Source organism: Arthrobacter sp. NicSoilB8, assembly GCF_019977355.1.
Taxonomy (GTDB): Bacteria; Actinomycetota; Actinomycetes; order Actinomycetales; family Micrococcaceae; genus Arthrobacter.
The window spans coordinates 4,812,141-4,926,918 of the sequence record NZ_AP024655.1 but is presented as its reverse complement, the minus strand read 5'-3'; the positions used below and the strand labels follow the sequence as shown (position 1 = coordinate 4,926,918).

The 114,778-nt window shown below is 66.6% G+C and carries 99 protein-coding genes and 2 pseudogenes (1 of these 101 running past the window's edge); 71 read left to right on the top strand and 30 right to left on the bottom strand.

The window, feature by feature from the left end; translation table 11 throughout:
• Positions 1–462 precede the first annotated feature (462 nt).
• The 9 genes from rpmH to LDO15_RS22190 all read left to right on the top strand — a co-directional run bounded on the left by rpmH (position 463) and on the right by LDO15_RS22190 (position 7,832).
• A complete protein-coding gene (gene rpmH, locus LDO15_RS22230; protein ID WP_003800212.1) occupies positions 463–600 on the top strand; it encodes a 50S ribosomal protein L34 in 138 nt (45 codons plus the stop codon).
• Positions 601–641: 41 nt separating this feature from the next.
• Positions 642–1,052 carry a ribonuclease P protein component gene (rnpA, locus tag LDO15_RS22225; protein ID WP_223982548.1) on the top strand — a complete coding sequence of 137 codons (411 nt, stop codon included), beginning with the start codon at positions 642–644 and terminating at the stop codon, positions 1,050–1,052.
• Between the two features lie 61 nt (positions 1,053–1,113).
• Positions 1,114–1,455 (top strand): membrane protein insertion efficiency factor YidD, encoded by a 342-nt coding sequence (yidD, locus tag LDO15_RS22220; RefSeq protein ID WP_223987641.1) that lies wholly within the window; start codon positions 1,114–1,116, stop codon positions 1,453–1,455.
• A gap of 16 nt (positions 1,456–1,471) precedes the next feature.
• Positions 1,472–2,446 (top strand): membrane protein insertase YidC, encoded by a 975-nt coding sequence (gene yidC / locus LDO15_RS22215; RefSeq protein ID WP_223982546.1) that lies wholly within the window; start codon positions 1,472–1,474, stop codon positions 2,444–2,446.
• Positions 2,446–3,030, top strand: coding sequence for a R3H domain-containing nucleic acid-binding protein (locus LDO15_RS22210; RefSeq protein ID WP_223982544.1), 585 nt, complete (start codon positions 2,446–2,448; stop codon positions 3,028–3,030). The genes yidC and LDO15_RS22210 overlap by 1 nt, the downstream gene beginning before the upstream one ends.
• Positions 3,031–3,046: 16 nt before the next feature.
• Positions 3,047–3,697, top strand: a complete 651-nt coding sequence (rsmG, locus tag LDO15_RS22205; RefSeq protein WP_223987639.1) for a 16S rRNA (guanine(527)-N(7))-methyltransferase RsmG — start codon at positions 3,047–3,049, stop codon at positions 3,695–3,697.
• Between the two features lie 87 nt (positions 3,698–3,784).
• On the top strand, positions 3,785–4,852 hold the full coding sequence (locus LDO15_RS22200) for a ParA family protein (RefSeq protein ID WP_223982542.1): 1,068 nt from the start codon (positions 3,785–3,787) through the stop codon (positions 4,850–4,852).
• 67 nt (positions 4,853–4,919) lie between these two features.
• Positions 4,920–6,212 carry a ParB/RepB/Spo0J family partition protein gene (locus LDO15_RS22195; RefSeq protein WP_223982541.1) on the top strand — a complete coding sequence of 431 codons (1,293 nt, stop codon included), beginning with the start codon at positions 4,920–4,922 and terminating at the stop codon, positions 6,210–6,212.
• 993 nt (positions 6,213–7,205) lie between these two features.
• Positions 7,206–7,832 (top strand): IS5 family transposase, encoded by a 627-nt coding sequence (locus LDO15_RS22190; protein ID WP_223982539.1) that lies wholly within the window; start codon positions 7,206–7,208, stop codon positions 7,830–7,832.
• 5,677 nt (positions 7,833–13,509) lie between these two features.
• Here LDO15_RS22190 and trxA read toward each other — a convergent pair.
• The 5 genes from trxA to LDO15_RS22165 form a co-directional block, all read right to left on the bottom strand.
• On the bottom strand, positions 13,510–13,836 hold the full coding sequence (trxA, locus tag LDO15_RS22185; protein WP_223982537.1) for a thioredoxin: 327 nt from the start codon (positions 13,834–13,836) through the stop codon (positions 13,510–13,512).
• Between the two features lie 39 nt (positions 13,837–13,875).
• Positions 13,876–14,832, bottom strand: a complete 957-nt coding sequence (gene trxB / locus LDO15_RS22180) for a thioredoxin-disulfide reductase (protein WP_223982534.1) — start codon at positions 14,830–14,832, stop codon at positions 13,876–13,878.
• A 251-nt stretch (positions 14,833–15,083) separates the two neighbouring features.
• Positions 15,084–16,658, bottom strand: a complete 1,575-nt coding sequence (locus tag LDO15_RS22175; protein ID WP_223982531.1) for an ABC transporter substrate-binding protein — start codon at positions 16,656–16,658, stop codon at positions 15,084–15,086.
• A gap of 171 nt (positions 16,659–16,829) precedes the next feature.
• Positions 16,830–18,905, bottom strand: coding sequence for a murein biosynthesis integral membrane protein MurJ (murJ, locus tag LDO15_RS22170; protein WP_223982529.1), 2,076 nt, complete (start codon positions 18,903–18,905; stop codon positions 16,830–16,832).
• A gap of 61 nt (positions 18,906–18,966) precedes the next feature.
• Positions 18,967–19,515, bottom strand: coding sequence for an NUDIX hydrolase (locus LDO15_RS22165; protein WP_223982527.1), 549 nt, complete (start codon positions 19,513–19,515; stop codon positions 18,967–18,969).
• A 171-nt stretch (positions 19,516–19,686) separates the two neighbouring features.
• Here LDO15_RS22165 and LDO15_RS22160 point away from each other — a divergent pair, with 171 nt between their 5' ends.
• From LDO15_RS22160 to LDO15_RS22140, 5 genes are all read left to right on the top strand, one after another.
• The gene (locus tag LDO15_RS22160) at positions 19,687–21,165 is read left to right on the top strand and encodes a CCA tRNA nucleotidyltransferase (protein ID WP_223982525.1); all 1,479 of its coding nucleotides are present in this window, start codon (positions 19,687–19,689) and stop codon (positions 21,163–21,165) included.
• A complete protein-coding gene (locus LDO15_RS22155; RefSeq protein WP_208641917.1) occupies positions 21,166–21,750 on the top strand; it encodes a histidine phosphatase family protein in 585 nt (194 codons plus the stop codon).
• A gap of 781 nt (positions 21,751–22,531) precedes the next feature.
• Positions 22,532–22,672 (top strand): hypothetical protein, encoded by a 141-nt coding sequence (locus LDO15_RS22150; RefSeq protein ID WP_223982523.1) that lies wholly within the window; start codon positions 22,532–22,534, stop codon positions 22,670–22,672.
• Between the two features lie 234 nt (positions 22,673–22,906).
• Positions 22,907–24,391: a glycosyltransferase 87 family protein gene (locus tag LDO15_RS22145; protein WP_223982522.1), complete on the top strand. Its 1,485-nt coding sequence runs from the start codon at positions 22,907–22,909 to the stop codon at positions 24,389–24,391.
• Positions 24,384–25,832 carry an NAD(P)/FAD-dependent oxidoreductase gene (locus LDO15_RS22140; protein ID WP_223982520.1) on the top strand — a complete coding sequence of 483 codons (1,449 nt, stop codon included), beginning with the start codon at positions 24,384–24,386 and terminating at the stop codon, positions 25,830–25,832. The genes LDO15_RS22145 and LDO15_RS22140 overlap by 8 nt, the downstream gene beginning before the upstream one ends.
• Before the next feature lie 54 nt (positions 25,833–25,886).
• Here LDO15_RS22140 and LDO15_RS22135 read toward each other — a convergent pair whose 3' ends face one another.
• Positions 25,887–26,654, bottom strand: coding sequence for an ABC transporter ATP-binding protein (locus LDO15_RS22135; protein ID WP_223982517.1), 768 nt, complete (start codon positions 26,652–26,654; stop codon positions 25,887–25,889).
• Positions 26,655–26,698: 44 nt separating this feature from the next.
• Positions 26,699–27,853 (bottom strand): ABC transporter permease, encoded by a 1,155-nt coding sequence (locus tag LDO15_RS22130; RefSeq protein WP_223982515.1) that lies wholly within the window; start codon positions 27,851–27,853, stop codon positions 26,699–26,701.
• 188 nt (positions 27,854–28,041) lie between these two features.
• Here LDO15_RS22130 and LDO15_RS22125 point away from each other — a divergent pair, with 188 nt between their 5' ends.
• From LDO15_RS22125 to LDO15_RS22030, 20 genes and pseudogenes are all read left to right on the top strand, one after another.
• Positions 28,042–29,409: a sensor histidine kinase gene (locus tag LDO15_RS22125; RefSeq protein ID WP_223982512.1), complete on the top strand. Its 1,368-nt coding sequence runs from the start codon at positions 28,042–28,044 to the stop codon at positions 29,407–29,409.
• Positions 29,406–30,062 (top strand): response regulator transcription factor, encoded by a 657-nt coding sequence (locus LDO15_RS22120; RefSeq protein WP_223982509.1) that lies wholly within the window; start codon positions 29,406–29,408, stop codon positions 30,060–30,062. The genes LDO15_RS22125 and LDO15_RS22120 overlap by 4 nt, the downstream gene beginning before the upstream one ends.
• 112 nt (positions 30,063–30,174) lie before the next feature.
• Complete coding sequence (locus LDO15_RS22115) at positions 30,175–32,208, top strand: penicillin-binding transpeptidase domain-containing protein (RefSeq protein WP_223982507.1); 2,034 nt, start codon at positions 30,175–30,177, stop codon at positions 32,206–32,208.
• A 69-nt stretch (positions 32,209–32,277) separates the two neighbouring features.
• Positions 32,278–33,960, top strand: a complete 1,683-nt coding sequence (locus LDO15_RS22110) for an ATP-binding cassette domain-containing protein (RefSeq protein ID WP_223982505.1) — start codon at positions 32,278–32,280, stop codon at positions 33,958–33,960.
• A gap of 152 nt (positions 33,961–34,112) precedes the next feature.
• Positions 34,113–34,886 (top strand): DeoR/GlpR family DNA-binding transcription regulator, encoded by a 774-nt coding sequence (locus tag LDO15_RS22105; protein WP_223982503.1) that lies wholly within the window; start codon positions 34,113–34,115, stop codon positions 34,884–34,886.
• Positions 34,883–36,070, top strand: coding sequence for an MFS transporter (locus tag LDO15_RS22100; RefSeq protein ID WP_223982501.1), 1,188 nt, complete (start codon positions 34,883–34,885; stop codon positions 36,068–36,070). Before LDO15_RS22105 ends, LDO15_RS22100 begins: the two co-directional genes overlap by 4 nt.
• 98 nt (positions 36,071–36,168) lie before the next feature.
• Entirely contained in the window at positions 36,169–37,665 is a 1,497-nt protein-coding gene (locus LDO15_RS22095) for a bifunctional phosphatase PAP2/diacylglycerol kinase family protein (RefSeq protein ID WP_223982499.1), read from the top strand.
• Positions 37,666–37,828: 163 nt separating this feature from the next.
• Entirely contained in the window at positions 37,829–38,770 is a 942-nt protein-coding gene (locus LDO15_RS22090) for an ATP-binding cassette domain-containing protein (protein WP_223982497.1), read from the top strand.
• A gap of 57 nt (positions 38,771–38,827) precedes the next feature.
• Positions 38,828–39,664, top strand: coding sequence for an ABC transporter permease (locus tag LDO15_RS22085; protein ID WP_223987636.1), 837 nt, complete (start codon positions 38,828–38,830; stop codon positions 39,662–39,664).
• 30 nt (positions 39,665–39,694) lie between these two features.
• Positions 39,695–41,056 carry a sensor histidine kinase gene (locus tag LDO15_RS22080; protein ID WP_223982495.1) on the top strand — a complete coding sequence of 454 codons (1,362 nt, stop codon included), beginning with the start codon at positions 39,695–39,697 and terminating at the stop codon, positions 41,054–41,056.
• On the top strand, positions 41,046–41,753 hold the full coding sequence (locus tag LDO15_RS22075) for a response regulator transcription factor (RefSeq protein WP_223982494.1): 708 nt from the start codon (positions 41,046–41,048) through the stop codon (positions 41,751–41,753). Before LDO15_RS22080 ends, LDO15_RS22075 begins: the two co-directional genes overlap by 11 nt.
• 297 nt (positions 41,754–42,050) lie before the next feature.
• The gene (locus LDO15_RS22070) at positions 42,051–43,478 is read left to right on the top strand and encodes an amino acid permease (RefSeq protein WP_223982492.1); all 1,428 of its coding nucleotides are present in this window, start codon (positions 42,051–42,053) and stop codon (positions 43,476–43,478) included.
• Between the two features lie 271 nt (positions 43,479–43,749).
• A pseudogene (locus tag LDO15_RS22065) lies at positions 43,750–44,660 on the top strand (intradiol ring-cleavage dioxygenase).
• A gap of 82 nt (positions 44,661–44,742) precedes the next feature.
• Positions 44,743–46,059, top strand: a complete 1,317-nt coding sequence (locus tag LDO15_RS22060; RefSeq protein WP_223982489.1) for a M18 family aminopeptidase — start codon at positions 44,743–44,745, stop codon at positions 46,057–46,059.
• Positions 46,060–46,452: 393 nt separating this feature from the next.
• Entirely contained in the window at positions 46,453–51,585 is a 5,133-nt protein-coding gene (locus tag LDO15_RS22055) for a DUF4082 domain-containing protein (RefSeq protein WP_223982486.1), read from the top strand.
• A 26-nt stretch (positions 51,586–51,611) separates the two neighbouring features.
• Positions 51,612–53,054, top strand: coding sequence for a glycoside hydrolase family 30 beta sandwich domain-containing protein (locus tag LDO15_RS22050; RefSeq protein WP_223982484.1), 1,443 nt, complete (start codon positions 51,612–51,614; stop codon positions 53,052–53,054).
• 5 nt (positions 53,055–53,059) lie between these two features.
• Positions 53,060–53,986: a glycosyltransferase gene (locus LDO15_RS22045; protein ID WP_223982482.1), complete on the top strand. Its 927-nt coding sequence runs from the start codon at positions 53,060–53,062 to the stop codon at positions 53,984–53,986.
• The gene (locus LDO15_RS22040) at positions 53,964–54,752 is read left to right on the top strand and encodes a hypothetical protein (RefSeq protein ID WP_223982480.1); all 789 of its coding nucleotides are present in this window, start codon (positions 53,964–53,966) and stop codon (positions 54,750–54,752) included. Before LDO15_RS22045 ends, LDO15_RS22040 begins: the two co-directional genes overlap by 23 nt.
• A gap of 2 nt (positions 54,753–54,754) precedes the next feature.
• Complete coding sequence (locus LDO15_RS22035; RefSeq protein WP_223982479.1) at positions 54,755–55,453, top strand: hypothetical protein; 699 nt, start codon at positions 54,755–54,757, stop codon at positions 55,451–55,453.
• Complete coding sequence (locus LDO15_RS22030) at positions 55,413–56,717, top strand: O-antigen ligase family protein (RefSeq protein ID WP_223982477.1); 1,305 nt, start codon at positions 55,413–55,415, stop codon at positions 56,715–56,717. The genes LDO15_RS22035 and LDO15_RS22030 overlap by 41 nt, the downstream gene beginning before the upstream one ends.
• A 91-nt stretch (positions 56,718–56,808) precedes the next feature.
• Here the strand turns inward: LDO15_RS22030 and LDO15_RS22025 are convergent, their stop codons facing one another.
• From LDO15_RS22025 to LDO15_RS21980, 10 genes are all read right to left on the bottom strand, one after another.
• Complete coding sequence (locus LDO15_RS22025; RefSeq protein ID WP_223982475.1) at positions 56,809–57,942, bottom strand: glycosyltransferase; 1,134 nt, start codon at positions 57,940–57,942, stop codon at positions 56,809–56,811.
• A gap of 81 nt (positions 57,943–58,023) precedes the next feature.
• Positions 58,024–58,893 (bottom strand): glycosyltransferase, encoded by an 870-nt coding sequence (locus LDO15_RS22020; protein WP_223982472.1) that lies wholly within the window; start codon positions 58,891–58,893, stop codon positions 58,024–58,026.
• Positions 58,874–59,857 carry a glycosyltransferase family 1 protein gene (locus LDO15_RS22015; RefSeq protein WP_223982469.1) on the bottom strand — a complete coding sequence of 328 codons (984 nt, stop codon included), beginning with the start codon at positions 59,855–59,857 and terminating at the stop codon, positions 58,874–58,876. Before LDO15_RS22015 ends, LDO15_RS22020 begins: the two co-directional genes overlap by 20 nt.
• 283 nt (positions 59,858–60,140) lie before the next feature.
• Positions 60,141–61,241 carry a glycosyltransferase family 2 protein gene (locus LDO15_RS22010; RefSeq protein WP_223982466.1) on the bottom strand — a complete coding sequence of 367 codons (1,101 nt, stop codon included), beginning with the start codon at positions 61,239–61,241 and terminating at the stop codon, positions 60,141–60,143.
• A 5-nt stretch (positions 61,242–61,246) separates the two neighbouring features.
• Complete coding sequence (locus LDO15_RS22005; RefSeq protein WP_223982463.1) at positions 61,247–62,362, bottom strand: DegT/DnrJ/EryC1/StrS family aminotransferase; 1,116 nt, start codon at positions 62,360–62,362, stop codon at positions 61,247–61,249.
• An 11-nt stretch (positions 62,363–62,373) separates the two neighbouring features.
• On the bottom strand, positions 62,374–63,864 hold the full coding sequence (locus LDO15_RS22000; protein ID WP_223982460.1) for a lipopolysaccharide biosynthesis protein: 1,491 nt from the start codon (positions 63,862–63,864) through the stop codon (positions 62,374–62,376).
• On the bottom strand, positions 63,861–64,946 hold the full coding sequence (locus tag LDO15_RS21995) for a glycosyltransferase (protein WP_223982457.1): 1,086 nt from the start codon (positions 64,944–64,946) through the stop codon (positions 63,861–63,863). The genes LDO15_RS22000 and LDO15_RS21995 overlap by 4 nt, the downstream gene beginning before the upstream one ends.
• Positions 64,943–65,605: a NeuD/PglB/VioB family sugar acetyltransferase gene (locus tag LDO15_RS21990; RefSeq protein WP_223982453.1), complete on the bottom strand. Its 663-nt coding sequence runs from the start codon at positions 65,603–65,605 to the stop codon at positions 64,943–64,945. Before LDO15_RS21990 ends, LDO15_RS21995 begins: the two co-directional genes overlap by 4 nt.
• Positions 65,606–66,226: 621 nt before the next feature.
• Positions 66,227–68,932 carry a LuxR family transcriptional regulator gene (locus LDO15_RS21985; RefSeq protein WP_223982450.1) on the bottom strand — a complete coding sequence of 902 codons (2,706 nt, stop codon included), beginning with the start codon at positions 68,930–68,932 and terminating at the stop codon, positions 66,227–66,229.
• Positions 68,933–69,275: 343 nt separating this feature from the next.
• Positions 69,276–69,959: a DUF1345 domain-containing protein gene (locus LDO15_RS21980; RefSeq protein ID WP_223982448.1), complete on the bottom strand. Its 684-nt coding sequence runs from the start codon at positions 69,957–69,959 to the stop codon at positions 69,276–69,278.
• A 258-nt stretch (positions 69,960–70,217) separates the two neighbouring features.
• Here LDO15_RS21980 and rpsF point away from each other — a divergent pair, with 258 nt between their 5' ends.
• The 4 genes from rpsF (at position 70,218) to rplI (ending at position 71,989) form a co-directional block, all read left to right on the top strand.
• On the top strand, positions 70,218–70,523 hold the full coding sequence (gene rpsF, locus LDO15_RS21975; protein WP_026266755.1) for a 30S ribosomal protein S6: 306 nt from the start codon (positions 70,218–70,220) through the stop codon (positions 70,521–70,523).
• Positions 70,524–70,578: 55 nt separating this feature from the next.
• Positions 70,579–71,154 (top strand): single-stranded DNA-binding protein, encoded by a 576-nt coding sequence (locus LDO15_RS21970; RefSeq protein ID WP_018775330.1) that lies wholly within the window; start codon positions 70,579–70,581, stop codon positions 71,152–71,154.
• A 125-nt stretch (positions 71,155–71,279) separates the two neighbouring features.
• A complete protein-coding gene (gene rpsR, locus LDO15_RS21965; RefSeq protein WP_003800144.1) occupies positions 71,280–71,519 on the top strand; it encodes a 30S ribosomal protein S18 in 240 nt (79 codons plus the stop codon).
• Between the two features lie 17 nt (positions 71,520–71,536).
• Positions 71,537–71,989, top strand: coding sequence for a 50S ribosomal protein L9 (gene rplI / locus LDO15_RS21960; RefSeq protein ID WP_223982445.1), 453 nt, complete (start codon positions 71,537–71,539; stop codon positions 71,987–71,989).
• Between the two features lie 186 nt (positions 71,990–72,175).
• Here rplI and LDO15_RS21955 read toward each other — a convergent pair whose 3' ends face one another.
• Positions 72,176–72,598, bottom strand: coding sequence for a DUF1801 domain-containing protein (locus LDO15_RS21955; RefSeq protein ID WP_223982442.1), 423 nt, complete (start codon positions 72,596–72,598; stop codon positions 72,176–72,178).
• A 102-nt stretch (positions 72,599–72,700) separates the two neighbouring features.
• Between LDO15_RS21955 and LDO15_RS21950 the strand changes: the two genes are divergently transcribed.
• The 3 genes from LDO15_RS21950 (at position 72,701) to LDO15_RS21940 (ending at position 74,801) form a co-directional block, all read left to right on the top strand.
• Complete coding sequence (locus LDO15_RS21950; RefSeq protein WP_223982440.1) at positions 72,701–73,561, top strand: PhzF family phenazine biosynthesis protein; 861 nt, start codon at positions 72,701–72,703, stop codon at positions 73,559–73,561.
• Between the two features lie 126 nt (positions 73,562–73,687).
• On the top strand, positions 73,688–74,314 hold the full coding sequence (locus LDO15_RS21945) for an FMN reductase (protein WP_223982437.1): 627 nt from the start codon (positions 73,688–73,690) through the stop codon (positions 74,312–74,314).
• 49 nt (positions 74,315–74,363) lie between these two features.
• Entirely contained in the window at positions 74,364–74,801 is a 438-nt protein-coding gene (locus LDO15_RS21940; protein ID WP_223987634.1) for a zf-TFIIB domain-containing protein, read from the top strand.
• A 119-nt stretch (positions 74,802–74,920) separates the two neighbouring features.
• Here the strand turns inward: LDO15_RS21940 and LDO15_RS21935 are convergent, their stop codons facing one another.
• Positions 74,921–75,493 (bottom strand): hypothetical protein, encoded by a 573-nt coding sequence (locus tag LDO15_RS21935; protein WP_223982435.1) that lies wholly within the window; start codon positions 75,491–75,493, stop codon positions 74,921–74,923.
• 3 nt (positions 75,494–75,496) lie between these two features.
• Positions 75,497–75,964 carry a hypothetical protein gene (locus LDO15_RS21930; RefSeq protein WP_223982432.1) on the bottom strand — a complete coding sequence of 156 codons (468 nt, stop codon included), beginning with the start codon at positions 75,962–75,964 and terminating at the stop codon, positions 75,497–75,499.
• Between the two features lie 837 nt (positions 75,965–76,801).
• On the opposite strand from LDO15_RS21930, the gene dnaB reads away from it, so the two are divergent.
• A complete protein-coding gene (gene dnaB / locus LDO15_RS21925) occupies positions 76,802–78,187 on the top strand; it encodes a replicative DNA helicase (RefSeq protein WP_018775337.1) in 1,386 nt (461 codons plus the stop codon).
• 27 nt (positions 78,188–78,214) lie between these two features.
• Here the strand turns inward: dnaB and LDO15_RS21920 are convergent, their stop codons facing one another.
• Positions 78,215–79,189: an acyl-CoA thioesterase gene (locus LDO15_RS21920; RefSeq protein ID WP_223982429.1), complete on the bottom strand. Its 975-nt coding sequence runs from the start codon at positions 79,187–79,189 to the stop codon at positions 78,215–78,217.
• 151 nt (positions 79,190–79,340) lie between these two features.
• On the bottom strand, positions 79,341–79,775 hold the full coding sequence (locus LDO15_RS21915) for a DoxX family protein (RefSeq protein WP_223982426.1): 435 nt from the start codon (positions 79,773–79,775) through the stop codon (positions 79,341–79,343).
• A 168-nt stretch (positions 79,776–79,943) separates the two neighbouring features.
• On the opposite strand from LDO15_RS21915, the gene LDO15_RS21910 reads away from it, so the two are divergent.
• The 3 genes from LDO15_RS21910 (at position 79,944) to LDO15_RS21900 (ending at position 82,480) form a co-directional block, all read left to right on the top strand.
• Positions 79,944–81,299, top strand: coding sequence for an MATE family efflux transporter (locus LDO15_RS21910; RefSeq protein ID WP_223982424.1), 1,356 nt, complete (start codon positions 79,944–79,946; stop codon positions 81,297–81,299).
• A 140-nt stretch (positions 81,300–81,439) separates the two neighbouring features.
• Positions 81,440–82,033, top strand: a complete 594-nt coding sequence (locus tag LDO15_RS21905) for a hypothetical protein (protein ID WP_223982422.1) — start codon at positions 81,440–81,442, stop codon at positions 82,031–82,033.
• Positions 82,034–82,117: 84 nt separating this feature from the next.
• Positions 82,118–82,480: a hypothetical protein gene (locus LDO15_RS21900; RefSeq protein ID WP_223982421.1), complete on the top strand. Its 363-nt coding sequence runs from the start codon at positions 82,118–82,120 to the stop codon at positions 82,478–82,480.
• Positions 82,481–82,572: 92 nt separating this feature from the next.
• Here the strand turns inward: LDO15_RS21900 and LDO15_RS21895 are convergent, their stop codons facing one another.
• The gene (locus tag LDO15_RS21895; protein ID WP_223982419.1) at positions 82,573–83,115 is read right to left on the bottom strand and encodes a CGNR zinc finger domain-containing protein; all 543 of its coding nucleotides are present in this window, start codon (positions 83,113–83,115) and stop codon (positions 82,573–82,575) included.
• Positions 83,116–83,337: 222 nt separating this feature from the next.
• On the opposite strand from LDO15_RS21895, the gene LDO15_RS21890 reads away from it, so the two are divergent.
• Positions 83,338–84,300, top strand: a complete 963-nt coding sequence (locus tag LDO15_RS21890) for an EamA family transporter (RefSeq protein WP_223987631.1) — start codon at positions 83,338–83,340, stop codon at positions 84,298–84,300.
• Between the two features lie 53 nt (positions 84,301–84,353).
• A complete protein-coding gene (locus LDO15_RS21885; protein WP_223982417.1) occupies positions 84,354–84,626 on the top strand; it encodes a DUF2277 domain-containing protein in 273 nt (90 codons plus the stop codon).
• A gap of 39 nt (positions 84,627–84,665) precedes the next feature.
• Here LDO15_RS21885 and LDO15_RS21880 read toward each other — a convergent pair whose 3' ends face one another.
• From LDO15_RS21880 to LDO15_RS21865, 4 genes are all read right to left on the bottom strand, one after another.
• A complete protein-coding gene (locus LDO15_RS21880) occupies positions 84,666–87,020 on the bottom strand; it encodes a heavy metal translocating P-type ATPase (protein ID WP_223982416.1) in 2,355 nt (784 codons plus the stop codon).
• 70 nt (positions 87,021–87,090) lie between these two features.
• Entirely contained in the window at positions 87,091–87,321 is a 231-nt protein-coding gene (locus LDO15_RS21875) for a cation transporter (RefSeq protein ID WP_223982415.1), read from the bottom strand.
• Between the two features lie 66 nt (positions 87,322–87,387).
• Positions 87,388–87,750 carry a metal-sensitive transcriptional regulator gene (locus LDO15_RS21870; RefSeq protein WP_223982413.1) on the bottom strand — a complete coding sequence of 121 codons (363 nt, stop codon included), beginning with the start codon at positions 87,748–87,750 and terminating at the stop codon, positions 87,388–87,390.
• A gap of 210 nt (positions 87,751–87,960) precedes the next feature.
• A complete protein-coding gene (locus LDO15_RS21865; protein ID WP_223982411.1) occupies positions 87,961–88,446 on the bottom strand; it encodes a universal stress protein in 486 nt (161 codons plus the stop codon).
• A gap of 151 nt (positions 88,447–88,597) precedes the next feature.
• On the opposite strand from LDO15_RS21865, the gene LDO15_RS21860 reads away from it, so the two are divergent.
• The 3 genes from LDO15_RS21860 (at position 88,598) to LDO15_RS21850 (ending at position 90,356) form a co-directional block, all read left to right on the top strand.
• Positions 88,598–88,807 (top strand): hypothetical protein, encoded by a 210-nt coding sequence (locus LDO15_RS21860; RefSeq protein WP_223982409.1) that lies wholly within the window; start codon positions 88,598–88,600, stop codon positions 88,805–88,807.
• Positions 88,808–88,888: 81 nt separating this feature from the next.
• Positions 88,889–90,013: a glycoside hydrolase gene (locus LDO15_RS21855; RefSeq protein WP_223982407.1), complete on the top strand. Its 1,125-nt coding sequence runs from the start codon at positions 88,889–88,891 to the stop codon at positions 90,011–90,013.
• 40 nt (positions 90,014–90,053) lie between these two features.
• Positions 90,054–90,356 carry a MoaD/ThiS family protein gene (locus tag LDO15_RS21850; RefSeq protein ID WP_223987629.1) on the top strand — a complete coding sequence of 101 codons (303 nt, stop codon included), beginning with the start codon at positions 90,054–90,056 and terminating at the stop codon, positions 90,354–90,356.
• A gap of 4 nt (positions 90,357–90,360) precedes the next feature.
• Here LDO15_RS21850 and LDO15_RS21845 read toward each other — a convergent pair whose 3' ends face one another.
• A complete protein-coding gene (locus LDO15_RS21845; RefSeq protein WP_223982405.1) occupies positions 90,361–90,597 on the bottom strand; it encodes a hypothetical protein in 237 nt (78 codons plus the stop codon).
• Between the two features lie 418 nt (positions 90,598–91,015).
• Between LDO15_RS21845 and LDO15_RS21840 the strand changes: the two genes are divergently transcribed.
• Complete coding sequence (locus tag LDO15_RS21840) at positions 91,016–92,101, top strand: ATP-dependent DNA ligase (protein WP_223982403.1); 1,086 nt, start codon at positions 91,016–91,018, stop codon at positions 92,099–92,101.
• A gap of 123 nt (positions 92,102–92,224) precedes the next feature.
• Here the strand turns inward: LDO15_RS21840 and LDO15_RS21835 are convergent, their stop codons facing one another.
• A complete protein-coding gene (locus LDO15_RS21835; protein ID WP_223982401.1) occupies positions 92,225–93,541 on the bottom strand; it encodes an MFS transporter in 1,317 nt (438 codons plus the stop codon).
• 225 nt (positions 93,542–93,766) lie between these two features.
• Between LDO15_RS21835 and LDO15_RS21830 the strand changes: the two genes are divergently transcribed.
• The 12 genes from LDO15_RS21830 (at position 93,767) to LDO15_RS21775 (ending at position 105,688) form a co-directional block, all read left to right on the top strand.
• Positions 93,767–94,618, top strand: coding sequence for an IclR family transcriptional regulator (locus LDO15_RS21830; RefSeq protein ID WP_223982399.1), 852 nt, complete (start codon positions 93,767–93,769; stop codon positions 94,616–94,618).
• A 162-nt stretch (positions 94,619–94,780) separates the two neighbouring features.
• The gene (locus LDO15_RS21825) at positions 94,781–95,662 is read left to right on the top strand and encodes a shikimate dehydrogenase (protein ID WP_223982397.1); all 882 of its coding nucleotides are present in this window, start codon (positions 94,781–94,783) and stop codon (positions 95,660–95,662) included.
• The gene (locus tag LDO15_RS21820) at positions 95,662–97,680 is read left to right on the top strand and encodes a sugar phosphate isomerase/epimerase and 4-hydroxyphenylpyruvate domain-containing protein (RefSeq protein ID WP_223982395.1); all 2,019 of its coding nucleotides are present in this window, start codon (positions 95,662–95,664) and stop codon (positions 97,678–97,680) included. Before LDO15_RS21825 ends, LDO15_RS21820 begins: the two co-directional genes overlap by 1 nt.
• A 37-nt stretch (positions 97,681–97,717) precedes the next feature.
• Positions 97,718–98,614 carry a protocatechuate 3,4-dioxygenase subunit beta gene (gene pcaH, locus LDO15_RS21815; protein WP_223982394.1) on the top strand — a complete coding sequence of 299 codons (897 nt, stop codon included), beginning with the start codon at positions 97,718–97,720 and terminating at the stop codon, positions 98,612–98,614.
• Positions 98,615–98,621: 7 nt separating this feature from the next.
• Entirely contained in the window at positions 98,622–99,197 is a 576-nt protein-coding gene (gene pcaG, locus LDO15_RS21810; protein ID WP_223982391.1) for a protocatechuate 3,4-dioxygenase subunit alpha, read from the top strand.
• Positions 99,194–100,759 carry a lyase family protein gene (locus tag LDO15_RS21805; RefSeq protein ID WP_223982388.1) on the top strand — a complete coding sequence of 522 codons (1,566 nt, stop codon included), beginning with the start codon at positions 99,194–99,196 and terminating at the stop codon, positions 100,757–100,759. Before pcaG ends, LDO15_RS21805 begins: the two co-directional genes overlap by 4 nt.
• Positions 100,752–101,570, top strand: coding sequence for an alpha/beta fold hydrolase (locus tag LDO15_RS21800; RefSeq protein WP_223982385.1), 819 nt, complete (start codon positions 100,752–100,754; stop codon positions 101,568–101,570). Before LDO15_RS21805 ends, LDO15_RS21800 begins: the two co-directional genes overlap by 8 nt.
• The gene (gene pcaC / locus LDO15_RS21795; protein WP_223982382.1) at positions 101,567–102,076 is read left to right on the top strand and encodes a 4-carboxymuconolactone decarboxylase; all 510 of its coding nucleotides are present in this window, start codon (positions 101,567–101,569) and stop codon (positions 102,074–102,076) included. The genes LDO15_RS21800 and pcaC overlap by 4 nt, the downstream gene beginning before the upstream one ends.
• Positions 102,077–102,163: 87 nt before the next feature.
• Positions 102,164–103,363, top strand: coding sequence for a thiolase family protein (locus LDO15_RS21790; protein ID WP_223982379.1), 1,200 nt, complete (start codon positions 102,164–102,166; stop codon positions 103,361–103,363).
• Positions 103,364–103,389: 26 nt separating this feature from the next.
• Positions 103,390–104,118 carry a 3-oxoacid CoA-transferase subunit A gene (locus LDO15_RS21785; RefSeq protein ID WP_223982376.1) on the top strand — a complete coding sequence of 243 codons (729 nt, stop codon included), beginning with the start codon at positions 103,390–103,392 and terminating at the stop codon, positions 104,116–104,118.
• A gap of 1 nt (position 104,119) precedes the next feature.
• Complete coding sequence (locus LDO15_RS21780; protein ID WP_223982374.1) at positions 104,120–104,812, top strand: 3-oxoacid CoA-transferase subunit B; 693 nt, start codon at positions 104,120–104,122, stop codon at positions 104,810–104,812.
• Between the two features lie 72 nt (positions 104,813–104,884).
• On the top strand, positions 104,885–105,688 hold the full coding sequence (locus tag LDO15_RS21775; protein ID WP_223982372.1) for an IclR family transcriptional regulator C-terminal domain-containing protein: 804 nt from the start codon (positions 104,885–104,887) through the stop codon (positions 105,686–105,688).
• A 118-nt stretch (positions 105,689–105,806) separates the two neighbouring features.
• On the opposite strand, the gene LDO15_RS21770 is transcribed toward LDO15_RS21775, so the two are convergent.
• Positions 105,807–105,995 carry a hypothetical protein gene (locus tag LDO15_RS21770; protein ID WP_223982370.1) on the bottom strand — a complete coding sequence of 63 codons (189 nt, stop codon included), beginning with the start codon at positions 105,993–105,995 and terminating at the stop codon, positions 105,807–105,809.
• A gap of 218 nt (positions 105,996–106,213) precedes the next feature.
• Here LDO15_RS21770 and LDO15_RS21765 point away from each other — a divergent pair, with 218 nt between their 5' ends.
• The 8 genes and pseudogenes from LDO15_RS21765 to LDO15_RS21730 all read left to right on the top strand — a co-directional run.
• Complete coding sequence (locus tag LDO15_RS21765; protein WP_223982368.1) at positions 106,214–107,218, top strand: diacylglycerol kinase family protein; 1,005 nt, start codon at positions 106,214–106,216, stop codon at positions 107,216–107,218.
• A gap of 238 nt (positions 107,219–107,456) precedes the next feature.
• Positions 107,457–108,527, top strand: a complete 1,071-nt coding sequence (locus LDO15_RS21760) for a Gfo/Idh/MocA family oxidoreductase (protein WP_223982366.1) — start codon at positions 107,457–107,459, stop codon at positions 108,525–108,527.
• On the top strand, positions 108,524–109,519 hold the full coding sequence (locus LDO15_RS21755) for an NAD-dependent epimerase/dehydratase family protein (RefSeq protein ID WP_223982364.1): 996 nt from the start codon (positions 108,524–108,526) through the stop codon (positions 109,517–109,519). The genes LDO15_RS21760 and LDO15_RS21755 overlap by 4 nt, the downstream gene beginning before the upstream one ends.
• Positions 109,516–110,700 (top strand): DegT/DnrJ/EryC1/StrS family aminotransferase, encoded by a 1,185-nt coding sequence (locus tag LDO15_RS21750; RefSeq protein ID WP_223982362.1) that lies wholly within the window; start codon positions 109,516–109,518, stop codon positions 110,698–110,700. The genes LDO15_RS21755 and LDO15_RS21750 overlap by 4 nt, the downstream gene beginning before the upstream one ends.
• Positions 110,693–111,349 (top strand): NeuD/PglB/VioB family sugar acetyltransferase, encoded by a 657-nt coding sequence (locus LDO15_RS21745; RefSeq protein ID WP_223982359.1) that lies wholly within the window; start codon positions 110,693–110,695, stop codon positions 111,347–111,349. Before LDO15_RS21750 ends, LDO15_RS21745 begins: the two co-directional genes overlap by 8 nt.
• Positions 111,350–111,353: 4 nt before the next feature.
• A pseudogene (locus LDO15_RS21740) lies at positions 111,354–111,740 on the top strand (VanZ family protein); the annotation flags it as partial.
• A gap of 129 nt (positions 111,741–111,869) precedes the next feature.
• Positions 111,870–112,466 (top strand): acyltransferase, encoded by a 597-nt coding sequence (locus tag LDO15_RS21735; RefSeq protein ID WP_223987627.1) that lies wholly within the window; start codon positions 111,870–111,872, stop codon positions 112,464–112,466.
• Between the two features lie 14 nt (positions 112,467–112,480).
• Positions 112,481–114,778: the 5' portion of a WecB/TagA/CpsF family glycosyltransferase gene (locus LDO15_RS21730; protein WP_223982356.1), read on the top strand. The gene runs 432 nt beyond the window's last position; the window shows 2,298 of its 2,730 coding nt (coding positions 1–2,298); the start codon lies at positions 112,481–112,483; its stop codon lies beyond the right edge, outside the window.

Below are 114,778 nucleotides of genomic sequence, written 5' to 3'. Positions count from 1 at the left end.
CAATCAGTTCCTCAAACTTGCTGGCCTGCATTACGTGCATCCACACGGTCCGGAGCAGTGCACCGGCCCGGCTTAATCCACAGGGTTATGCACAGTCCGTGGATAAGGGGTTACTGAGACACTGTAGGGGATGAAAACGCTAGAAGATAGCTGGGTTGTGTCCTGTGGATAATTACACCGTTGTGGTTCTCAAACGGGGCCTGTGACCGGGCTCATCCACAGGCTGTGGAGGCAGTTAGCCACAGCTGGGGAAAGAGGGCGGAGGGACCCCCGGTTTGACTCGGGAGGTCGGCAAGCCCTAACGTTGTGAAGTCCCATGTGTACGCTTTTCGCCTCATTTGAATCTCTCCCGACGCCCCGCGCCGTGCGAGTCGAGGGAAGCGGAACATACAAAACTTAGCGTCGGCCAGTTCTTCCCCCTTGATCGGGTGGGCGCACCTTTGATCCACTGGAGTAACTAACGTGAGCAAGCGGACTTTTCAGCCGAATAACCGCCGTCGAGCCAAGAAGCACGGCTTCCGCCTTCGTATGCGTACCCGTGCCGGCCGTGCCATCCTGGCAGCCCGTCGTGGCAAGGGCCGCACCGAACTGTCGGCCTAAATAACTGACTCGTCGGTCCACATCCCTGTGCGAGTTTAACGGTGCTGGCCACCAGGAACCGTCTGCGGACATCAACCGATTTTTCAACAACTGTACGTTCCGGTGTCCGCAATGGACGCCGGAACGTAGTGTTATATGCGGCAGCTATCGCTGCCGATGAACCAAGCCGGATCGGATTCATCGTTTCCAAGAGTGTTGGGAACGCTGTCGTCAGGAACCTCGTTAAGAGGAGACTGAGAGAAGCCGGTGCATTGTCGTTGCAGAAATACGGCAGCGGGTTCGCCATCGTGGTCCGGGCACTGCCCGCCGCGGCTGGGGCCAGCTGGGACCAACTGCTCGCCGACTATGACGCCGCCTTGGAGACAACCATGAAACGGCTGGGCACCCGCCTTCCGAAGGCTGCTTCATCAGGTTCTTACGAGACAACACAGGAAGGGACCCCGCGTGCGTAACTCAACTGCCGCCGTCGTCCCCCACCTAAGCGTTGCGAGTCTCGGATCGGCGCCGCGCCGGTTGGGTAAGGTGGTCTGGAACCTGCCCCGCAACATCCTCATCCTGCTGCTGATGGCCTACCGCAAGGTGGTCTCGCCGCTGTACGGCCAGGTATGCCGTTTTTTCCCCAGCTGTTCGGCCTATGCCCTTGAGGCGATCACGGTGCACGGTGCCGTGAAAGGCAGCTGGCTGGCAGCAAGGCGCCTGTTGCGCTGCCATCCCTGGAATGCCGGCGGTGTGGACCATGTCCCCGCCGGGCACCGGGAGTGGCCCGCCGACCGCACCCCCACAATTGTTGTGCTGAACAATCCGGACAAGTACTTGGCTGCTCAGACTGATGGAGAAGGCCGCTCTGCGGCCTGACGAATAGGGATATCGTATGGACATCTTTGGAACAATCCTGGCCCCCTTCAAATGGCTCGTCTCAGCCATCATGGTGGGATTCCACGATGGCCTGAGCGCCATCGGCATGCCGGCGGCCAGTGGCTGGACGTGGACCTTTGCCATCATCGGGCTGGTGCTGGTGATCCGCGCCGCCCTGATTCCCGTCTTCGTCAAGCAGATCAAGGCCCAGCGCGGGATGCAGTTGCTGCAGCCGGACCTGAAGAAGCTCCAGGACAAATACAAAGGCAAGACCGACCAGCTGTCCCGCCAGGCTATGGCGCAGGAGCAGATGGCGCTGTACAAGAAGCACGGCACCAACCCGTTCTCGGCCTGCCTGCCCATGCTGATCCAGATGCCGTTCTTCTTCGCGCTCTTCCAGGTCCTCTCCGGCATTACCGCGGCGGCCACCAGCGGCCAGGGCATCGGCGCCATGAGCCACGAACAGGTCGTGCAGTTCGACCAGTCCACGATTTTCGGTGCCCCGCTGTCCGCGTCGCTGCTCCACGGCGGCGGCGGCAATCAAACGGCGGTCTGGATTCTCTCCATCGTGATGATTCTGGCCATGACGGCCTCGCAGTTCATCACGCAGAAGCAGATCATGGCCAAGAATATGTCCGAAGAGGCCCTGGCCAGCCCGTTCATGCGCCAGCAGAAAATGATGCTGTACATCCTGCCGGTCGTCTTCGGCGTCGGCGGCATCAACTTCCCCATCGGCGTCCTGATCTACTGGACAACCACCAACCTCTGGACGATGGGCCAGCAGTTCTTCGTCATCCGCCGGATGCCTACGCCCGGATCGCCGGCCGCCAAGGCCCTCGCCGAGCGCCGCGCCGCCAAGGGCCTGCCCGCACTTCCCCTTCTGGGCGGCAAGAAGGTCGACGCCGAGGCGGCTGAAGCCGCCGCTGCTGCCGCCGTCGAAGCGAAGACCCAGCGCGTCCAGCCGCAACGCAAAAACAGGAAGAGGAAGTAATGTCCGCCGAGAGCACCGAACACGCTATTTCTGCCGAGTTTGACGAGGACCGGGACGACGCCCAGGAGGCGTCCCACGACGCGTCCGAGGAGAACAGCCCTGTCAAGAGTGTTTCCGCAAGCCGCCTCGAAGAAGAAGGCGACGTTGCTGCGGACTACCTCGAAGAACTGCTCGATATTGCGGACATCGACGGAGACATCGACATCGAGGTCCGCAATGGGCGTACCTACATCTCGATCGTGGCTGAAGAGGAATCGGCCGGTCTGGAAAGCCTGGTCGGCCGTGACGGTGAAGTGTTGGAAGCCCTCCAGGAGCTGACCCGGCTCGCCGTCCTGTCCGCGACGGAGAACCGGTCCCGCCTGGTGCTGGACATTAACGGCTACCGTGCCGAGCGTGCCGGCGACCTGCAGAAGATCGCAGAGGACGCCGCCGCCGCAGTCAAGAAGTCCGGCGAGGCTGTCGCCCTTGCTCCGATGAGCGCCTACGAGCGCAAGATCGTGCACGACGCCGTCGCCGATTTGGGGCTCGTAAGCGAGTCCGAAGGCGAAGGCGCTGACCGGCACATCGTAGTCTCCGCAGACTGAACCGTTGACTAGCTTGATGGTTGAAATTACCGCGCCCGAACTCAAAGCAGCAGAGTCAATCTTCGGTGACCGCCTGGACCTGGCGAAGCGCTACGTCGAGCACCTGGCGACGTCCGGGACGGAACGGGGCCTGATCGGGCCCCGCGAAGTGCCCCGGCTGTGGAGCCGGCATGTGCTCAACTGTGCCGTGATCGAGAGCCAGATTGCCCACGGAAGCCACGTGGCCGACGTCGGCAGCGGAGCGGGCCTGCCCGGCCTCTGCCTGGCCATCGCCCGGCCGGACCTGGAACTGACCCTGATCGAACCGCTGGAACGCCGCGTCATCTGGCTTCAGGAGGTGGTGGATGATCTTGGGCTGGACAACGTCACGATCATGCGCACCCGTGCTGAACTTGCGGTGGGACTGGTGAACGCCGACGTCGTCACGGCCCGCGCGGTGTCCGCCCTGTCCAACCTCGCCGGACTGACCATTCCGCTCCTGGCGGGCAAGGGCGAAGTTGTCGCCATCAAGGGACGCAGCGCCGGCGAGGAAATCGAAAAGGCCGCCAAGGTTATCCGCAAGCTGGGCGGTATTGAGACGTCCGTGGTGTTGGTGGGCGAGGACCTTCTCGAAGAACCCACCACCGTGGTCCGAATCGTAGTGAACAAGCCTCAAAAGATTGCCTAGTACCGGCCCCGGTGCCCGGGGAGTCTGAGGGGAAGAGGTTAGGCTAGTAACCGGCAGCAAAAGCCGAATGAGAGTGAGCGTGTCATAGTGAGCAGTAGCGAAGCCTCCACACAACGGATCCCGCCGTTTGTGTCCCTGGGGTCCGCACGGGCGTTTACGGCTCCTGCAGTCGCTCATGACTACTCCGGAAATCACACGGTTTCGGTTGCAAGGGCCACCGGTATGGCCGGTGTTTCACGTGAAACGTCGCTTTCGCACACCGGGAACGTGCTGGATTCCATCGATGATTCCAGCCCCATCGCCCGGGAGCTCGCACACGAGAATAGGCGCCGCGAGCGGCTGCTCGGCCGAAAGCTGCCGAAGCCGGAAAAGACCCGGATTTTCACGGTTTCCAACCAGAAGGGCGGGGTCGGCAAGACGACGACCACCGTCAACATCGCCGCTGCCCTCGCGGCCGCAGGTCTGAACGTGCTCGTGATCGATATCGATCCCCAGGGGAACGCCTCGACAGCCCTGGGTATTGAGCACCACGCCGACGTCGACAGCATCTACGATGTCCTGATCAACGACGTCCCGTTGAAGGACGTCGTGGCGCCGTGCCCCGACATTGACAACCTGATCTGTGCGCCCGCCACCATCCACCTTGCCGGCGCCGAAATCGAGCTCGTCAGCCTGGTGGCCCGCGAACAGCGGCTGCGACGCGCGATCGATGTGTATTCCAAGGAGCGCGCCAAGAATGGCGAAGAGCGGCTGGACTACATCTTCATTGACTGCCCGCCGAGCCTCGGGCTCCTGACTGTGAACGCCTTCTGTGCTGCCGGCGAGGTCCTCATCCCCATCCAGTGCGAGTACTACGCCCTCGAAGGCCTGAGCCAGCTCCTGAAGAACATCGAGATGATCCAGAAGCATCTGAACGCTGATCTGGTTGTCTCCACGATTCTCCTGACCATGTACGACGGGCGCACCAACCTGGCCGCCCAGGTGGCAGCCGAAGTCCGCGAGCACTTCCCGCAGCAGGTGCTGGGGGCCGTGGTGCCGAGGTCGGTACGTATCTCCGAAGCGCCGAGTTACCAGCAGACGGTCATGACGTACGATCCTTCTTCCAGCGGTGCCCTGTCCTATCTGGAAGCCGCTGCGGAAATCGCTGAACGTTAGAATCTTTCGAAAATTGCACTAGCCAGAGCCAGGTGAATCCCGGCTCTTCCACTGGAGGGATTTATCCATGAGCGATAAGCGACGCGGCCTCGGCCGTGGACTTGGCGCACTCATTCCAAGTTCCGCCTCGGCTAACGCCTCCGGAAATGGTGCTGCCCCGTCACGGCCCGTGGACCTCTTCTTTCCCGAAGCGCGGAAGAAAACTCCCGACGCCGAGACTCTCCTGGACATACCCGCCGCGCAGTCGAAGGCGCTGCAGACAGAGGACACCAACACCGCTGACAGCAACTCCGCTGACAGCAAGCCGACGCGGCCTGCCGCTGGGAAGGCCGGCGGCTCATCAGTTGCCTCTGCCTCCGATGCTGCTGCCAGCCCCGAGGAGGACGGCGCTGCCGCTGTGACCAAGAAGGCGCCCGCCCGGAAGACAGCCGCCCCGAAGACCCCGCCGGTTGCCAAGCCGGCCGTGTCCGACGCCGGCGAGCAGCTTGCGTTCGATTCTGCCCCTGAGCCCGCCGAAGACAACGGTGTTGAACTTGTGGACGTTCCCGGTGTCAGGTTTGCCGAAATCCCGGTTACCGACATCCATCCCAACCGCAAACAGCCCCGTTCCGTCTTCGATGAGGACGACATGGCGGAGCTGGTGCACTCCGTGCGAGAAATCGGCGTTCTCCAGCCAATTGTGGTCCGTACCTCAACCGAAGAAGGTGGCGAGCCCTATGAGCTCGTCATGGGCGAACGGCGCTGGCGGGCAGTACAGGCCGCTGGCCTGGAAACTATCCCCGCGATCGTCCGCGACACCACCGACGATGACCTCCTCCGCGATGCCCTGCTAGAGAACCTGCACCGCAGCCAGCTCAACCCACTTGAAGAGGCTGCGGCCTACCAGCAGCTTCTTGAAGACTTCGGAACGACGCATGAGCAGCTGGCAGACAGAATCGGACGTTCGCGTCCGCAGGTGTCCAACACCCTGCGGCTGCTGAAGCTTCCCCCGCTGGTTCAGCGGCGGGTTGCCGCCAACGTCATCTCGGCCGGCCACGCCCGCGCGTTGCTGGCCCTCCCGGATGCTGCGGCGATGGAGCGCCTCGCGCAGAAGATTGTGTCAGAAGGCATGTCGGTCCGGGCGACCGAAGAGGCAGTGACGCTCTACCAGAGCCCCGCCTCCCCGACCAAGAACAACATCCCGCGGCCGGGGGCGCGCCACGAACGGCTGGACTACCTGGCTTCGTCGCTGTCTGACCGTCTTGACACCAACGTCAAGATCTCGCTCGGTGCCCGCAAGGGACGTGTCAGCATCGAGTTCGCCAGCGTCGAGGACCTTAACCGCATCATGGACGTCCTGTCGCCGGGCGCATCCAGTTAGAGCGTGTGTCGCCAAGCATCTCCGGGAGGGCCTGTTTCACGTGAAACAGGCCCTCCTGGTTTTAAGGGCCCATCGGCCCTTGGATATCTGCCTCGGGGATGTCACCTCCTGCGTCGGATTGCACGTCTCTCTCCGGAGCAGCGGATTCGTCCCGCGTCACTAATAGTGGGCTGATGCGCAGCAACAGCCGGTGCCGTGCGTTTCGGGGGCTATGGCTACGGCTGGGTACGGCGGCAGGAATAGGCCTGCAGTTCGGGGCCGGCATGCTCGGCCCCACCACGTGAACAGGGCTCGTGCCTGACTGCTACCGCAGCGGAGAGACACGCCCAGGGAGTCCGGCGTGGGCAGCCACAGGGCATGGTTCTCCGCAGCTGATCCGGCGCCGGGACCGGGCGCCGTGATCGCTACAGTCAATGTTCAGACACCCATGGGCCCGTCTGCGAGGCGCTTCGACCGCCTCACCAGGGTGCTTCTCTCGTGGCACACACCACGTGCGGGCCACTCTCGCCGGACCCTCAGGAACTGCCCGACAACGCAGGGCCCGGCAGCAGGTGCTCCTCATGTCTTGTTCACGAGAACTCCTGGCGACTCGGGCCGACGGTTTCCAGTTGAGATGCTGTCCTGAACCCGTGGCTACTGGCGAACGAAGATGCACCGAGCCTACATCGTGGATGATGCTCTGGGCTTGTTGCCGGGGCCGCCGAGCGCGCGAGGGTCCAGGATCTTGCCACTCTCCCTCGAGCTGACACGAGCTGTGCTCCGGATGGAGCCTGCGACCGACAGACGCTTGCGGTAGTGGGGCAGGGCGGGAATTGCCCCGGGAGGCTCAGACCACAATCAACCTGCAGCGTCGGGACCGCAACTGTCCTCCTGGTCTCCGGGCCGGCGGGGCCTTTGGCTCCCGGGTCTGCGTCCCTTGTTTGACGTGAAACATCGTCAGCGTTCCGGGCGTGTTGCCTAAATGACGGCGCGATGGTAGAGAATGTTTGAGGGGTGTCGCGTACTTCTGTTCTGGCTGACGGGCAATGGGCCCACATTCAACCGTTGCTACCGTCGTCTGCCGGCCGCAGGGGGCATCCGTTCAGGGCTAACCGCCGGGTGGTTGAGGGCATCATTTACGGGTACCGGTGTGGGATCGCCTGGCGTGACCTGCCAACCGGGTACGGTCCACGGCAGACGATATGCAAGCGGCACCGCCGCTACAGCGGGGACGTAACCTGGGACCGAATCGAGGCCGAACTGCTGACGGTGGCTGAGGCCCGCGGTGAAGTGGATTGGTCTGTCTCTGTCGATTCGACGGTGGACCGTGTGCACCAGCACGGGAGCAATCTTCCCCGCATCACAGGAGGCCCGTCGAATTACATGACCCTGTTTGCTGAACCCGATGATCATGCGATCGGCCGGGCCCGCGGCGGACTAAGCACCAAAATCCACGCCCTGGTCGAAGACAATGGCAGACCGGTGGTGCTGTTGGGTGCCCCCGGACAGGGCCGGGACGCCCCGACGTTCACCCCTCTGATGGACCAGTTGAAGTTCACCGCGCCAGCCCAGGCAGGCCACTCACCCGCCCAGACCGTGTCCGCGGCGGAGCCGTTCTCCGAGCCATCAGCATCTGGCTGACAGTCTTACGACACACGCCCTAGCCGAATCGAACGATCGCCGAGGTGTTGACCTTTCGATGAAGCGCGGTCTGCATTGCGGAGGGCTGTCCCCATCGTTAGCCACCCGCACCAGCCGAGATACGTGATTGAGGCCCAGCCGGGCGGCTTGGAGCGAGCAGGACGACTGCCTCTCCGATCTCTGTTTCACGTGAAACGCTGCCACCAAACCTCACCCCGCGTTGACCCCAACTCAGTGAGGCAGGTGCGCGACCGGCCAAAGTCGACGTTCGGAGCGGAGCCGCGGGTTCGACGACACAAGGTCTACCGGCTGGAGAACGCCCATCCATGGACACCCATCCAAGCGGACATCCCGAGCCGCCGGGCTTCATCACAAAGCCCCTGGGCCGGCTGACCAACTGGGAACCGGCTAGTGAACGAGCTTCCGCTCCGGCGGCAGAGGCACCCGGTCACCAAGGATTGAGGGACCATCAAAGGGATTTGCCACTTAGGGCTCCTCGTCCGAGATCTCAAAGAGCGCAACAAAGGACCGAATTCCTTCTCTCCTGTTGTTCGATTCGGGCAGGACAACCCGTACGGTGGGCGGTCGTCTGCTCAAAGAATTGCCAGTGCGTCCTCGGTCGCTGCGGCCGCATACGATGGCTGCAATGCACCTTCGACTGACGGGTCCAGCGTGCGTCTGCGACCCACTCAATACACCCACGCTGCACCGCCTGGATCCATTGCCCGGTTATTTGGAGACGGATGGGGCAGCATGAACGGACAATGCAGTAGGTCGTCTAGTGGCAGGAAATTCCCCGTGTGCCGTAGTAGCGGGAAGGATTCTCCCCTGCCGTGCCGGGTGTATCGTCCCCCTCTACCTCCGACCAGCCGTTGTCGAGGCGTCCTCCGCGAGTACTGCGGCGAACCAGGCGTCGGTACGGTCCAGCACAGTCCGCGATCCAGTTGTCCACGCAGCGAGCCCTTGCGGCAAGACACCTGACCGTTCATAGACCCCGGTTCGGTCTCCTCTCGACCTTTGGGTAGCCGTCTGGGTCCAAGTCCGCCCACAGACTCACACCATGTGGCGTCCTCCAGTCTCGGTGGCCGGAACAGCACGCAACCTCCGTTTGCGTGTGAGACCCAGGCCTGGCCTAGGTTCGTAGTTCAGAATCCGGTCCGTAGACCGCGGCTCGACCCCGACGGCGATCGGGACCGCGGCCCGAGCCGGAACCACCACCTCCCCGCTGCGGATGCGAAGGCCTCGCCCGGATGGATGACGGGACTTCCGGGAGGGCTGTGGTCCGTATTGTCCGGGTCTCGGTGACTGCCCGGATCTTCTGGCCAGCTCCCATTTGTTCCGCGGTTTTCATCTTGAATGTGTCCGGCTAGAAAGCAGCAACGATCCTCCTTCACATCGACGCATCAGAAGATCCCGACACGGCAGAGTTTCCGGCAGACGAACTTCTTGATCCATGGCATCGATGCCGTCTCCTTGGTCCGGACATTGGAGATGCTGAGGAGCGCTGAGCGCTGCCCCGACAGGTCGCAGGTTCAACCGGGCAGGTGGATGGTGTCCGGAGTAGACAGTGATCCGGTGCTCGTCAGTTGGACCGGGGTGGCACCTGCGGCCAGGAGGCAGTCGTCGGACGGGAACACGGTCGCTGGGCCTGAACGAGGTTACCGCGCGGCACCCGGACGGCCAGGCACCGAGGCGGCACGTGATTCGGCGGCGGGTGAACTTCGCTTGCTCGACAGTGGCATATCGTTCGGGTGTCTCCATCCCCGGCTATATCGAGCCGGCGCGACTGCCGGAGGTCTGTGTCCCTCCGCGCTTACGCCATGTGATGCAATGCGGAGACCATGCCGGCGATTCCGTCTCTGCGGCGGGTGACTTGGTCTCCGGGCCGCGGATGGCCTGCTATGACTCGTCTGTAGCCCGGTGAGCGCTCTGCAGGCTGGGGGCGCCAACGAGACCCGGGACTTGCGGCGGCGGTTGCCAGAATCCGAGGACGCCACGGATACCGGATGACCGATTGCGGGTGTTGGAAATTGGATGGTGAGCTGCTGCGCTCCCCCGGTGCCCTCTCCGTGTTCTTCAAGTTTGTTGCCACGCTACGCGCTCCCTAGGTGTGGCGGACCGTCCAGCCGGCTCACGCTGTTTCAATATTCGGAGTCCGTGATGCGGTGTGGGCCGCGCGGATCGGGCTAGCATGTGGGCCGCAGTGGTTCGTGATGGATACGGGGTCAGCATGATGGCATGCAGAAGTGGGCCGCCGAGGGTAATCCACAGGCTCATCAGCGGCAGCAAATTCGCTGCTTGCTCAGTGGATAGTGCAGTGGATAGGGCGGTGGATGTTACTGTGGATAACTTTGTGGATTGGACGACGATTCTCCCTGAGCCAACACCGGAGAACGAAGCCGTTCATGTGGTTCTGTATGATCCGATGCTTACTGCGAATCTCTCATTCGGTTTCACGTGAAACATGATTTGTCGTCGGGAACAACGCTCCGGCGGCCTTGGAGCACTACGTATAAAATCGCCGCCCAATGGTTAATTTCTCGTTGATCTGGGCGAACTTTCGCGGCCGTTGCCTGGGATGGTCGAATGCCTTCTGCCAGCCAGCCATGGGCATCGTGGGGCCGGATCATCTGACTACATCTCACCTCTAGATGCCAGGCTTGTGGCCTGCAGCATGTGGGTGTGAATAATCTCTCAGGGCCTGTGGATAACCGTGTGAATAACTTCTGTGGAGAACTCGCGATAAATCGACGGGACAGTCAAAGTCCTCGTCGTCCGGACGTGACTGATCGCCCCGAATATTGGCTGCCTCCAATGCCCGACTCCACTCACTGGTTGACAGGGCTGCTGGCGCAGAAGCTGATGGTGAGGGCTCGTCGGTGCGGCCCCTCGCCAACTGAAGGGACGTCCACTGATGGACTTCGGCCGCATCCGGCTATCCCTCGAGGGCCCTGCGGATGCCCTTAGTTGGTCACTTCGCACAAGAAGCTGAGGTCTGTGGGAGTCTGCAACAGAGGCGGGCGTTGGAGTCTACGATTGGCGACGCCACGTCACGCACATGGGACTAGGAGGGAAATGCACTCTCTCTTGCGGAAGCGGGGAACTGCTGCTGTGCGGCACCCGCGAATGGGGATCACTGGACAACTGATCCCCCGCCGGACAGATCAGGAGGAATTAGCTGCATTGGATAGACCGTTCCTGTGGAGCTTCAAAGTACTTGAGCTGGACATGTCACTGGACCTGGGCCGGTGGTGAACGAGCCGGATGCCCGTTCGAGACGTCGACGGGAGCGAGCCAACATGGCCGAGATGGGGATGGACAAGCTGTATACAGGCCCGCTTTGATGACGTTACAGGCCGCATTTCTGACTATGTTGGGCGGGATTGGTCCGCTGATATACCGACCACAGATCCAATCCGGCCTGTGAATCTGAATCCAGACCGGGGCGGTGCCACAGTCAGGAAGTATCCGCTCGGTGATTGCGTGCAGTTGCCAGATACAAATCTCTCCGCTAACGTGCGGCGAGATCCAGGCTTCCCGTCGACGCTTCCTGCTAACCACCGGCGCCGGCAGAAAGCCCTGCGCTGTCCTCATCGGGATGACAGGTTAAGGACCGGGCATGGCCGCTTGGGGCTTGCACACGGCGGGCGTGGCCCGGGGTGGACGCCCGTGTTCCCCTTCCCTTTCATCGCGAAGGTCCATGCTGCCGAGGCATTGCGGGCCGATTTGCTGAGCACGGTGGACCTAGAGGACTGAAGGCTGCCCGCCGACTCCATCCATGGGGCTAGGCTAGCGATCCACCGCCATGATGTCCGTCAGAGATCGAGCAGTCATCGGGGTGGATGGTGGGACACCACTCGGCCGGGAAATCAGTCCCCCACCATTAGGAGGCTCCCCGGGGCGTTCTCCCAGACGTATAAATCCCGGCGCCGTCAGCTGCCGGCGGGCTCACTTTGGGCCGGCCTGGCCTGGTCTGGCACTTGCACGCGCCCTGGCGCGAGGGCGAGCCCCGCCGGTTTCGTATCGGAGGTTGGGACCGCGGGCCGGCGGGCATGATGTTTCACGTGAAACGGCGCGGCACTGTCGATCTGGACCTATTGAAGTCGCGAAGGGAGCTTGGCCACGTGGTCGGGTTTTGACCGGGGTGGGATTGCTATCGAGGATATCCGCACGGCACCCCAGCTCGGGATTCGTAGGGCATATTCGTCACCCCAGTACTAACGTGCTCTCTGCTCCGGGCCCGGAAGAACCGCTGATCCACGCCGAAGAGAAGCGTCAATGAGGAGAAAAGATCTCCCATAGGATCGTGATTGGACAGTCCTGAAGCGGCAGGCGAGGGGTGAGGCTCGGCTTCATTGATGAGTATCTAATAGTTCAGTCTCGTTTAGGAACTGTCCGCAGGTTCGGCGGTGTTTCACGTGAAACATCGACTGAGCCCCAGGCTCGCCTGGATGAGTCCGCGAGGGCCGGCGACGCTCGCCAGCGGATCAACTTTCTGGCCGTCTGGAGCGTCCGGACGGCGGCCGGAATGTTTCACGTGAAACACCGGCAGTCTTGGGTGAGGCAGCTACCAGAAGTTGGTACCGCCGGGATTGGCTCCCGGGTGGTGCTGCCGGGGATGGTGGTGCTGGATTAGGGCGAATGGATGGTCCGCCACTGCCGTTCAGGACACTGGCAGGGCGGGGATGGCCATTCGGCGATTGGGTCGCAATGTCGCAGTTCGGCCGTCTTCCAGGCCCGGAATTTGTCCCTTTCGATGCAACCGAAGGAAATGGGAGAAAGATGCCCGCAGCTCCGATGGGGCTGTCATTCTGCATTCCGCCGGGTTCCACCTTCGACCGCATACGGAGCGCACCGCATTGCATTTGGAGGTCGACATTGGAACCCACTATTGGGAGCTTGGCTGCATGTGAGTCCTGCCGTGACCGCGCCTACTCCCCGGCATTCATCCCTGCGGCGTCGTATCTGTTGCCAGCTCAAAGTTCGCACAACTGGCTTCTCCCCGGTGTCTGTTTCACGTGAAACACCAGCCGGGCGGATGTGGCGTCACAACCACACGCGTTAGTGGATTTCCCTTCCTTCTGCGTCGGCCATTGAACATCGTGTTTCGGCCACGCGATCGTCCCGCGACCCCTACCGCGACCGCTACCGTGAGCGTCACCGTGGTGCAGACTCCACGATGGCTGCACCACGATGTTTCGCCGAGCCGCCGAGTGAGGTGAACACAGAGACGCATGGACGCAGATGTTTCACGTGAAACAAAGGCAGCGCTTAACCAGTCTCGGCAGCCCTCAGGGTGCGTTGACGCCTTCGCCGTGCCGACTCGGCAGCCGCAGCCCGCTCTTCACCCCCCGTTAGCATCCAGGGACAATCATCAACTCGAAGATCGGTTGCCTCAAAAAAAGACATCCCTAGAAAACCGATAAAGATTGTCCCCGCGAATTCAATACATGCCGATAAGTCCCACGTAGGCGCCCGCTCTCCTGCAGAGCCGCAATTGGGACAAAAAAGTGGCCCCCGCGTGAAGCGGGGGCCACCATCGGTCGGTCTCGAACTACCCGCCGGGCTGTTCCGGGCCCTGGAAGGGGTGCTGTGGAACTTACTGGGCAGTATCAGGGAAACTAACCGCGAAGCCATGCCAGAAACTAGGTCTGCCAGAAACCCGGCATGCCGGGAACTAGGACAGGACGTCCGCGAATTCCTTCTCGAAGAACTGCTTGGGCCGTGCGCCGATGACGGTGCTCTTGACCTCGCCGCCCTGGAAAAGGTAGACGGCCGGGATGGAGGTGATGCCGTACTCGGCCGCGATGGCCGGGTTGTCGTCAACGTTTACCTTGACCACATCCACCTTCTCGCCGTACTCCACGGAGATCTCATCCAAAATCGGGCCGAGCTTGCGGCAGGGGCCGCACCATTCAGCCCAGAAGTCCACAATGACCGGCTTGTCGGAAGCCAGTACATCGGTGCTGAAGCTGGCGTCTGTTACGTCTTTTGCGTTGCTCATAACCTGTGTCTCTCTCTTCGGTGGGTTGCAGCGCGCCGTTTAGGCGTGGAAATCTGCGAGGTAGTGTTCGACGTCGAGGGCTGCCACACAGCCGGAACCCGATGCGGTGATCGCCTGGCGGTAGGTGGGATCAATGACGTCGCCGGCGGCGAAGACGCCTTGGATGCTGGTCTTAGACGTGCGACCGTCCACGGCGATGGTTCCCTCGGCGGTGAGATCGAGCTTGCCCTTGACCAGGTCGGTGCGGGGATCGTTGCCGATCGCCACGAAGACGCCGGTCACGGCGAGTTCGGATTCCGTGCCGTCCACAAGGTTCTTCAACCGCAAACCGGTGACCTTGTCCTGACCCAAGACGTCCTCCACGCCGGTGTTCCACACGAAGTTGATCTTCTCGTGGGCCAGGGCGCGGTCAGCCATGATCTTCGAAGCCCGGAGGGCATCGCGTCGGTGAACCACGGTGACGGTCCTGGCGAACTTGGTGAGGAACAGTGCCTCTTCCATGGCGGAGTCGCCGCCGCCGATCACGGCGATGTCCTGATCCTTGAAGAAGAAACCGTCGCAGGTTGCACACCAGCTGACACCGTGGCCGGACAGCCGCTTCTCGTTCGGCAACCCAAGCTCGCGGTAGGCCGAGCCGGTGGACAGGATGATGGAACGGGCCTTGAAGGTCTCCCCCGTGCCGATCGTGACGGTCTTGATGTCGCCGTCGAGGTCCAGCTCGGTGACGTCCTCAAACTGGATCTCGGTGCCAAAGCGGGCAGCCTGCTTCTCGAAGTTCTCCATGAGGTCAGGACCCATGATGCCGTCGGGGAACCCGGGGTAGTTCTCCACGTCCGTGGTGTTCATCAGTTCGCCGCCGGCGGTTACCGAGCCTGCCAGGAGCAGCGGCTTCAGGTTCGCGCGCGCCGTGTACACCGCCGCGGTGTAGCCCGCCGGGCCGGAGCCGACGATGATGACATCACGTACTTCGGAGGCAGTGTTTTCTGCGTTGCTCACTGAACGGTGAACCTCTTCCTTTGTCGATGCGCCCGCCTCGATGGCCGGCCACATGGCACAACTATTGCCGGGTGCTGAATATTCCGGCCGAAATGGGCGTCACGGAGCGACACCACTACTCAGGGTACCGGGTTGCCGGGACCAAGGCCGGAGACAGCCCGGCATTACAGGCTCGATTACAGGCCCGCTGCTGCCCGGGACAGCCAGGACTCAGCCCGCTCCGGCGCAGCCCGATTACCGCACCGGGTCCGCTACTGCACCTTGATCTCGGCCAGGCGCAGGCCGTAGCCATAGCGGGTCTTGGGGGCCGCCAGCTTCGGAAGCGTCTTGATGGACACGATCACGTACTGCGCCGTGACCGGTTCAGACAGCGGCATGGTCAGGTCCGGAGAGGTGAAGCTGTTGCTGCCAATCTGCTTTGCGCCGTCCAGGGAAGGCTTGTCGTTGGTGAAGACGCTGATGCTGCCACCGGAGGCGCCGAGCTGGCTCAGGGTGACGGAGGAGACCTTGGAGGGGCCCTTCAGCTTGACGACCAGGGGAACCTCGGACGCAAGGCCGCCCCAGTCGTCGGTGGCGAATTCCATGTCGGACCAGAAGCTCGCGCCGTTTCCGTCAAAGGTCTTGACGAGGTCGGCATCGTAGGTCCCGGCGAAATCGAAGTTGCCCAGTCGCGTCACGTCCTCGATGACGGGCGGCCCTGCTGCCGGTGCCTCACTGGCGGTGGACGACGGTTGCCCCGTTGACTGTTCCGGCGTGCCGGACTGCGCGGAGGATGCGGCGGTCGTCGGGGGGCTGCTCTTGAAAAGGCTGCCGAGGTTGGTGACCGCGAAGACGAGGCCCACCACCAGGACAGCGGCCAGCAGGCCGCCGACCAGCCAGCGCATGGAGCGGGGCTCCCGGCGCGGCTCGTCTTCGTACTCGTACTCGTCCTCTTCCTCGACGGCGGCACGGGCGGAGGCAGGGAAGTTGCCCGGCGCGCGGTCCGCGGTGTCGAAACCTGCCCCGGCGAGCCCGGCGCCGGCGGCGCTTCCCTCGTGGTCTCGGCTGCCCCCTTGATCGCCGCCGGTGTAGTCGTCGTCGGACCACCGGGAGACTTTAGGTGCCGCGGCGGTGGCGGGCTGCTGCGCTGCCGGCTCGGCCGGGCGGGGCGCTGCGCCCTCCTGGATGGGCTGCGGTGCCGTGGTCTCCTGCCGTGCGGACGATTGTGGAGCAGTTCGCGGGGTTTGGGGAGCTTTCGCGGACCCTGCGGCCGCCGCCCCTGCAGCGGCCCCTGCGGCCGCCGCGCCGGCCGCGGCCGAGGGTGCGGACGAAGGCCGTGAGGGAACTCCGGCGGGCGGTGCCACCGGGGAAGCCTGCGGCTCGCCGGCTACCGGCTGGGCGTGCCCGTAGTTGATGTACCCGGCGTCGACTTCCTCGTCGTCGTAGAGTCCGTCGTAAGTTTCGGGTTCGTGGGAACGCGCCTGCCCGAAGATCTCGCTGCCCAGCGTGTCCGTGAAGAAAGGTTCGATATACGGCGGGTTGGACGACACCACGAGATCCAGCAGATCCGCCGCCGACGTGTGGTTGGTGATCAGATACGTGGTGGAATCGCTGACGCCAAGGTCAAGGATCTGCACGCTGCCCGGCCGTTCGCCGGTGGCCACTTCCCGCGCGCTCCGGGCCACCTGATCGGCGTTGCCCGGTCCGGCGACGAGAATGCTCACGGGCCTGTTGAGCACCTGGTCGACACCGTCCAGCACCAGATCCTGGTCATGTGAGGTCAGTACGGTGGCAGTGACCTTGTAGCGGCCACCGAGTACTGATCCGACATCGATCGGGTGGGACACGGGCTCCTCCTAGACTGTCCGGGATCTGCCGACGTGGTCACTCCGCGAGCAACCGTGTGTCCTCCGGCAAGCCGGTTGACCGCTGGTCTGCAACTCCCCTTGTTAGTCTTCGATCCTAGCCGATGCTCTGTCCGGGCCGCGTGAGCATGGCTGTTTGAAACGGGGCCGAACTCATTTTTTCTTTTTCCGGTTGAACGGGAAATAGGGGTTGTGCCCGGCCGGCCCCTGATAGGTCCGGCGGCCCGGCAACGGAACATCGCCCCGGCCCAAGCCGCCCTGCGCGGTGCTCGGGAGATCTTCTGCCGGCAGGTAGCCGCCCTCCGGACCGGCCGGCCGGCCGTTGGCGAAGGCGTCTTCTTCCCGGATGTCGGGACCCGCCCGGAAGGACGCGGCGTCGAACTCGCCGGAAATACGCGGGATCAGGCCCGTGTCCACGGAGATTGTGGCCCGCTCCGGCACCCTCCGCATCTCCGCTGCGCCTTCGGTCAGGGTCTCGGCGCCGGGCTCGGTGCCCGGCGCTGCGGCGGCGCGCCGCCGCAGCCGCCCCAGAAGGGGCTGCAGGAGGTCCTGGAGTTCGGTGACCCGGAACATCTTCAGCAGCAGGAAGTAGGCGGCCAGCATGACGGGACCGACGACGGCGATCGTCACCAGGGCGGCGATCCGGTCGCTCCAGGCGAAGCCGTCGGGGTTATAGCTGCCCAGCAGCCACAAGGCCACGGCCCCGGCCAGGGCGGAACCCAGGGCCGCGTATCCCATGCGGATGTAGGAGCTGGCGATGCGCGGGCCGTCCAAATGGCCCAGGAGCCGGCGCAGGAAGACCGCGCTGACAATCACGGAGAGAATGTTGCCGCCGGTATAGAGGATGGCGATGGCGAAGATGATCTGATCGAACGGCAGGAACTGGATCACGAACGCGGACGCCAGGTTGACCAGCGCCAGTACCAGTTGGATGAAGAACGGCGTCCGGGCGTCCTCATTGGCGTAAAACACCCGCGACATCATGAAGTTGGCGCTCATGAAAGGGGTGCTGAGGGCCAGGATCGTGAGGGTTTGGGCCAGCATGACGCCGTCCTGGCGGACCCCGCCGGAGAAGAACATGCCCAGTGGTCCGGCCAGCGCGAAGAGCGCCAGCGCGCCGAAGACGGTTGCCACGGCCATGGTCCGCAGCCCGTGGGAGAGCGCGTTGCGCAGCGCGGCCCGGTCGCCGTCCTGCGAGGCCCGGGTCATCCGGTTGAACAGCACCGTGGCCAGGGACAGGGCAATAATGGAGTGCGGCAGCAGGTACAGCTGGCTGGCCACCTCCAGCACGGCATTGCCAGGAATGCTGTCCGCCGCGGGGTCCCCCGCCTGCTGAAGGCGGAGCCGTTCCGCGCCCGGAATCGTGGCGATGCGCATGACGTAAAGGAAGGCCAGCTGTCCGACGGCGGCCGTCGCCAGGGTCCAGATGCTCAGCTTCGCGGCATGGCCCAGCCCGACCCCGCGCCAGCCGAAGCGCGGCCGCAGCCCCAGCCGGAGCCTGAACACGGGAATGAGCAGGACGGCGGTCTGGGCGACCACGCCGATCGTGGAGAACCCGGCCACAAGGAAGGTCTGGAACGACCCCCAGTTGTCGATGGTGTGCGGGTTGACGGCGTTGGCGCCCATGATGGCGATGAACATGCCCAGCCCGGCGATCGCCACGATGTTGTTGACGATCGGCGCCCACATCGCGGGCCCGAACGCGCCGTGGGCGTTGAGGACCTGCGTCAGCAGGGCGTACAGGCCGTAGAAGAAAATCTGCGGAAGGCACCAGAACGCGAACGATACCGCCAGGGCCTTCTGCTGCGGCGAGTACCCCTGCGTGGTCAGTTGAATGACCGAAGGCGCCAGCAGCGTGACCAGCAGCGTGAGCACCAGCAGCACCAGCACCGCCAACGTCAGCAGCCGGCTGATGTAGTCCGCACCCTTGTCCGGCGCCTTGCTGGCCTTGATGATCTGCGGCACCAGAACAGCATTGAACACCCCGCCCGCCACCAGCAGGAAGATCAGGTTAGGGAGGTTGTTCGCATTGATGAAGGTGTCATTGACGGTGGAGCCCAGGCCCAGGGCGGCCGCCAGCATCCAGGTCTTGGCGAAGCCAAGGAAACGCGACACGAGGGTTCCGGCGGCCATGATGGCGCTGGAACGGGCTTCTCCGGACTGGACAGCTTTGGAATCGGCGGGGCCGGAGGGGACGGGGGCGGGTTTGGCTGATGACATCGTCTTCATCGTCTCACCCGGGCGGGGCATTAGTCGCTATCCGCGGCCGTCACCGGCCGCCCCGGAAGCCTTAGCGCTCTTCCGGGAGGACTTCCCTGGCCAGATCCGCGATGCGGCGTTCATTGGGAAAGGATAGCTTGCGCGCCAGTTCCTGGATGGGAACCCACGCGACGTCCACGGCTTCCTTGTCCGGATCGTTCTCGATGGTCAGTTCGCCGCCGGTGGCACGCAGGAGGAAATGGTGCACGGTCTTATGGACCCGGTGCCCGCTCACGGTAAACCAGTAGTCGATGCTTCCCAGCGGTGCCAGGATCTTGCCCTCGATCCCGGTTTCCTCGGCGATCTCGCGGACGGCGGCTTCCTCGTTGCTTTCCTTGCCCTCCGGATGTCCCTTCGGCAGGCACCATTCGAGCCGGCCGCCGCGGTTGAGGCGGGCGATAATCGCAACCCGCAGTTCGGCGTCGGACATATCCACCACGACGCCGCCGGCGGAGATTTCCTCCACGGTGGGCAGCGAGGCATGGCCCGTGTGCTGGACAGGCGCGACATTGGCACCTATTGCCGACGGCAACGGTGCGTTTGTCCTCCTGCCGGGAGCGCTCGGTACGGGATGGGCCATGATGTCCACTCTAACGACTCTTGCCCGCTGTTGATGACCTAAACATGGCTGGAAAGTGGACGGCCGGGAAACTGGGCCCGCTGCAGTTTGTCCGCAATCGTTACGAACCCGCCGGATCCCAATAGGTTGCGGTGTGGTGCTGGCGCGGTTTTCTGACAAGCTTAAGTAACTATGGCGCACGCACATCACAAGACTGACTCCCACACCGTTTCCTTCCAAGTGGATCCGGTGGTTCTGGAGCTTGGGCAGCGCTTCGTCGACGCCGGCCATGAGCTGTCCCTCGTGGGCGGGCCCGTCCGCGACCTGTTTCTCGGCCGGGTCTCCCCCGACCTGGACTTCAGCACTGACGCCACCCCGGACCAGACCGTCGCCCTGATCAAGAAATGGGCGGACAACTACTGGGAGATCGGGCGCGCCTTCGGCACCATCGGCATGCGCAAGGCCGGCTTCCAGATCGAAATCACCACCTACCGGGCCGACGCCTACGATCCCGAATCCCGCAAACCGGTAGTGGCCTTCGGAACATCGCTCACGGATGACCTGCTGCGGCGGGACTTCACGATCAACGCCATGGCCCTGCGGCTGCCCATGCTGGAACTCGTCGATCCCTTCGGCGGCGTCCGAGACCTGCACGCCTCCATCCTCAACACGCCGGGACCGCCGGAAACGTCCTTCTCCGATGACCCACTGCGCATGATGCGCGCCGCGAGGTTCGCGGCCCAGCTCGGCGTGTCGCTGCACGCCGAAGTCCGCGAGGCCATGGTCCGGATGGCCGAACGGATCAGCATCATCTCGGCCGAACGTGTGCGCGACGAACTGGTCAAGCTCATTTGCGCCGCGCAGCCGCGGGCCGGCGTGGACCTGCTGGTGGACACGGGACTCGCGGACCTTGTGCTGCCCGAAGTCTCGGCCCTGCGCCTCGAATCCGACGAGCACCACCGCCACAAGGACGTCTACCAGCACTCGCTGCAGGTCCTGGAACAGGCCGCCGCGCTGGAAACCGCGCCGGACGGCCCGGTACCAGGCCCGGACTTCGTGCTGCGGTTCGCGGCCTTGATGCACGACGTCGGCAAGCCGGCCACGCGCCGTTTTGAACCGGGCGGTGCGGTCAGCTTCCGGCACCACGACATGGTGGGCGCCAAGCTGACCGCCAAGCGCATGAAGGCGCTCCGGTTCGACAACGACACCATCAAAGCCGTGGCCAGGCTTGTGGAGCTGCACATGCGCTTCTACGGCTACGGCGAAGCCGGATGGAGCGATTCCGCGGTCCGCCGCTATGTCACCGACGCGGGCCCCCTCCTGGAGCGCCTTCACCGGCTCACCCGCTCGGACGTCACCACCCGGAACCAGCGCAAGGCGGACCGGCTGTCCTTCGCCTACGATGACCTCGAGGACCGGATTGCGGCCCTGCGGGAACAGGAATCCCTCGAGGCCGTCCGTCCGGACCTGGACGGTGGCCAGATCATGGCCCTGCTGGGACTCAAACCCGGCCCCGTAGTGGGCCGCGCCTACAGATTCCTGCTGGAAGAACGCATGGAACACGGTCCGCTCGATCCCGCCGTCGCCGAAGCCCGCTTGCGGGAATGGTGGGCGGCCCAGCCCGAGGCGGCGCCCGCCGGCGTCGATCCTTCCACCACTGAGGAGTCCTAAGTGATTGCACCTTCCAACGGCCCCCGCCCCCAACTGTGGATCCTCCGGCACGGTGAAACAGAGTGGTCCAAGAGCGGCCAGTACACGGGTCTGACCGACATGCCCCTCACGGTGGAAGGCGAGCAGCAGGCCGTGGAGGCGCGCAAGGTGCTCGAGACTGTCGACTTTGACCTCGTCCTGACCTCGCCCCTGCGCCGCGCCCGCCGGACCGCGGAACTCGCCGGCTACCCCGATGCCCAGCTGGAGCCGCTGGCGGTGGAATGGGACTACGGCGACTACGAAGGCATCAGCTCAGACCTCATCCGCAAGGACAACCCTGAATATCTGATCTGGACGCACGGAGTCCCCAACGGGGAAGCGCTCGACGACGTCGCCGCCCGGGCGGACAAGATCGTGGCCCGGGTGCTCGAATCGGGCCTGGACAACGTGCTGATCGTCGCGCACGGACACTTCTCCCGCATCCTGACCGCCCGGTGGCTCGGACTCGACCCCCACGAGGGCCGCCATTTTGTGCTGGGAACCGCCAAAGTCTGCACGTTGGGATGGGACAAGAAGACGCCCGCCGTCGTGCGCTGGGGACTGTAAATCCGGCTCATGAAATAAAATTCAGAAAAGTTTATGAATTCGGTAGGCAACCGCCGTATTTGTAGTGTATTTTTATTCCTGACCCCAGAGCGACTTGCCGGGGTCACGGCGCCCGTCGCCCGGCCAGTCAGCCGGAGCCACGGCAGGACAGAAAAGGAGGTTGGGAAAATGAAGATTACTTTGACTAGCGGATGGATGTACTCCACCACCGCCACCCCGGCCTCGTTCGCTGAGCCGCGCCCAAATGTCGGACTGACTGTTTCCTAACCGCCCCTCCCGTCCCAGGTGATTCAGCCTGGACGCATGGCGGAGGGCTTCCCTGAAGGGAAGCCCTGTGACAGCAGCCTGGACAGCGGAACCACGCGGTTGCGCAGCCTCCCCATAGTTCGGAACCCAGCTTCTTGTTGGGGTTTGCGGCGCCACTGCGTCCGGGGCCACTCTCCATCGAATATCACTCCGTATCCGGAATTCCGGCTTAGTTAAAGCCGCGGAATTTCGCGCTTAATTGTCGTGCCCGGATTGTGCTATTCAATTTCTTTGTTTCCACGGCTTTATTTGTCGTGCCCTAAAGGCGACCGTCCGTTCACCCGGCATTCCTGCTTTGTCCCCGTGCCCGTCTGCAATCCCCTACCCACGAAAGGTCCCCGTGACCCCCTCAACCACCGCCCCGACCCGCCGCGCCGCCGCCCCCGCAACGGGTCCGCGCCGGTCAAGTTCCCCGGGTTCCCCATCAAGCCGCCGATCAAGCCGCCCATCAAGCCGCCGGGAGGAGGTGAGAACCATGATGAACAAGCTCTACACGGTCCTGTTCCGGAGCAGGAATCAGGAACGCGAAGAGTCGACGCGTTTCAACGGCCAGCTCCTGGACCAGAAGCGTGACGAAGTCTTCCTCGCCCTGTACCAGGCGGGCCTTTTTCGCTGAACCCCCGACACTTCCGCCGCCGTCCCGCAAGGGGATGGAACCAGATACCGGCAGGACTGTCCGCAGCGAAGGAGAACCTCATGACTGACAGTGGCACCGATCCCCGGGGAGCCCGTGCGGCGACGCACGGGCTCCGCCCTTTAAGCCCCGCCCGCGTTGCCCCCGGCGGCCAACGGACGTGCCCGGCACGCCGGAGCGCGGCGAGCGGCAACAGCCCCCGGTAAGCTCGAGGTCATGCAGGAGACAAAGCCGCCCGAGCACCGCAAACGGGTCCGATTGGTCATCCCGAGCCGCAGCGACCCTTTTCTCCGAAACTTCACGGAACTGGTGGGCGGTCCCCTGGGCCACCGGACGGCCCCCGGGATCGTTTCGCCGGGATTCTTCACGGTGGAGCGTGTTCTGGTGATCCTCACTGTCATCGCCGCCCTGACCGGCATTCTCCTCAAGAACTTCTGCCGCACCCACGGCTGGGAAACACCCGGACAGTTCTACGCCACGTGCTACTCGGACTTTCCGGAGCTGTTCCGCAACCGCGGCCTCGGCGACGGCGCCTTCCCCTTCATCACCCAGGGAAGCTTCTTTGAGTACCCCGTGCTGATGGGGTTCATCGCGGGCGCCACGGCACTTCTGGTCCCGGGCGCCGGCACCGGGGACCCCCGAGTCCTGGGCTACTTCGACGTCAACGCCACCCTGATCGCCGTGGTCTGGATTATCGCGGTGCTGGCCACTGCACGGACCAACCGGCGGCGCTCCTGGGACGCGGCGATGGTTGCCCTCGCCCCCGGCATCGTCCTGGCGGGCGTCATTAACTGGGACATGTGGGCCGTGTGCCTGCTCGCTCTTGGCATGTACTTTTTCTCGCGCAACCAGCTCGTCCTCGCCGGAATCTTCATCGGACTGGGCACGGCCACCAAGCTGTACCCCCTGCTGATCCTTGGCGCCGTCCTGCTGCTGGCGCTCCGGAGCGGGCGCATCCGGGCGATCCTGGTCACTGCCGGTGCCGCGACAGCGGCCTGGCTGGCGGTCAACGTCCCGGTGGCCGCCACTAATCCGGAGGGCTGGAAGTACTTCTACCAGTTCACCCAGGAGCGGCCGGCGGGCTACAGCTCCCCCTGGTTCGCCTACAACCTGGTGGCGGGCCGCCTGGGCTGGAACCCGCTCGAGGCCGCGGCCATCAACTCCCTGGCCATGGACCTGTTCCTCCTGGCCTGCATCCTGATTGGCGTCCTCGCCCTGACAGCACCCCGGCGGCCAAGGATCGCACAGCTGGCCTTCCTGATCGTGGCAGCCTTCATCCTCACCAACAAGGTGTACTCGCCCCAGTTCGTACTGTGGCTGATCCCGCTGATCGCCCTTGCCCGGCCCCGCTGGCGGGACTTCCTGATCTGGCAGGCCATCGAGGCCCTGCACTGGGGCGCAATCTGGATGTACCTCGGGCAGGCGACCAGCGGCGGCTCGACCCAGCACAACATCGACATGCCCTATTACGTCCTGGCCGTGGTTGCCCACATGCTCGCGACCGCCTACCTGATGGCGCGGGTCGCCTGGGACATCTGGGATCCGTCCTACGACGTGATCCGCGGACGCAGTGTGGATGATCCGCACGGCGGCCCCTTCGACGGCGCCCCGGACTGGCTGCGGATTGATCTCCGCCGGCCGGCGGCGTCCGTCTTGCCGTGGCGGACGGGTGCCCCGGCGGAAGGCTCGGCACGTGACTGACGTCGTCGTCGTCGGTTCCGGCCCCAACGGGCTGGCAGCGGCGGTGACCATGGCGCGGGCCGGACTCAAAGTCCACGTGTTCGAGGCGGCTGCCACCCCCGGCGGCGGACTGCGCACCGTCGAACTGATGGAACCGGGGCACTTCCACGACGTCTGCTCGGCCGTGCATCCCATGGCCCTGGCCTCGCCCTTCTTCCGCCGGTTTGAGCTGTCCCGGCGCGTGCCGCTGGCGGTGCCGGATGTCTCGTACGGATCCCCGCTCGACGGCGGCCGCGCGGCCCTGGCGTACCGTTCGCTGGACCGCACGGCCGCGGAGCTCGGGCGGGACGGCGCCGCCTACCGCCGGCTCATGGCGCCCCTCGTGCGGCGGATCGACGGCGTCGCCGACCTGACCCTGAACCAGCTGTTGAGGATACCGGGGGATCCCGCGGCGGCTGCCGCGTTCGGCGTCCGGACGCTCGAACAAGGCTCGCGGCTGTGGAACGCCAGATTCAGGGAGGACCTGGCCCCCGCACTGCTGAGCGGCGTCGCAGCGCACGCCGTGGCCGTGCTGCCCTCGATCGCCGCCGCCGGTGCCGGCCTGATGCTCGGCGCGCTGGGGCATGCCGGCGGCTGGCCGGTTCCGCACGGCGGATCCGCCGCGATTGCCCGGGCGCTGACCGCCGACGTCGAAGCCCACGGCGGCGTGGTTGAGACCGGGACCCGGATCGGCTCGCTCGGGGAACTGCCGCCGGCCCGCGCCACCTTGCTGGATGTGGCGCCGCCCGCGTTGCTGCACCTGGCCGGCGGCCGCTTCCCGGCCGGTTACCGGCGTGCACTGGAGTCCTTCCGCTTCGGAAACGCGGCCTGCAAGGTCGACTTCATTCTCTCCGGACCCGTGCCGTGGGCGAACCGCGGCCTCGCCGATGCCGGGACGGTCCATGTGGGCGGCACCCGGGCCGAGACCGCCGAGGCGGAGCACCAGGTCGCGGCGGGCCGGCATCCGGAACGGCCGTATGTGCTGGTCTCCCAACCCTCACGTTTCGACCCCGGCCGTGCCCCGGCAGGCCGGCACATCCTCTGGACCTATTGCCATGTTCCGGCAGGCTCCACGATGGACATGAGTGACGCCGTCATGGCGCAACTGGAGCGTTTCGCCCCCGGGTTCCGGGACCTTGTGGTGCAGTTCAGGGTCACGACGGCGGCGGGCCTGGCGGCCTACGACGAGAACTACGTCGGCGGGGACTTCAGCGCCGGCCGGATGGACCTTTGGGGCATGCTCCGCAGGCCGGTGCTCAGCCGCGTTCCGTGGCGGACTCCGTTGCCCGGCGTGTACTTGTGCTCGTCATCCACCCCGCCGGGCCCCGGCGTCACCGGGATGCCCGGCTTCCATGCCGCCCGATATGCGCTGAGGGACATGTTCGGGCGCGGTGTGCCCGACCTCGGCTACCGGGGACCCTAGCCCAGCGGCCAGGTCCGACGGCGGGGGGTGACATCGGGCCCCGGCGGCGCGGCCTTACCCCAGGCGCGGGGCCGCCGCTGCAGTCGGCGCTGCCGTGGACTCCGTGGCGGCCAGCCGCCCGTCGCGCATGCTCGCCACGGCGTCCGTGAGCGGGACGAAATCGGTGTCGTGCGTGACCATGACCGTTGCCACGCCGAACTCGTCCGTGACCTGCCGCAGCAATCGGACGATCGCCTCGGAACGGTGGTGGTCAAGGGCCGCCGTCGGCTCGTCCACGAGCAGCACGGCAGGGTTGCCCATGAGGGCCCGGGCAATGTTGACGCGCTGGCGCTGCCCGCCGGAGAGCTGGTGGGGCCGCTTCGCGAGGGCGTGCCCGAGGCCCACGAGGTCCAGCAGTCCCGCGGCGCGCTCGGCTGCCTCCCGGGCTGCCCCGCCGCGCAGGCGCTGCGTGATCACCAACTGCTCCACGGCGGTGAGGGACGGGAGGAGATTGGGCTGCTGGAAGATGATGCCGATCTTGTCCCGGCGCAGTGCGGTGCGGCCGGCATCGGGCAGCGCACCCGCGTCCAGTCCGTCGATCACCACCAGTCCGGCGGAGGGCCGGACGAGAGTGGCGGCGACGGCCAGCAGCGAAGACTTTCCGGACCCGGAGGGTCCGATCAGGGAGACGAACTCCCCCGGCGCAACCTTGAGGCTTACGTCGTCCAGGGCCTTGAGGGTGCCGTCTCCATCCGGGTACTCCAGGGTGACGTTGACGAGGTTCAAGGAAGGATTTCTTGGGGCGGAATTTTTTGGGGCTGCATTGTTCAGTGCGGACTTCATGAAGTATGCCTTTCTGGGAATATATACTGCCGGGCGCAGTGCGGTCAGTTGCCGCCGAGGGCGATGAGCGGGTCGACGCGCGCGACGCTGCGGACCGCCAGCGCCGCGCCGGCCAGACCCAGGATGACGATCCCGGCGATGGGCAGCAGCGTTGTCGCGGGGGTCAGGAGGAACGGGGCGGCCCGGGACGCGAGGACCCCGCCGGCCAGCCCGGCCAGGCCGCCGGCCGCGGCGCCGGCCAGCAGGACCAAAGCCGCCTGGGCCATGGCGTCCCGGAGGATGTAACGGGCGGACCCGCCCAGGGCCTTCAGGACGGCTATGTCGCGGGTGCGCTGGACCGTCCACACCGTCAGGAAGGCGACAATCACGAGGGCGGAGATGCCGTACAGGAACGCCTGCATGAGCAGCAGTGAGCCGTTCTCGCTCTTGTAGGAGCCGAGGGCCTGGAAAGATCCCTCAACGGTGGTGCTGACGGTTGCCGCGGCAGCATTGGCGGCAACGGTGTCGGCCCCGGGTGCGGCGCTGATCTTTTCAGAGTCGGAGCCGCCTGCGTCGGCTGTTCCGCCGTCGAATTTCCCGCCGTCGAACTTCACGGCGAGTACCGTTGCGGCGCCGCCGTCGGGGATGTGCGCCAGCTTCTGCCAGTCGTTCAGCGTGGTCCACACGACGCCGGTGTGCGAATACCACTGCTCCGGCACGATCGCCGTCACGATCAGGTCCGTTCCGCCGACCGAGGCGCGGCTGCCAATGCTGAGGTCCAGTTCCGCCGCGAGGCCTGCCCCGACGGCGACGGTTCCCTCGGCCAGCGGGGCGGGTGCCAGGCCGGTGCCGGGCTCAGTGCCGAAGACTGCCACGCTTGCCGTGCGTGCCGGAACGCCCCCGGGGCCCAGCGCCTGGAAGCGGCTTTGGCTGATTCCCAGGGCATCGGCCCGGGCGACGCCGTCGCGTGCCATCCACTCGGCCTGCTGGGCACGGGTGACTTCGGACTCCGTGAATGAGGCCTTGGGCGGGCTCCCGGCCGGGGCGCCGAAGACCAGCTGGTCCGCCGGGAGGGCGGCGAGAGCCGAGGTCGACTGGTTGCCGAGACCGGCGGTGAGCCCGGAGAGCATGACGAGCAGGAGCGTGATGAGGGCGACGACCGCGCCCATGAGGGCAAACCGCCCTTTGGCGAAGCGGATATCGCGGATGGCGAGATACATGGTTGTCCTTCTTCGTGACGTGGGTGGCGTTGCTTCAAGCCTTCCGTCCGCCCGGCTTCGCGACATCGGCCGCCCGGCTGGACCGCCGGCGCCGGGAGGACGGCCGCACGGTCAGCCAATCGGTTGATTCCGCCGGGGACAGACGGTTTTCCGCCGGAGCGCTGTCCTGCCGGCACTAGGCTGGAAGCATGGAGGGCGACGCCGTGAACACGGTCCACAACGGCACGCCGCAGGCCGGCACGGAGCCCACCGGGGCGGCCGGCATCCTGCGCGTCCTGCGGGTGAGTCTTCACGTCGGCTTCGCGGTGCTGCTCCTGGTGGCCCTCGTCCGGCTCCTCACCGGCGGAATCCACGGCACAGGCTGGATCACCCTTTTGCTGGCGCTGCTGCTCGCCGCCGTCTACCTCCTGGGCACCGTCCTGGAGAAGCGGCATGCCGCCCGCCCGGCCCGGTTCGATCCGCGGCCCTACTCGGGCTGGTGGCTGGGCGGCGTCAGCCTTCTCTGGCTGCTGCTGATCTGGGCCAGCGCCGACTTCGTCTGGCTGGCCTTCCCGCTGTTCTTCCTGCAGCTGCACGTGCTTCGGCGCCGAGTTGCTCTGCCGGCGATCGCCCTGAGCACCCTGCTGGTCATCGTGGCCCTTTGGTTCCACAACGGCGGTGTTGCACCGTCGGGGCAGGCCACTGCGGAGCCGGCCAGCGTGGCGCTGCAGCTGCCCATGGTGCTCGGTCCCGCGTTTGGCGCGGCCTTCGCCGTGGTCACCGGGCTGGCTTATCGGGCGCTGTTCCTAGAGGCGGAGAACCAGCGGCTGGCGGCCGAGGAACTCCGCCGCACCCGTGCCGAACTCGCCAGGACCCAGCACGACGCCGGCACCCTGGCCGAGCGCACCCGGCTGGCCCGCGAAATCCACGACACCCTCGCCCAAGGCCTGTCCAGCATTGTGCTGATGGGCCGCGCGGCCGAGAAAGCCCTGGACGACGGCGATCCCGCCGTGGCACGGGAAAGGCTCCGCATCGTCCGGGACACGGCCGCGGCCAACCTTGCCGAGGCCCGCAACTTCGTCCGGGCCCTCCAGTCCCCTGACCTCGAGGACGGCTCCCTCGTGGCCAGCCTCCACCGCCTGTGCGAAACGACCGAGGCTGAAGCTGCCGCGCGCGGTGCCGGACTGCGCTGCCGCCTCGACGTCGAAGGCCCGCCGGCGGAACTCCCCGGTGCTCACCAGACTGCCCTGCTGCGGGCCGCGCAGGCGAGCCTGGCCAACGTCCGGGTTCACGCGCAGGCGAGCAGCGCCGTCGTCACCCTGTCCTTCCTCGGTCCGGAAGTGGCCATGGACATCTTCGACGACGGCATCGGATTCGACCCGGCGGCCGCAACTGGCCGCCCGGACGGTTCCGGCTATGGCCTGACATCGCTGCGCGAACGCGTGGCCGCGCTGCACGGCCAGCTGGATGTCGAATCCGCCCCGGGCGAGGGCACCGTGGTGGCCATCCGGCTGCCGCTGGGCGAAGCGCCAGGCTTCCCCGCCGCGTCAGCGCAGGCGGGCGGGGGCCGGCCATGAAAAATATCAGAGTCTTCCTGGTGGATGACCACCCGGTGGTCCGGGCCGGGCTGCGGGCGATGCTCGGTGACCTGCAGGGCATCACCGTGGTGGCCGAGGCAGCCGACGGCGGCGCCGCCCTGGCCGGACTGGCCAAGCTCCATACCCTGGGCGAGCCAGCGGATGTGGTGCTCATGGACCTGCAGATGGGTGCCGGCATGGATGGAGTTACCGCCACCGGCCGCATCAAGGCGGGAGAGGCCGGCCAGCCGGCTCCCCCGGTGCTCATTCTCACCACCTATGACTCCGACGCCGACATCCTCGCTGCCGTCGAGGCCGGAGCCAGCGGCTACATGCTCAAGGACGCCCCGCCCGAACAGATCCGCCAGGCGGTGCTCGCCGCCGCCGCCGGCGGGACGGCGCTGGCACCCGAGGTCGCTGCCCGGCTGATGGGCCGGATCCGGAATCCGGAGCCGGCACTGTCCGCCCGCGAGATCCAGTTGCTCGAACTGCTGGCCACCGGGATGGGAAACCGGGCGATCGCGAAGCAGCTGTTCATTTCCGAGGCCACGGTCAAGACCCACCTGGTGCACATCTACGGCAAGCTCGGCGTGGACAACCGCACCGCCGCAATCGCCGTGGCCGCGCAACGCAGAATCATCCGGCGGCCGTAGCCCGGCGTGACCGCCTTCTGGTCCTGGCCTCTATGACGGCGGTCCGTCCCTGACCACTGTGACGGCGTGATGTGACAACGGAGTTGTCGGGGGCCCGGGGCATAATGGCGCCATGGGGAACTCATCAAAACTTGCACTGGCCCTAGTGGGTCTTGTTCTTGGCGCCTCGCTGGTGGCCTGCGACGACGGCCGCGCCGGCGCCGAAAGCGCTGCCAAGCAGCTTGCCTCCGCGGTGTCCGCGCTCGACGTCGGCTCCGTCGCCTTTGAGGGGAAGGAATCGGGCGCCGCCAACGATCGGTTGAAGGAAATCTTCAAGGGGATGGACCCGGTCAAGCCTGCGGTGGAAAGCGGCCAACTGACCCTGGAGTCCGATAAGGCCACAGTGCCGCTGAACTACAGCTGGAAGATCGGCTCCGGGGAGTGGAAGTACACCACCTTCGCCGAGTTCAAGAAGTCCGGCGACAAGTGGCTGACAGTATGGAACCCGGCCACCCTGGTCCCCGAGTTGGCCGAAGGCGAGATCGTCTACACGGCGACCCATACGCCGGCGCGGGCCGACATCCTGGGAGCCGGGGGCGTCCCGCTGGTCACGTACCGGCCGGTGGTGAACGTTGGCATCGACAAGCCCGCACTCGGCGGCGCGGACCCCGCCGACTCCGCCACCAAGCTGGCCCAGCTGGTGGGAGTTGACCCCGCGGCCTACGCCCAACAGGTTCAGGCATCAGGCCCCGAGGCTTTCGTTGCCGCCATCACCCTGCGTGAGGATGGACGGACCATCACTGACGCGCAGATCGGCGAGATCCCCGGCGCCCGCGCCGTCCGGGACTCTCTCCCGCTGGCACCGACCCGCACCTTCGCCCGCGCCCTGCTGGGCACCGCAGCCGAGGCGAATGCCGAACAGATTGAAAAATCGAACGGGGAGCTCAAGGCCGGGGACACTACCGGCACCGGCGGCCTGCAACAGCAATACGACGCGCAGTTGCGCGGCAGCGACGGCATCCAGGTCTTCGCCGAAAAGGGAGGCCTCACGGCCGAAGAAAAGCAGACTTTGCCCAACGGGGGGCGCCGCCAGCAGTTCCAGACTGAGATAAAAGTGGGAACCCCGCTGAAGACCACCCTGGACCCGAAGCTGCAGGAGCTCGCGGAGGATGTCCTCGGCAAGGTCGGTCCGGCGTCGGCCATCGTGGCGCTCCGACCCTCCAGCGGTGCTGTCCTGGCGGCCGCGTCAGGCCCGGGCAGCAACGGCTACGACACCGCGATGCTGGGCCAGTACGCCCCCGGTTCGATCTTCAAAATGGTCGACTCCCTGGCCATGTTCCGCAACGGAATGACCCCCGATTCCAAGGTGGACTGCCCGCCCACGCTCACCGTGGACGGCCGCACCTTCAAAAACGCCGAAGGCTACCCCGCGTCCTCCCTGGGCTCCGTGACGCTGCGCGACGCCTTTGCCCACTCCTGCAACACCGCCTTCATCAACGCCCGCGGCACCGTCAGCCAGGCGCAGCTCGAATCGGCCGCGACGTCGCTGGGCGTGGCCGTCGAAGCGCCCGCGCTGGGGGCCGCCGCATTCCTCGGTTCCGTGCCCGGAGCCGCCGAAGGCACCGAACATGCCGCTTCAATGATCGGCCAGGGCAAGGTGCTCCTGTCCCCGCTGGCCGCCGCCATCATGGCCGGCTCCGTGGCCAAGGGAGCCCCGGTGGCGGCCCAGCTGGTGTTGAATCCGAACGAGGGCGTCACTTCCCCGGGCGGCGAGAGCACCGCCCCGGCCGGCACCGGAACAGCCGGCACGTCGCCGGCGACTTCGCCGTCCGGTGCCGCGACGACCGACACCCCGGCTCCGTCGGCCCCCGCCCCGGCCGCGACCGCCGAAACGCCGGTCACGGCGGCGGAAGCCGCGTCCCTGGCCGACATGATGCGCGCCGTCGTGACCAGCGGCCACGCCGGGTTCCTGGCGTCCGTCCCGGGCGAGCCCGTCGGCGCGAAGACCGGAACGGCCGAGTTCGGCAACGACAACCCGCCCAAGACCCACGCATGGATCGTGGCCGTGCACGGTGACCTGGCCGTCGCCGTGTTCGTCGAGGACGGCGGCCTCGGGGCCACCACGTCCGGACCGCTGCTCAAGGAGTTCCTCACCCGGGCCAGCTGAGCGATCCCGAAAAGTCGGCGCCGCCGGACCGCGGGGAGGCTGCCGGAAGACCGTGGGAAGATTGAACGCGTGGCTCATATTGACGTTTCCGGCATCGACTACTTCCTCTCCGACGGCACCCAGCTGCTCAACGGGGTGACATTCAAGGTCCCGGACGGCACCAAGACGGCGCTGATCGGGCCGAACGGAACCGGCAAGACCACACTGTTCCGGATCATTTCCGGCGATCTCGTTCCCGATGAAGGCGTGATCGGCCGCTCCGGCAACATGGGGATCATGCGCCAGTTCGTGGGCCAGGTCCGGGACGACTCCACGGTCCGCGACCTCCTGGTTTCCGCGGCCCCGCCGGCCCTGGCCGCCGCCGCGCGTGCCGTGGACGAGGCGGAGCTCGCCATGATGGAGCACGACGACGAGCCCACCCAGATGGACTACGCCCAGGCGATCGTGGACTGGGGCGACGCGGGCGGCTATGACGTCGAGACCGTCTGGGATGAGGTCTGCATGGCGGCCCTTGGCCTGCCGTTCGACCGCGCCCAGCACCGCCCGGCGTCGAGCCTCTCCGGCGGCGAGCAGAAACGGCTGGTCCTCGAGGCCCTCTTCGCCGGACCCGATGAACTGCTGCTCCTTGACGAGCCGGACAACTACCTTGACGTCCCGGGCAAGCGCTGGCTCGAGGCCAAGCTCAACGAGTCGAAAAAGACCGTGTTCTTCATCAGCCACGACCGCGAACTACTCAACAACGCCGCGGGCCGCATCGTCACGCTGGAACCCGGCATCAACGGAGCCGGCGCCTGGGTCCACGGCGGCGGGTTCGGCTCCTACGTTGACGCCCGCGCGGATCGGAACGCGCGCTTCGAGGAGCTGCGCAAGCGCTGGGACGAGGAGCACGTGAAGCTCAAGGAACTCGTCAACATGTACAAGAACAAGGCCGCTTTCCGCTCCGACATGGCCAACCGGTACCACGCCGCCCAGACCCGGCTCGCGAAGTTCCTCGAGGCCGGCCCGCCCGAGGCCCTGCCCATCGAGCAGAACGTAAAGATGCGGCTGAAGGGCGGACGCACCGCCAAGCGCGCCATCGTGGCCGAAAAGCTGGAACTAACGGGCCTCATGAAGCCGTTCTCCACCGAGATCTGGTTTGGCGACCGGGTGGGCGTCCTCGGATCCAACGGTTCGGGCAAGAGCCACTTCCTGCGCCTGCTCGCCACCGGCGGCACCGATCCGGAGCGGGAACACCTGCCGGTCTCCGACGTCGAGATCGCGGAGGTCCCGCACGAGGGCACCGTGAAACTCGGCGCCCGGATCCGGCCCGGCTTCTTCGCCCAGACCCACGTCCGGCCCGACCTGCTGGGCAAGACCCTGCTGGAGATCCTGCACCGGGGCGACGAGCACCGCTCCGGGCTGGGCCGCGAAGCCGCCGCCGGCGCCCTGGACGGCTACGGCCTCGCCGGGCAGTCCGAGCAGAAGTACGAATCCCTCTCCGGCGGCCAGCAGGCACGCTTCCAGATCCTGCTCCTCCAGCTCTCCGGGGCCACCCTGCTGCTGCTCGACGAGCCCACGGACAACCTGGACCTGCACTCGGCCGAGGCGCTGGAACGGGCGATCGACCACTTCGAGGGCACCGTCCTGGCGGTCACCCACGACCGCTGGTTCGCCCGCACCTTCGACCGCTTCCTGGTCTTCGGTTCCGACGGCAAGGTCTACGAATCGGCCGAACCGGTCTGGGACGAAAAGCGCGTCGAACGCGCCCGCTAGGCCGCAGCACGGAGTCCACACAGCAACGCGGGGTCAGATACGGTCCATTCCGGGGGAGGTTACGGGCCGTATCTGACCCCGCGTTGCTGTTCCGGCCACGCTGTGGCTGCGCAATTGGTGATTAAATGATCACAAAGTGTTAGCGTTTGAGCATGAGCACTGACGAGCGGCACCGCCTGATCGGCGAACTGCTGCGCAGCCGGGAGCATGTGACGGTGGACGAACTGATGACCGCCTGCGGCGCATCGGGGGCCACGATCCGGCGCGACCTCGACGTCCTGGCGCTCCACGGCGTGCTCCGGAGGGTACACGGCGGAGCCAGAAGCTTGGTATTCAGCGGCGAGAACCCGGAATACGGGCAACGCGAGCTGGAGGACCACGCCGCCAAGGTACGCATCGCCGCGGGTGTCGCGGCCCTGCTCCAGGACAGGGGACATGTCTGGCTGGACAGCGGCACGACGGCCACGGAGATCGCCCGCCAGCTGCGCCAGCGTGAGATGACCATCATGCCAATGTCGCTGCGTGCCGTCACCGCACTGTCCCCGGATGACCCGACGGCGGGGCGCCGCCCCGACGTCCTGATGCCCGGCGGCAGCCTCGTCCCGGGTGAACTGTCCTTTCGCGGGCCGATGACGGAAGCCAATATCCGCTCGCTGCGTTTCGACGCCGCGGTGGTCACGCCCTGCGCCGTAAACCTCAAAGACGGACTCCTGGCCCACGATCTCGACGACGCCGCCGTGAAGCGCGCCGGCCTCGAATCCGCGGCCAGGGTGATCGTCGCCTGTGCCGGGTCCAAATGGAATGCCAGTGCCGTCGCCCTCGTGGCATCCTTGGACGCCGTGGATGCCATCGTGACGGACCGGCAGCTCAGTACGGAAGAACTTGCCCAACTCGCCCAACACTCGGTGGAAGCAGTGATCGTATGACCAGTACCGCAACCGGCCCCCAGCTGAAGGCCGCCGCCGGGGCCACCTTCCTCGTCTTCGGCATCAACGGCCTGGTCTTCGCCAGCTGGGCCGCCCGCATCCCCGCGGTGACGGAGATCCTGCACATCACCTCGGGCCAGATGGGAACCCTGCTGCTGTGTCTGGCGGTCGGCTCGCTGATCGCCCTCCCCACGGCCGGGTTCGTCGTGGGCCGGATCGGCACGGCCAACGCGGTGCGCAGCGCCGGACTCGTTGCCGCGACAGCCGGCGTCGGCGTGGCGCTGGCCCTGATGGCGGCCTCCGTCCCGGGGACGGCGATTGCCCTGTTCTTCTTCGGAATCGGCGTCGGACTGTGGGATGTCTCCCAGAACATCGAAGGCGCCGACGTCGAACACCGGCTCGGCCGCACCATCATGCCGCAGTTCCACGCGGCCTTCAGCGGCGGGGCCTTCGTCGGAGCCCTGATCGGCGCAGGCCTGTCCACCCTGGGGGTCGGACTCCCGGAACACCTGCTGGTCATCGCCGCCGTCGTCGCCGTCCTGACCGCGGTGGCCCCCCGGTACTTCCTGCCCCATCTGGCCGCCGCCCTGCCCGAAGCAGGGGACACCGGCCATGCCAAGGGCGGGTCAGCCTGGCGGGATAGCCGCACGCTGCTGATTGGCGTCGTTGTCCTGGGCGCCACCTTGACCGAGGGCGCCGGCAACGACTGGATTGCCAAGGCCGCGGTTGACGGCCTCGGCGCCGAACAGTCCACGGGGGCGCTGCTGTTCGCCGCCTTTGTGCTGGCAATGACCGCGATGCGTTTCTTCGGCGGCCGCGCGATCGACGTCTACGGCCGGGTGGCCGTTCTCCGCGCCAGCATGGCCGCGGCAGCCGCGGGCCTGTGCCTCTTCGTGTTCGCCGGTAGCATCTGGCTGGCCGCGGCCGGCGCCGTGCTCTGGGGCGTCGGGGCGGCCCTGGCGTTCCCGATCGGAATGTCGGCCGCGGCGGATGACCCCAGGAAGGCGGCCGCCCGGGTGTCCGTCGTGTCCACGCTGGGCTACATCGCGTTCCTCGCCGGGCCGCCCCTGCTGGGCTTCCTGGGCGATGTGACGGGGATCAGGACCGCGCTGCTGGCGATCGGGATTCCGATTCTGGTGGCTCTGCTGCTCGCCGGTGCCGCAAAGTCCCTTCCCGCGAGGTAAGGGAGCCGCGCTGCACCTGCGCTTGCGCCGGACCTGCGGCACGCCGGACACCCTGCGCCGCACCTGCGGCACGCCCTGTCCGGCAGTATGGTGGTGCAATGCGAACCATGCTGAGGAAGGCCCCGGGCCGCCTGTCGAAATTCGACCGCAAGCTGGTGCGCGCCGTCTCCAATCTGCCGGGCGGGGGCCACGATGAGTTCTTCCGCCAGCTGTCCGCCGCCGCCAACAAGGGCAAGCTTTGGTTCGGCATTGCCGGCGTGATGGCCCTCGTGCCCGGAAAGACGCGCCGGGCAGCCCTGCACGGGCTCATCGCCCAAGGCGTGGCATCCGCGGTCACGAACCTGGTTTTCAAGACCCTCCTGCCCCGGGCCCGCCCCCTGCCCGAACACCTTCCGGTCTTCCGCTTCGTCAACCCCCAGCCGACGAGTTCGTCAATGCCGTCGGGCCACTCCGCTTCCGCGGTTGCCTTCGCGCTCGGCGTCGGCATGGTCCGTCCCGGGCTGGGTGCGGCGCTGGCCCCCGTCGCGGCCGGGGTGGCCTACTCCCGAGTCCACACGGGCGCACACTGGCCCTCGGATGTGCTGTTCGGCTCGGCGATCGGCGCCGGCGCGGCCCTGGTCACGCGGAAGTGGTGGCCGGTCCGGCCGCCTTTCCCGGAGACCCGCCGCAACGCAGTCCGGGCCGCGGAACTCCCCGACGGCCAGGGGCTCTGCATCGCGATCAATACCCTCGGCGGGTCCTACGCGGACGAGACCGCGGCCGCCCTGCAAAAGATATTCCCCAAGGCGTATGTACAGGAAATCGGGCATAACGAGGACGTCGCCGCCGAAATCGCCGGGGTCGCGACACGGCAGGGCATTGCGGCCCTCGGCGTCTGGGGCGGCGACGGAACTGTCGGCGCCGCCGCGGCAGCCGCCGTCGAACATTCCCTCCCGCTGTTGGTGCTCCCCGGCGGAACGCTCAACCACTTCGCCCGCGACGCCGGGACGCCCACCCTGGAGGCGGCCGTGCAGGCGGCCTCGCACGGTCAGGCTGCCGTGGCCGACGTCGGCCACGTGAGCGTGGAGCGCGGGCTCCCCGACAGCCCCGAGCACCTTGAACTGAGCATGCTCAATACGGCCAGCATCGGCCTCTATCCGAACCTGGTCCGCCGGCGGGAACAGCTCCAGCCGGCACTGGGCAAACCGCTGGCCGGCGTGGTGGCCATGTTCCGGACCTTCGCGGCGGGCACCCCCACCACCCTGATCGTGAACGGGGTCAGGCACCGGCTGTGGATCCTGTACATCGGCCGCGGCCGCTACTATCCCCGTGACCACGCGCCGCTGGTGCGTCCCGTGCTGGCGGACGGCGTCCTGGACCTGCGGATGATCACGGCCGATGAGCCGCTCGCCCGGCTGCGGCTGCTCTGGGCCGTGCTCACCGGCACCGTGGCCAGCTCCGGGATCACCCACCTCACCGAAACGGACCGCATCACGGTGGAACCGGGGGACGGGCCCATGGTCCTGGCCGTCGACGGCGAGGTCATGCCCGGCGTGCGAAGCGTGGAATTCACCGTCCGCCGCGGCGCGCTGACCTACTACTCGCCGCTAGGCTGAGCTCACGCCGGCGGACGCGTCATCCTCCCGGACTACCCTGATTCGACCCTGAATCATCCCTGAGACCGGCGAATTACGCACCCGGCATCGGTAGCGTGGGGTGCGGACGGGCCCGTGACTGCGGCGCCCCGGATAATCTCCCGCTACGCAAAGGAACGCTTCCATGATCGAAGCACGAGGCCTGACCAAGGTTTACGGCGACAAGACCGCCGTCGCCGGCGTCAACTTCACTGTCGAAGCCGGCCGGGTCACCGGCTTCCTGGGCCCCAACGGGGCCGGCAAGTCCACCACCATGCGCATGATCATGGGACTGGACCGGCCGACGTCGGGCTCCGTGACCGTCAACGGATCTCCGCTCACCGGGCACACCGCCCCGCTGCGCGACGTCGGCGCGCTGCTGGACGCGAAGGCCGTCCACACGAGCCGCTCCGCCTACAACCATCTGCTGGCCATGGCCGCGACGCACAGCATCCCCAAGAAGCGCGTCCACGACGTCATCGAGATGACCGGGCTGGCCGAGGTGGCCAAGAAGAAAGTGGGCGGCTTCTCCCTCGGCATGGGCCAGCGGCTGGGCATCGCCGCGGCCCTCCTGGGCGACCCGCAGACCGTCATCCTCGACGAGCCCGTCAACGGTCTTGACCCGGAGGGGGTGGTGTGGGTCCGCAACCTCGTGAAATACCTGGCCTCCGAGGGCCGCACGGTGTTCCTCTCCAGCCACCTCATGAGCGAAATGGCCGTCACGGCGGACCACCTGATCGTGATCGGCCGCGGCAGGATCATCGCGGACGCCCCGATCCAGGAGATCATCACCGGCAAGGGCCAGGGCCGCACACGGGTCCGGACCGACCAGCCGGACCGGCTCATGCAGCTGCTGGCCGGAACCGGTGTCTCGGTGGAGGTCCAGGAACGGGAACTCCTCGAAGTCATGGGGCTGGACCCGCGGCAGATTGCCACCGTGGCGCTGGAAAACCACGTCATGATCTACGAACTCACCCCGCTCCAGGCCAGCCTCGAGGAGGCCTACATGGAACTGACCAAGGATGAGGTCGAATACCATTCGCTGATCACCGCGGGCACCGTTCCCGTCGAAGCCGGAGGCAACTAAGCCATGAGCTCCACAACCGTTGAATCCACGCCGTCCCCCCGAGACGCGGAACCCCGCATGCAGCGCTCCGGAAACGGCACCAGTTCCGGCCCCGGCCCCACCTTCCTGAGGGTCCTCAACTCCGAATTCATCAAGTTCCGCACCCTGCTCTCCACGCTGATCCTGCTCGGCTCCACGGTGATCGTCATGGTGGGGTTCGGTGCCCTCTCGGCCTGGGGGACCGGTCAGTTCTCCGAGGCCGCGGGCCGGGATCCGGAGGCGGCCGCCAGGATGGCGGCGCAGGGCGGGGACCTCGCCGTCGGCGTCCCGACCTCCGGCATCGCCTTCGCCCAGCTGATCCTCGGCTCGCTCGGCGTGCTGCTGATGAGTTCGGAATTCACCACCGGCATGGCCCGGTCCACGTTCGCGGCCGTGCCCAAGCGCATCCCCGCGTTCGCGGCCAAGCTCGTGGTGGTGGTGCTGACCTCGTTCGTCGTGACCGCCGCGTCCGCCCTGGCCGCCGGGTTCGTGTCGGTGCCGATCCTGGATAACTACGGCCTCGCCCTGGACCTGGGCAGCTCACAGTCGGTCAAGATGCTCCTCGTCAACAGCATCTACGTCGCAGCAGTCGCGGCGATCGGCCTGGCCCTGGGCACCCTGATCCGGAACTCCGCGGGCGGCATCATGAGCCTGGTCGGCCTGTTCTTCGTCGCCCCGATTGCCTTTCAGCTCATTCCGGGCGACTTCTTTGTCGAAGCCCGCAAGTACCTGCCCGGCAACACCGTGGATCCGCTGACCGCCCTGAACCATGTCCCGGACACCCTGGAAGCCTGGCAGGCCGGCCTGGTCCTGGGTGCCTGGGTGGTTATCCCCGTGCTTCTGGCCGGGATCCTGCTCAAGAAGCGGGACGTGTAGGCCGGCGGGCCTAACGTCTAGGCTCGGAGCATGATCGATGCAGTGCCTGTGAAGGACGCGTCAGCCGCAGCGGCTGACGCGTCCTTCGCCGAGCTCACCGCCCGACGGCGCGGACGGCTCAGGCGTTACCTGCTGGCCAATCCGCGGGTCATGGATGTCCTGGTGGTGCTCTGCTACCTCGTCCTGGTCACGCCCACGGCGGTGGAGTCGCTGATCGACGGCGACTGGCCCGTCGCCGCGCTGCTCGCGGCCGCCGCCCCGGTCCTGCTGTTCCGGCGCGCCTATCCCGTGCAGGTGGCGGCGGCCGTGGGGGCACTGGAACTGGCCGTCACGTACCTGCATCCGTGGGGATCCAATGTCTCCGCCGGGCTCTGGTTTTCGCTGTACGCCGTGGCCGTCGCCCGCACGCGCCGTTTCGCCCTGGCCGCCCTGGCCCTGACGACGGCGCCGCTGGTGCTCGTGTATTTCATGCTGGCCGCCGGCCCGCTGGACGGGCGGCTTCCGGACATGGCGGTCAGCACGCCGGAGAACTTCCAGCTCGTCACGAGCATCGCGGCCGCCATCAGCATCGCCCTGTCCAACGTGATCGCCACCGGGATCGGGATATCGGTCCGGCAGCGGCGCGAGCATGAGCACGAGATCGCGGCCTGGGCCGCCCGGGCCCAGCAACTGGGCTCGGTCACGGAACGAAACCGGATCGCGCGAGAAATGCACGACGTCGTGGCGCACTCGCTGACCGTGATGATCAGCCTGTCGGACGGCGCCGCCGTCGTGGTCAAGAAGGATCCCGAGCGCGCCGCCGGCGTTCTCGCCGAACTCTCCCGGACAGGACGCACCGCCCTGGCCGACATGCGGCGCGTCCTCGGCGTGCTGCGCGAGGATTCCGCCGGCGGACACGCTCCGCGCGAGCCGCTGGTGGCCGGGGACAACCTGGCCAAACTGCTCGAGGGCTTCCGCACCGCCGGCCTGCCGCTGCACTACACGCACACCGGCCCGTCCCTGCCCGGCGATGCGGCGTTCCAGCTGACCGTCTACAGGATCGTGCAGGAGTCGCTGACCAATGTGCTGCGCTACGGACGTGCGCTCAGCCGCGTGGACGTCAGTATTGTCCGGAACGGTTCCCTGGTCACCATTGACGTGGTCGACGACGGCAGGGGAACCGTTGAATCCGGCAGTCCAGGGGCCGGCGCGCAGACCAAGCCCGACGCACCGGAGCCCCTCGGCACCGGCCAGGGAATCGCCGGAATGCGGGAGCGGGCCAGGATCTACGCCGGCACCGTGCAGGCCGGCCGCGCCGGTGACCGCGGCTGGCGGGTGCGGGCGGAACTGAACTGCAATGAAGGCGCTGCAGCGGAAACTGCAACGGAAACAAGGGGGAACTGTGGTCGATAAAGGACCCATCCGCGTTCTGCTGGTGGATGACCAGCCGCTGCTTCGAATGGGCTTCCGCCTCATCCTGGAAGGGGAAGACGATCTGCGCATCGTGGGCGAGGCGTCCAATGGCGCCGAGGCGGTCCGGCACGTCCGGGAGCTTGCGCCCGACGTCGTCCTGATGGATGTGCGGATGCCGGTGCTGGACGGGATCGAGGCCACCCGGGCCATCGCGGCCTCGGGTTCCGCCGCCAAAATCATCATCCTGACCACCTTCGACCTCGACGAGTACGCCTTCGCCGGGCTGCGGGCCGGGGCTTCGGCCTTTCTGCTCAAGGACGTGGCGCCGGCCGAACTGATCGGCGCGGTCCGGGTGGTGGCCAGCGGCGACGCCGTCGTGGCCCCGCGCGTGACGCAGCGGCTGCTGGAGACTTATGTCCGCGGTGCTGGAGCCGGCGGACAGCCGGCCGCCAGTCCGGCACGCCCGGCGAAGGATCCGTTGCTGGAGGACCTGACGCCCCGCGAGAACGAGATGCTCGGGGCGTTGGCGGAGGGGCTCTCCAACGCCGAAATCGCGCACCGGTACTTCCTGTCCGAGGCCACGGTCAAGACGCACGTGCGCCGGATACTGACCAAGCTCCATCTGCGCGACCGCGTCCAGGCCGTGGTCTACGCGTACGAGACCGGCCTCGTGGTGCCGAGCAACGCGGACTACTAGCCGGGACCCCGCCGGGAAGCAGCCAGCCGGCCGTGCGTGCTGACTACCGGCGGGTAGCCCGCGAAGCAGTGGTTTCACGCACATTACAGAATTGCCCTGGGATCAACTTTAGTTGCCGCGGGGGCCTTCTTGTTGGGCCTAAGTCCGGTTGGGCCTGGCGTCATTTGTGGGACTGCACAAGACGGGCCGTGTGCCGCGCGGTCTAGGGTGAAACGACATCGCGGCCCGCCGCGCACATGGAACACATGCTGCGCCGGCATTAAACGGGCCTGAACCCCCACGAAGGACGGCGCTTCCATGCACGCTGACCAGCAGCTCTCAAAATCCCTGAAACCCAGGCATCTGTCCATGATTGCCATCGCCGGCGTGATCGGCGCCGGACTGTTTGTCGGTTCGGGTGCGGCGATCCAGCAGGCCGGCCCGGGCATCCTGGTTGCCTACGCCGCGGCGGGACTCGTCGTCATCCTCGTGATGCGCATGCTGGGCGAAATGGCTGCGGCCAACCCCGAAACCGGCTCATTTTCCACTTACGCGGACAAAGCCCTGGGCCGCTGGGCAGGGTTCAGCATCGGCTGGCTCTACGCATGGTTCTGGATCATCGTCCTCGGCATCGAGGCCACGGCGGGGGCGGCCATCATGCACCGCTGGGTGCCCGGCATCGACCAGTGGGTATGGGCGCTTGCCCTGATGGTGCTGCTGACGCTGACCAACCTCGGGTCCGTGAAGTCCTACGGCGAGTTCGAATTCTGGTTCGCTTCCATCAAAGTCGCCGCAATCGTGCTCTTCCTGCTCTTCGGTGCCGCCGCGATCCTCGGCCTCGTCCCCGGCGTGCCCGCACCCGGACTGGACAACCTGATCGGTAACGGCGGGTTCATGCCCAACGGTCCCGGCGCCGTCCTCGCCGGCATCCTCGTCGTCGTGTTCTCCTTCTTCGGGGCCGAGATTGCCACCATCGCCGCCGGCGAATCCGAGAACCCGGTCGACGCCGTCAAGAAGGCTGTGAAGTCCACCGTCTGGCGGATCCTCGTCTTCTACATCGGTTCCATCGCCATTGTGGTCACCCTGCTGCCCTGGAACTCCGCCTCCGTCGCCAAGAGCCCCTACGTTGCGGTGATCGAGCTGTTCGGCATCCCCGGTGCCGGCACCATCATGGACATCGTGGTGCTGACCTCGGTCCTCTCCTGCCTCAACTCGGGTCTCTACACGGCCAGCCGCATGCTGTTCTCGCTGTCCCGGCGCGGGGACGCCCCCCGGTCCTGGATGCGGATTTCCAAGAGCGGCGTGCCCTCTTCCGCGGTCCTGGCCTCCACCGTGGTCGGTTTTGTCACCGTCGGACTGAACTACATCGCCCCGGACACCGTGTTCCTGTTCCTGGTCAACACCTCCGGCGCCATCGCGCTGTTCGTGTGGCTCGTGATCGCGACCTCCCAGCTGATCCTGCGCCGCCGCATGGGCGCCGCAGCCAAGGACCTCCAGCTGAAGATGTGGCTCTTCCCGTACCTGACCTGGGTGGCCATCATCAGCATCGTCGCCCTCCTGGTCGGCATGGTGATCCTGGAATCCACACGGGAATCTCTGCTGCTCTCACTGGCCCTCGCCGCCGTCGTGGTGGGAATCGGCGTTGTCCGCTACCGCAGGAACGGCGCCAAGGCCACAGTTCCCGCAGCAGGTGCGGCTGAGGCTCCCGCCGAGGAAGCAACGGTAGGCGCCGGGCCGGTCTCCTAGGCTCCGTCCGGCTGCAGGTCACGGGCCGGGGCCTCCCGCAGATTCAGCCCTCGCGGCGGTCCCGCAGCCACGGGACATGCCCTCCCCTGGCGTCCGGCAGTGGACATAGTGCCAAGATGTCCATTGCTTGGCCCGAGGGGAGGGCATGTCCCGTGGTGCCTGGGGGACATGTCCATTCCCGGGACCGAGGGGAGAGCATGTCCGGCCCAAGCACAGCCGCATCACAGGAAGGGTCTAACCAGCCCATAGCGCTGCCGGGTTCGATGGGTTCATGACCACAACGCCCCGGCCACCGCACGAGCCGCACCCCAATCACGACCAAGGCCTGGAATTCGATCTCTCCACCCTCATGAGCCGCCGCTCGCTGGGCATGTTCCTCGGCGCGGGGACGGCCGCCGCCCTGGCGGCCTGCAGCTCCGGCGGTGCCGGGAGCAGTTCGACGTCGGCCTCCGCCGCTTCGGCACAGGCAGAGTCGACAGCGTCGGCCGCAGCGGCAGCAACCACGGGAGCCTCGCCGGCGGCCACGCCGGCGCTGGCCCGCGCGATCGCCGAGTGCGGCGTCGAAATCCCGCAGGAAACGGCCGGTCCCTATCCCGGGGACGGTTCCAACGGACCCAACGTCCTCGAGGCCTCCGGCGTGGTCCGCCGGGACATCAGGTCCAGCTCGGAAGCTCCACGCGCACGGCGCAGGGCGTACCGCTGACCGTCACGCTGACCCTTCTCGACAACGCCAGCGGCTGCACCCCGCTGGCCGGTGCCGCCGTCTACGCCTGGCACTGTGACCGCGACGGCAAGTACTCCATGTACGACTCAGGGCTCCAGAACGAGAACTACCTCCGCGGGGTCCAGGAGGCCGACACCAACGGGCAGGTCACCTTCACGACCATCTACCCCGGCGCCTATAGCGGCCGTTGGCCTCACATCCACTTCGAGGTCTTCGAATCCATGAGCAACGCGACGGCGGCCGGGCAGGTCCTGGCCGTGTCCCAGATCGCGCTGACGGAGGCGGCGTGCGCTGAGGTCTACGCCTCCGCCGGCTACGAATCCAGCGCCCGCAACTTCCCCCGCACGACTCTGAAATCCGACAACGTCTTCGGCAATGACGGCGGGATCTATCAGCTGCCCTCCATGGGCGGCTCGGTATCGGCCGGCTACACCGCCGGTCTCAACGTCACGGTATAGGCCGACGGCGCCCGGCCCACCCGACCGCCGGCCCCGGCCGGCCCACCCCGGCGACGGTACGGACCGGGCTAGACTCAAATCCATGCCAACACCGAGCACTGCCGCAGAGCACATCCAGGACCTCGGCGCCTACGTCAGCGCGTCGCCGTCGAGCTTCCACGCCGTCCACGAGGCCGCGCGCCGGCTGGACGGGGCGGGCTTCACGGGCCTCGACGAGCTGAAGCCGTGGGACGGGACTGCATCCGCCGCGGCCGGCAAGTTCTATGTGATCCGCGACGGCGCCCTCATCGCCTGGGTGGTGCCCGCCAGCGCCGGCCCAACCACGGGCTTCAACATCCTCGGCGCCCACACCGATTCGCCGTCCTTCAAACTCAAGCCCAAGCCCACCACGGGCAAGTTCGGCTGGCTGCAGGCCGGCGTCGAGGTCTACGGCGGACCCCTCCTGAACTCGTGGCTGGACCGCGAACTCCAGCTCGCCGGCCGCCTCGTCCTGCGCGACGGCACCCAGCACCTCACGGCCACGGGCCCGCTGCTGCGCTTCCCGCAGCTCGCCATCCACCTGGACCGGGCCGTGAACGAGGGCCTGGCCCTGGACAAGCAGCAGCACATGAACCCGGTGTTCGGCCTGGGCGATCCTGCCGGCGAGGACCTGCTCGGCCTCCTCGCGGCGAGGGTCACGGACGCCGAGGTGGATCCGGCGCAGATCGGCGGCTACGACGTCGTCATCGCGGACACCCAGGCCCCGGCGGTGTTCGGCGCAAAGGGCGAATTGTTCGCCTCCGGCCGGCTCGACAACCTCTCCGCGACGCACGCCGGGCTCACGGCGCTGATCGCCCACGCTGGCACGCCGCTGCCCGACGGTGCGCCGATCGCCGTGCTGGCCGCCTTTGACCACGAGGAAATCGGCTCGGCATCCCGCTCCGGCGCGTGCGGTCCCATCCTCGAAGACGTCCTGGTGCGGATCAGTGACGGGCTCGGCGCCTCGGCAAGCCAGCGCCGTCAGGCCTTCGCGGCGTCGTTCTGCGTCTCGGCGGACGCTGGCCATGCCGTGCACCCGAACTACCCGGACCGGCACGACCCCGCCAACCGGCCGGTCCTGAACGGCGGCCCGCTTCTGAAGATCAACGCCAACCAGCGCTACGCGACCGACGCCGCCGGGGCCGCCCTCTGGGCGCGGCTGTGCACCGACGCCGGGATCCCGTACCAGGAGTTCGTCTCCAACAACGTGATGCCGTGCGGCTCGACGATCGGCCCGCTGACCGCGACCCGGCTGGGGATCCGGACGGTCGACGTCGGTGTGCCCCTGCTGTCGATGCACTCGGCGCGCGAGCTCTGCGGGGTCGAGGACCCGCACTGGCTGGCCACGGTAACCCGGACGTTCTTCCGCGCCGCGGCGTAACAGAAGACGGCGTAACAGCAGGTCAGGGAGGGTTGCGACGCAAACTGCAGATCCACAAGGATCCTGCGGATACCCACAAAGTTGACTCCGAAGCTCTGGCTGGGGTCCCGGGGCGGTCCTAGAGTTCAAGGCGTAGGGAAGCCCCGTACGGTTGGTGGTCCAGGTTCCGGACTGCCGCGGAAAGTCATCCCGACGCTTCCAGGTGCGACCGGCTTCAAAACAACTGAACAGCACCAAACACGTGGGCTCCGAGCTATCGGTGTCCTCGTCAGGCCAAGGTAGTGCAGACGCCGTGGCCGCACCCTAGAGCGACCGCGCCCCAGCAGGGAGTCCACAGTGAAGTCTGCACACGCCTTTTTGCCCCGACGGATGATCCGGCCGACAGTCACCGCCGTGATTACGGCCCTACTCGCCGCGGCCTTGTCCGTCCTGGGCGTCCCGGCGGCGACCGCGGCGGGGCCATGCACCGCGCCGATTGTGAGCAAAGTGGCCTGCGAAAACACCCAGACAGGCAACCCGGCTTCGGAGTGGCAGGTTACCGGCGCGGGCAGCAGCACGATCCAGGGCTATGCCACGTCCATGAGCGTCAATATCGGCAGCTCGATCAAGTTCAAGATCAAGACTCCGGCCACTTCGTATCACATCGATATCTATCGCCTTGGCTATTACCAGGGACTTGGCGCGCGCAAGATTGCGGCCAACGTGCTGCCGAGTGCCGCCCTGCCGCAGACCCAGCCGGCGTGCGCGACTTTCTCCGCAACGGGTCTCATTGACTGCGGTAACTGGGCGGTGTCGGCCACATGGCAGGTGCCGGATACAGCGGTGTCCGGCGTCTATCTGGCCCGGCTGGTCCGCAACGATACCACCGGCGTGAGCGTCATCCCTTTCGTGGTCCGCGACGATGCTGCGCACTCCGCCATGCTCTTTCAAACGTCGGATTCCACATGGCAGGCATACAACACCTATGGCGGCAACAGCCTGTACAGCTGCACAGTGTCCTGCCCGGCGGGGGAACCGCTGTCCTACAAGTCTGCATTCAAAGTCTCGTACAACCGGCCCTTCAATTCAGCAGCGGACGACCAAGGCAGAAGCTGGCTGATGTACGCCGAGTACCCGATGATCCGCTTCATGGAGGCCAACGGATACGACGTGAGCTACATGAGCGGGATCGACGTCTCCACCCGGGCTCCGCTGCTGCTCAATCACAAGGTCTTCATGTCAGTGGGGCACGACGAGTACTGGACGGCGGATCAACGGGCGAACGTGGAAGCAGCCCGGGATGCCGGTGTGAACCTGGCGTTCTTCAGCGGCAATGAAATGTTCTGGAAGACGAGACTGGAACCGAGTTCCGATGGCACGAACACGGCGGACAGGACCCTCGTGTCCTACAAGGACACGCACTTTGACGGGCCCACAGACCCGGTCGCGTGGACCGGAACCTGGCGGGACCCGCGTTACGGGACGGCCGGTGGTGGAGGTAACCCGGAGAATTCCCTGACAGGGCAGTTCTTCATCGTCAACTCCGGAACCACCGACATCGTGGTCCCCTCAGCCTACAAACAGCTCAGGCTATGGCGCGGGACCGCCATTGCGAACTTGACCGCCGGAGCTTCGGCCACCCTGGGCGCCGGGGTCGGCACCCTGGGCTACGAGTGGGACATCGACGCCGACAACGGGTTCCGGCCGGCCGGCTCGTTCCGGCTTTCCAACACCGTCAGTTCATCGGCGGAAGTCTTCACCGACTATGGTTCCAGGACGCTGGGCGGTCAGGCCGCGACACACAACCTGACAATGTACAGGGCTCAGAGCGGAGCCCTGGTCTTTGGTTCGGGCACAGTGCAGTGGTCCTGGGGGTTGGACGGCTTCACCACAGGAAAAGCGGCTGACAAGAACATGCAGCAAGCCACGGTCAATCTCTTCGCTGACATGGGCACGCAGCCAACGACTATCACGGCTGGCTTGGTGGCTGCTGCGGCGTCGACCGATTCGACGGCTCCGACATCAACGATCGTTTCACCTGCGGCAGGATCGACGGTCTCGGACGGCACGACTGTGACCGTGACGGGCACGGCCGCCGATACCGGCGGCGTGGTTGCCGGCGTCGAGGTCTCGACCGACGGCGGTGCAAGCTGGCGTCCGGCGACGGGCACCTCAAGCTGGACGTATAGCTGGAATGCGCACGGAAACCCGACGTCGACTTTGCGGTCCAGGGCCGTTGATGACAGCGGCAACATCGAATCGCCCTCTGCCGGCAGAGTCACGAATGTGTCATGCCCGTGTTCCATGATCGGCGTCAATGTCAGTCCGGCCGTTCCTGACGCCGGTGACACAAATGGAACAGAGGTCGGGGCTAAGTTCTACTCCGACGTCGCTGGAACCATCAGCGCCTTGCGGTTCTACAAGTCCGCCAAGAACACCGGGACGCACGTGGGCAACGTCTGGAGCGAATCCGGACAGCGGCTTGCCACAGTGACTTTCAGCGGTGAATCGGCGACCGGCTGGCAGAGTGCCACTCTGTCCCCGCCCCTCGCAGTCACTGCGAACACGAAATACGTAGTGTCGTACTTCGCGCCGGCCGGCCACTACGCCCAGGACGCCGCCTACTTCTACAACCATCCCTCGCCGGCACCTGCCGGGAACGGCAGCACGGGCGGGGCCCCGCTGCACTTCACACGCAGCGTGCCCGGCAGCCCGAACGGATTCTACAAATACGGTGCGTCGTCTTCCTTCCCTGATCAGGTCTATGACGCGGAGTACTACTGGGTGGATGCTGTCTTCACGCCGTCCAGCAGCCCCGCCCCGGCACTCTCATCGGTGTCACCGTCCAACAATGCAACAGGCGTCGACGTCGCGGTGAAGCCCTCCGCGACCTTCAACCAGGCGGTAACGGCCGGGTCTGTCACGTTCGTTCTGAAGAACGCGGCAAACACTGCCGTCCAAGGTTCGGTGACATACGACTCGGCCACGAACACAGCGACGTTCACCCCCGGGTCACCCCTGTCCTTCAGTACCAGCTACACGGCCACGGTCAGTGGTGCCACGAATTCCACGGGACAATCCATGGCGGCACCATATTCATGGACGTTCACGACGGCGGCGCCGCCGGCCGCGCCGACGATCGCGGCCGTGTCGCCGACCAACAACTCCGTCAGCGTCGACACAGCCGTGAAGCCTGCCGCGACGTTTGATCAGGCGGTGACGGCTGCTTCGGTGGTGTTCTCAGTGAAGGACGCGGCCAACGCAGCGGTGGCCGGCACGGTCGGCTATGACTCGACGGCCAGGACCGCGACGTTTACTCCCGGTACGGCCCTCAGCCCTGGGACCACCTACACGGCCACAGTCAGCGGTGCGACGAATGCTACGGGGCAGACTATGGCGGCCCCCTATTCGTGGGCGTTCACCACTGCCGCTGCCGTCACTTGCCCGTGTAATGTTTTCAGCTCAAATTCGGTGCCGACAACAGCTTCGGCCAATGACCCGAATGCCGTGGAACTGGGGATGAAGTTCCGGTCGGATGTGGCCGGGACGGTGACGGGTGTCCGGTTCTACAAGGGCAGTTCGAACACCGGAACCCATACCGGGCATCTGTGGACGGCCACGGGGACGCTCCTGGCGTCGGTGACGTTCGCGGGGGAGACGGCCTCGGGCTGGCAGCAGGCGACGTTCTCCTCGCCGGTGCCGATCTCGGCGAACACCACCTATGTGGTGTCCTACTACGCCCCGAACGGTTCCTATTCCGCTGACGCCGGCTACTTCAATAACGGAGCTGATGCGCCACCGCTACACGGCCTGGTCAGCGGCCTGGACGGATCCAACGGTGTCTACCGTTATGGCAGTGCAAGCTCCTTCCCGAGCGACAGCTTCGGCAATTCCAATTACTGGGTCGACGTTGTCTTCGCGACGACGTCCAGTCCCGTACCTCCGGTTGTTTCGTCGGTGTCGCCGGCGAACAGCGCCTCGGCTGTCGATGTGGCGGTGAAGCCTGCCGCGACGTTTGATCAGGCGGTGACGGCTGCTTCGGTGGTGTTCTCCGTGAAGGACGCGGCCAACGCAGCGGTGGCCGGCACGGTCGGCTATGACTCGACGACAAGGACCGCGACTTTTACTCCTTCGAGTGCTCTCGCGTTTAGCACCACGTACGGCGTCACGGTCAGCGGTGCGACAAATGCCACGGGGCAGACCATGGCGCCGTACTCGTGGACATTCACCACGGCCGCGGCTCCGTCCTCGTGTCCCTGCACCGTGTTCAATCCGACGTCGGTGCCTGCCACCCTGGCGGCCAATGACCCGAATGCCGTGGAACTGGGGATGAAGTTCCGGTCGGATGTGGCCGGGACGGTGACGGGTGTCCGGTTCTACAAGGGCAGTTCGAACACCGGAACCCACATCGGGCATCTGTGGACGGCCACGGGGACGCTCCTGGCGTCGGTGACGTTCGCGGGGGAGACGGCCTCGGGCTGGCAGCAGGCGACGTTCTCCTCGCCGGTGCCGATCTCGGCGAACACCACCTATGTGGTGTCCTACTACGCCCCGAACGGTTCCTACTCGTCCAACAGCGGATACTTCACATCCGCCGCTGACAAGGCACCGTTGCATGGCCTCGCATCCGGCACGGACGGACCCAACGGCGTGTACCGGTACGGCACCTCGACAGGGTTCCCCACGGACAGCTACAACAACACCAACTACTGGGTCGACGTCGTTCTCGCCACCACCTCCCCGAACGCGGCGCCGGTTGTTTCGTCGGTGTCGCCGGCGAACAGCGCCTCGGCTGTCGATGTGGCGGTGAAGCCTGCCGCGACGTTTGATCAGGCGGTGACGGCTGCTTCGGTGGTGTTCTCCGTGAAGGACGCGGCCAACGCAGCGGTGGCCGGCACGGTCGGCTATGACTCGACGACAAGGACCGCGACTTTTACTCCTTCGAGTGCTCTCGCGTTTAGCACCACGTACGGCGTCACGGTCAGCGGTGCGACAAATGCCACGGGGCAGACCATGGCGCCGTACTCGTGGACATTCACCACGGCCGCGGCTCCGTCCTCGTGTCCCTGCACCGTGTTCAATCCGACGTCGGTGCCTGCCACCCTGGCGGCCAATGACCCGAATGCCGTGGAACTGGGGATGAAGTTCCGGTCGGATGTGGCCGGGACGGTGACGGGTGTCCGGTTCTACAAGGGCAGTTCGAACACCGGAACCCACATCGGGCATCTGTGGACGGCCACGGGGACGCTCCTGGCGTCGGTGACGTTCGCGGGGGAGACGGCCTCGGGCTGGCAGCAGGCGACGTTCTCCTCGCCGGTGCCGATCTCGGCGAACACCACCTATGTGGTGTCCTACTACGCCCCGAACGGTTCCTACTCGTCCAACAGCGGATACTTCACATCCGCCGCTGACAAGGCACCGTTGCATGGCCTCGCATCCGGCACGGACGGACCCAACGGCGTGTACCGGTACGGCACCTCGACAGGGTTCCCCACGGACAGCTACAACAACACCAACTACTGGGTCGACGTCGTCGTTAGTCAATAGCCGTGAAGGGGAAGAATGGAACACGGATGAGAGCCGTCAAACGCTTCGCGGCCGCGGGGATCGCGGGGTGCATGGCGCTGATCACCGCGTGTTCCGGCAGCCCCGCGGACGTTCGGCGGGAATCTGCGTCCCAGCCCGCGTCCAGCGGACCTGTTGTGTCAGATACCCCCAGTCCCGAGGGGCCGCTGCGCTTCCAGACGGTCTCGGGACTGGGGGTGAACGCGAACGTCCACAGCTGGGACAACGGCCGGCTCCGGCCCGCGATCGACATGATTGCCGATCTAGGCGAGGTCAACTGGCGCGTGATCATCGATAAGGCCGATTGGGAAACGGAAGAGGACCCGTCCAACCCCGCCACCATTGACTGGGCCCGCTACACACCCATCTACGAACGCGGCAAGATGGCCGATCTGTGGAACACCATTGAGTACATCTCGTCCAAGCCTGGACAACAGGTCATGGTCAACGTCATGGGCGGCGTGCCGGAGTGGATGGGTGGCAATCACATCGACACGGCAGCCGAGGACCAGTGGGTCCGCATGATTGCTTCCATGGTCGCCTACGGACGGAATGCCCGGAAGCTGGACTTCACCTTGCTTAGCCCCATGAACGAGACCGACTGGAACGGGATCGAAGGACCCCAGGTGGCGCCGGAACAATATGTACGGCTCCTGCACAAACTTGTGGTCCGCCTGGACGGCCTGGGCCTTCGCGACATGCGGCTCGTCGGACCGGACACAGCCTCCGCCGGCAAGGCCACCTCCGAATATCTGCAGGCACTGGACGAGGATTCCCTGGTCATGTCCCGGATGGCGCATTTCGGGATCCACAGCTACGACGGCGGCTCCGGTGGTGCGGCGGAGGCGCTGGCCAAATCCTCCCATCCCGACCTGGACTACTGGGTCACGGAATTCTCCGGGCCCTGCCCGGGCTGTGACACGGGTTCACCGAACCCCGCCGACTGGTCATCCGCCGCGCAGACAGCCTCCCTGGCGATCAGTCTCCTGCTGGAGGGCGCCGCGGGGCTCATGCAATACGACGCGTGGGACGGCTATTACGAACACCACGAAAGTGAAGGCTACTGGGGCCTCCTCGCCTATGACGCCGCCCAGCATACGTACAGTCCACGCAAGGCGTACTTCGTCCTCCGGCAATTGATCCGGTACACGCCCCGTGATGCTGTCCGCATCGCGGCTTCGTCCAGTGACGAAAGCGTCGACGTAGTGGCCTTCCAGGACCCGGCGTCAGGACGGGTCTCGGTCTTCGGACGGAATACGTCCGACTCGGCGATGAAAGTAACTGTGCGACTACCGGGACTGACCGGGACGATGCCGTTGTCCACGTTCATCACCGATTCCGGACGCGATATGAAGGCCGTCGATGACGCTTTGATGGTCGAAGGGACAGTAAACCTGACGGCCGGACCGAACTCGGTCTTCACATTGACCGGGAGTGCAGCGAAAGGATGAATGGCATGTCTGTGTCTGGTTCTCGGGGCTTCGAGGTGGACCACGTTCTGCTGACCCGTTTCAACCTGCCCACGGCGGGCAGGGAAAGCCAGGTCCGCGCGCAGGAGGGCTGGCTCAGGGACAGGGTTGATCTCTTCGAGCGATTCTGCCTGCCTTCCGTTCGGGCACAGACTTCCGGGAACTTCCGTTGGGTGGTCTATTTCGATCCCGAGAGTCCTTCATGGCTAAAGGAGATGATTCCCCGGCTCGCCGGCGATGGCGGCTTTGTGCCGATCTTCCGGGAAAGCGTCAACCACGAGGAGCTGCTGGCAGATCTGATCGAGGTCGTGGGAAAACCGCGGAAAAGATTGGTCACGACAAATCTCGACAATGATGATGGATTAGCCGTGGATTTTGCCGAACGGCTTCAAATTCAGGCCGGCATCCCGACCGGCCGGACGGCGATTTACTTTTCCCGGGGCCTGATACTGAAAGGAAAGAACCTCTACTCACGAATCGACCGCCGAAATGCCTTTTGTTCAGTGGTCGAATCGTGGGATGAACCGGTGACGTGCTGGGCCGACTGGCACAATCTCCTCGGTAAAAGCATGCCTGTCCGGGAAATTGCTGGATCCCCCGCCTGGTTGCAGGTAGTTCACGGCGGAAATGTGAGCAATCGGGTTCGAGGGAGAATGGTTTCAGCTGTGCTTCATGTTAAAAGTTTTCCGGTTATTTCACCCGATACCGGTTATCCTTCTGACAGGGCACTGCGCTGGGAAAACTTAGTGGCGGCTCCTGCTCGATACTTGGGCGAACGTGGCAGATCGACGGTTAAATGGCTCATGATATTGGTCTTGGGCAAGGATGGTCTCAGCAGGGTAAAGGAAGTACTGTCTGTCGGAAAGGCGGGCCCTGTGAGGGGGGAAGCAGATGCAACTGAAGGAACTTATTAGAAGCCTCGCAAGACGTTGGTACGTGGTGCTGGCCGGCCTCGCCCTGACCGCAGGTATGTGTGCTGTGGTGTATGAGAGGGTTCCTGCTACCTACGAAGCCAGCGGCAGTCTTGTGCTCATGCCTCCGTCGGCGACGGTGGGGGCCACCGGAAACCCTTACCTCTACCTAGTGGGAATGTCGCAGGCACTTGACGTACTGACACGACGGGCCAATGCAGCAGAGGTGCGCGCGCCCGTCCTGGAGAATTTTCCAGCCATGACCTACAGCGTCGACGCGGACCGGTCCACCAGCGGGGCAGTCGTTGTTGTCAAGGTCTCCAGCCCTAACCCAGGCGAGACGATGGGCGGCTTGAAGGCCGCTTTGGGCACTGTGCCGGCCACGCTCAAAGCCATGCAGGACGAGTTGTCCGTCCCGGAGTACTCAAGGATCAATCTGAAGACGATCGTCGTGGCTCCCGAGTCCAGCATGGAGAACAAGGCCCAGCTGCAGCTCATCATCGTCACCGCAGGAGCCGGAGCCGTAGGCACTGTGCTCCTGGCCAGAATGTTGGACGGGCTGCTGCTTGCCAGGCGAATGAGGCGTGGAAGCGCGGAACGTCCGGCCCCGGGAGGGTCGACCGAAACGCCGGACCCGGCCCCGGGGCGAAGGCCGCGGCGGTTGCGGGGGGCAAAGTCACCGGAATCCCGGCCGCTCGAGCCGGACACGGGGGATGAGGAGTCTGTGGAACCAGCCCATAAGGCCAACGTTCGGGCTACGCTGCCATGACCATGGCGCAGCTGCTCTCCCTGCTGCTACGACGCTGGTACGTCGTTGTGGCAGGGGTCGCCTGCACATGGCTCGTCTGTACAGCGCTCATGCTCACTCCTCGCGTCTATGCGGCGCAGATGGATGTGGTTTTTGTCGTGCCAGGCGGGGTGGCGTCGTCGAGGACTGACGATACGTTTGCGCAACCCCTGATAAATTTCACCAGCGTAGTGGCAGTAAGGGTCAACGCCGTACGACCCTCCGTGAAGCTATCCTCGCCAACGGCCGAGCTGTACGGACTCGGTGTCCGGGAAGGGGTTTCCGTCACGATGGCTGATGCCGGTGGACAGTGGGAGAGAATTTTCAATGCGCCCGTCATCCGGATCCAGGCGGTCGATTCCAGCCCCGAACGCGTGTCTTCTGCCTTGTACGAGGTGGCTGGCGACATTTCGGCGGCTTCGACTTCCATTCAAGATGAAAGCGGGGTCGGGAAGAACGTAAGGATCGGTGTGGAGACCGTGCCGTTGCGGCCGGAGGTCTTCGCCTATTCCCGAACCCGGACGAGCGAAGCCAAAGCCAGCGCGGCCGTCTGGGTATTGGGCCTGAGTCTCACTGCCTCTGCGGCGGCCCTCTCTGACAGATGGGCGCGATCACGTCGCCGCTCGGAAAGGACGAGGCACCGTGCCACTGAAACTGCGGCGCAGTCCGCGACCACAGCCTGAGATTTACCCGGTAGAGCGTCCCGGCTGGGACGCTACATCGTTTCTGACGGTTTATCTCGTGCTTGTTTGCGCCCTCCCTTCTTATCTGACGATTCCAGTATTGGGCTCGGCCGGCAGGCCCTCCACGCTCTGGGGCCTCGTGGGCCTTCTCTGGTGGATCTGGAACAGAGTGGGGGTGGTCGTTCCTTATAAAGGAGGTGCCCGAGTCATCCGGACGGCCTTGCTGGTGTTCGTCGGCTGTGTTCTGGCCAGCTATGCCTATGCAAACTTCCGCGGTCTGCCGGGTGCGGAATCGAGTCCGGCCGACAGCGGGATGCTGCGTCTGGCGGGATGGGTCGGCATCGCGCTCATTGCCGCCGATGGAATTCGGACGCGGGAACGCCTGCAAACTTTCCTCCGGCGCATCGTGCTTGCGGGCACCCTGATGGCGTCGTTGGGACTAGCCCAGTTCTGGACGGGACAATCGCTAATTGACTGGATCTCATTGCCTGGGTTCGCCGTGGATTCCTCCCTTTCCGGCGTGGAGGGCCGAGGAGGGTTCATCCGGCCCCAAGGGATGGCGGCTCACCCGCTGGAATACGGGGTGGTGCTATGCATGACACTGCCGATTGCGATCTCTTTGGCCATGACCGACACCAATCGCGCCGTGTTCATTCGCTGGGTTCCGGCAATGGTGATCACGTTTGCCTCCATGCTGTCGGTTTCCCGTTCAGCACTCATTGGCGTTCTCGCCGGAATTCTGGTTCTTTCACCTCGTTGGTCACCCAAGGTCCGCTTGTATGCCGTTTTTGCGGCAGTCGGGTTGGGGGGCATCATGTATTCGGCTGTCCCCGGGATGGCGGGAACGCTGAAAGGAATGTTCCTTGGCGTGGCAGATGATTCGAGCACAGCATCAAGAACGAATTCTTATGCCGCGGCTTTTGAAATAGCTCAGCGGAGTCCGTTTTTGGGCCGCGGATTCAGCACTTTCCTACCGCAATATTTGATTCTTGATAATCAGTTTTTGGGTTTGTTGATCGAGGTCGGTGTGCTGGGCCTTGCCGCATTCCTGGTTCTTGTGGTGATGTCAATCATCATTCCGTGGAAGGCGACAGGCCGATCCGCCGACGCCGGCATGGGCCAGTTGGGTGCGGCGGTCTCGGCCTCCGTGGCGGCCACTGCCCTATCGTTCGCATTCTTCGATGGGCTGGGCTTCCCCATGTCCGCAGGGCTGCTGTTTATGATGTTCGGGGTATCAGCGTCAATGGTGCGGTCGGCGCCGTAGTCTCCGACGCCCCCACCGGGGCTATGCCCACCAAGCCCGCAATCACGTTGTCGGGGTAATCCCCGAATGACCGATTGGTCTTCGTGAAGGGCTACCCGCCGTTGCGGGCCCGTAGTAAGCCGACAAGCAGGTCTGCGTGTCGTGCACTTACCCGGTCATACGTAAAGGCCATGGCGTCCACCGCGACCTGTCGACCGAGGGTTTGCCGCAGCGGTCCGTCGTCGGCCAGCCGGCGCAGGGCCGCAGCCAAGCTGGCGGCATCGCCAGCCGGGACGACGAGGCCGTTGCGTTCGTGCTCGATGAGACGGGCCTCCCCCATCGGCGTCACCACCGCAGCCAGCCCGAATCCGCCGGCTTCGAGCGTGACCTGCGGTCCGCCCTCCTCGTGGCTCGGCATGACGAACACGTCGCTCGTCGCGTAGAAGGACCCAACATTGTCCGTGAAGGGGACGTGCACTACCGACCCCCGGCAGACGGCGGCGTTCAGTAGATCATGCACGGAAGGTTCGGCGTCGCCGACGACGAACAGCTCGCCAGGCTCCCCGGCGAGTTCCCAGGCTTCCAGCAGTTCGGGGATCCCCTTTCGTAGCCCGGCTCGCCCGACGAAAAGGAACCTGAGCGGCCGCGAGTCGTGGACGCGGCGGGCGCCGCCCACCCGCCCGAAGCGCTTGGGCGACCAGCCGAAGCTCGTCGGCACGATGCGGTCCGCGGGGATCCCGACCTCGAGGAGCGACTCGGCCGTGAGGGCATTCGGCGCAAGTACGTGGTCATACATCGCGAGCTCGGTCTTCTCGAGAGCCACGGCCTGCTCGGAGATGCCGTGCCGTGGCTCGAGCCCGCGCACGACGTAGGCGCCGTCAAGGAGGCGCTTGGCCATGGCCTGGCCCGAGTTGATCATCTGCCGCACCACGAGGAACCCGCGTTCCTTGGCGGCCGCCACGTGCTCGATCGAGATCCCGGGCCACGCGTAGACGACTGTTGCCGCCGGGTCGGCCCGCCGCAATTCCCGGCGGTAAGCGCGGTCGAGGGCGGCATCGCTCATCGGTTCGATCAGCCGCCACGGCAGACGTGACGCCGGGTATAGGATGCTTTCCACCACGTGTACCCCCGGAGCCATTGACCGGGTTGCGCGCGGCAGCACCACCGTGGGCGCGAGTCCCTGTCCGGGGAACCGGCTGACCATCAAGGCGCAGGTCTCGGCCCAGCCGCGACCGTTGTAGGGCATCGAGCAGTGCACAATGCAGCGGGGCCTGGCGGCCATCGCCGCCTCTTGGCAGGAGCCCGACACCTTAACACGCTGCAACGGTCAGCTCCGGCTGATTCTCTTGGCGAAGGTCGCCCGCCAAAGCTCGGTGACCCGAGCCGGCTTTCGCGCAAAGCGCCAAAGAATCCGGGCCGTGCCCTTGGAAGTCTCTGCGAACAAGTCGACGAAACTGTCGTTGAAGTCGAGGCCGCAGTTGAAGAACCGGGCAATGCGATGCCCCGGGACCCTGAGTCCGACAATTTCATTGAGGACATTCCCGCCGTGGATGACCTGGAGCCACATGGGATGTGCAGTCCGGATATTTCGTACTGGGCCGCGTTCGTCGACACGGTAATGATGTTCGACGAACACTGTCTCCGGCGCGGCCGTTCCTGCCGCTTCGATGAGGGACAGGAAGGGATTCTTGGTGTAGGGACGCAAATAAGCCCTCCCTTCGGCATATTGGGCGCCGTTTACGAGGTTGATGAATTCGAAGTCCTGACGCTGAAAGCAGCCCTGTATCGTTTGGACAAAGTCCCGCGCGACGGCGTCGTCGTTGTCCACCCTGGTCGTCAGGATGTAGGGGGCATCCGTTCGATCTGCTACAGCCTCAGAAACTGTCTCCGCTGTAAATGCACCGGAGACATAGACTGTTTCGAATGTTCCCCGGGCATCCTTTTCGATTTCCTGGCGGAACCACTGCGGGCTTTGATCATCGACGAAGACCAGCCACAAAAATTGTGAGGACGACTGATCGGCCATCGCGGGCAAACAATACTGACGGAACAGCCGCAAGCGCTCCCGGAGCCACTCGTCAGTCGGTTCAGAAGCATGGTAGAAAGAGCGCACGTTGAAGCGCGTCAGAACGAAGTGCGACGCGTCGCCGCCGGCTATTTTGGGCGCTGCAGTGACGTCACTGTTCAAGATGTTCACCTGCTCCTACTGGTTTTGAATGCGACAGGGCGTATCCGTAGCAGGCGCGTTCGAGTTCGTCCGCGACAACGCGCTGTGCTGGTTCCCACCCGGGACGCACACTCGCCGCGATCATCGCCAGCCGGTCCGCCGACGGAGGCTCTTCCACTGCGCTGCACAGGGCGGCAGCGAGCCCGGCCGGTGTCGGGTTGGCCCAGCTCACGTGGGAATTGCTCAGGCCCATCCGGGCCAGAGGAGAATCATTGACCACGGGCGTCATACCGGCCGCGAGCATTTCCTCCGGAACAAGGGAAACGTTGGTGAAGGAGAGGGCCAGTCCGGCAGCGGACTGATTGTAGAGCCTATTGAGATCGGACGGCGAGAGCTTCCCGGCATGGACATGGGGGATGTCCCAACTTTCCGGGCGGTCCCCATAGCTCGTGATCAACTGCTCGGGGTGCCTGGCGTGAAATTCCTCCAGCGCCAACTTGGCCAGCAGGAATCCCCGGCGGTCCACGTCAGGGCGCGCAAAGAACACGACTCCCGTGCGGGCGCCGGTATTCTCGAGGCGATACACTCCCGTGTCGCAACCAAAGGGGGCGACGACGGCTGCCGCCCCTGATTCGTCGTCGATCAGGTGCTGGACCATGTGTCCGACGGCGATGTGCCGAAAACCGAACCTGTAGGTGTCCTCGGCCAACGCATAGAGACTCCCGCGCGGGTAGAAGTAGGGCTCGAAGTCTTGCACGAAGTAGAACCTGTGCTGCGCGGCCGTCCCCCTCGTGGCTAGTACATGGGCTGTCTCCCAGGAGCTGGCCACGCTCGCGTCATACCCCTCGATTTCGGCAGGTACGTAGCGAATGTCTGCCCGAAGCCACGGCCAGTGCCGGCGAATCACGGCAGTGTGGTGCGCCAGTTCGGCGCCGTGGCGGTTGTAGAGCAACAGGGTGCAGGCGTGGCCGCGCCGTTCCAGCTCCTGCACCATGCGGAAGAGCGTCGTATGACCTCCGCTCCCGGGCCCGGGAGGGGTGCATATCCAGGCAATCCGGAGGGGCTCGCTAGACGGACGGGGTGGTGGTGCTGGGAGCTGCAGGCCTGTCGAGTCGGCGATATCGCCATACAGCAGCGGGAAATCCAGCTCTGAGGTCCGAAAGGTGGTCGAGATCTTCCTGGCCGTGCGTTTGGCAAGCCGCTGGGCGACGTCTCTCGCACCGTTGGTTCGCAACCGGGCACTCAAGCGTTGTATCGACCTCCATTGCTGCTGCACGTTAGAACACCCCATTTCTGTGCCATTTGCGCCAATTCACGTTGGTGCGGATGCGGCCCTTGACACGGCGCAGGAACGGCAGAACTCCGGCGGTGGCGCCCGGAGCGGGGCTGTTGACCCTTCGGGACAGTGTCTCCCACGCGGCCGACCCCTCGATTCCGGGGTCAACATCCTTCGCGAACGCTCGGTAGGCCGTGAAAAGCTCCGGATCAGGCAGGCCTCGATCGAGTTCCAATCCAGCCGTGTAAAGTGCCTCGTTGACCAGCGCCGCCCGGGCATCCTGGAAAAGCTCATCGGCCCCGGGTATTTCCCCGGCTAGGCCGCCGAAGAGTGTTTCGAAGACTTCATACCGCTCGCCAAGATCCAGGCTGCCGTCCACTTCCGTCGCCGACATGCTGTTCGGGTGATCCCGATGCCAGGCTTGGTCAGCGCCGTGGATATAGGCGATGTCCGCGAATGCGGCAATACGCAGCCACAGCTCCATGTCGGGTGTATGCCGGAGTGGTGCCTGGTACCCGATGTGTTCAAGGACGGACCGGCGCATCAGCACCTCCGGTGAGGTGATGACGTTCTGCGCGGAGCGGCACCGTCCCCTCAGCCAGTCGTACCCCGGCCAGATAGTCCACGCCGACGCCTGGCGTCGGGGCTCCGGCAGGCTCTCGGTGGCAAAGTGAATCGGGTGACCGTAGACGAGTCCAACGGAGGGGTATGCCCGGGCGAGCTGCGTTGCTCGGGCAAGGGACCCGGGAGTTAGCAGGTCGTCCGCGTCGAGCCGCACCAGGAACTCTCCGGAAGCTATTCTTGCTCCGTCGTTAAACGTAGACACCATCCCCCTGTTTCGCTCGTGCGCCAGCACGGCGACATTCGGGTGCGTTGCGGCGAGATCTTTGGCCACGGACAGGCTGGCGTCCGTGGAGGCGTCGTCGACGATGATTACGTCGACCTCAACCTCTTCTTGGGAAAGGCAGCTGTGGACGGCGTAGGGAAGGAAGTTCGCGTAGTTGTAACAGGGAATCACGACCGTCACCGTGGCCGTGTGTGCCTGTGCGGTCCGGGGCTTGACCCGGATCCGTCGATCAAGGCTTTGTACCGTATTCTCCATTTTTCTCACTTCTCCAAAGACGCACGCAGTTGCTCCGCGACGAATTCCTGCTGGGCCGTTGTGATTCCCGGGTAGAGGGGAAGGGACAGTATTTGCTGTGAGTGTTTTTCTGCCTCGGGAAAGGATCCCCGGCGGTGGCCAAGGAACTCGTAGGCTGGCAGCAGGTGGATGGGCAGGGGATAGTGGACACCGGCTCCAACGCCGCTTGCGTTCAGCCTGGCGACAATACGGTCGCGGTCGCGCCCGGGGACGCGGACGACGTACAGGTGGAACACGTGTTCGTTGCCGGGCGCGGTGGCGGGCAGAACGACGTCGTCGAGACCTTCCAGAAGCGTGGCGTACAGCTCCGCGGCCTCCGCCCGCTCTTGGTTCCATTGATCCAGGAGTGCGAGCTTGGCAGACAGAACCACCGCCTGAAGGGTGTCCATCCGCGAGTTGAATCCGATGTCGCCATGTTCATAGCGGGTGATTCCGCCGTGGTTGCGAAGCTTCCGGAGTTGGTCGGCAATTGCTGCCGAGCTCGTCATGACGGCCCCGGCATCCCCGTATGCTCCGAGGTTTTTTCCCGGATAGAAGCTCGTGGCAGCGACGTCGCCCAACGTTCCCGCGCGCGCGCCGAAGCGTTGTGCACCCTGGGCCTGGGCCATGTCCTCAACAAGCGTCACGTCTGCGTTCGTTGCCAGGCGAAGCAGTTCCATGGGAGCCGCCTGGCCGAACAGATGAACGCCTATGACGGCTTTGGTCCGCGGTGTCAGCCTTTCCCCGACACTCCCGGGAGCCACCAGGAAATCGCTGTCGCAGTCCGCTAGAACAAGATTGGCGCCCGCACGCATGACGGCGCCCGCGGTGGCAACAAAGGTATTGGCCGGCACAATCACGTCATCTCCGGGCTTGACGCCGGACGCCCGTAGGGCAAGTTCGATGGCGTCGGTCCCGTTTCCCACGCCGACGGCGAACTGCGCGCCGCAGTACCGTGCCCAGGCTTCTTCGAACTCCCCGACTTGGGGCCCGAGGACGAAGCTGCTTTCCGCAATGACCCGGTTGAAGCCCTCACGGATAGTGTCGTTGATCTGCCGCTGCTGTTGGGCCAAGTCGACCAGCGGCACGCGATGAGTAGTCATGATGTTCCTTTTCAGCTCGTGGATCCTGGAGTTTCCGATACTTCTTTGCCGCGGTCCGGTGTATCGGTATCTGTCACGCAGCGGGCCGCGGCCCGGACTTGTCGGTTGAACCATCGGGCCAGCAGCAGAATGTAGACGCCCGCGCCGGCTGCACCCCCGGCGAAAAGTTGGGCCACCGGGGTCGGCAGGAGGGAAATCGTGAGCATGGCGGCGGCTGCTGCCGGTACGGCCGCGGCCAGGGGTGGCCAGAGCCGTGAGGCCACCGCCCGCAGGTCTGCACCGCTGCGGCGCAGGGATAAGGCGTAGGCCGGGCACACAACAAGAAGGGCTGTTGCCAGGTGAGCTGCGGCCACTCCGGCCGTTCCGGCCAGGCTGATGCCGAGCAGGACGGCGGGGATGAGGCCGGCGATCCAGACAACCTGAACGACGAGCGTGACCCGGGCTGCGCCCCGAGCGAGGAGATACGAAGCGGAAAGGTCAAAGAGGGTTCGCAGTGCCCCGAAGATTCCGAGCCAGCCCAGGATCAATGACGCGGGCAGCCATTTAGGCCCGTAGACAAGTTCGACCACAGGTCCGGCCAAAACCGCCAACATCAGTCCGGCCAGCAGGGAGACGGCCCACACCGGCCCGAGCATGGCCGCGAAGCTCTTATCCGCCCGTCCCCGGGCCAACCTGGCGAACGCTGGAATCGAGACGGAACGAACCACCTGGCCGAGGGCGCTCATCGGCCAGTTCGAGATGTTAAACGCCAGGAAATAGAACCCGAGCGCCACGGGACCGGCAAGGCGTGAGATGGCGACGGTGTCAACATTCAACAGCGCCCAGGACAACATGTTGGCACCCGCTACAGGCAGGCCGTAGTCCAGGACCCCAGGGGCCACTTGCCGGTCGAAGCCGAATCGGGGGCGCTCCCCGGAGAGGACAAATTGGAGGACCACCGAGACTGCCTGCGCCGAGATCCGGGCAACGGCCAGGCCCATAACCCCCCAACCGGCAAGCACCAGTGCGATAGTCAGCGAGGTCCCGACAACGAATTCAACGCATGAAATGCCGAAAAGCTTCTTCTGTGCGAAAAGCCGCTGCAGGGCCGCGTACGGCACGACGCCGAGGCTGGCGAACAGCAGGGACAGGGACATGACTGCGATGACAGGTCCGGCGTCGTGGCTGCCCAGCAGATCCGCCAGCCCTTGGGCCGACGCCGCCATCGTCACCGTCAGTATGGTTCCGGAGACGGCGGCCAGTGTGGCGACGGTAGGCGCCTTCCTGGCCGGGTCCTCTGAGCGTACGAGGTCAGCGCTCATTCCGAGATCAGCCAGCGATATCAACACTGCCTGAACGCTCAGGGCCACGGCGAAAACCCCGAACTGAGCCGGCGCTAGGAGCCAGGCAAGAACGATGCCCACAGCGAATCCGCTCAGACGCAGGACGAGGCTGTTGATGCTGCTCCAGGCGAGTCCGTGACCGATGCGCTGCCTGAGTCCGGGGGATGCGGTCGCCGTCATACGCCAAATCGCCTCCAGCGGCGCCACCGCAAGGACCAGCGCCAGTAATCCGCCTTGCCGGCGAGCCGACGCCGAGAGGCGGACATGCGGCCGTTCTGGCGAATGCGGAAAGCCCTCCACGGCGCAGAGCCGGTAACGCCGGCGTCAGTCTCGACCGCGAACGTGGCCAGCTCGCTTGCCACACTCGCGTGCATGCCGCCTCTGTCGAGTGCCTGGTTGGCGGCGCGGACTGCTTCAACTGCCAGGGCGTGTCGGGCCATGCGCAACAGTCCGGGTTGCCGGTCCAGGGCCGATCCGGGCACACCGGCCATGTCCTCGAAGACATGACGTCGCGCCTGGATGTCCGCCAGCCCACCACCGAAATCCGTCAGGTGCATGTTCAGCCCATGGACCCGGTAGAAGGCCTGAACGTTTCCGTTGACTCGTCCGACTGAACCGAGGTCCGCGGCGCGCAGCCAAAGCTCCATATCCGCCGAATGCGGCATGTCCGGCCGGTAGCCGCCGAGCCGATCCATGACGGAACGCCGGAGTACCGCCTCGGGATTCACGATGATGTTGGATCCCCGCCTGCACATGATCCGGGTCCACTCGTCGCCGGTCCAGAGCGACCACGACTGCCGCATCTCGGCCGTCGGAGGTACCTTGTCGTGAAATTCCTGGGCATAGCCGTAGACCAGCCCGACGCCAGGGTGGGCTTCCATCAGGGCTGTGGACCGCGCCAGCGATCCTGGCGCCAGCAGGTCGTCCGCCGACAGCAAGACAACATACTCGCCTTGGACCCGAGACAGGCCGTCGTTGTAGCTCGCGATGTGTCCCAGGTTTTGACTGTGCAAGACCGCGCTGATTCGCTTGTCCCCGGCGGCAAGCTGCCTCGCAACCTGCGGACTGGCGTCGGTGGAGGCGTCATCGACAATGATGACGTCCAGCTCGACGCCGGCCTGGCTCATGACCGATGCCACAGCCTGCGGGAGGTAGCGGGCGTAGTTGTAACAGGGGATGACGACCGAAACTAACGGACGACGCGTCAGCTTCTTCGGTCTTTCATGGTTTCCGAACCCGAGCCGGATCGCCGCGCGGTTCACAGCTCGGCCGCCGTTGCGTTGAAGCCCGCGTCGCGGACCGGGTGCGCCGGCACACCCACCCACGTTTCGCCGTCGGGGACGTCCCCGAGAACCGCGGCGCCCATGCCGATCGTCGCGTAGGAGCCTACCGAAGTGCGTTCGCGCACGCTGGAGTTCATCCCGAGGTGGGCCGCCCGGCCAATTCTCACGCCGCCGCCAAGGGAAGTGCCGGCGGCGAACGTTGCGTAGTCGTCCACGACGTCGTCGTGCGTGAAGGTGACGCCCGGCATGGCCACCACGTGGCCGCCCAGGGTGACCGAGGCCGTCAGCGTCACGTTCTGAAGCAGGATGCTGCCCCGGCCGATCCGGCATCCATCAGGCATTCGGACCGTCGCGTCGATCACGGTGGCGTAGCGGTTGGTGCCAATACCCATCGCGCTCAGGCGTTCCACGACGGCCTGTCGGGGACGGCCGGAATCCACGCAGACCAGAAGGAAAGCGTGGGTGTAGCGGACCGCGTCGTCGATGGTTCCCAGAACCGGCGCTCCGTCCACTTCAATCCCGGACATCTCCTCGTCGTCATCGAGGAAGCCGACGACGTCATAGCGCCCGCTGCTGCGAACCGTGGCCAGAACCTCACGGGCGAGCCCGCTGGCAGAGATCAGCAAAAGCTCGCTCACCGGGTCATCCTCCCGTTGCCCGGGACGCCGGCGCACGGACGCGGAAACCGTACCGCAGCTCCGCGGGCGACGACGGCTGGCAGCTTCTGAACGAGGGTTCCGTCAGGTCCGGAAGCTGCCAGCTCTTGTTCGTGGGTCCGTTGTGCAGCAACGGACCCGGCAACCCGGCCGGTGACGGCCGGATTGAACCTGTAAGGGGCGGCTGCTGCCGCGTCCCAGGCGAGGAGGCGCTCGGCGCCTGGGGCCGGACTAGTCCCGTCAGGTTGCCTGAACTGACGTGCCACTGGCCAAACAGTCATCCCCCACCTACTTTCTCGCCGAACCTTTGGGCGCGAAGCCGATTCGTTCCGAATCGTGCCGGCGGATGCCGGTCACATCGACGCATCTCGGCCGTTCACTCCGTGCACTACGAAAAAACTAGCCCTGCGCGAGCGGAAAAAACGGGAAACGGCGGCTCCATGTGGTCCAAGCAGGGGAAGTCTGCGGGATCTGCGGGATTGTGGATGTGGCCTTATTGAACGTGGCGGGGGGCGCCTTTTTCCGAGGGCGCGGCTCATCCCGCTCCGGGCAGACCCCGGAGGTGCCGGAGGTGTAGGAAGGAAGCGGGGGAGCAGGGGGCCGCTAAACAGCCAGAGGGGATTCCTCGCCGGCCAACTCCGGGAATGGCGTGGGTCCGGCCGATACGAGGCACGTCAACTGGGATCGGGACTGGACTGCCAGTTTCCGATAAATCGCAGTGAGGCGCACCTCAACCGTCCTAACGGACACGAACAGCGATGCGGCGATTTCCTTGTTGCGCCGGCCCCGGGCCACGAGTTGAACAAGTTCGCGCTCTTGGTCCGTGAGCAGCAGTAGGGCCGGGCTCTGGATCTCCGGAACATCCCGCACGCCGTCGCCGAGCAGCATCGCGTCAACATGCTGCGTCCAGGAGGCGGCGCCTGACTCTTCGAAGAGCGCCTTTGACCTCAGCAGGGCGTTCCTGCCGTCTTTATGCCTCCCGCAAGTCTCCAGCCGCTCGGCATAGCAAAGAAGTGTCCTGGCCCGCTCGAACAGGGAATCGTCCTTCTGCCACGAATCCAGGGCCTGAACGAAAAGCTCCAAAGAGCGTTCGCCCTCTGCGACCAATGCGCGGGAGCGGGACACGGCCATCAGCAGCCATCGGGATTTCAGGCCGGCTGACCTGTACTCCAACCTGGTGAGGGCTCGGGCGGCCTCGCGCCGGTGACCTGACCTGACGAGCACTTCAACGAGGTCCGACTCGCAGCGCAAAAGGGCCGGGTTGCTGAAGTCCATGCCAATTTCGGCAGCCCTGGACAGCAGGGCACCGGCCTCCTCAAGGTCGCCGCGCATCAGCGCAAAATGTCCCTGCCACGCGAACAACTGCGCTACCGTCCGCGCAGGCGCGTCGGCCCTGACAAACCTTTGGGCCTCTGCGAGGCAGGCCTGAGCCTCCACCGTGTCGCCGACGGAGTACGCCCGCCAGAGGAGGAAGTTATTGCGCATCCCGCGGTGATACTGCTGGCTGGTTGCGGAACCGGCAATCTCGTCTATCAGCGCCACGGCGGAACGAAAGTTTCCGGCACGGATTTCATTGTCCGCCGCGAAATACCGAGCAGTCTCACTCCAGTTCGCATCGCTGGCCGCGCTCAGGTTCCGGACGAGGGAAAAGAGGTCGCGGGCTCCTTCATAGTTCTCGGCATACGTCAGGGCACGGCCCTTGAGCAGCAGCGACGCGGGGGAACTGTTGGCGCCGCCGTCGGCAGCTCGCGAGATCCGGTCAACGCTCCCTTTGACGGCGTCGGCCAGAAGCCTTGCGCGCTGGTTCACGGCCACGGCTTCGCCGGACGCGTCACCCAGGAACTGCTCCGCATGCTCCAACAGCAGCCCGGCGTCCTCGACCTGCCAGCGTTCGGCCATGTGCAGGGCGCCGATGGACAGGAGGCAGGCGGAGAGTCCCGGATCGTGATGCCCGAATTCCTTGATCAGCCGAATCATCATGCTCGGCCGCATGGAATTGCCCTTCATCAGCTCCATCTGGAAATCGAGCCCTGTGAGTCGCAGCGTCAGGGCCCGGTTCTTCGTGATCCGTTGCGCCCAGTCCAGGTAGCGTTTCGCGTGGACGAATTCACCCCTACTGAACAACACCTCCGCGACGGTGCCTAGCCTGGCGGCCGTCTCGGCCTCCCAGGGGTTGATGGCGAGGGCCCGCTCGATGTACTCGACCGCGGATTGCGTCTCCTCAGCCCGAACAAGTTCAACCGCGTGGCGGAGCAGGCTGAACGACGTGTCCCGGCGCGCGGCCGGGGTGTAGCTCAGATGCCACGGCCACGCCTCGTGGTCCGCGGTTTCGGCGGCCGCAGCCAGTGCGCGGTGATGTTCGGTTCTTTCCGCCGGCTGCATGGCCGAGAAAATATGGGCGCGCAGCATTTGGTTCTGAATTCTGACGTACGATCCGGTACGGACGGCAATTCCGGCGGAGACAATTTCATCCACGCCCGCCCAGAGGTCCCCGGGCATTTCTTTCAGAAGACCTGCGCTGCTCCGGTAAGAAAGGGAAAGGAGATCGGCGGCCAGCCGTGCCCGCGGCGAAAACGCCGAAATCGAGGCCGCCAGATCAGGCTCAAAGCTTCCATCCCAGTGTAAGGGGATGGGGAGGGCGTATTTCCCCTGAACCTGGCGCTTAGTCAGCTCATCGTAGAGCTCAATCGCTGCCAAGGGATTGCCGTGGGTGGCCGCGGCAACAGCGTGGATTGCTGCCTGGCCGACCGGCCCAGGCGTCAGGGATTCGAGCATTCTCACAATGTCGCTATGGCTCAGATTCTCCAGGTGAAGAGTGGCCATCCGGGCGAACGGACTGTCCGGCGCCTCACCGCGCATGCTGACAATGAGCACGAGCCCTGTACCAGCAAGGCGCCGGGCCACGAAGCCGAGAATGGTCTGGCTGGCAGGATCCAGTTGCTCGGCATCGTCAACAACCACCACCGTGCGGTCTGCGGTCCATTGCCGGACCGCGGAGAGGAGCATCGTCGAAAGGTCTGCAGCGTCGAGGGTTCCGCGGGGTGAGGTGGCCACATAGTCGGTGAGGGGTGTCAGCGCAGGATCGTCGATTCCGTTGAGCAGGGCCGTAAGACCGGAAAACGGCCACGTCGACTCTGACGGATTGGCGCGGAGGAGCACCGTCCTGTGCTCGTGCAAATTCTGGAGCTCTGCCAGCAGTGCTGACTTGCCGCTCCCGTGGCCGCCCGTGACCGCCAGTGCGGATTCCCGGGGGCTCCGGATCAGCGCGAGGACGCGGGCGATTTCCTTTTCCCGGCCAAACAAAACCATGGGTGCCCCGATTCCATCCCCAAGAGACCAATCAGTCAGGGTTCCAGCCTCTTTCGGAAAAGAGAAAGCAGCCCAAACTGAATAATTCAGCTTCCACACGCCAATGTCGCCTGCAAAACAATGGTCCGGGATAACGCTCCAGATTGGACCGTAAGCCCTGACCAAATGGCTGTGCTGATGCCAATGTAGCTTGGGTTTTACCCGGGGACTAGGAAGTTCGGATAATCGAGTACAGGGTTTGCAAAACACGAGTAGTGAGACCCAGAAGTACTCGGATCGGGCCGCAGAGCCGTCCACGTTGCCTGATGCGGCAGGCAACTCGAGGCGGCCCGCATCCTCCGTCCTACGCGGCGACGCCGACCACGAGGTTGATGGTGGTGGCCAGGATGATGGTCCCAAAGAGGTAGGACAGCAGGCTGTGCTTGAGCGCCTCGGCTCGGATGCCGTGGTTCTGCAGGGCGGTGTCCGAGACCTGGTAGGTCATGCCAAGGCTTGTGGCCAGGTAGGCGAAGTCGGTGTACTGCGGCGGCCGGCTCTGGTTGAAGTCGATGCCGCCCACCCGGGAGCCTGCCTTCGTGCCTGTTCCGTAGTACAACTCCGCGTAGCGCAAGGTGAAAAGTGTCTGGACCAGCGTCCAGGACAGTGCGACCGAGACCACCGCGAGCAAGCCGCCGGCAATCCGGGACACGGTGTCCGTGTTGTTGTGGGAATCCACGATGACCGCCGCCGCCGCACCCAGGCTGGCAATGTTTGCAGCCAGGATGAGCAGGTCCGTCGTGCTGCGGGACGGGTCTTCCGCTGTGGCGTGCAGCCGTGTGTCCGCGGGATCGAGGCGCCCGATGACGAGCCAGACCCAGACGATGTAGGTCAGGGCAGCCCCGCACCAGCCAATGGTGGGAGCCTGCACCCAGTGCCCGGCCAAGCCGGCCGCCGTGGCGGCAAGCAACCCGGCCAGCAGCATGACGGCGAAACGCAGGCGGCTCCTCCTGATGCGCACAGTACGTCGGGGCAGGGATCCGGTGTTCATTCCCTGATCATGGCATGCCGACGGCGACCATCCCGCGCCGCAGTTATCCACATGGCAGCCGGCGCCCTTCCGGGGCCGGCCGCGGAGCCGTACGGTGGGGGCACGGAATCGCGGAACCGCTCCGGATGCACTAAGCTATTGAAGTCTGTGCTGCGCCCTGCCCCCGTTCCGGAGGCCGGGGCATTGCACGGCACCGCAAATGAACCTCCTGTTACGGAAATGCCGTAACCGCTTAGCCCAAAGGAGGTGGGTTCACATATGCGTCCTTACGAATTGATGGTAATCATCGACCCCGAGGTCGAAGAGCGTGCCGTTGAGCCGTCGCTTCAGAAGTTCCTGAACGTCATCACCAACGATGGTGGAACCATCGAAAAGGTTGACATCTGGGGCCGTCGTCGCCTGGCCTACGAAATCCAGAAGAAGTCCGAAGGTATCTACGCCGTGGTGAACTTCACCGCTGAGCCGGCTACCGCCAAGGAACTTGACCGCCAGCTGAGTCTCAACGAGACCATCATGCGCACCAAGATCACCCGCCCCGAAGAGCAGAAAGTTGTTGCTGAGTAATTCAGCGGACAACCGTTCAATCTTCATCCCGCAGGAACGCACAAGGAGGCAGTAGATGGCAGGCGAAACCACTATCACGGTTATCGGTAACCTCACCAATGACCCCGAACTCAGGTTCACACCGTCCGGTTCGGCCGTAGCGAATTTCACCATCGCTTCTACTCCCCGCACCTTCGACCGGCAGTCCAATGAGTGGAAGGACGGGGAAACCCTGTTCCTCCGCGCGTCGGTCTGGCGTGAAGCAGCCGAAAACGTCGCCGAGTCCCTGACCAAGGGCATGCGCGTGATCGTTTCCGGCCGCCTGAAGAGCCGTTCCTACGAAACAAAAGAAGGCGAGAAGCGCACCGTTATCGAGCTCGAGGTCGATGAAATCGGCCCGAGCCTGCGCTACGCCAATGCCAAGGTCAACCGCACCCAGCGCTCCGGCGGTCAGGGTGGACAGGGCGGCTTCGGCGGCGGCAACAGCGGCGGTGGCTTCGGTGGCGGCCAGGGTGCAAACCAGGGCGGCAACACCGGCGGAACATGGGGCGGCAACCAGCCCGCCGCGCAGGAGGATCCGTGGGCCACGCCCGGGGTCAGCAATGCGGGCGGCGGCTGGGGCAACGGCCCGGATTCCGAACCTCCCTTCTAAACAACATCTAAGGTCCGGCAACGAAAGCCGCCTGGACGCCGCACGGCGGCCGGGTGCAGACTGCGCCGGATCACCACCATCCCGTGGATCAATATCCACGGGCTCCATCGAATAGGAGCTCCACGATGGCTAAGGCTGAACTCCGTAAGCCCAAACCAAAGTCCAACCCCTTGAAGGCCGCTGACATCACTGTCATCGACTACAAGGACGTAGCATTGCTGCGCAAGTTCATCTCCGACCGCGGAAAGATCCGCGCCCGTCGCGTCACTGGCGTCACGGTGCAGGAACAGCGCAAGATCGCCCAGGCAATCAAGAACGCCCGCGAAGTTGCTCTGCTGCCTTACTCCGGCGCTGGCCGCGGCTAAGGAAGGGATTAACTAACATGGCAAAGCTCATTCTGACCCACGAAGTAACCGGTCTCGGTGCTGCTGGCGATGTTGTCGAGGTCAAGGACGGTTACGCACGTAACTACCTGCTGCCACGCAACTTCGCCCTGACCTGGTCCAAGGGTGGCGAGAAGCAGGTTGAGTCCATCAAGGCTGCCCGCGTTGCCCGCGAGCACGCTTCCCTGGAAGACGCTCAGAAGCAGGCCGCTGCACTCTCCGCCAAGCCGGTCAAGCTGGTCGTCAAGGCCGGCGAGACCGGACGCCTGTTCGGCACCGTCAAGCAGGGCGACGTGGCCGACGCTGTTGAGGCCGCTGGCCTGGGCCGCATCGACAAGCGCAAGGTTGAACTGCCGGCACACATCAAGTCGACCGGTTCCTACCAGGCAAACGTCCGTCTGCACGACGACGTTTCCGCTGTGATCGAACTCGACGTCGTCGCAGGCAAGTAGCCCTTTCGGCTACAGCCTCTCCGGCTAGGCAGTCCTGAACTGCCGGAAGGCCCCCGCTATTGGTTTCCCCCGGGAAAACGATAACGGGGGCCCTCTGTGTTTAACAGCAACGCGGGGTCATTTACGGCCCATCCCGGACCTCCGGATGGACCGTAAATGACCCCGCGTTGCTTGGGCCGGGCCGGCCTAGCCCTGGTGCAGCACCGTGGTGACGTACCGGTAGCCGAACCGGATCAGTTCCGCCAGCACGGCCTCGTCGACGTCGTCGAGCTTGTTGACGTACAGGCACCCGGCGCCGGTCTTGTGCTTCCCGAGGCTGCCGAGCAGTTCGGCGGCTTCCAGCCCGTACGTGAGGCCGTAGAGGGAGAGGCTGGACTTCCTGGGCGAGAACCCGACCGCGGGGGAGTCTCCCTCCCGTCCGCTCTCGTATTTGTAGTGGTAGCGGCCGAATCCCACAATCGTCGGGCCCCACATTTCCGCCGGCCGGCCCGTGGTCCTGGACATCAGCGCCAGGAGGCGCAGCCCGTCCCCGCGCCGGACCGGATGCTCGACGGCGGCGAGGAAGTCCTCCACGGACGCGCCGGTTGTCTGGGTCTTGTTTTCAGCCATGGGGGCAGTCTGGCAGACGCGGGCAGTACTGTCAGCCGCACTGTCAGCCGTGTTGTCGGCCGTGTTGTCAGCCGCGGACGGCGCCGGTGATAGCCTTCTGCGGTGAACCCCGGTCCCGCCGCCGCGCCCCGCCTTCGTCCCTTCAACCAGGTGGACGTCTTCTCCGCCGAGCCCTACCGCGGAAATCCGCTGGCCGTCGTCGGCGATGCCGAGGGCCTCGCGACGGAGACGATGCAGCGGTTCGCCAACTGGACCAACCTTGCGGAGACAGCCTTCCTGCTGCCGCCCACACACCCCGAGGCCGACTACCAGGTGCGGATCTTCACCGGCAGCGAAGAATTTCCCTTCGCCGGTCATCCCACCCTGGGCTCAGCCCACGCCTGGCTCGAGGCGGGCGGCATCCCGAAGCAGGACGGTGTGGTGGTCCAGGAGTGCGGGGCCGGGCTGGTGAGGCTCAGGCGCGACGGCGGACGCCTCGCGTTCGCGGCCCCGCCGCTGACCCGCTCGGGGGCCGTGGCGGAGGAGGATCTGGTGCGCATCGCAGCCGGCCTGGGGCTGCCCCGAGAAGCGCTGCTGGACGCGTCCTGGCTGGTCAACGGCCCGGACTGGATTGGCGTGCTGCTGGAATCGGCGGAGCAGGTGCTGGGCGTCCGCCCGGACTATGCGGCCATGGCGGGCCTCAAGGCCGGCGTTATCGGGCCGCACCGTGACGGATCCGCCGTCGACTTCGAGGTGCGCACCTTCGTCCCGGGCGACGCCGCCGCGGAAGACCCCGTCACGGGCAGCTTCAACGCAGGTGCGGCCCAATGGCTAATCGGCAGCGGACGGGCCCCGGAGTCCTACGTCGCAGCGCAGGGGACCGCACTGGGCCGGGCCGGCCGGATCTATGTCGATGCCGTCGGGGCGGACATCTGGGTGGGCGGAGATTCCGTGAGCTGCATCGAAGGCTGGGTCCTGCTCTGACCCCGGTCCTGCGCTGCTCAGTTGCGGAATGCGGACGGGAATAAATCCGCTCGCCCGCCTCTTGTTCAGGTAGATGCAAACGCATGTAATGGCATTGCTGACCTGGATTCAACTTAGGAGCACCTCGTGGAAACCCGCCGTATCACCGTTATTTCCGCCGGACTCGGCGTCCCCTCATCGAGCCGCCTGCTGGCGGATCAGCTGGCGGCGTCGGCCGAGCGGCAGCTCGCCGCGGCCGGCTACGCCGTGGACATCGAGGTCGTGGAATTGCGGGACCTCGCCGTGGACATCGCCAACAACTTTGTAACCGGCTATGCGGCCCCAAAGCTGGCTGAAGTGATCACAGGCGTCGAAGCCTCCGACGGCGTCATCGCCGTCAGTCCCGTGTTCAGCGCCTCCTACAGCGGGCTCTTCAAGTCCTTCATCGACGTGCTCGATCCCAAGTCGCTGGAGGGCAAGGCTGTTCTTCTCGGGGCCACCGCCGGCACGGACAGGCACCAGATGGTGCTGGACTTTGCGATGCGGCCGCTCTTCACCTACCTGCGCACCCGCATCGCCGCCACCGCGGTCTTCGCCGGGCCCCAGGACTGGGGGAACAACGACGACGGCGGCTCACCGCTGTCGGTCCGGGTGGACCGGGCGGCGGGGGAGTTTGTCGGCCTGCTGCAGGACGCGGGGCCCCAGCGGAAGCCGGCCCCGCTGGAGTCACTGCCGTTTGAGCAGCTGCTCGCCGGGATCTCCGCCCAGCGATAGGCAGGTGGGACGTCCGAACCTTTTTGGGCGCCCGCTCGTTGTCCGGGACATGAAGTGTCCCGTGGATTCTATTGACCTGATCATGAGTGAACGCAGCGGCGTGGAGATTGACTATTGCCCGCAATGCCGCGGAGTGTGGCTGGACCGGGGCGAGCTGGACAAGATCATCGACCGGGTTGCGGAGTCCTTGGGCCCGGCAGCGGCCGTCCCCGCGGGCCCGCAGCCGCCAGCACCGCTGCCGCCCGCAGCGTTCCCACCTACGCCACCCGGCCACATCCCGCCGCCGCTGTACAACCTCGACCCGCGTCGGCAAGACCGGCGTCCGGATGACCGCCGCTATGACGACCGCCGGTACGATGAGCCCCGCGACCGTCCGCGCCGTGACAAATCGGGCTATGACCAGCCGGGGTATGACCAGCCGCGGTATGACGACCGCCGCCGTCCCAAGAAGAAGGAAGGCTGGCTGGGGGACCTGTTCGACTTCTAGCACTGCGGAGGACCCGGCCCCGCCGATGACCGGGCCGCGCGGAGGACCCGGCCCCGCCGATGACCAGCCTCCGCTCGCGCCCCGCGGTGCGCCTGGACGGAGCCGTGGCCGGACTGTCCTCAGTCTTCGAGCAGCGCGATGAACTCCCTGGCCTGCTTCATGGAAATGTCCGAGTGGCGGGTCAGGGCCGTCGCGGCGGCCTCCGTGTCGCCGCTCTTGGCCAGGGTGCGGATCCTCCCGTAGATCTCATCGTTGAGCATGTTGCTGCTCACCTCGCGTGTGACATCGCCCTTGCTGGCGATAGCCCGGTAGCGGTAGGAGAACCGCTGCGGCACGTCGTCCTCGTCCGGAACGGCCGCCGGTGCGGCCTCCGGGGCGCGGAACGGCTGCGGGTGCGCCGCGAGTGCCGCGACGGCGTCGCGGGACGCCCGGAGGCCCTCACCCGTGGCCTCGAGGTACACCTTGATCGCGGCCATGGCCTGCCCCTGTGCGATCAGGGCATAGAGCCGCCGGTGCTGCTCCTCGTTGAGCTTGGCGGCCGAGGCTCGGGCGAGCTCGGCGGAGTCGGGGCCAGGCTGTGGCGCGGCCGCCGGATAAGGGTGTTCGCCGCGGTGATTCCAAGCCCGGATGGCCAGCAGTACGCCGACCGCCACGAGAACCAGGATCAGTCCGGGAATGAGCAGGGAGTCCATGCGCTACAGCCGATCTACGTAATTCTTGGAGGTCTTGAGGTCTGCGTGCGTCGACTGCCGCAGCAACTGTATGGCCTTCAGCTTGTGGCCGCTGCGGGCCAGGGACTGCAGCTCCAGGAGGAGTTGCGGGCTCAAGTATCCGACGCCGGGCAGGGCGTCCCCGTGGCCGGGCTGGGACCCTGCCGAGGTCGAGGCGCTTCGGGCCAGCTGGCCGGAGCGGGCGTGATCAGCCTGCTGGGACTGCTGCTGGGAGTTCTGGCTGGGGCGCGTGGCCGCTTCAACCCGGGCCCGGGCGGCCACGGCGGCCCGGACCTGCGCCGCGTAGTGGGCCTGGGACTTTACCGCCAGTTCCTGTTGATAGCGCTCGGCCTCCGAGATGCCGAAATTCCGCGGTTTCAAGGCCGTGGCCACCGCCCAGAGCACCGCCGTCAGAATGAGGGCAGGCAACATGACTAGCAGTACATCGCCCATGGTTAGAGCTTATGCCAGATTGCGGTTATCCACAGCATGCCCGGCAACCCCCGTACAGTGCGCCGCGGCCGGCGTCAATTCCGCCGGGCGCCGTGAATCCGGTCACGAAATGTGCACATCGGGCGGCAAGTATGGCCTCGCGCGCCGCGGTCTATCCCCAGCCGCAAGATGCAGGCTGTGGATGAAGCCTCGGCAAAAATGTTTTGTGTCCACAAGATGAATCCAATGTTTCCGCAGTTCAATGGCGGATTACGGACTCAACTTTTTTTCTATCCACAGCTCTACCCACAGACTGTGCACAAGCACCGGCCACTAGTGCACAGGTTATCCACAGGGGAGCGCGCCGGCCGGGTTGGTGCCTGCCCGATCGGGGGATAACGTTGCAGGATATCGGGGCTTGGAAGCGGAAACCTGCGGTTGCCGGGCGATCGCCAGGCAGGAAGCCCCGCCGTCGGATCCCGGCGGCTCACCGCCGCACCACGCTGTGGATAACGGCGATGGACAAAGCGGCGGCATGGCGGTTGGACGGCGTCGGACCGGCGGCCCGACGCGAACTGTCGGAGCTGACTGATACGAATGAAGCGGCCGGCATAGGTCGGGTTCATGCCACCGGGTGTGAGAACAGGCGGTGTTAGAACACAGGGTGTGAGAACACAGAGTGTGAGAACACGCGCTGTTAAACGGCGGGGAAGTAATACAGCCGGGCATCAAGCCCGGCATCAAAAACGGCTGGGCAGCAGAACTGCTCGGCTGCAACGCAGCTGGGCATCAAGGCGCAGGGCTTACGCGCCGCGGCGAACGGATATCCGCCGCGGCACACAACGGAGGACGGCAGTTTTGTCAGTTACGCATCTGGACTCAGTCGAGGGCACGCGGGGCGCCGAGGGCAGCCGCAAGCCTCCGCAGGACATCCCCGCGGAGCAGTCCGTCTTGGGCGGCATGATGCTGTCCAAGGACGCCATCGCCGACGTCGTCGAGATCCTGCGCGGCCAGGACTTCTACCGTCCGGCCCACGAAACCATCTATGAGGCCATCATTGACCTCTACGGCCGCGGTGAACCCGCCGATGCCGTGACGGTCTCGGACGAGCTGACCAAGCGCGGCGAAATCAACAGGATTGGTGGACCCGCCTACCTGCATGAACTCATCCAGACCGTCCCCACAGCGGCCAACGCCGGGTACTACGCCGAAATTGTGGGCGAACGCGCCGTTCTGCGCCGCCTTGTCAACGCCGGAACCAAGATCGTCCAGCTCGGGTACGGACAGGACGGCGAAGTCGAAGACCTCGTCAACCAGGCCCAGGCCGAGGTCTATGCCGTGGCAGAGCGCCGCACCGCCGAGGACTATGTGGTCCTCAAGGACGTCATGGAGTCCACGGTGGACGAAATCGAGGCGTCGGGGCACCGCGGCGAAGGCATGGTGGGCGTCCCCACCGGATTCTATGAGCTTGATGAACTGACCCACGGCCTGCACCCGGGCCAGATGATCGTCATCGCCGCGCGCCCCGCCGTCGGTAAGTCCACGTTCGCGCTGGACTTCGCCCGCTCGGCTGCCATTAAGAACAACCTCGCCACCGTCATGTTCTCCCTCGAAATGGGCCGCAACGAAATCGCCATGCGCCTGCTGTCCGCCGAGGCCACGATCGGTCTTCAGGACCTCCGTAAGGGCACCATCAAGGACGAGCAGTGGTCCAAAATCGCCACCACCATGGGCCGCATGAACGATGCCCCGCTGTTCATCGATGACAGCCCCAACATGTCGCTGATGGAAATCCGTGCCAAGTGCCGGCGCCTGAAGCAGCAGCATGACCTCAAGCTCGTGATTTTGGACTACCTGCAGCTCATGAGCTCGGGCAAGAAGGTGGAGTCCCGCCAGCAGGAAGTCTCCGAGTTCTCCCGTGCGCTCAAGCTCCTGGCCAAGGAACTCCAGGTGCCGGTGATCGCACTGTCGCAGCTGAACCGTGGCTCGGAGCAGCGCCAGGACAAGCGGCCCATGGTCTCGGATCTGCGCGAATCCGGTTCCATCGAGCAGGACGCCGACATGGTGATCCTGCTTCACCGTGAAGACGTTTACGACAAGGAGTCGCCGCGAGCCGGCGAGGCCGATATCCTGATCGCCAAGCACCGTAACGGCCCCACGAAGGACATTGTTGTGGCCTTCCAGGGCCACTATTCGCGGTTTGCCAACATGGCCGCCGACGCCGGAGGCGGCGGCGGCTTCTAGCCCTGCCCCCTGCCGGTCCGCCGGCTGCTAGCCGTTGCCTGCCGCGAGCAGGTGGTTGGGCAGCCGGTTCCCGGGCGCCCGCCCGCGGATTTCCAGCAGCTCGCGGGCGTGGGCATGCAGCCGCTTGTCCTCCTCGGACACCGGCACCCACTGCGGGATCGGGACCGAGGTGCCGGTCTCGTCCCGGGCCACCATGACCGTCAGGCAATAGGTGGTGAGGTTCAGCTCGCGCCCCTTGGGATCTCCCGAGCGGACATGGACGGCGATGTGCATGCCCTTTGTTCCGGTGTAGACCAGCCGGGCCTCCACTTCCACCACGTGGCCGATCAGCAGCGGGCGGTAGAACCGCACGCCGCCGGAGAACACGGCCACGGTGTCCATGCCGCAGTAGCGGGAGGCGCAGACGTAGGCGGCCTCGTCAATCCACTTCATCACGATGCCGCCGTGGACCTTGCCGCCCCAGTTCACGTCCGTGGGCGCCGCCATGAACCGCAGCACCACGCGCTCTGCCGTGCCGGCATCGGTATATTCCTGTCCGCTCATGGCCTGGACGATGTCTTCGCGGACCTTGATCCGGGCCAGTGCGTCGTCCCGCTGCCCGATCTCGGCCGGGGTCGCCGGTTCAAACTGCGGCACCGGAATAGGCTTGCCGTCGGCGCCCACGGCCACGAAGATCACAATGCACTGGCTGCGCATGGTGGCAGGGCCGCCCTTCGGATCACCCGAGGAGACCACGGTGCGGATGTGCATCGAGGACCGTCCGGTGTAGACGATCGTGGCCTCAACCTCCACCATGTCGCCGCTGTTGACCGGATCCGCGAAGTGGATGTTGCCCACATAGGCGGTCACGCAGTAGGACTTCGCCCAGCCAACGGCGGCGGCGTAGGCCGCCTTGTCCACCCACTCCAGTACGGTGCCGGCGTCGACCGAGCCGCTGTGGCCGACGTCGGTGGGAGCCGCCAGGAAGCGCAGGGTCACGGAATTGGGCGCGTTCTCGCTCATGCTGTGAGTTTACTGAAGCGCCCGGCAGGCGCCGCCAGCCGGCGACACAATCGCTGTCCGGGCCGCCATAACCGGTCGACATGCGGCGGCGGGCGGCCACCGCATGGTGACCGCCCGCCGGGGACTGCTGGCAAGTGCCGGGGCAGGAGCCTTACGCGAGGACGCTGAGCTTCGAGTTGCTGCGGCCGAAGAGCGCCTTGTCCACCGAGGCGTTGCCGGCGCCGACGAGAGCCACGGCGAGGGCGGCTGCCGCCAGGATCAGGACGAGCTCATAGCCGCCGGTCGCGACGAAGACGCCGGCGCCGGCGTGGACCAGGATCAGGGCGCCGAGCATGTCCACCGCGAGGAGGGCTGCAAACACGCGGGTGAGCACGCCCAGGATCAGTGCGACGCCGCCGACGAGTTCGAGGGTGGCGACCACGGGAGCCGCCGCCTGGGCCGCCGGGACTCCCATCTGGGTGAAAGCTGCCTGGGTGCCGGCGATGGTGAACTCGTTGAACTTCTGCCAGCCGTGAGCGGCGAACAGGAATCCCGTGATGACACGGAGGATGGTCCGGGCGGTGGTGGTCAGTGCGGGCTGGTTCATGGTGTGCCCTTCCTAGGGTCGGGGGCGCCGTGGCGGCCGGGCCGCAATGCCGGCCGGTCCGCAACAGTGAGAAAGTTGTAGTTTCAAGTTTTATAGTGCCGTCATTTAGTTGTTATGTCAACTAAACGACGTCCGACGGCGTTTCGCGGGCCCCGCTAGGGTTAAGCCGTGCCTGCTTCCCCTCCGCTGTCCGAGACCCTGCCGCCCTCTGCGGGGCACCGGCGGGAGATTCTCCGCCTCGCCGTGCCCGCGTTCGGTGCGCTCATCGCCGAACCGCTGTTCCTGCTCGCCGACTCGGCCATCGTGGGCCATCTGGGAGTGGCCGAGCTTGCCGGCGTCGGGCTGGCCTCGGCGGTGCTGCACACCGCCGTCGGGCTCATGGTGTTCCTCGCATACTCCACGACGCCGGCAGTGGCACGGGCGATCGGCAACGGCCAGCTGGCCAAGGCCCTCGCCGCCGGACGGGACGGGGTCTGGCTGGCACTGATACTCGGGATCATCCTGGCGGCCGCGGGGTTCCTGGCCGCCGGGCCGCTCCTGGAGCTGATGGGTGCCCGCGGCGAGGTCCATGGATTCGCCGTGGACTATCTGCGCGGGTCCATGCCCGGCCTCGTGGCGATGCTGCTGATCTTTGCGGGCACCGGAGTGCTGCGCGGGCTCCAGGACACCCGGACCCCCCTGGCCGTTGCCGCTGCGGGCTTCACCCTGAATATCGCGCTGAACCTGGTCCTGGTCTACGGGCTGGGCTGGTCCGTGACCGGGTCGGCGGTTGGCACAAGCATCGCGCAGTGGGCCATGGCGGCCGTCTATGTGCTGATCGTCCGGCGCAACGCCCGCAACGACGGGGTGTCCCTGCTGCCGGACTGGCGCGGCATCCGGGCCATGACCAAGGTGGGCTCCTGGCTGATGCTGCGCACGCTCAGCCTCCGTATCGCGATTCTCGCCACGGTGGTGGTAGTCACTGCCCAGGGCCCCGTCAATCTCGCCGCGCACCAGCTGGCCATGACCGTCTTCACGTTCTTCGCCTTCGCCCTGGACGCCCTCGCGATCGCGGCCCAGGCCCTGATTGGCAAGGAGCTCGGCGCGGCCCGGCCCGAGGCGGCACGCACGCTGACGCGCACCATGACGCGGTGGGGGATCGGGTTTGGCGTCCTGACCGGGATCCTCCTCGGCGCGGCGGCGCCGTGGGCCGGCGCCCTCTTCACCGCCGACGCCGACGTCCGGGCCGCGCTCACGCTCGCCCTGTGGGTGCTTGCCGCCGGGCAGCCGCTCGCCGGGTACGTCTTCGTCCTGGACGGCGTCCTCATCGGGGCGGGCGACGCCCGCTATCTCGCGGTCGCCGGCGTCGTCAATCTCGCCGCCTACCTGCCGCTGCTGCTGGCCGTGCGGTATTCCGGCGCCGGCGCCGGCACGGGTTTGCTCTGGCTCTGGGCCGCCTTTTCCCTAGGCTACATGGCGGCGCGGGCGCTGACCCTGGGTCTCCGCGCCCGGACGGACCGCTGGATGGTCCTTGGCGCACAGTGAATACAGCGCGGTCAATGCATCGTGAAATGCGCGGTCAATGCTCCGATCAGTGCGCCGTGCCGGACCCTGCCGTCAGGGGCGCACTGGGCCGGCCTGCCCGGCAGGCGCGCGCAGTGGCGGCTTCGCACTAAACTGGACGGGTGACTCTCCCCGCAGCGCCTGACGCGACCCCTGCCATCCGCGCCGCGGCCGACCTCTGGAAGCCCGTGCTTATCAGGGCCGCCGTTGCGCTCGTGTTCGGCGCCGTGACCGTGTTCTGGGCGGCGCCGCCCGAGGCCGGCATGGGCTGGGCCGGGGGACTCTACCTGCTGGCCACCGGCGTCATAATGATCTGGACCGTGGCGAGGACCGGGTTCCGCCCGCGGGAAGGCGCCGGCAAGATCCTCTCCGCCGGCGGCGCCGTCCTGGCCGGAGCCGGCGCGGCCGTAGTCATGCTCCCGACCCCCCTCGTCTTCGGAACCATCGCAGCCGCGGGTCTCGGCGCGTCCGGTGCTGCGGAACTAGCCGCCGGTATCCTGGGCCGAGGCCGGTCCGTCCTGGCCCGCGACTGGATCGCCTCCGGCGTGATCGGGCTGGGCACCGCGATCGCGCTGCCGTTCTTCATCGGCCTCGGGGCGCACGCGCTCCTCGGCGTTGCGGGCGGCGGAGCCATCATCAGCGGTGTCCTGTGGATGCTGTCGGGCCTGACCCTGCGGCACGATGCTCGGGGCGATTCCGCAAAGGCCGTAAACTAGTACCGACAGGTTCTACCCGGCGTAGAACAATTGCGGTAACAAGACAGCCACGCTTCCCCGCGCAGGCTGCAGGAGGAAATCACCTTGGCACAGCAGAAACCCGGAGCGCCCCGCAGTCTGCGGACCTCGGTCAAGGGGCCGCTCATGTTCTCCGCGTTCTGGGCCGTGGTGGTTTTCTTTGGCGTCCTGATCTTCGCCTCGGGCGGCAGCGCCCGCTCGCCCCGCTTCGATCTGGCCTTCACCGGCGCCGGGATTGCGTTCATTGTGATCCTTGTGGTGGCCGCCATGCTCTCGATGAGCCACAAGGAAAACGCCGAGGATCTGGGGAAGGGCTCCGGCGTTAACCTCAGCTCCCGGCGGCCCTCCGGCCACGGCGGCCCGTCCGCGCCGTCCGGACCCGGGGCCTCCGGCCCCGCCGATCCCCGCGGCGACGGGCCTCAGGCCTAACCCCTGCGCGCCCGACCACTGCGCGCCCGACCACTGCAGCCCCAAAACCCGCAGCCCTACGGGCCGCAGGCCTGACGCCGCAGGCCCGGCCGTCAGGACACTGCCTTCCTCGCCCGGTATGCGGCCACGTGCGCGCGGTTGGCGCAGTTCCCGGTGTCGCAGTACCGCTTCGAGCGGTTGCGGCTCAGATCGAGTACGACGGCGTCGCAGTCGTCCGCGGCGCACACCAGCAGGCGGTCCATTTCCTTGCTGCGGATGACGTCAACGATTGCCATGGCCGCCTCCGTGCTCATCCGGTCTGCCAGCGGGGCCTCCGGAGTGGTGGCATGCAGATGCCAGTCCCAGGGATCGTGCTTGACCAGTTGGGGGAGCGCATGGGCCTCCCGGAGCAGCCGGTTGACCGTCTCCGCGGCAGTCGTCTCGTCCGCGAGCCAGAGCTCGGCAAGCTCGCCGCGCAGCCGCCGCACGCTGGCCAGTTCCGCCTCGTCCCGGGTCCGGGACCCGGTGAAGCCCTCAGCCTCAAGGAAGGCATCCAGATCCTTTGCGGTGGCCAAATGTTCCTCGCCGTTGGCCGCGGTGTTGATGAGGTTAACCACGGAGCGCAGGGCAACTTCCGTGTCAGGGGCAAAAACCATCTTGACTCCTTACCGCGCCGGGGCGTAATGTCATGACCATAACCCTACTTTACTCCTGACAGGAGAATGCCCGTGTCTGCCCCCCGCCGCACCGCCGCCGTCCCGGTTCGAGATCTTGCCGCCAAGCGGTCCGCCTCGGAACCCGGTGGCGCTGTGCCGGGCACCAGGGCTACGGGTGCTAAGCGGCCGGGCACCAAGCCAGCGCGTGCCGCGTCCGGCTTCATGGCCTCGGGCCTGGGCATCGCCCTGTTTTCGTCAGCGGTGTTCGGGCTCTCCGGATCCTTCGCCAAGGCGCTCTTGGAAACGGGATGGACACCCGGCGCGGCCGTCACGGCACGGCTCACCGGCGCCGCCCTGATCCTGGCGGTTCCCGCCATCCCCGCGCTGCGCGGCCGCTGGCACCAGCTCAAGGACAACTGGCTGACCATCCTGCTTTTCGGCCTCATCGGGGTCGCCGCGTGCCAGCTGTTCTACTTCAACGCCGTGTCCCGGCTGTCCGTAGGGGTTGCCCTCCTGCTGGAGTATCTTGCACCCGTCATCATCGTGCTCTGGTTGTGGGTCGCGAGCCGGAAGCGTCCCCGCCCGCTGACCATCGCCGGCACGCTCCTGTCGCTGGGCGGCCTCATCCTGGTCCTGGACCTCACGGGCGCGGTGAAGATTGATCTGATCGGCGTGCTGTGGGGGATTGCGGCCGCCGTCTGCCTCGCGATCTACTTCTTCATCACTGCCAGGGAAAACGACACCCTCCCGCCTATCGTGCTGGCCTCCAGCGGACTGATGGTCGGTGCCGCGGTGATGTGGCTCGCTGCCGCCACCGGGCTGGTGCCGATGGCCTTCAGCACGGCCGACACCCGGCTGGGGCCCTGGGTCACCCCCTGGTGGGTCTCGCTCGGCGGCCTGGTGGTGCTGGCCACGGTCCTGGCGTACGTGTCCGGAATTGTCGCCGCGCGGGCGCTCGGATCCAAGGTGGCGTCCTTCGTCTCGCTGACCGAAGTGCTCTTCGCCGTCATCTGGGCCTGGCTCCTGCTCGGGGAACTTCCCGGGACCATCCAGCTGCTCGGCGGGCTCCTGATTGTCGGCGGCGTGGTCCTGGTCCGGGTGGACGAGCTCCGGTCCTCGTCGGGCACCGGCGCGGCCATGCCGGCAGTGCTGGACCACGCGAACGACTTCGAGCCCGTGCCGTAGGCAGTCCGCCCGGGGCCCTCGTTCCCGGGCCCGAAGGCACCTAGCATGGAGGCATGTGCCGAAATATCCGGACCCTCCACAATTTTGAACCCCACGCAACCACCGCCGAGGTGGAGGCCGCGGCGCTGCAGTACGTGCGCAAGATCAGTGGCAGCACCAAGCCGTCCAAGGCCAACGAAGAGGCCTTCAACCGGGCTGTCCATGAGATTGCGCACGCCACGCAGCACCTGCTCGACTCCCTGGTGACCCATGCCCCCGCAAAAGACCGCGCGGAGGAAGCGGCCAAGGCCAAAGCCAAGGCTGCCGTCCGCTACGGCGCGGCTTGAAGCGGACGCCTGAGGCTGGGCGGCCCGGGGAAGGGCGGCCTACCTGCCGAAACTGCGCAGCCGCAGCGAGTTGGCCACGACCAGCACGGAGCTTGCGGCCATCGCGGCGCCGGCGATCATCGGGTTGAGCAGGCCCAGGGCCGCCACCGGAATGCCCACGGCGTTGTAGAAGAAGGCCCAGAAAAGGTTGGTCTTGATGGTGGCCAGCGTCCTGCGGGACAGCTCGATCGCCTGCGCCACCTGCCCGAGATCGTTGCCCATGACTGTCAGGTCGGCGGCCTCGATGGCAACGTCCGTGCCGGAGCCCATGGCGATGCCGAGGTCCGCCTGGGCCAGCGCAGCGGCGTCATTGACGCCGTCGCCGGCCATGGCCACCGTGGCTCCGGCGGACTGCAGCTTCCGCACCGCCTCGACCTTGCCCTCGGGCAGCACACCGGCGAACACATCCTCCGCAGCGATGCCGACGGCGGCTGCCACCTGGGCGGCGACGGCGGCGTTGTCCCCGGTCAGGAGGATCGGCCGGAGACCGAGGCCGCGGAGCCGCGAGATCGCGGCCGCGGAGCCTGGCTTGAGCGTATCCCTCAGGCTAATGATGCCGGCGGGCTCCCCGTCCACGGCGAGCCAGATCGCGGTGGCCCCGGAGCCTTCTGCGGCAGCAAGGGCCTGCAGCTGCGCGGCCTCGGGAGCGATGCCGTTCGTCTGCAGCCAGCCCGAACGGCCGGCCGTCACACGCCGGCCCTCGACGGTTCCCTGGACTCCGCCACCCGGCGCAGAGCGGAAGCCGGCGACGGCGGGAAGGGAGCCGGAGCCGTTGTTCCGGCGCTCAGCCGAGAGTGCCGAAGCTGCGATGGCCCGGGCGATCGGGTGCTCGGAGGCGTCCTCCACGGCCCCTGCGAGGCGCAGCACCTCGGCTTCGCTGTGCGGTCCGAAGCTTTGGACGCCGTCCACGGCAAGGCGGCCGGTGGTGACCGTCCCGGTCTTGTCCAGCAGGATCGTGTCCACAGTCCGGGTATCCTCGAGGACCTGCGGCCCCTTGATGAGTATGCCGAGCTGGGCGCCCCGGCCGGTTCCCGTCAGCAGCCCCACGGGCGTGGCCAGCCCCAGGGCGCAGGGGCAGGCAATGACGAGCACGGCGACGGCGGCGGTGAAGGCGGCGCGGACCTCGTCGGGGCCGGCGGCCGGGCCGGCGGCCAGCAGCCAGGCGCCGAAGGTCAGGGCCGCGACGGCGAGGACGACGGGGACGAAGACGGCGCTGATCCGGTCAGCGAGCCGGGCGATGGGGGCCTTTCCGGTCTGCGCCGCGGAGACAAGACGTCCCATCTGGGCCAGGGTGGTTTCGGAACCGACGCGGGTGGCGCGGACCAGGAGGCGGCCCGAGGTGTTGATCGTGGCGCCGGTGACCAGGCTGTCCGGACCAACCTCCACCGGCACGGATTCTCCGGTCACCAGCGAGGCGTCCACGGCCGAGGAGCCGTCCAGGACCACGCCGTCCGTGGCGATCTTTTCGCCCGGACGGACAACCATCACCTCTCCCACCGTCAATTGCCCGGCGGGGATCTGTTCCTCACGGCCGTTGCGCAGCACTGTGGCGTCCTTGGCGCCAAGGCTGAGCAGGGCCTTGAGGGCATCGCCTGCCCTGCGCTTGGCGCCGGCCTCCAGATAGCGCCCCAGCAGCAGGAACGTGGTCACTACGGACGCGACCTCGAAATAGAGGCCGCCGGAGCCCATGCCTTCCATCGCCGGGTGCTCGGTCAGGCGCGGGTCTGCCAGAAGCTGCCCCGCGGAGAACGCGAAGGCTGCGATCACGCCAATGGAAACCAGGGTGTCCATTGTCGAGGCCATGTGCCGCGCGTTGATGGCCGCCGCCCGGTGAAACGGCCACGCCGCCCACGCGACCACCGGCAGCGCCAGTGCCCCGGCCACCCAGCCCCAGTTCGGGAACTGGAACACTGGGATCATGGAGATCGCGAACACCGGGACGGTGAGGACGGCGGCCACGATGAGCCGCGGGCGGAGCACGGCTGCGGTTTTCGATACAGGCTGCTCACCCGGGGGCGTGGCACCCTCGATGCCGTCACCGGTCACCCGTCCGTTGACCGAAGGCTGTGCGGCCGGGATTTCGAGGGGGTCAGCCACATTAGCCGGGTGCCGGGGGGACCGGATGGTGGCCTTGTATCCGGCGGCGGCGACAGTGGCCGTGATTTGATCGTCCGTGATGGCCGCGGGGACCCTGACATGGGCGGACTCGAGCGGGAGGTTGACGGTGGCCTCCACGCCGTCGAGCTTTCCGAGCTTGCGTTCGACCCGGCTGACGCAGGAGGCGCAGGTCATGCCCTCGATATCGAGGTCGATAACACGGCTTCCGGCCTGGTCCAGCAACTGCTCGTTCACCACGGTCCCTTCCTGTTCTCGCACTTTTCCGCTGCCTGGTCTGTTTTGCGCCGTCCGCCGGCGCGAGCGGCGCTCAGGCTTCGCTGGCGACCATCAGGTAGCCGGCTTCGGCGACTGCCTCGCCGATCTCGGAGAAGGACAATGTGCCGGCGGAAGTGATCGTGACGGTGGAGATGCCGCCGGCGTGGAGGTCGACGTCGACCTTTTCGACGCCTGAGAGCGCCTCAAGTTCTTCACTGACGGAGGACACGCAGTGGCCGCAGGTCATGCCGGAAACGTTGACGGTGGTGGAAACGGTGCCCATGGCGTGCTCCTTTGTCGCGGGGCAGGGGTGGTTCCCCGGCCCGGTGGTGTGATGGGGGTGCAGGTCCTAGCGCAGGAGGCGCCCGATGGCATCGGTGGCCTCTTTGACCTTGAAATCGATGGTTTCGGCCCGTAGTTCCGGATCCGGTTCGGAGGCGGCGCCGACGACGCAGTGGCCGATGTGCTCCTCCACGAGCCCCAGGCTGACGGCATGCAGGGCCTTGGTGACGGCGGCGACCTGGGTGAGGATGTCGATGCAGTACTTGTCCTCGTCCACCATGCGGGCGATACCGCGCACCTGGCCTTCGATCCGCTTGAGCCGGCGCAGGTAGGCGTCCTTGTTGGAGCTGTAGCCGTGCTGCTCGTGCGGCGGCGGGTCCAGGCGGGCCGGTTCCAGGGGGGAAGGGACGGAAACTTCGGACTCGCTCATGCCTCAAACATATACCCCCTAGGGGTATGTTTCAAGGGTCTGGAAGCTCCAGGGGCGGAACCGTCCGGAAATTAAAGAGCTCCGGAGTGCGTTATTGGGGGATACGCACTCCGGAGCAGCTATGGGGTAGGCGGCTTTCCTCTGGCCTACACATCGAGCTTACTTGGCGGTAGAGGGATAGCGCCAGCGCCCCGAATAACAACTTTCGCTTTATTTTCTTTCGGCCGGAACGATCAGGATCGGACGCTCCTGATGGTGGCTCAGCCACGCCGCCACGGAGCCGTTGAGCGCCGCGGAAATGCGGTGGCCGATGCCGCGTTCGGGGGTCCCCACCACGATCATGAGCGCCTGGGCGTCGGTGGCGAGCCTGCCGATCGCCCGGGCCGGGTCGCCCGCCAAGGTCCGCAGGGTCCAGTCGATTCCGAGGCCTGCGCAGCATGCTTCGATGACGGAGTGCAGCTCCTGGGTTGTTGCCCGGATCCGGGTGTCGTCCGCGTCGGGGTGCAGCGAGAGCCGGTGCGCTGACCGGGCCGGGTCCCACTCCACGAGGTAGCTTGCTTCGTCCACGTAGGCGCAGATCAGGGGCACGGCGAGGCGCTTCGCGAGCGTTGCCGCGGTCTGCAGCACCTCGGGATGCTGTCCTGGAAGCACGCCCACCACGAGAGGCGGCGGGCCGTTGACGGGCTCGGCGGGCATGCTTCATTCTTGCGCCTGGGTTCGGCCTTGAACAGGGACTTACTCCCCGGTCACACGGCTTCTGAGGTTGCGGGTGCTGTTTGCCGCCGCTTCCCTTGTACACCCCGCGGGCGGGGCCTACGGTTGAAGAACACAGGAGGAGGATGCCGTCGTGGAGATCTACATGTGGTGGCTGGATCTGGATTTGGCGAGTAAGGAATGGCTCCGGGAAAACCTCCGGACCGCCGAACTGCCGGAGGCTGTGCAGCGGGGGATTGCCGCCGCGGGCGGCCCGCGTCCTGGTGAACTGTCCCCGGCCGGAACCGTCTTGACGGTCGCGGACTGGGACTTCATCGAGACGCAGTCGGAGTTCGTCGACTGACGGCGCCGGCGCCGTCCGGCCAAGCGGGACGCTGCCGGCGCGGGAAGAAAACCATTGCGGCCGTCCGGTGTGGATGGTTGCATGGGGGGCATGGCTACTGCAGAGAGTTATGTCCTGGCGATCGGCACCAAGAAAGGTCTCTGGCTGGCGACGAGCCCGGACCGCAAAGACTGGTCCCTTTCCGGCCCGCATTTCCTGATGAGCGAAGTGCCCAGCATCGGCATCGATACCCGCGACGGACGCACCCGGATCCTTGTCGGGGTCCGCTCCGAGCATTGGGGCCCTACCGTTTTCCACTCGGATGACCTGGGCGGGACCTGGAACGAACCCGAAAACGGCGCCATCACGTTCCCGGACGGCACCGATGCCGCCCTGGAACGGATCTGGCAGATCCACCCCGACGCCGACTCCCGCCCGGGCGTTGTGTGGGCAGGCTGCGAGCCGATCTCCGTCTGGAAGTCGACCGACGGCGGCGAGCACTTTGAGCTCAACCGCGGTCTCTGGGACCATCCGCACCGCAGCGAATGGGGTGCAGGCTATGGCGGCGCCGCGGCGCACTCGATCGTGGTTGATCCGACGGGTGAGAAAGTCCACGTGGCCATGAGCACCGGAGGGGTCTACCGCTCGCTTGACGGCGGTGCCTCCTGGGAGCCGCGCAACAGGGGGATCTCCGCATACTTCATGCCGGATCCCAACCCGGAATTCGGCCAGTGCGTCCACAAGATTGCGGCCGACGCCGCCGTCGACGGCCGGCTGTACGCGCAAAACCACCACGGCGTGTACCGCAGCGACGACGACGCCGAATCATGGGAGTCGATCGCCGATGGGCTGCCGGCGGACTTCGGCTTTGTCATGCTGACGCATCCCCGCCGGGCCGGTACCGCCTGGGTGATCCCGCTAAAGGCCGACGGCGAGCGGATTCCGCCGGACGGAAAGCTGGCCGTGCACCGGACGGACGACGCCGGCTCAAGCTGGAAGCGGCTCGACGCCGGACTCCCGGACCCCGAATACAACGCGGTGCTGCGCGATGCCGCCTGCGTGGACGAGGCGGAGCCCGCCGGCGTCTACTTTGGGACCCGGGGCGGCAGTGTCTACGCCAGCGCCGACGAGGGGGAACACTTCAGCGAAGTGGCCTCGCACCTGCCGGACGTGCTGTGCGTGCGGGCAGCCGCGGTGTCCGCGGCCCTGGTCCCGGCACAGCCGTGACGAAATGGGTAAGGGCATCAACGAGCTCATGAACAACGGCATGCCTGTCCCCGCGGAGTCGGCGATCAGCGTAGTCCTGCCGAGCGTCCTCCAGCCGCTCGCCGGCGGGCAGTCCATCCTGACTACGCCCGCGGAATCAGCGGTGACGGTGGAGTGGTTGCTGGATACGGTGACCGGAGATTACCCGGCGCTGTCACGCCGGCTGCGGGACGAGACCGGAACTGTTCGCCGTTACGTGAATATATACGTCAACGGGAATGAAATCCGGCGGCTTCAGGGCCTGGTGACGACGGTGGCGCCTGGCCAGGAGGTCCTCATCATCCAGTCCGTGGCGGGAGGCTGAGGCCTCAGGCGACCCGCCAGACGGTGCATTCGTCTGCGTTGATGGCTTTGCGCATGCCGGTGGGGCGGTCCATGATCCAGACGACGCCGATTCCCGGGGCCGTTTCCTGGACACTGCCGCGGCGGATCACGACGTCGTCGTAATTCGGGCCGACGCGCAGGCGGGCCTCGATCTCGTCGCCTCGGTGCAGCTGGTCGAGGGCGCGGATACGGGTTACATGGGCTTTCGCTTCCTTCAACATGGCGGGGCCTCCTGGACTGGAGTTTGGTGCCTGCTCTTGCCGGCACTTCCAGTGTCCTGCGCCAATGTTGCGTCCGCGTTTCGGCACGGTAAGGGGCCGGTTAGTTTTTGACGGCGCCGCGGTTACCCGCCTCAGGGCATGCGGCGTTCGCCCGGACGCTGGACCCGGAACCACCGGTACCCGTAGCGGTCCAGCGGGAGTTCGAAGCTGCCCTAGCCGAGCTAGGGGCATTCCCGATAGCGCTGGATCAGCGTCGCGATGGTGTTCCACAACGAGCCGGGGTCGCGCGATGCGTGGAACCGATGGTAGCCATCGTTAAGGTCCACCGTGGGGCGCGGGTGTGTCGAGGAAACCTCTTAACGGGGCTGGGGGGCTGGGGGGCTGGCGGTGCCGGGTCCGCGGCGCAAGAATGGGCGCTATGCGACTGCCGCTGATGCCTCCCATCGCGCCCATGCTGGCCAAAGCCCTTCCGGCGCTGCCGGCGACGGATGCCGGAACGGCCTGGCTCTTTGAGCCGAAGTGGGACGGATTCCGCTCCATCATCTTCCGCGACGGCGACGAAGTTGAGATCGGCAGCCGGAATGGCAAGCCCATGACCCGGTATTTCCCCGAACTCGTCGTGGCGCTGAAGGAGCAGCTGCCGGAACGCTGCGTGGTGGACGGCGAGATCATCCTGGTGGCGGCCTCGGGGGACCGGCTCGACTTCGAGGCGCTCCAGCAGCGGATCCATCCGGCCGCCAGCCGGGTGAAGCTGCTCGCGGAGCAGACCCCGGCACGATTCGTGGCCTTCGACCTGCTGGCCCTCGGCGGCGAGGACCTCACCGGCAGGCCGTTCGCCGAGCGCCGGCGGGAGCTCGAGCGCGCGCTGTCGGCAAGCGTGGCGCCGGTCCATCTGACGGCCGCGACCGCGGATCGGGACACGGCGCAGCGCTGGTTCCGGCAGTTCGAAGGGGCCGGGCTGGACGGCATCGTGGCCAAGACGCTGGAGGGCACCTATCAGCCGGACAAGCGGGTGATGGTCAAGGTCAAGCACGAACGCACCGCGGACTGCGTGCTCGCCGGGTACCGTGTGCACACCTCCGGTCCGGACCGGGTCGGCTCGCTGCTGCTGGGGCTCTATGACGACGCCGGGGTGCTCGCGAATGTCGGCGTGGTGGGCGCCTTTCCGATGGCACGGCGCGCTGAGCTGTTTGCGGAGCTGCAGGAACTGGTCACCGGTTTCGAGGACCACCCCTGGGCCTGGGCCCGGCAGGAGGAAGGGGCGCGGACACCGCGGAACGCCGAGGGAAGCCGGTGGAGCGGCGGCAAGGACCTGTCCTTCACGCCGCTCCGGCCCGAGCGCGTGGTGGAAGTGAAATACGACCATATGGAGGGCGCGCGGTTCCGCCACACCACCCAGTTTGTGCGCTGGCGTCCCGACCGGGATCCGCGCTCCTGCACCTACGAGCAGCTGGAGGAACCGGTGAAATTCGATCTCGCCGCGGTGTTGGGCGCCACGCCCTAGCCCCCGAACAACGGCAACCCCGCAACGCCCTGACGAGTTAACGACGGCGGCCCGCCCCCGGAAGGGACGGGCCGCCGTCGTACGGTGCGGAAACTGCCGGCGGCGCGCTGCCGGGACCGGATCCTAGCGCTGGCCGAGCTCCTTGGTGGGGACCTTGAAGGTTTCCTTGGCCGTCAGGGCCGAGATGGTGGCGATCAGGCAGATGACGGCGGTGAAGATGCTGATCTGGACCCAGCCGCCGGACTGGATGCCGCCCATGGCCGCCACGATCGCCGGGGCGAACCCGGCCATCAGGAAGCCGAGCTGGGTGCCGATTGCGAGGCCGGAGAAGCGGACGTTGGTGCTGAACATCTCGGCATAGAAGGAGGGCCAGACCGCGTTGGCTGCGGCGTAGCCGAAGGAGAAGAAGGCGATGGCTGCCAGGAACATCAGCGGGACGCTGCCGGATTCAAGGCTCAGCAGGAAGACGGGGGTCAGGACCGCGCTGGAGAGTGCGCCATAGATGAAGACCGGTTTGCGGCCGATCTTGTCCGCGAGCATGCCGAAGAGCGGCTGGGTGCCCAGGGCCAGGAAGTTGGCGCCGACGACGAGCCAGAGGGTGGTGGTGCCGTCCACGCCGGCGACGTTCTTGGCGTAGCTGATGGCCAGCGTCCCGAAGACGGTGGACACGGCCGCGATGAAGGCGCAGGCGATGACGCGGAGGACGTCGCGCCAGTGGTCCTTGAGGAGGTCGGCAACCGGGAGCTTGGAGATCTGGGCGGTCTTCTTGGCTTCCTCGAATGCCGGCGGTTCGTGCAGGGTGCGGCGGATGAAGAACGCGATCAGCACCACCACGGCGCTGAGCCAGAACGGGATGCGCCAGCCGATGGTGTACTTGATCTCATCGGGCAGGGCCAGGACGGGGATGAAGACAAGGGCGGCGAGGATCTGGCCGCCCTGGGTGCCGGTGAGGGTCCACGAGGTGAAGAAGGACCGGCGGTTGTCGGGAGCGTGCTCAAGTGTCATGGAGGACGCGCCCGCCTGCTCGCCGGCTGCGGACAGGCCCTGGCAGAGCCGGGCCAGCACCAGCAGCGCGGGAGCCCACCAGCCGACCGTCTTGAAGTCCGGAAGGCAGCCGATGACGAAGGTGGAGGCACCCATCAGCAGCAGCGTGAACATGAGGACCTTCCGGCGGCCCACCCGGTCACCGAAGTGGCCAAGCACGACGGCGCCGACCGGACGGGCCACGTAGGCGAAGCCGAAGGTGGCGAACGACATGATCGCCGCGTTGGTGTCGGCGTCCGGGAAGAAGACGTGCGGGAAGATCAGCGCAGCGGCGGAGCCGAAGATGAAGAAGTCGTAGTATTCGACGGCGCTGCCCAGGAAGCTGGCAAGGGCCGCCTTCTTCGGCGTCCCTCCTGTGGTGATACCCGGCGTCGTGGACGGGACAGTGTGGCTCATGGTGTTCCTTTTGTGTGACGACGTTGTCGCGGATGGATCAGGAAGGTCTCGGCTGCCGCTTGTTTAAGTGTGGTGCAACCGGAAGTCCGTGCAAAGACCCGGACTAGTAGCCACATGGTGGAAGCTACTTGTGCGATGTAGCAATCATGGCTGTGAGCGTAGTCACTTGTCAAGAAAAATAATCACCATCTAGAAATAGCTCTCACTATGTGAGAACATCGATGCATGAGTGTGAATCAAGCCACAAATGAATCCGCCACGTCCGAGTACCCGGCGGAAGCCGCCTCAATGCCGGCCAAGCCGGGCAAGGCCGCTAAGGAGGACTCGCGGACGGATATGGTGGGCAAGGCCCTGGGCCTGCTGGTCCTTCTGGGCGACGAGCCGCGCGGCGCCAGTGCCGCGGAGATCTCCCGCCGGGCCGAGCTGCCGTTCAGCACCACCTACCGCCTGCTCGGTTCGCTGACCCGGGACGGCTTCGTGGACTACGAGCCGGACGGCCGCCGCTACCACCTGGGCCTGCGCGTTTTTCAGCTCGGCCAGCGCGTCTCCAATCACCACGGCTTTGCCGGCACGGCGTTGCCCATCCTGCGCCGCGTGACCGAGGAAACGGGTGAGGCCACCATCCTCTCGGTGCGGGACGGCATCCACCACCTGACGGTGAATAAGGTGGACGGCCCGCAGACCTTCCGGGTCACGAGCGACCCCGGCCATCTCGGGGCGCTGCACACGACGTCGGTGGGCAAGGCGCTGGTCGCGTTCGCCGACGACGCCACCCGGGCCCAGCTCATCGACGAACTGCCCCTCGAGCCGCTGACGGAGCATTCCATTACCGACCGCGAGGCGTTCCGGGCCGAGATTGAACTGGTCCGCCGCCGCGGCTACGCCACCATGGACGAGGAGAACGAGCTCGGCATGCGCGCCGTCGCCGTTCCCGTTTTCAATGCCCAGGGCCACGCCTTCGCTTCCCTGGCCACGGCAGTGCCGGTGTTCCGCCTGAGCATGGAAGCTCTCGTGGCCCTCGTGCCCCTTCTACAGTCGGCCGCGGCGGAGCTTTCCGCCAGGCTGCCCCAGCGCTGACCCCCTGTCAGCTGGCAGGCCCCTCGGTAATAATCTGTTCGTGATACGAACAACAGTGCAACATATGAACAAAGTCTGTAGTGTAATCCCTATCACCCGGCCAGCCGCAGACGCCGCAAGCGTCACCGCCCGCCGAGTGCCGTTGTCAAAGGAGCTAACCGGATGAGCAATCGAGCAGAGTCCTTCCTCGTGGGCCTCGTGGGAGACGGCGTCATGCCCTCCCTGACGCCCTACATGCATGAACGCGAAGGCGACGTTCAGGGTCTCCGGTACCTCTACCGCCCCATCGACCTCATCGAACTCGGCCTGCCCGGCCAGGCCGTAGGTGAGCTGCTCTCCGGTGCCCGGAGCCTCGGGTTCAACGGATTGAACATCACGCACCCCTGCAAGCAGCTCGTGCTCGACTACCTTGACGAGGTCTCCGCCGACGCCCGGCGCCTCGGCGCCGTCAACACCGTGGTCATCCGCGACGGCCGCTTCATCGGCCACAACACCGATTTCTCCGGCTTCGCGGCCGCCCTGGCCTCCGGGCTCCCGGGCGCCACGCTGGACCGTGTGGTGCAGCTGGGGGCCGGCGGCGCCGGATCCGCCGTCGCCTATGCCCTGCTCACCGCGGGTGTCCGGGAACTGGACCTCGTGGACACCGACGCGGCGCGCTGCGCCGACCGCGCGGCCGAACTCGCCGGATTCTTCCCGGACCGGACCGTCACCCCGCGGACGACGGCGGAGCTGCCGCGGCTCATGCCGCTGGCCGACGGCCTGGTGCACTGCACCCCCGTCGGCATGGCGGCCCATCCGGGCGTCCCGCTGGACATGTCCCTTGTGGAGTCCCGGCACTGGGTGGCCGACATCGTGTACCGGCCGATCGAAACCGAGCTCGTCCGCGCCGCGCGGGCCAAGGGCTGCGAGGTGCTCGACGGCGGCCGGATGGCCGTGGGACAGGCGGCGGACGCCTTCCGGATCTTCACCGGACGGGAACCGGACGCCGAGCGCATGCGCTCCCACTTCCTGGAACTCGTGGCCGCGGAAGGGGTGGCCGCCTGATGCGCACCGGAATCGCCACCGTCTGCCTCGCCGGCACCCTGCGCGAAAAAATGCAGGCGTGCGCCGTTGCCGGGTTTAACGGGATCGAAATCTTCGAACAGGACCTCGTCACGTCCCCGCTGAGCCCGGAAGACGTCCGGAAACTGGCCGCCGACCTCGGCCTCACCCTGGACCTCTACCAGCCGTTCCGCGACTTCGACAGCGTCCCCGAGGATCTGCTCGCCGCCAACCTGCGCCGCGCGGAGGCCAAGTTCCGGCTGATGTCCCGGCTGGGCATGGACACCATGCTGCTGTGCTCCAACGTCGGCACGGCCACGATCGACGATGACGAGCTCCGGTCCGCCCAGCTCTCCCGGCTCGCGGACCTCGCGGGGGACCACGGCGTCAAGGTCGCCTACGAGGCTCTGGCCTGGGGCAAATACGTCAGCGACTACGAGCACGCACACCGGCTGGTTGGCATGGTGGACCACCCCAACCTGGGCACCTGCCTGGACTCTTTTCACATCCTCTCCCGCGACTGGGACACCGCGCCGATCGAGGCCTTCAACCCGGAGAAGATCTTCTTCGTCCAGGTGGCGGACGCACCCAAGCTGTCGATGGACGTGCTGTCCTGGAGCCGGCACTACCGGGTGTTCCCGGGTGAGGGGCAGTTCGACCTCGCCAAGTTCATGGGTCATGTGGTCCGTGCCGGCTACACCGGGCCGGTGTCGCTGGAAGTGTTCAACGACGTCTTCCGCCAGTCCGACGTCGAACGCACGGCCGTCGATGCCATGCGGTCGCTGATCTGGCTCGAAGAGCAGAGCGCCCGATGGCTCGAGGCGAACCCGGCCCCCGCCGCATGCGGTGTGACAGGCACCGCGGGCGGGGCCACCGGTGCGGCGTCCCGGCGCCGGTACCCGATGGAGCTCGCCACGCTGCCCCGCGTGGCCGAGCCCGCCGGCTTCAACTTCGCTGAGGTCCGGGCCGGGGACTCCGCGGGCCTGGAAACCCTGCTCGGCCAGCTGGGGTTTGCGTTCAACGGGCGCCATCGGACCAAGAACGTGCAATTGTGGACCATGGGCCACGCCCGCGTGATCATCAACGAGGAACCCGCCGCCGGCGCCGCAGCCCCTGGCGCCTTCGGCTCAGCCGCGCCCGGCGCCGCCATTTCGGCGCTCGGCTTCGACGTCGACTCCCCGGTCATCGCCGCCGCCCGCGCCCAGCAGCTCAAGGCCCCCGCCGTGCCGCGCAAGAGCCAGGCCAACGAGGAAGTCTTTCAGGGTTTCGCCGCGCCGGACTCCACCGAGATCTTCCTCTGCCAGGGCAGCTCGGACGGGACGGCGGCCTGGGTCGGTGAATTCGGCGAGCCCCACGAATCCGGCGAAGAACTGGCTCACCCCGTTCCGGGCGCCGGCCCCGTTCCAGGCGCCGGCGCCGCGGCCGGCGCCGTGATCGACCACGTGAACCTCGCCCAGCCGTGGCAGCACTTTGACGAGGCCGTGCTGTTCTACACGAGCGCCCTCGCCCTGGAACCGCAGCCGTATGCCGAGGTGGCCAGCCCCACCGGCCTGGTCCGGTCCCAGGTGATGATCACCGAGGACCGCGGCGTCCGCCTGGTGCTGAACCTGGCGCCGCTGCTGCAGCAGGAAGCCGCCGCCGGAACCGATCCATCGGGGTCCGGCCACCGCCGCACGTACCAGGAGCACGTGGCCTTCGCCGTGGACGACCTCGTGGGCACTGCCCGGGCCGCACGGGACCGCGGACTGGACTTCCTGCAGATCCCGGCGAACTACTACGAGGACCTCGACGCCCGGTTCGCGCTGGACCCGGAATTCCTGGCCACCCTCCGCGAGCTCAACCTGCTCTATGACCGTGATGCGGACGGCGAATTCCTGCACTTCTACACGGCCACGGTGGGCAGCGTGTTCTTCGAAATGGTGGAACGCCGCGGCGCCTACGACGGCTACGGCGCCCCGAACGCCCCGGTGCGGCACGCCGTCCAGTACGACCACCTGCACCAGCTGACCCGCACTTCCTGACCCCTGCCGAACAACACAACAACGAAAGGAGGCTGCTGTGCCTGAAGAAATCAACCTCGACATCTTCAATGCCGACCCGATCACCGAGGACGTGTCCGACGAAGCCACGGGGGCCGCACCAAAGACGTATGCGCCGCTCGACGCCGCCGCGGGGTCGCAGGCGGACCTCAGCGCCGAGATGAAGGCGATCGGCGAGGCCTACGCGAAGACGCTCAAGAACGGAGCCCCGGCCGAAACCCAGCCGCGGCTCGACTACGCGCCGTACCGCAGCAGCGTCCTGCGCCACCCCACCAAGGACCTGCACCACGCGGACCCGGAAACCATCGAACTCTACTCACCCGCGTTCGGGCACATGGACGTCCACGCGCTGGAAGCGGACCTGACCATCCAGCACAACGGCGAGCCGCTGGGCGAACGCATTGTGGTCTCCGGCCGCGTGCTAGACGGCGACGGCCGCCCCGTCGCCGGCCAGCTTGTGGAGATCTGGCAGGCGAACTCCGCTGGCCGCTACATCCACAAGCGGGACCAGCACCCTGCACCGCTGGACCCCAACTTCACCGGCGTCGGCCGCTGCATCACCGGCGTGGACGGCTCCTACAGCTTCACCACCATCAAGCCCGGCGCCTACCCGTGGAAGAACCATCTCAACGCCTGGCGCCCCGCCCACATCCACTTCTCCCTGTTCGGGCAGGAGTTCACCCAGCGGATCGTCACCCAGATGTACTTCCCCGGCGACCAGCTGTTCCCGCTGGACCCGATCTACCAGTCGATCGTGGACCAGGATGCCCGCGACCGGCTCGTGGCCACCTACAACCACGAGCTGACCAAGCCTGAATGGGCGCTGGCATACAACTGGGACATTGTCCTGACCGGGTCCAAGCGGACCTGGACCGAAAACGAGGCCCTGGGCGCAGGAGGCGACGAGAATGAATAGGAGCGCCATGAGTAAACTCACCCCGACACCGGGCCAGACCGTGGGGCCGTTCTACGGCTACGCGCTGCCCTACACCAAGGACCGCGAGCTCCTGGCCCCCGGCTCCCCGGGTTCCATCCGGCTTCAGGGCACCGTCTATGACGGGGCCGGGCACCCGATCCCGGACGCGATCCTGGAGATCTGGCAGGCCGACGCGGATGGCAACGTTCCACACCGCACGGGCTCCCTGGTCCGCGACGGCTACACGTTCACCGGCTTTGGCCGCAGCGCGGTCGGCAACACCGGCGTCTTCACCTTCACCACGGTGAACCCCGGCCCCACCGAGGAGGGCGCGGCGCCGTTCATCGCCGTCGCCGTCTTTGCCCGGGGCCTGATGAACCGCCTGTTCACCCGCGTCTACCTGCCGGAGGACGAGGAAGCCCTGGCCAAGGATCCGCTGCTCAGCTCGCTCGAGCCGGACCGCCGCCGGTCCCTCATCGCGCGCCGGGACCCCGACGGCGGACTGACCTGGGACATCCGTCTCCAGGGCGAGGGCGAGACGGTGTTCCTGGATTTCAGCGACGCTGAGGGCGCCTCGAAGTGACCTTCTTCGAGACCGCCGGTGACGTTGGCCTGCACGGTGACGTTGGCCTGCATGGTGACGTCGGCCTGCTCAGTCCCGTGTCGGCGTCGCCGTTTGTGGCGGTGCTGACAGGGGACCGTGCAGTGCTCGCCGCCATCCTCCAGGTCGAGGCGGCCTGGGCGGCCGTCCTGGACGAGGCGGGCCTCGCCCCGGCCGGGTCCGCCGCAGTGGTGGCCGCCGCCGCGGACGTGCAGCGCTACGACGTTGCGGGCATCGCCGTGCGCGCACAAGGCGGCGGCAACCCCGTCATCCCGCTCCTCGCGGACCTCCGTGAGCAGGTCCGGGCCCTGGACACCGAGGGTCTCGGCGCGGCACGGGCCGTTCACACGTCGCTGACCAGCCAGGATGTGCTCGACTCGGCCCTGATGCTGCTGGCCGCTGGAGCCGTGCGTGAGCTGCTCGCCGAGCTCAGGGCGGCCACGTCCGCCCTTGCGGCCCTTGCAGACGCCCATGCCCAGACACTTTGCGTGGGCCGGAGCCTGACCCAGCACTCCCTGCCCTTCAGCTTCGGGCTGCGGGCAGCGCAGTGGTTCGCCGGGCTGGCCGCCGCCGGCCGCCGGCTCGAAACCGTCGAGCTGCCGGTGCAGACCGGCGGCGCCGCCGGGACCCTTGCCGCCGGCACTGTCCTTACTTCCGGCGCCGGTGTGGCGGGCGCCGGTGCGGCCACCGGGCCGCTCTCCCCGTTTGACCTCGCGGACCGGCTGGCCGCCCGACTGGGCCTCGCCACCGTTCCAGCACCCTGGCACACCAACCGCCTGGCCGTGACCTCGCTCGGCGACGCCCTGGCCGCCGTGACGGACGCGGCCGGAAAGCTCGCCGCCGACGTCCTGTTCCTGAGCCGGCCCGAAGTGGCCGAACTCGCGGAACCGCGCTCCGCCGGAAGAGGCGTGTCCTCGGCCATGCCGCAGAAGCAGAACCCCGTGCTGTCCGTGCTGATCCGCAGCGCCGCCCTGCAGTCCCCGGCCCTGGCCGCCCAGCTGCACCTCGCGGCGGCCAATTTCAACGACGAACGCCCCGACGGCGCCTGGCACACCGAATGGGCCGCCCTGCGCCAGCTGCTGCGTCTGGCCCTCGGTGCCGCGGGACAGCTGCGCGAACTGGCCGAGGGGCTGCAGGTCTTCCCCGGGGCCATGCGCCGAAACCTGGACCTGGCCGGGCCGCTGCTGCTCTCCGAAGCCGTCAACGCCGCTGTCGCGCCGCTTCTGGACGCAGACCGCGCCGCGACGGAACCGGGCCGGACGGGCAAGCAGCGCCTGCAGGCCGTCGTGGACCAGACGCTCCAGGCCCCGGCCGCGGAGCAGGCGGCCACCTACCGGACACAGCTCCGCGCGGCCGTCCCCGACGACCTGCTCCCGGACTCCCGGCTGGAGGAGCTTCTGGACCCGGCCAACTACCTCGGCCAGGCCGCCGAGATCTCCCGCCGCATCCTCGCGGCATATCCGGAATACACCGCCGGCCCGGCCTCACCTGACGATGTCCGTGCCGCCGTCCAGCAACTCCAGAACGGAGCCTCCCGTGGCTAAACCCACCGTCAAAGCAGTCCTGCTCTCACCCCAGCGTCCGCTGGGCGACAAACCCCTCCTCGTCGTGGGCCCCTCGCTCGGGACGTCCTCGCTGCTCTGGAGCCAGGCCGGCACCATACTGGGCGCCGACGTCGACGTCGTCGCCTGGGATCTGCCCGGCCACGGCGTCTCGCCCGCGGCACAGGAGAGCTTCACCGTCGCCGAACTGGCCGACGCCGTGATCGGCCTGGTCGATTCGATCGCACCCGGTGCGCGCTTCCACTATGCCGGCGTGTCCTTGGGCGGGGCCACCGGCCTGCAACTGGGCATCAAGCACGGCGACCGGCTCAAGAGCCTGTCCGTGCAGTGTTCCGGCGCGAAGCTCGGCACGCCCGAGGGCTGGCTGGAGCGCGCCGAAACCGTCCGCACGCAGGGCACCCCGGTGATGATCCAGGGCTCCGCGGAACGCTGGTTCGCCCCGGGGTTCATGGACCGCCAGCCCGAGCTCAGCGGTCGGCTCCTGCACACCCTCCGGGACGCCGACCGCTTCAGCTACGCCTACTGCTGCGAGGCCCTGGCCGGCTTCGACGTGCGGGACCAGCTCGGCACCATCCGCGTCCCCACCCAGGTCATTGCCGGCGCCCTGGACGCCGTTGCCCCGCCGTCGATGGCCGAGGACGTGGCCGCCGGCATCACCGCCGGCGGCGGCACCGCCACGGCCGTCAGCCTGGAAGGCGTGGCACACCTGGCCCCGTTCGAGGCGCCGGCCCACGTGTCCGAACTGCTGAAAAGCCTCATTACCTGGACCGAGACCCAAGGAGCCGGCGAATGAGCCTCCCCGAAACCAGCAGCCCCGAACGTGGCACGCCCGAACCCGGCGGGCCCGAGCGGAACGGCGTAGTCCAGCCGGGCGCGACAAGCCAGGAAATCTACGACGGCGGCATGAAAGTCCGCCGCGAGGTCCTCGGCGCCGTGCACGTGGACCGTGCCAACGCGAACAAGGATTCCTTCACCGAGGACTTCCAGGACATGATCACCCGGATCGCCTGGGGAGGCATCTGGACCCGGCCCGGGATCAGCCGGCAGATGCGCTCGGCCGTCACCATTACCGCCATGGTGGCGCACGGGCACTGGGAAGAACTGGCCATGCACATCCGCGCAGCCATCACCAACGGCCTGAGCCGGGATGAGATCAAGGAAATCCTGCTCCAGACCGCCATCTACTGCGGGGTCCCCTCCGCCAACACCGCTTTCAAGACCGCCCAGCAGGTCTTCCATTCCATGGACACCACTGGAACGGACGCCCCAGCGCGTGACGCGGCCACCCCTCCCAACTAGCTGGCAGCAGGGGCCGTTTTGAGCGCTCAGAACGGCCTTATCTGCTAGTTAGTTGGGATTTTCAGACGGAAATTTAGAGGAGCAGTTATGAACCAGGCTTTCATTTACGATGCCGTGCGGACGCCGTTCGGGAAGTTCGGGTCCGGCCTGGCCGGGGTCCGGCCGGATGATCTCGCCGCGCACGTGATCCGCGAGGCGGTCAAGCGCGCCCCGGGACTGGATGTCGAGCGGATTGACGAGGTGGTGTTCGGCAACGCGAACGGTGCGGGCGAGGAAAACCGCAACGTGGCCCGGATGGGCACCCTGCTGGCCGGCCTGCCGGTCTCGGTCCCGGGGACCACGGTCAACCGGTTGTGCGGGTCCTCGCTGGACGCGGCGATCATCGCGTCCCGGCAGATCAACACCGGCGACGCGGAGCTGATGCTGGTCGGCGGGGCCGAGTCGATGTCCCGGGCCCCGTGGGTGCTGCCCAAGACCGAGAAGCCCTACCCGGCCGGGGACCTGAGCCTGTCCTCCACCACGCTGGGCTGGCGCCTGGTGAACCAGGCAATGCCCGCGGACTGGACGATCTCCCTGGGCGAGGCCACCGAACGGCTCGCCGAGAAGTACGGGATCACCCGGGCCGCGCAGGACGAGTTCTCCGCCGCCTCCCACAACCTCGCCGCCAAGGCGTGGGACGAGGGGTTCTACGACCGGCTCGTGACCCCGGTCCCGGGCACGGACCTGGTCCGTGACGAGGGCATCCGGGCCGGGTCCACCGCCGAGAAGCTCGCCGGGCTCAAAACCGTGTTCCGGACCGAAAACGGGACCGTCACCGCCGGGAACGCGTCCCCGCTCTCGGACGGCGCGTCCGCGGCGTGGCTGGGCTCCGAGGCCGCCGCCGGGCTGCTGGGCCTGGACCCGCTGGCCAGGATCGCGGGCCGGGGCGCGCACGCGAACGATCCGCAGTACTTCGGCTACGCCCCGGTCGAGGCCGCGAACAAAGCCCTGGCGAAGGCCGGGATCGGCTGGGACCAGGTGGGCGCCGTCGAACTGAACGAGGCGTTCGCCGCGCAGTCCCTGGCCTGCATCAACGCCTGGGGCATCGATGCGGCGATCGTGAACCGGCACGGCGGCGCGATCGCGATGGGCCACCCGCTCGGCGCGTCGGGCGGGCGGATCCTGGGCACCCTGGCCCGGTCCCTGCAGGCCTCCGGGCAGCGCTGGGGCGTCGCGGCGATCTGCATCGGCGTCGGCCAGGGCCTCGCCGTCGTCCTGGAAAACGTCACCACCGCCGCATCGGCCTAACCAGCCGGCCTAAGGAGAACACAGCCATGCTGAATTTTATTGACACGGTCGGCGAGGCCGTCGCCGGCATCAAGGACGGCTCCACCGTCATGATCGGCGGCTTCGGCAACGCCGGCCAGCCGTTCGAACTGATCGACGCGCTGCTGGAGTGCGGCGCCACCGACCTGACCGTGGTGAACAACAACGCCGGCCAGGGCGACCAGGGCCTGGCGCTGCTGATCAAGGAGGGCCGGGTGAAGAAGATGATCTGCTCCTTCCCGCGGCAGTCCGACTCCTGGCACTTCGACACCAAGTACCGTGCCGGAGAGATCGAACTCGAACTCGTCCCGCAGGGGAACCTCGCCGAGCGGATCCGGGCCGCCGGCGCCGGAATCGGCGGGTTCTTCACGCCCACCGGGTACGGCACCATGCTCGCCGAGGGCAAGGAAACCCGCTTCCTGGACGGCAAGTGGCAGGTTTTCGAGACCCCCATACACGCCGACGTCGCCCTCATCAAGGCCCTCACGGCCGACGGCAAGGGCAACCTCGTCTACCGCAAGACCGCCCGGAACTTCGGCCCCATCATGGCCGCCGCGGCCAGGCACAGCATCGTCCAGGTCTCCGAGATCGTCCCCACGGGCGCCCTGGACCCGGAGGTCATCGTGACCCCCGGAATCTACATCAACAGCATCGTCCGTATTGATTCCAGCAGTAGCGCCATCGGCAAGACAGGAGCCGGCAAGACAGAAGCCGGCAAGACAGAAAGCGTGGCCTGAGATGAGCATCCAGTCCAACAGCCAGGCCGATATCCAGGCATCCGGGACGCCGCTGGGCCGGGACGACCTCGCCCGCCTCGTGGCCCGCGACATCGCCCCCGGATCCTTCGTGAACCTCGGCATCGGCCAGCCCACCCTGGTCTCGAACTACCTCGAACCCGAGCAGAACATCACGCTCCACACCGAAAACGGCATGCTCGGCATGGGCCCGGAAGCCACCGGGGACGAGATCGACGGCGACCTCATCAACGCCGGCAAGATCCCCGTGACCGAACTGCCCGGCGCGTCCTACTTCCACCACGCGGACTCCTTCGCGATCATGCGCGGCGGCCACCTGGACATCTGCGTGCTCGGCGCCTTCCAGGTCTCCGCGACCGGCGACCTCGCCAACTGGCACACCGGAGCCCCCGACGCGATCCCCGCCGTGGGCGGCGCCATGGACCTCGCCACCGGCGCCAAGGACGTCTTCGTCATGATGACCCTCCTGACCCGCGACGGCGCATCCAAGCTCGTGGAGGCGTGCACCTACCCGCTCACCGGGATCGGCTGCGTCACCCGCGTCTACACCGACAAAGCCGTCTTCCTCACCGGACCCGACGGCGTCCGCGTCCGGGAAACCTTCGGCTGCACCCTCGAGGAACTCCAGGCCATGGTCCCCGTGCCGCTGCGGGCCGCGTCCGCGGACGCACGCTGAAGCCCTGCAGGGATAACGTCAGCCGGGATAACGAATGCAGGGATAAAGTGATGCGGGACCGGGAGGCGGTAAATGATTGAGGTAGCCAAGGGCGGCGCGCCCGCGGCCAGCGACCAGTACGTGCAGTCGCTGGCGCGCGGGCTCGCCGTGATCCGCGCCTTCGACACGGATCACCCGAAGATGACGCTGACCGAGGTCGCGGCCCGGACCGACCTGACCCGGGCCACGGCCCGGCGGTTCCTGCACACCCTCGTGGAGCTCGGCTATGTCCGCACCGACGGCAAGATCTTTGCCCTGACCGCGAAGGTGCTGCAGCTCGGCTACGCCTACTTGTCCGGGCTGTCGCTTCCGCAGCTCGCCCAACCGCACCTCGAGGAGCTCTCGCTCGAGCTGGGAGAGTCGACGTCGGCCGCGGTGCTCGAGGGCACCGACATCGCGTACATCGCGCGGGTATCCACCCGGCGGATCATGACGGTCGGCATCACGGTGGGCACCCGGTTCCCCGCCTACGCAACCTCCATGGGCCGGGTGCTGCTCGCGGCCCTCCCGCCGGCGCAACTGGAGGAGTACCTCGCGGCCGCCGAGATCCGGCCCCTCACCCCCGGGGCGATCGGAACCAAGGCCGGCCTCCTGACCGAGCTGGCCACGGTCCGCGCCCAAGGCTGGTGCCTGTTGAACCAGGAACTGGAGCTGGGACTGATGTCTCTTGCCGCCCCCGTCCATGACGGGCCCAAGGTGGTGGCGGCGATCAACGTCTCGCTGCAGGCCCAGGCGGTGTCCGCGGAGCCCGATCCCGAAGCGTACCTGGACACCGTGCGTCAGGCGACCGTGGCCACCGCGGAACTCATCTCCGAGGACCTGACCTCGGGTCGGTGACTCCTCGGGCCCCCGGCACCGGAACAGCTGGCGCCGGAACAGCTGGCGCCGGAACAGCTGGCACCGGAACAAATGGCGCCGGAACGGCCGGCACGGGAACAGCCGGCGCGGCCGGCAGCTAGCCGGCGTCCGAGATGGGCCCCGTTGAAACCCTGATCATGACGCCCGCTGGTTCGTCACTGATTTTCAGGTGCAGGTCCCGGCCCACCAGCAGCGTGTGAATGTCGTCGCTGTCGTCGGGTGCGAGCTGCTCGGCCAGCCGCGTGACGGCAAGTGCCATCGCCCGGCCCCAGTCGTGGGGATCCATACTGGATGATTCAGCCGCCGCTGAATACTTCTCTGGTTCAGTCATCTGTCCCCCGCTTTCGGTGTCCGGGGCGCAGGCTCCGGCACATCACGAAGCCCAGTCTAGTGACAGCGCGGAGCGGACGTCCACGATTCCCGCCGGCCCTGCGGACGTTGCGCCTGCACTGCGGCTAGGATTTCACTTCGGGACCTCTCCCGCCATTCGCCCCGAAGGACGCCATGACAGAGAACAACACCGCGACGCCGGAAACCCCGGAAACCCCGGAAAACCAGGCGACCCCGGAGAACCCGGAGAACCCGGAGAACCCGGAGAACACAGAGTCCCGGCGGGCCGCCGTGGTCATCAACCCCATGAAGTCCCCCGGGGAGAGCTTCCGCGCCTCCTTCTTCCGCCTGTGTGAGACCCAGGGCTGGGCCGAGCCGCTGTGGCTGGAGACCACCAAGGAAGACACCGGGATCGGCCAGGCGCGCGAGGCCCTGGAGGCCGGGGTCGACGTCGTGATCGCCGCAGGCGGTGACGGAACTGTCCGCTGCGTGGCGGAGGTCCTTGCCGGTACCGGAACTCCCATGGGCCTGGTGCCCCTGGGCACCGGCAACCTGCTGGCCCGCAATCTCGGCGTCGACATCACCGACCCCGTGGCCGCCAGCTACGACGTCCTGAGCGGCACGGACGTCAAGGTTGACGTGGTCAAAGCCAGGCTGGACCACGCCGAGGAGGAGCACATCTTCCTGGTCATGGCCGGTCTCGGTTACGACGCCGCCATCATGGCCAATACCGTGGACGAGCTCAAGGACCGCGTGGGCTGGCTCGCCTACGTGGAAGCGGGCATCCGGCACCTGCCGGGCAAACCCATCCGGGCAAAGATCAGCATTGACGGCCAGCACCCCGTGCGGCGCCGGATCCGCAGCGTCATGGTGGGAAACTGCGGCAAGATCATGGGCGGCGTAGAGATCTTCCCCGACGCCAAGGTGGATGACGGCATCCTGGACGTCGTCATCCTGGCCCCCGTCGGCCGGTTGGGCTGGCTGGGCGTGCTGGCAGGCGTCTTCGGCCGGAACAACCCCAAGAACACATCAGTCGAATACTTCGCCGGAAAATCGGCGGAGATCGAGCTCGCCCACGAGCAGGAATTCCAGCTCGACGGCGACCCCCTCGGCAGCGCCAAACACCTCGGTGTCACAGTGGAGCAGGGGGCCCTCACCGTTCGCATGACGGCCGTCTGAGGCCGCCGGCCCGCGGTGGCGGGCGGCCATTCACCGCAGGCCGGCCCACGTGGTGAGTCCGGGTCTAACTGAGTACTACCCGGACGCATCACCGGACGGTCGTTCGCAAAGGCAAGTAATAGGCACTCGTGACGGGGAACCCGGGCACCGGCTTGGATAGGCAGTGGCATCATACCGATGTCGCCGTCTAGCGAACTGGGGGTTGGCTGTGGCGATTCCAGCCGTAGATTCTGAGCTCATGGCCTCTCCGGCCCCTTTGCGGGTCGCCGTCATCGGCGCAGGATACTGGGGACCGAATCTGGCCCGGAATTTCAAGGCTGCCCCCGACTGGGAGCTGGCAGCCATCGTGGACATGGACCGCGTCCGTGCCGCCAGGCTGGCGGCTGCTCACGGTGACGTCGCGGTGTGCGGGTCCGTCGAGGAGCTCCTGGACACGGTCGACGTCGACGCCGTCGCCATCGCGACGCCGGCCCACACCCACCACGGCATCGCCCTGACGGCACTGCGTGCCGGAAAACACGTGCTGGTTGAAAAGCCGCTGGCAGACGGGCGCGCCAAGGGCCTCGAAATGGTCGAGGAAGCCGAGCGCCGCGGCCTGGTCCTGATGGCCGACCACACGTACTGCTACACCCCGGCCGTCCTGAAGATCAGGGAACTGATCAGCGACGGCTCCTTGGGCGACATCCTGTTCATCGACTCGGTTCGGATCAATCTTGGCCTCGTCCAGCCCGACGTGGACGTCTTCTGGGACCTTGCCCCGCACGACTTGTCCATCCTTGACTTCATTCTTCCCGGCGGCCTAAGGCCGGTCGAAGTGTCGGCTCACGGCGCGGACCCCCTCGGTACCGGAAACGCCTGCGTGGGCCACCTGACCTTCGCGCTGGCCGGCGGCGGCATGGCCCACGTGCACGTGAACTGGCTGAGCCCCACCAAGATCAGGCAACTGGTGGTCGGCGGCTCCCGTCGCACCCTCGTCTGGGACGATCTGAACCCGCAGCAGCGGCTCAGCGTCTACGACCGCGGCGTCAGCCTGGACGCACAGTCGCGGTCCGCGGCCGAGAAAAAGGCATCGGCCATCTCTTACCGGCTGGGGGACACCTGGTCCCCGGCCCTGCCCGAACACGAGGCCCTCGGCCAAATGGTGGCCGAATTCGCCAGCAGCATCTGGCAGCGGCGGCCCGCACGGACCAGCGGGGCCGCCGGCCTCCGCGTACTTTCGGTGCTGGAGGCGGTCAGCAACAGCCTCAGCGCGGACGGGCGGCCCAGTGCCGTGACAGGGAACGAATTTCAGCTGGAAGGAAAACGATGAGCACACTGCAGGGGGCCACGGTCCTGGTAACCGGCGGAGCCGGAACCATCGGGTCCACGATTGTTGATCATTTGCTCGCCGCGGGAGCCGGCCGGGTCGACGTCCTGGACAACCTGGTCCGCGGACGCCGGGCCAATCTCGATGAGGCCATGGAAAGCGGCCGGGTGCATCTGGTCGAAGGCGACCTGCGCGACCGGGACCTCGTCCATGACCTCACGCGGGGTAAAGATATCGTCTTCCACCAGGCCGCCATCCGCATCACCCAGTGCGCGGAAGAGCCCCGGCTTGCCCTGGAGGTGCTGGTCGACGGCACGTTCAACGTCCTGGAGGCCGCAGCCGAGCACCGTGTCGACAAGCTGATCGCAGCCTCCAGCGCCTCGGTCTACGGCATGGCGGAGGAGTTTCCGACCACGGAACGGCACCACCACCACAACAACGACACCTTCTACGGGGCGGCCAAGTCCTTCAACGAAGGCATGGCCCGCAGCTTCCGCGCCATGACCGGGCTGGACTACGTGCTGCTGCGCTATTTCAACGTCTACGGGCCGCGGATGGACGTTCACGGCCTATACACCGAAGTGCTGGTGCGCTGGATGGAGCGGATCGCGGACGGCCAGCCGCCGCTGATCTTCGGTGACGGCCGGCAAACCATGGATTTCGTCCACACCCGGGACATCGCCCGCGCCAACATCCTGGCGGCCGGGAGCGAAGTCCGCGAGGGCGTGTACAACGTGGCCAGCGGCGCCGAAACGAGTCTGCTGCAACTGGCTGAAGCGCTGTTGCGGGCGATGGATTCGTTCCTGACCGTGGAGCACGGCCCGGACCGCGCCGTCAACGGCGTCGTGCGCCGGCTGGCGGACACGTCCTCGGCGGCACGCGATCTCGGCTTCACCGCCGAAACCGGACTCGAAGAGGGCCTGCGCGAACTTGTCAGCTGGTGGCGTCCGCTGCGCGGCGAGATCGCCGCCGCCAGGGTGGGCGGTGTGCGATGACCGTCGATCACGACCAGCTCCAAGAGCAGGCGCTGACCCGGATCAATGTCATGAAGCCGTGGCTCGGGGACGAGGAAGCCGCGGCCGTTGCCGACGTGATCGCCTCCGGCTGGGTGGCGCAGGGTCCCCGCGTGGCCAGGTTCGAGGACGCTTTTGCCGCCTCGCAGCAGGCCGGCCACGCCGTCGCCGTATCCAACTGCACCACCGCGCTGCATCTGGCCTTGAAAGTGGCCGGCATCGGGCCGGGCGACGACGTCGTGGTTCCCTCCTTCTCCTTCATCGCCACTGCCAACGCCGCCACCTACGTTGCCGCCCGGCCGGTGTTTGCGGACGTCGAAGCGGACACCGGGAATGTGTCCGCACGGACCATCGCGGCAGCCCTCACACCGGCCACCCGTGCCGTGGTCGTTGTGGACCAGGGCGGGATGCCGGTGGACCTGGACCCGATCCGCGGGCTGTGCGACCCGCTGGGCATCACGGTGCTCGAGGACTCGGCCTGCGGGGCGGGGTCCACGTACCGGGGGCGCCCGGTAGGGGCAGGGGCCGAGCTCGCCGCGTGGTCCTTCCATCCCCGCAAGATCCTGACAACGGGCGAGGGCGGCATGCTGACCACCAGCAACCCGGACTGGGCTGCCCGTGCCCGCCAGCTGCGTGAACATTCCATGAGTGTCTCGGCGAACGACCGGCATGCCGCCCGGCTGGCCCCGGCCGAGGAATATCTGGAGATCGGCTTCAACTACCGGATGACGGATCTGCAGGCGGCCGTCGGGCTGGTGCAGCTTGGCCGGCTCCAGGAGGCCGTCGCCCGCCGCCGCGGAATCGTCGCCGGCTACCGTGCGGCCCTCGCCGACGTCGAAGGCCTGCGGTTCAGCCAGGACCCCGCCTACGGCACCAGCAATTTCCAGTCGTTCTGGTTCGAAGTCCTGCCGGACTTCGGGATGGGCAGGGAGGAACTGCTGGCCCATCTTGCCGAGGACGGCGTCTCGGCCCGGCGCGGCATCATGGCCGCTCACCGGCAGCCGGCCTACGCCCGGCTGGACACCGGCGGCGCCGATCTGTCCGTGACGGAACGGCTCACCGATAACACCATGATTCTTCCGGTCTACCATCAGCTGACTCCGGACGAGCAGTACCGGGTGATCAACTCACTGCGGAGGGCCGGCGGGCGGCATCATGGATGAGCTGCTCCTCATCGCCGCGAGCGGCCTCGCCCGTGAAGTCCTCGCCGCCGTCCGGGAGAGCGGACGGTCCGAGGTCATTGGAATCCTCGACGACGACGCCGGCAAGACGGGAGCGGTCGTGGACGGCGTCCGCGTCCTGGGCCCGGCCAGTGATGCCCTCCGCTATCCGGGAGCCGGCGTGGTGGTCTGTGTCGGCTCCGGCGCCGGGCGCGCCCGGATCGTGGACCGGCTCGCCGGGCTCGGACTCCCGGACCGCAGGTACGCCACCGTTGTCGACTCGCTGGTCCGGATCCCGGACGGATGCGGGATCGGCCGCGGGAGCGTCCTGCTGGGCCATGTCACCCTGACCGCCGGGGTCACCCTGGGCGAGCATGTGGTGGTCATGCCCGGAGTGACGCTGACTCACGACGACGTCGTGGAGGACTTCGCCACGTTCGCGGCCGGGGTGTCGCTGGGCGGCGGTGTCAGAATCGGGCGCGGAGCCTACCTCGGCATGAACGCCAGCGTGCGGGAAGGCGCCTCGGTAGGGGCGGGCGCCACCATCGGCATGGGTGCAGCCGTCCTGGCCGACGTGCCGGAGGACGAGACCTGGGTGGGCGTGCCGGCACGGCTCCTGCGGGCCGGCATTGCGAGCGGAACGGCGGCCTAGTCCCATGGGAAACCGCACTGCAGCCGCGGACCAGCAGAGTTCACCGCGGAACCTTAATCCAAACGCGCGGCACGGAATCCTCGTGTTGCTGACCCTCTACCTGGCGGCTCTTGGCTGCATCGGATTCTGGCCCACCCCGGTGGACCGGCCCCTATCCGGCTTCCTGGACGACGTTTTCGCGGCCCTGCACGAGAACGCGCTGACGGCGGGCATCAACTATGGCGTCGTGGAGGGCACAGCCAACGTCATACTCTTCTTCCCGCTGGGCCTCTTCCTCGCCCTTCTGCTGCCTGTGCGCAGGTGGGGGCTGGCCGCCCTCGCGGGTCTCTTCACGTCTGTGGCGATTGAAGCTGTCCAGTACGTGCTGCTCAGCCAGCGCCAGGCCAGCCTCCGGGACGTTGTGAACAATGCCCTCGGCGCGGTGCTGGGCGCCCTGGTGGTCAGGCTGGCACGCACACGGCCGCCGGCACGCAATCCTCAGCCCGACCCAGGTCCGGGAACCCCCAACGGCAGGAGCGACATGACAACGGTGGCCGACTCGGCAGACGTGGCCGACACCGCCAGCATCGGCGAAGGCACCCGGATCTGGCATCTCTCCCAGATCCGCGAGGGCGCGGTTCTGGGCAAGAACTGCAACATCGGCCGGGGCGCGTACGTCGGACCCGGGGTGCAGGTCGGGGACAACTGCAAGCTGCAAAACTATGCGCTGGTCTATGAGCCCGCCCGCCTGGCCAACGGCGTTTTCGTCGGTCCCGCGGCAGTGCTGACCAACGATCAGCACCCGAGGGCCATCACCCCCGACGGTACGCTCAAGGGCTCCGATGACTGGGTGGCCGTGGGGGTCACCATCGGTGAAGGCGCCTCCATTGGTGCCCGCGCCGTGTGCATCGCTCCCGTCTGCATCGGCGAGTGGGCCACCGTGGCGGCAGGCGCCGTCGTGACCAAGGATGTGCCGGCTTTCGCCGTGGTTGCCGGCGTGCCCGCACGGCAGATGGGCTGGGTGGGTCAGGCCGGGCATCCGTTGAAGCAGGACGATGGCGGAAGCTGGCTGTGCCCGGTCACCGGGCGCCGTTACGTCGAATCCAACGGGCAGCTGCAGCCCGAGAAGATCTCCTGAGGGGGCGATGACTAATGACTGACAAAGTGGTTTTGGGCGGCACCCCCGTGGATCTTGTGGATCCGGAGGCGGCCCTGGACGTCATTCTGGCCAGGGCGGCCGGGCCCGGCGTCCGCCCGCTGGCCGTGGCGTCGGTGAACCTGGACCACCTCCATCATTTCGGCACCGGGGGACGCTGGGCGGGAACCCTGCACGCGGACCCCGCGAGCACGGCGGACTGGCTCTATCTGCTTGACGGCGCACCCCTTGTTGCCCAGTCCCAGCGGCTCACGAAGCGCCGCTGGCCACGCCTGGCCGGCAGCGACCTCGCGGCTCCGCTCTTGGCCCGCGCGGAAGAACGGGGGCTTCGGGTGGGCTTCCTTGGCGGGTCCGAAGAGAGCCACCGGCTCCTGGCGGCCAAAATCGCCCGGGAGCATCCGCGGCTCAAAGTCGCGGGAATGTGGTCGCCGTGCCGGGACGACCTCGCCTCCGCCGTCGCGTCGCAACGGATCGCCGGCAGCATTGCCAGCTCCGCTGCGCAGATCCTTTTCGTCGGCCTGGGCAAGCCCCGCCAGGAGCTCTGGATGGACCGGTACGCAGGGCTCACCGGCGCGGGCGTCCTCCTGGGCTTCGGTGCGGCCGTCGATTTCCTGGCCGGCAGGGTGAGCCGCGCACCGCAGTGGGTGAGCGACCACGGACTGGAATGGGGCTACCGGCTGGCCTTGGAGCCCCGGCGCCTGGCCGGACGCTACCTGGTCGACGGGCCTCCCGCGTACCTCAAGCTCCGGACGCAGTCCTGCACGCTTCCCCCCACCCTCCCTGAACACCCGAGCGCCGGCGTGCCCGCCGAGCGGACCCCCGGCCGTTTCACCGGGCCGGACGGATCGGCGGACGTCGCGGTCGTCGTCGTCACCTACAACAGTTCCCGGGACATCAACGGCCTGCTGACCAGCCTGCGCGCGGAAACGCGGGATCTGACCCTGCGCGTGCTGGTCGCGGACAACTCCTCCCGCGACGGGACCCTGGGGCTGGTCCGCCGCCGTCACCCGGACGTCATCGCCTTCTCCACCGGCGGCAACCTGGGATACTCCGCCGGCATCAACGCCGCCATGCGGCGGGCCGGCGACTCGGCCGCCGTCCTGGTGCTCAACCCCGACCTCCGCGTTGAAGAAGGCAGCCTGAAGACATTGCAGCTTCGACTCCAGGCCTCACGGGCCGGCGCCGTGGTTCCCCGGCTGCTCGATCCCACCGGGGCGCTCAGCCCTACGCTGCGCCGCGAACCAAGCATTACGCGGGCTGTCGGTGATGCCCTTTTGGGCCGGCGCGCTGGCACCCGGCCGGCGTGGCTCGCCACGAGCGACTTCGATGCGGAAAGCTACGCCCACCCCCACCCCGTCCAGTGGGCGACGGGCGCCGCGCTTATGGTGCGGCGTGCGGTGGCAGACGCGCTCCCGTGGGACGAATCGTATTTCCTGTACTCCGAAGAGGTCGATTTCTTCCGGCGGCTGCGGATGCTGGGGGAAACCGTCTGGTACGAACCTGCTGCGACCATGACCCATGTGGGTGGCGGATCCGGCGCGGCGCCGGAGCTGAATGCACTGCTGGCGGTCAACTCCGTCCGCTACGTCCGCAAATACCATTCGGCAGCCTACGCGGCTGCCTTCCACGGCGCCGTGGTGCTGTCCGAGGCTCTCCGGTGCTGGAAGGCCGACCGCAAGGGTGTACTGCGGACCGTCCTGAACGAACACCTCTGGGCCCGCCTGCCGGGGCCCACCTCGCAGGTGAAGGTTGACGACTTCCCGCACGGTGCGGTGATCATCCCGGCCCACAACGAGTCCCAGGTGATCGGCCGGACGCTGGCTCCGCTGGCTCCCCTGGCCGCAGCCGGAGTGATCGACGTGTTCGTGGTCTGCAACGGCTGCGTTGACGACACGGCCGAGATCGCGCGCGGATTCGACGGCGTGAGGGTGCTGGAGATTGAGCAGGCGTCCAAGTCCGCCGCCCTGAACGCCGGCGACGCCGCCGCCACCGTGTGGCCAAGGCTGTACTTGGATGCGGACATCGAGATCACCCCGGCTGCGGTCAGGGACGTACTGGCAGCCCTGGCTCCCGGTGGCCTCCTGGCGGCGCGCCCGGCAGTCCGGTTCGACCTGCAGGAGGCCCATCCGCTGATCCACGCCTACTACGGAACGCGCCGGCGGCTGCCGTCGGCACGGAGCGGGCTCTGGTCGGCGGGCGCCTATGGCCTCTCGGAGCAGGGACATACACGGTTTGCGGAGTTCCCCAATGTGATCGCCGACGACCTCTTCGTGGACCGTCTCTTCACGCCCTCG

What these genes read in the sequence shown, in the direction of transcription:
- LDO15_RS21760 (WP_223982366.1), top strand. Translation starts at nt 107,457, where the DNA reads ATGGCCTCTCCGGCCCCTTTGCGGGTCGCCGTCATCGGCGCAGGATAC.
- LDO15_RS21935 (WP_223982435.1), bottom strand. Translation starts at nt 75,493, where the DNA reads ATGGACTCCCTGCTCATTCCCGGACTGATCCTGGTTCTCGTGGCGGTC.
- LDO15_RS22040 (WP_223982480.1), top strand. Translation starts at nt 53,964, where the DNA reads ATGCAACTGAAGGAACTTATTAGAAGCCTCGCAAGACGTTGGTACGTG.
- LDO15_RS21865 (WP_223982411.1), bottom strand. Translation starts at nt 88,446, where the DNA reads ATGCCCGCCGAGCCCGTCAACGGCCCGCCGCCTCTCGTGGTGGGCGTG.
- LDO15_RS22105 (WP_223982503.1), top strand. Translation starts at nt 34,113, where the DNA reads ATGAGCACTGACGAGCGGCACCGCCTGATCGGCGAACTGCTGCGCAGC.
- LDO15_RS21775 (WP_223982372.1), top strand. Translation starts at nt 104,885, where the DNA reads ATGATTGAGGTAGCCAAGGGCGGCGCGCCCGCGGCCAGCGACCAGTAC.
- LDO15_RS21870 (WP_223982413.1), bottom strand. Translation starts at nt 87,750, where the DNA reads ATGAGCGAGTCCGAAGTTTCCGTCCCTTCCCCCCTGGAACCGGCCCGC.
- LDO15_RS22085 (WP_223987636.1), top strand. Translation starts at nt 38,828, where the DNA reads ATGCAGCGCTCCGGAAACGGCACCAGTTCCGGCCCCGGCCCCACCTTC.
- LDO15_RS22210 (WP_223982544.1), top strand. Translation starts at nt 2,446, where the DNA reads ATGTCCGCCGAGAGCACCGAACACGCTATTTCTGCCGAGTTTGACGAG.
- rsmG (WP_223987639.1), top strand. Translation starts at nt 3,047, where the DNA reads ATGGTTGAAATTACCGCGCCCGAACTCAAAGCAGCAGAGTCAATCTTC.
- LDO15_RS21915 (WP_223982426.1), bottom strand. Translation starts at nt 79,775, where the DNA reads ATGAACCAGCCCGCACTGACCACCACCGCCCGGACCATCCTCCGTGTC.
- LDO15_RS21785 (WP_223982376.1), top strand. Translation starts at nt 103,390, where the DNA reads ATGCTGAATTTTATTGACACGGTCGGCGAGGCCGTCGCCGGCATCAAG.
- LDO15_RS21750 (WP_223982362.1), top strand. Translation starts at nt 109,516, where the DNA reads ATGACCGTCGATCACGACCAGCTCCAAGAGCAGGCGCTGACCCGGATC.
- LDO15_RS22135 (WP_223982517.1), bottom strand. Translation starts at nt 26,654, where the DNA reads ATGAAGTCCGCACTGAACAATGCAGCCCCAAAAAATTCCGCCCCAAGA.
- LDO15_RS21985 (WP_223982450.1), bottom strand. Translation starts at nt 68,932, where the DNA reads ATGGTTTTGTTTGGCCGGGAAAAGGAAATCGCCCGCGTCCTCGCGCTG.
- LDO15_RS21855 (WP_223982407.1), top strand. Translation starts at nt 88,889, where the DNA reads ATGGGGGGCATGGCTACTGCAGAGAGTTATGTCCTGGCGATCGGCACC.
- LDO15_RS22195 (WP_223982541.1), top strand. Translation starts at nt 4,920, where the DNA reads ATGAGCGATAAGCGACGCGGCCTCGGCCGTGGACTTGGCGCACTCATT.
- LDO15_RS22015 (WP_223982469.1), bottom strand. Translation starts at nt 59,857, where the DNA reads ATGGTGCAGGAGCTGGAACGGCGCGGCCACGCCTGCACCCTGTTGCTC.
- LDO15_RS21980 (WP_223982448.1), bottom strand. Translation starts at nt 69,959, where the DNA reads ATGAACACCGGATCCCTGCCCCGACGTACTGTGCGCATCAGGAGGAGC.
- LDO15_RS22060 (WP_223982489.1), top strand. Translation starts at nt 44,743, where the DNA reads ATGCCAACACCGAGCACTGCCGCAGAGCACATCCAGGACCTCGGCGCC.
- LDO15_RS22050 (WP_223982484.1), top strand. Translation starts at nt 51,612, where the DNA reads ATGAGAGCCGTCAAACGCTTCGCGGCCGCGGGGATCGCGGGGTGCATG.
- trxA (WP_223982537.1), bottom strand. Translation starts at nt 13,836, where the DNA reads ATGAGCAACGCAAAAGACGTAACAGACGCCAGCTTCAGCACCGATGTA.
- LDO15_RS22130 (WP_223982515.1), bottom strand. Translation starts at nt 27,853, where the DNA reads ATGTATCTCGCCATCCGCGATATCCGCTTCGCCAAAGGGCGGTTTGCC.
- LDO15_RS21940 (WP_223987634.1), top strand. Translation starts at nt 74,364, where the DNA reads ATGAAGTGTCCCGTGGATTCTATTGACCTGATCATGAGTGAACGCAGC.
- LDO15_RS21765 (WP_223982368.1), top strand. Translation starts at nt 106,214, where the DNA reads ATGACAGAGAACAACACCGCGACGCCGGAAACCCCGGAAACCCCGGAA.
- LDO15_RS22025 (WP_223982475.1), bottom strand. Translation starts at nt 57,942, where the DNA reads ATGCCCTACAACGGTCGCGGCTGGGCCGAGACCTGCGCCTTGATGGTC.
- LDO15_RS22000 (WP_223982460.1), bottom strand. Translation starts at nt 63,864, where the DNA reads ATGACGGCGACCGCATCCCCCGGACTCAGGCAGCGCATCGGTCACGGA.
- LDO15_RS21825 (WP_223982397.1), top strand. Translation starts at nt 94,781, where the DNA reads ATGAGCAATCGAGCAGAGTCCTTCCTCGTGGGCCTCGTGGGAGACGGC.
- LDO15_RS21930 (WP_223982432.1), bottom strand. Translation starts at nt 75,964, where the DNA reads ATGGGCGATGTACTGCTAGTCATGTTGCCTGCCCTCATTCTGACGGCG.
- pcaG (WP_223982391.1), top strand. Translation starts at nt 98,622, where the DNA reads ATGAGTAAACTCACCCCGACACCGGGCCAGACCGTGGGGCCGTTCTAC.
- LDO15_RS21735 (WP_223987627.1), top strand. Translation starts at nt 111,870, where the DNA reads ATGACAACGGTGGCCGACTCGGCAGACGTGGCCGACACCGCCAGCATC.
- LDO15_RS21840 (WP_223982403.1), top strand. Translation starts at nt 91,016, where the DNA reads ATGCGACTGCCGCTGATGCCTCCCATCGCGCCCATGCTGGCCAAAGCC.
- LDO15_RS21890 (WP_223987631.1), top strand. Translation starts at nt 83,338, where the DNA reads ATGGCCTCGGGCCTGGGCATCGCCCTGTTTTCGTCAGCGGTGTTCGGG.
- LDO15_RS22160 (WP_223982525.1), top strand. Translation starts at nt 19,687, where the DNA reads ATGGCGCACGCACATCACAAGACTGACTCCCACACCGTTTCCTTCCAA.
- LDO15_RS22145 (WP_223982522.1), top strand. Translation starts at nt 22,907, where the DNA reads ATGCAGGAGACAAAGCCGCCCGAGCACCGCAAACGGGTCCGATTGGTC.
- LDO15_RS21920 (WP_223982429.1), bottom strand. Translation starts at nt 79,189, where the DNA reads ATGAGCGAGAACGCGCCCAATTCCGTGACCCTGCGCTTCCTGGCGGCT.
- LDO15_RS21845 (WP_223982405.1), bottom strand. Translation starts at nt 90,597, where the DNA reads ATGTTGAAGGAAGCGAAAGCCCATGTAACCCGTATCCGCGCCCTCGAC.
- LDO15_RS22080 (WP_223982495.1), top strand. Translation starts at nt 39,695, where the DNA reads ATGATCGATGCAGTGCCTGTGAAGGACGCGTCAGCCGCAGCGGCTGAC.
- LDO15_RS21970 (WP_018775330.1), top strand. Translation starts at nt 70,579, where the DNA reads ATGGCAGGCGAAACCACTATCACGGTTATCGGTAACCTCACCAATGAC.
- LDO15_RS21885 (WP_223982417.1), top strand. Translation starts at nt 84,354, where the DNA reads ATGTGCCGAAATATCCGGACCCTCCACAATTTTGAACCCCACGCAACC.
- LDO15_RS22125 (WP_223982512.1), top strand. Translation starts at nt 28,042, where the DNA reads ATGGAGGGCGACGCCGTGAACACGGTCCACAACGGCACGCCGCAGGCC.
- yidC (WP_223982546.1), top strand. Translation starts at nt 1,472, where the DNA reads ATGGACATCTTTGGAACAATCCTGGCCCCCTTCAAATGGCTCGTCTCA.
- LDO15_RS21770 (WP_223982370.1), bottom strand. Translation starts at nt 105,995, where the DNA reads ATGGATCCCCACGACTGGGGCCGGGCGATGGCACTTGCCGTCACGCGG.
- LDO15_RS22045 (WP_223982482.1), top strand. Translation starts at nt 53,060, where the DNA reads ATGTCTGTGTCTGGTTCTCGGGGCTTCGAGGTGGACCACGTTCTGCTG.
- LDO15_RS22010 (WP_223982466.1), bottom strand. Translation starts at nt 61,241, where the DNA reads ATGGAGAATACGGTACAAAGCCTTGATCGACGGATCCGGGTCAAGCCC.
- LDO15_RS22095 (WP_223982499.1), top strand. Translation starts at nt 36,169, where the DNA reads ATGCGAACCATGCTGAGGAAGGCCCCGGGCCGCCTGTCGAAATTCGAC.
- pcaC (WP_223982382.1), top strand. Translation starts at nt 101,567, where the DNA reads ATGAGCCTCCCCGAAACCAGCAGCCCCGAACGTGGCACGCCCGAACCC.
- LDO15_RS21820 (WP_223982395.1), top strand. Translation starts at nt 95,662, where the DNA reads ATGCGCACCGGAATCGCCACCGTCTGCCTCGCCGGCACCCTGCGCGAA.
- LDO15_RS22100 (WP_223982501.1), top strand. Translation starts at nt 34,883, where the DNA reads ATGACCAGTACCGCAACCGGCCCCCAGCTGAAGGCCGCCGCCGGGGCC.
- LDO15_RS22070 (WP_223982492.1), top strand. Translation starts at nt 42,051, where the DNA reads ATGCACGCTGACCAGCAGCTCTCAAAATCCCTGAAACCCAGGCATCTG.
- LDO15_RS22120 (WP_223982509.1), top strand. Translation starts at nt 29,406, where the DNA reads ATGAAAAATATCAGAGTCTTCCTGGTGGATGACCACCCGGTGGTCCGG.
- LDO15_RS22035 (WP_223982479.1), top strand. Translation starts at nt 54,755, where the DNA reads ATGGCGCAGCTGCTCTCCCTGCTGCTACGACGCTGGTACGTCGTTGTG.
- LDO15_RS22115 (WP_223982507.1), top strand. Translation starts at nt 30,175, where the DNA reads ATGGGGAACTCATCAAAACTTGCACTGGCCCTAGTGGGTCTTGTTCTT.
- LDO15_RS22005 (WP_223982463.1), bottom strand. Translation starts at nt 62,362, where the DNA reads ATGACTACTCATCGCGTGCCGCTGGTCGACTTGGCCCAACAGCAGCGG.
- LDO15_RS22165 (WP_223982527.1), bottom strand. Translation starts at nt 19,515, where the DNA reads ATGGCCCATCCCGTACCGAGCGCTCCCGGCAGGAGGACAAACGCACCG.
- LDO15_RS22090 (WP_223982497.1), top strand. Translation starts at nt 37,829, where the DNA reads ATGATCGAAGCACGAGGCCTGACCAAGGTTTACGGCGACAAGACCGCC.
- LDO15_RS21745 (WP_223982359.1), top strand. Translation starts at nt 110,693, where the DNA reads ATGGATGAGCTGCTCCTCATCGCCGCGAGCGGCCTCGCCCGTGAAGTC.
- LDO15_RS21755 (WP_223982364.1), top strand. Translation starts at nt 108,524, where the DNA reads ATGAGCACACTGCAGGGGGCCACGGTCCTGGTAACCGGCGGAGCCGGA.
- rplI (WP_223982445.1), top strand. Translation starts at nt 71,537, where the DNA reads ATGGCAAAGCTCATTCTGACCCACGAAGTAACCGGTCTCGGTGCTGCT.
- LDO15_RS21790 (WP_223982379.1), top strand. Translation starts at nt 102,164, where the DNA reads ATGAACCAGGCTTTCATTTACGATGCCGTGCGGACGCCGTTCGGGAAG.
- rpsF (WP_026266755.1), top strand. Translation starts at nt 70,218, where the DNA reads ATGCGTCCTTACGAATTGATGGTAATCATCGACCCCGAGGTCGAAGAG.
- LDO15_RS21955 (WP_223982442.1), bottom strand. Translation starts at nt 72,598, where the DNA reads ATGGCTGAAAACAAGACCCAGACAACCGGCGCGTCCGTGGAGGACTTC.
- LDO15_RS21895 (WP_223982419.1), bottom strand. Translation starts at nt 83,115, where the DNA reads ATGGTTTTTGCCCCTGACACGGAAGTTGCCCTGCGCTCCGTGGTTAAC.
- rpsR (WP_003800144.1), top strand. Translation starts at nt 71,280, where the DNA reads ATGGCTAAGGCTGAACTCCGTAAGCCCAAACCAAAGTCCAACCCCTTG.
- LDO15_RS22150 (WP_223982523.1), top strand. Translation starts at nt 22,532, where the DNA reads ATGATGAACAAGCTCTACACGGTCCTGTTCCGGAGCAGGAATCAGGAA.
- murJ (WP_223982529.1), bottom strand. Translation starts at nt 18,905, where the DNA reads ATGAAGACGATGTCATCAGCCAAACCCGCCCCCGTCCCCTCCGGCCCC.
- LDO15_RS21835 (WP_223982401.1), bottom strand. Translation starts at nt 93,541, where the DNA reads ATGAGCCACACTGTCCCGTCCACGACGCCGGGTATCACCACAGGAGGG.
- LDO15_RS21850 (WP_223987629.1), top strand. Translation starts at nt 90,054, where the DNA reads ATGCCTGTCCCCGCGGAGTCGGCGATCAGCGTAGTCCTGCCGAGCGTC.
- LDO15_RS21875 (WP_223982415.1), bottom strand. Translation starts at nt 87,321, where the DNA reads ATGGGCACCGTTTCCACCACCGTCAACGTTTCCGGCATGACCTGCGGC.
- LDO15_RS21780 (WP_223982374.1), top strand. Translation starts at nt 104,120, where the DNA reads ATGAGCATCCAGTCCAACAGCCAGGCCGATATCCAGGCATCCGGGACG.
- LDO15_RS21830 (WP_223982399.1), top strand. Translation starts at nt 93,767, where the DNA reads ATGAGTGTGAATCAAGCCACAAATGAATCCGCCACGTCCGAGTACCCG.